Consider the following 113,223-nt stretch of genomic DNA (forward strand, 5'->3'; position numbering starts at 1 on the left):
GGTCGCGTCATTAGCAACTTTGAGAACGATGGTATTGGTTTTTTCCATCGCGCTAGATGCTTTTTCAGATACGTGCGGCGCGCGCAGTACTTTCAGCAGACGTTCTTCACGGATCATGCCAGCATCTCCTCAACTTGCTTAACTGCATCAGCAGTCATAACGACTTTGTCGAAGGCGATCAGGCTAACTGGATCGATACCGGATGCATCACGCACGTCAACCTTGTACAGGTTACGCGCAGCCAGGAACAGATTCTCATCCAGTTCACCGGTGATGATCAGCACGTCTTCCAGAGCCATGTCTTTCAGTTTCTGTACCAGCAGCTTGGTTTTCGGTGCTTCTACAGCAAATGATTCGACAACGATCAGACGATCTTGACGTACCAGTTCGGACAGGATGCTTTTCAGCGCGCCGCGGTACATCTTTTTGTTAACTTTTTGACTGTGGTCCTGCGGCTTCGCAGCAAAGGTCACGCCACCTGAACGCCAGATTGGGCTCTTTACAGAACCTGCACGCGCACGGCCGGTGCCTTTTTGACGCCATGGCTTTTTGCCTGAACCGGTTACTTCGGCGCGAGTTTTCTGCGCACGAGTACCCTGGCGGGCGCCAGATGCGTAAGCAACAACAACCTGGTGAACCAGCGCTTCGTTGAAATCACGACCGAAGGTAGTTTCGGAAACAGTCAGCGCGCTCTGCGCGTCTTTCAATACTAATTCCATTGCTATCCCCTTACGCCTTCACAGCTGGTTTAACGATCAGGTCGCTACCGGTAGCACCGGGAACTGCACCTTTAACCAGCAGCAGGTTGCGCTCAGCGTCAACACGTACTACGTCCAGACTCTGAACGGTTACGCGCTCATTACCCAGCTGACCTGCCATTTTCTTGCCTTTGAACACTTTGCCCGGAGTCTGGTTCTGACCGATAGAACCCGGAACGCGGTGAGACAAGGAGTTACCGTGAGTAGCGTCCTGGGTACGGAAGTTCCAGCGCTTAACGGTACCGGCGAAACCTTTACCTTTAGAGGTACCGGTTACGTCAACTTTCTTAACTTCAGCGAAAATCTCAACGCTGATGCTCTGACCTACAGAATACTCTTCACCTTCAGCGGTGCGGAATTCCCACAGGCCACGGCCAGCTTCAACGCCAGCTTTAGCAAAATGACCAGCTTCAGGTTTGGTCACACGGTTTGCTTTTTTAGCACCGGTGGTAACCTGAATTGCCTGGTAACCGTCGTTTTCCAGGCCTTTGACCTGAGTAACGCGGTTCGCTTCAACTTCGATTACGGTGACGGGGATAGAAACGCCATCTTCAGTGAAGATGCGGGTCATGCCCACTTTTTTACCGACTAAACCAATCATTGTTTCAACCTCTCAATCGCTCGATGACCTGATTAACCCAGGCTGATCTGCACGTCAACACCGGCAGCCAGATCCAGACGCATCAGAGCATCAACCGTTTTTTCAGTTGGCTCAACGATGTCTACCAGACGCTTGTGAGTGCGGATTTCGTACTGATCACGCGCATCTTTGTTAACGTGCGGAGAGATCAGAACAGTAAAACGCTCTTTGCGGGTTGGCAGCGGGATTGGACCACGAACCTGCGCACCAGTGCGCTTGGCGGTCTCAACGATTTCCGCGGTTGATTGATCGATCAGACGATGATCAAACGCTTTAAGACGGATACGGATTCTTTGGTTCTGCATGAGACCAGAGCTCCAAACTTTTTATAGACGAAAAAAATTACTACTCGAACCCATTACGATTGATGGGAGAGTGTAATCGTTCAGCATATAACTCCCCAATTGGGAGTATTGTCAGGCGGCCTATATTTCAGCCGTCTGCGATTCTGCTCGAATCGCGCCTGCAATATCTGCAGGCCCGCGCATTATACGTAAATCTGTTCAGGAAGCAACCCGTGTTGCGGTTTTCCCTGTTAAATAGTGGCCGGTTCTTGCGGCACGCGTCGCATCGCAGTGCTGCAGAGCGGTTAAGTCACAAATTTTTTTGTGAGCACTTTTCCGCCGTTATTTATCCATAGGTGACACAGAATGAGAAGCCGATGAAAGTGCTTTTAACTTCTCATCCGGAGCAACATCATGTCACTGATTACTCAATTCGTAGCACTTGCTGGCGGAGGCGCACTGGGAAGCTTTCTTTCGCTGGCCTGGGTACGCTTCTCACCCGCCCTCTCACCCGCTCAGTGGTTTATCGCACTCTGCTTTCCCGGTTCACGGTGTGATTGTTGTCAGCAACGCCTGCTATGGCGTGATGCGCTGCCACTGATTAGCTGGCCACGGTTAAGAGGTTGGTGCCGCTTCTGTCATCATCCGTTCGGTGCGGAAAGCTTTATCAGTGAATGGCTAGTTGCAATGCTTTGCCTGCTGGTACTGAATAGTTTTGACAGGGCTGCAGACGCTACTTTTGTTATCACTGCCTCCAGCCTGCTGCTACTGATAGCGGTTATTGACCGTCAGCACTTCTGTATACCTGACCCGCTCAGCTATCTGCTGCTCTGGCTGGGGTTACTACATGCAGCCATCTTTGGGACAGAGAGTGCGGCGATATGGGGTGCCTTGTCGGGCTACTGTACATTGTGGCTGCTCGCCTGGAGTTATCGGCAGGTTCGGGGGCATGAAGGATTAGGTTATGGTGATATGAAGCTTTTCGCGGCATTGGGCGCATGTTGTGGATGGCAGGCGCTACCCTGGATTGCACTGGGTGCCACTTTTCTGGCGCTGACGGCAATCGTGATGCTGAAACTACGCGGTTTAATTCAGGTGAACAGCCCGCTGCCGTTTGGCCCTTTCCTGGCCATTGCGGGCTGGGTAATGATCGTGTTGCAGACCCGATTCACTCTTCTTTGATTTGAGCCTGCAGATAGTTCTGGATACCCATCTTCTGGATTAGCTCAAGTTCCGTTTCAATCCAGTCGATGTGATGCTCTTCATCAGCCAGGATTTCAATCATCATGTCACGACTGACATAGTCATGTACCTTGTCAGCATAGGAAATGGCCTCACGCAGATCTTTAGCGCCTTCCAGCTCCAGATTCAGGTCTGAACTTAGCATCTCCTCAACGTCTTCGCCGATACGCAGACGTCCCAGATCCTGAAGATTTGGAATTCCCTCAAGAAAGAGAATGCGTTCAATGTACTTGTCCGCATGCTTCATCTCGTCGATCGATTCGTGGTACTCCACATCGTTGAGGCGCGTTAGCCCCCAGTTTTTAAACATGCGTGCATGCAGAAAATACTGATTGATGGCAACCAGTTCATTTCCCAGCAGTTTATTGAGATGACTGATAACTTTGATATCGCCCTTCATTGTTAACCCTCCGCGTCTGATTTATACAGCGTAGATGTGGTTAAAAAGAAGTCAAAAAAACGCGACAGATATTGTGGGTATTCACACATCCAGGGTCAGTCAGGCTATCTCTTTATAGAGCGGGGCATGCTGCATCTCTTCATCCATAATCTCGCGCGCAGCACGAACGCATTTGCCACACTGTTTGCCTACCGGTACAAACTGGCGCAGTTGCTGAATAGATTTGGGCTGATAGCGACGCACAACTTCACGAAGGGTTTTATCACTGATGGCATTACACAGGCAGACGTACATTGATTCATCACTCGGGTACATTTTCTGTACACAGTGTAAATGCGAATCGTTTTTATTTCAAACCCACGCTTTACAGGGTTATGTCGATTTCTGAGCAAAAAAAAGAGCACCGAAGTGCTCTTTTTACTGTGCTGCAGTGGCCGTTTGCACGACCACAGCAGATATCACAATTAAGCGATAACTTTAGCAACAACACCCGCGCCAACGGTACGGCCACCTTCGCGGATTGCGAAGCGCAGACCTTCGTCCATTGCGATTGGGTGGATCAGGGTAACAACCATTTTGATGTTGTCGCCTGGCATGACCATTTCAACGCCTTCTGGCAGCTCTACTGAGCCGGTTACGTCAGTTGTACGGAAGTAGAACTGTGGACGATAGCCTTTGAAGAACGGAGTATGGCGACCACCTTCGTCTTTAGACAGAACGTAAACTTCTGACTCGAACTGGGTGTGTGGCTTGATTGAGCCTGGCTTAGCCAGAACCTGACCACGCTGGATGTCTTCACGCTTGATACCGCGCAGCAGAACACCACAGTTTTCGCCTGCCTGACCCTGGTCCAGCAGCTTACGGAACATCTCAACACCGGTACAGGTTGATTTCGCAGTATCTTTGATACCTACGATTTCAACTTCGTCGCCGACTTTAACGATGCCGCGCTCAACACGACCGGTAACAACAGTACCACGGCCAGAGATTGAGAAGACGTCTTCGATTGGCAGCAGGAACGGCATGTCGATCGCACGCTGTGGTTCTGGGATGTAGTTGTCCAGATGCTCAGCCAGTTCGATGATTTTCGCTTCCCACTCAGCTTCGCCTTCCAGCGCTTTCAGCGCAGAACCACGAACGATTGGGGTGTCGTCGCCTGGGAAGTCATATGCTGACAGCAGGTCACGGACTTCCATCTCTACCAGTTCCAGCAGCTCTTCATCATCAACCATGTCACATTTGTTCAGGAACACGATGATGTAAGGAACGCCAACCTGACGACCCAGCAGGATGTGCTCACGGGTCTGTGGCATTGGGCCATCAGTCGCAGCAACAACCAGGATCGCGCCGTCCATCTGCGCAGCACCGGTGATCATGTTTTTCACATAGTCGGCGTGGCCTGGGCAGTCAACGTGTGCGTAGTGACGAGTCGGGGTTTCATACTCAACGTGTGAAGTGTTGATGGTGATACCACGAGCTTTCTCTTCTGGTGCGTTATCGATCTGATCGAATGCACGAGCCTGGCCGCCGTAAGTTTTAGACAGTACGGTGGTAATAGCTGCAGTCAGGGTGGTTTTACCGTGGTCGACGTGACCGATGGTGCCCACGTTTACGTGCAGTTTGTTACGCTGAAATTGCTCTTTCGCCATGGCGATAATTCCTTACGTTGTGCCTTCACCATCTGGGTGAAGGCATCAGTTCAAATTTAAACCGTAGCTTATTTGCTACGAGCTTCAATAACGGCCTGCGCTACGTTGTTCGGCGCATCGTCATACTTCAGGAACTCCATGGAGTAAGAAGCACGACCTTTGGTCAGAGAACGCAGCTGAGTTGCGTATCCGAACATCTCAGACAACGGAACTTCAGCGTGAATCTGAACGCCAGTAGCGTTAGATTCCTGCCCTTTGAGCATACCACGACGACGACTAAGGTCACCGATGACATCGCCCGTGTTCTCTTCTGGCGTTTCAACTTCAACCTTCATGATAGGCTCAAGCAGAACAGGTGTCGCTTGTTTAAAGCCTTGTTTGAAGGCAATAGACGCGGCCAGTTTAAACGCCAGCTCTGAGGAGTCGACATCATGGTAAGAACCGAAGTGCAGACGCACGCCCAGATCCACCACCGGATAACCCGCCAGAGGGCCTGATTTCAGCTGCTCCTGGATACCTTTGTCAACCGCAGGGATGTATTCACCAGGAATCACACCACCTTTGATGTCGTTGACAAATTCATAGCCTTTCGGATTCGAACCTGGCTCCAGTGGGTACATGTCGATAACAACATGACCGTACTGACCACGACCACCAGACTGCTTGGCGTGTTTACCTTCAACATCGGTAACTTTGTTACGAATCGCTTCACGGTAAGCAACCTGTGGTTTACCCACGTTTGCTTCAACGTTGAACTCACGCTTCATGCGGTCAACGATGATGTCGAGGTGCAATTCACCCATACCCGCGATGATGGTCTGGTTAGATTCTTCATCAGTCCATACGCGGAATGATGGGTCTTCTTTCGCCAGACGGCCCAGAGCCAGACCCATTTTTTCCTGGTCAGCTTTGGTTTTTGGTTCAACGGCGATAGAGATTACCGGCTCCGGGAATTCCATGCGCTCAAGGATGATGACGTTCTCTGGGTCACACAGGGTGTCACCAGTGGTCACATCTTTCAGGCCGATCGCAGCTGCGATATCACCCGCACGGACTTCTTTGATCTCTTCACGCTTGTTAGCGTGCATCTGAACGATACGGCCCAAACGCTCACGGTTTGACTTAACCGGGTTGAACACGGTGTCACCCGTATTAACAACACCAGAGTAAACGCGGAAGAAGGTCAGGTTACCTACAAACGGGTCAGTAGCGATTTTGAACGCCAGTGCAGCAAACGGCTCGTTGTCGTCTGAGTGACGAACAGCCGGCGTGTCTTTACCGTCGTCCAGCATACCGTTGATCGCGGTTACGTCAGTCGGTGCTGGCAGATATTCAACAACTGCATCCAGCATCGCCTGAACACCTTTGTTCTTAAATGCAGAACCACAGGTTACCAGGATGATTTCGTTGTTCAGAACACGCTTACGCAGAGAGGTTTTGATCTCTTCTTCAGTCAGTTCTTCACCACCGAAGAATTTCTCCATCAGCTCATCAGAGCCTTCAGCAGCGGCTTCAACCAGCTTTGCACGCCATTCTTCAGCCAGTTCCTGCATATCAGCTGGGATATCTTCGTAAACGAAGGTCACACCCTGATCTTCGTCGTTCCAGTTGATTGCTTTCATTTTCACCAGGTCAACAACACCGGTGAATTTCTCTTCTGCGCCAATAGCCAGCTGCAGAGGAACTGGAGTTGCGCCCAGACGAACTTCCATCTGGTTAACAACTTTCAGGAAGTTAGCACCCATGCGGTCCATTTTGTTAACGAACGCAATGCGTGGAACTTTATATTTGTTAGCCTGACGCCATACGGTCTCAGACTGTGGCTGAACGCCACCAACTGCACAGTAAACCATTACCGCGCCATCAAGCACACGCATAGAACGTTCAACTTCGATGGTGAAGTCAACGTGTCCTGGGGTGTCGATGATGTTGATGTGGTGTGGTTCAAACTGCTTGGCCATACCAGACCAGTAACAGGTGGTCGCAGCGGAAGTGATGGTAATACCACGTTCCTGTTCCTGCTCCATCCAGTCCATGGTTGCTGCGCCGTCATGTACTTCACCAATTTTGTGGTTTACACCGGTGTAGAACAGAACGCGTTCGGTAGTGGTAGTCTTACCGGCGTCGATGTGCGCACTGATACCGATGTTACGGTAGCGAGCAATGGGTGTTTTACGAGCCATTTGATTCCTCGGTTTTTCGGACGTTCAAAATTAGTCAACCCCAGCGGGTTGGCCCTCTGGGCGCCCGCTGGTTTAACAACTACGCGACTGTTACCAGCGGTAGTGTGCGAACGCCTTGTTGGCTTCAGCCATACGGTGAACGTCTTCACGTTTCTTAACTGCAGTACCTTTGTTCTCTGCAGCATCAGAAAGTTCGTTCGCCAGGCGAAGAGCCATTGATTTATCACCGCGTTTACGAGCAGCATCTACGATCCAGCGCATTGCCAGGGCATTACGACGAACCGGACGGACTTCAACTGGTACCTGATAAGTAGAACCACCAACGCGACGTGACTTAACTTCGACAGTCGGACGCACGTTTTCCAGCGCTACTTCAAAGGCTTCCAGGGAGTTTTTACCTGAACGCTGAGCCAGGGTCTCAAGCGCGGTATAAACGATTGATTCTGCAGTAGATTTTTTACCATCTACCATCAGGATATTTACAAATTTGGCCAGCAGCTCTGATCCGAACTTAGGATCTGGCAGAATTTTACGCTGACCAATGACGCGACGACGTGGCATGGAAATACTCCGTTGTTAATTCAGGATTGTCCAAAACTCTATGAGTTTATTATGACATTTAATTTAAAACGTTTGGCCTTACTTAACGGAGAACCATTAAGCCTTTGGCTTCTTCACGCCGTACTTGGAGCGAGCCTGCTTACGGTCTTTAACACCTGAGCAGTCCAGCGCGCCACGAACGGTGTGGTAACGCACACCTGGCAGGTCTTTTACACGACCGCCACGGATCAGGATCACGGAGTGTTCCTGCAGGTTATGACCTTCACCGCCGATGTAGGAGGTAACTTCAAAACCGTTGGTCAAACGCACACGGCAGACTTTACGCAGTGCGGAGTTTGGTTTCTTAGGAGTGGTGGTGTACACACGAGTACAAACGCCACGTTTTTGCGGGCAAGCTTCCAGCGCCGGCACGTTGCTCTTTGCAACTTTGCGGACGCGTGGTTTGCGAACCAGCTGGTTAACTGTTGCCATTAAATAGCTCCTGGATTTGCTTTTGCTTCGTAAACACGTAATAAATCGCCTCGTAGAATTACGAGGAGGCAGAATTTTAGGGCTGAGTCAAAGGGGTGTCAAGAAATAACCAGGTTTTAGCCGATTACCAGACCATTTGTTGCTGATGCCTGATCGTTAGCGTGACAAAGCCAGTATAGTCTATTGACTGCACACTGGTCGAAATTTGTCCAGCAAGACCGCGAGCCTGAACATCTTCATCCAGCACCCACAGCGTGGCTTCACATTCTGACAGCCGCATCAGTGCGCGACTGCCCGCTAAGGCAGCCAGCACGCCATCCTGCAGCAGCAGCAGGTCATCACCCTCACCCGCGATTAAAAGCAGGGTTTCGAGGTCACAGTATGCGGGTGAATGCATTAAGGTGTGCAGCATTAACGTCTCTTAAAAAGTCAGAATGCGATCGTAGCTGGCCAGCGTCTGCCGCAGCTCCGGCGCGTCCAGTAGCGTAACATCCAGCAACCGGTCAGCGTCAACCGCTAATCCACGCGCTATCAGCGATGCCCGGCAGAGATAGCACTGTTCAATGTCATACAGCGTCAGCACGCCAAAGGTCGCGGCATAGTGACGACTCTTAATCGCCTCAGGCTGCTGGTGCAGATTGAGCTGCAGCACGCCATCACCAATAAAAAACAGGCCGATATCTTCACTGAGTGCACCCGTAGCCAGCGCGGCATCCAGCCCTTCGCGCCCTGCACTGCTGCCATGCGGCGCCTGGGTAAAGACAAATGCGACACGATTCATCAGAACTGCACCACGCGTTCACAGCTTAGCGCCGCTTCCGCCAGCGCACCCAGGCCACTCAGCGTAAAGCCTGGCTGCAGGTTACTGCCCGCCAGCTGGAGTCGGGCCGCTTCCTGCTGATCGCTGACGCCACGCCGCAGCGCAGCCGCTACACAGATGTTCAGTGCCACACCCTGCTCCTGATGTAATGCCTGCCACGCGCGCACCAGATCAAACTCATCACTGGCCGGTGCGGTCAGCTGATTAGCGTTCAACACGCCTTCGCGATAAAAGAAAACGCTGTCAAGCTGATGACCTGCCGTCAGCAGTGCACGGGCAAACAGATATGCACTGGTCGCCTGTTGCGTACCGTAAGCCGGGCCGGTGACCAGCAGGGTATAGCGCATTACCGATCCTGTCCCTGAAAGTCGCCATTTTTAAACTGGCGGATGTAGAGATAAACGGTGTGCTTCGAAATGTTCAGCCGATCGGCCACCTGGTTGATGGCATCTTTGATATCGAAGATTCCCTTCTCATACAGGTTGAGCACAATCTGGCGATTCTTGGCATTGTTCGACACATTGCGATCAGCGCTGACTTCTTCAATGGTGAACTCCAGTGTCTGCATCACCAGATCATCGACCGAACTGGCAAAGTTGACGTTGGAGTCAACCTGCTGCATCTCGGGCGGCATAAAGGTCGACATGATCTGTGAGAACGGCACATCAAGATTCATGTTGATGCAAAGCAGGCCAATAACCCGTTGCTGACGGTTGCGAATCGCAATGGTGACTGACTTCATCAGCACGCCGCTTTTGGCACGCGTGAAATAGGCACGTGACACGTTGCTGTCCGCGCCATGCATATCATGCAGCATACGCAGGGCCAGGTCGGTAATCGGCGAACCGACTTTACGACCCGTGTGCTCACCATTGGCGATACGCACGGCCGAACACTTCAGATCTTCCAGCGAATGCAGGACGATTTCACAATGCGAGCCGATCAACATCGCCAGGCCATCCACGACAGCCTCGTACGATTTCAGAATATCGTAATCAGTTTCTTCGAACGGGCGCTGCTCCAGAAGATCGAAGTCGCTCAGTTCACCCGGATTGAATGGATTAGACATTGAAGAGTATCACCCTGAATGGCTGGAGCCTGTCACAGCGGCTTATGGGCAGACTCAATATTGGGATAATTAGGCAGGCATTAGTCTGGCAAATGTCGTCGGCTTATGCCAGAGGTTTGTCGTGAAGCTAAAATGAAACCGCCGCCCTGAGGCGGCGGTCAGCAGATTACTGCGCTTTTTCTGCAGCAGCAGGCGCAGGGGCCTGTGCTTTTTCATCTGCTTTAGGCGCGGGTTTGATATCAAGCAGTTCAACATCAAAGATCAGAGTGGAGTTAGCCGGAATGCCCGGAACGCCATTTTTGCCATAAGCCAGATTCGGTGGGATCACCAGCTTGATCTTGCCGCCTTTCTTCACGTGCTTCAGACCTTCAGTCCAGCCTGGGATAACACCGTCCAGACGGAACGAGAGTGGCTCGCCACGGGTATAAGAGTTGTCGAATTCATTACCGTCGATCAGCGTACCTTTGTAGTTCACCACGACAGTGTCGCTGTCTTTAGGTGCGTCGCCGGTACCCTCTTTCTCAACTTTATACAACAGGCCGCTTTCGGTTTTCTTCACGCCGCTCTCTTTAGCAAATTTGGTCGCGAAAGCGTCGCCCTTTTCGGCGTTCTCTTTCGCATCTTTTTCCATTTTCGCTGAGGCTGCGCCTTTCACGCGGCCTTCAAAGGATTGCAGCGTCTGCTCAATCTCTTCGTCAGACAGTTTGCTCTTGCCACCAAACGCATCCTGAACACCCGCAATAAGCTGCTGCTTATCCAGTTTGATGCCCAGTTTTTCCTGTTCCTTCAGGGAGTTGTCCATGTAGCGACCCAGTGAAGCACCCAGTGCGTAGGCAGACTGCTGGTCTTCATCTTTGAAAGCAGCATTCTTAGGTGCCTGAGGCGCGGACTGTGGCGCGGCAGCTGGTGCAGCCTGTGGCGCCGCAGCGGTGTCTGCTGCCATTGCCATTGATGCATTCAGCGCAACAGCCATGGTGGTAGCTAACAATGTGACTTTAAACAGTGATTTCATCCATTCTCCAAAACCGAAGCGTCTAACCTCGGGAAACATTGCGGACTTCAGGGCCCACACTATAACTTTACGTGGCAGTGTCGAACACTCCCACAATGTAATTACCCGGTCTACCTCCGACCTTTATAACATCGGGAAGTTTCATCAGAGATGATGCCGCGCTGGCTTTTTTCAAGCGCAACGCCTCCGGGCGTAAAAAAAACAGGTGATTCCTGGCCTTCAGGTCGTAGAATCACGCCCCGAGTCGCACCTTAACAGAGGAACAGGTCATGCAACAATCTGAGTGGGAACAGCGTCTGGAGACGTTAGAGAGCAAACTGGCCTTTCAGGAGATGACGATAGATCAGCTGAACAGCGCGGTGGTTCAGCATGAGCTGGAGATGAATAAGATGCGTGAGCAGATGCGCATCTTAACCGACAAGCTCAAAGCGAATGCGCCCTCGATCGTCGCCTCACAGTCTGAAGAGATCCCGCCCCCGCACTACTGATCGTGGGCTATCTGGCTCCGGTTAGCCGGTCAGAACCAGAGTGACAGCCAAAAGAAAGGCCACCCGGAGGTGGCCTTTAAAGCTCTGTTGAGAGTTAGTGGCTGCAGCCGCAACCGCCAGTACCACAACCGCCTTTACCGTGGTCGTGGTCGTGATCATGGCCGTGATCGTGGTCATGATGATGACCATCTGCACCGTGAACGTGGCCATGAGCCAGTTCTTCCGGTGTGGCTTCACGGATAGCGACCACTTCAACGTTGAAGTTCAGGTTCTGACCCGCCAGCATGTGGTTACCATCAACCACGACGTGATCGTCTTCCACTTCGGTGATTTCTACCGGTACCGGACCCTGATCGGTCTCTGCCAGGAAGCGCATGCCAACCTGAAGTTCATCAACGCCCATGAAGACGTCTTTAGGCACACGCTGCACCAGGTTGTCATCGTACTGACCGTAAGCATCGTTTGCCGGGATATGCACGTCAAACTTGTCGCCGGCAACGTGATCTTCCAGCGCATTTTCCAGACCAGAAATCAGGGAACCATGACCGTGCAGGTAGTCTAACGGTGCACTCACCGGTGACTCATCAACCAACACGCCGTCTTCTGTACGTACCTGATAGGCCAGGCTTACCACCAGGTCTTTTGCTACTTTCATGATATCTCCTAACCGTTGAGAGCTGAGATCCCGTCTCATTGGTCTATTTTTGCGTGCAATAACACCAACCAGAAAGGTTCGGGGTTGAGTGCAAGAGGGGTTTCGCTTTCTCTTGCGACTTCAGCCTTAATGGCGTCAATTGTAACGGAATTCAATCCCGCTGTAAGTTTAAGCGTAAAAAAAGCTGCCCGATTACGCTATTCAGGATGGAAAATGCCGATAACCTGCTCATTGGTCCGAACCTGCTCGCGCGCCTGCTTATCTGCCTCACGCATCTGGTGACCACACTTTACGCACTCCACCACATCGACATTGTTTTCACGCCACATCGCCAGCGTGTCCTTCTCCTGGCAGTGCGGGCATGTCGCACCAGCAATAAAACGTTTACGCATTAGGTTCTGCCTGTTTAAAAAAATTATTGATCATCGTCCCAGCCGTCGATCTGCCGCTTTTCGCGCTGCATTTCGCGCTGGAAGATATCTTCCAGTTCACGCCGCGCTTCACGGACGCGTGAGGCCTGCGCCGCGCTTTCAGAGAGCGTTGGCACCAGCTCGCGCAGCATCCGCATATCAAGTCGGCGAAAATGCTGCTGAGCACGGTGCGCCTGATGGGGATGCATCCCCAGCGACATCAATGTCTTACGGCCCAGCTCCAGCGCACTGGAGAAGGTCTCACGTGAGAACTGCGTGACGCCTGCCTGTAGCAGCTCATGCGCTTCCACACGGCCCCGGGCGCGCGCCTGAATCTGCAGGTGCGGAAAATGCTGCTGGCACAGATGCACGAGAGTCATCACATCTTCCGGCTCATTACAGGTGATTACAATCGACTGGGCGCTGGCTGCACCGGCGGCACGCAGTAACTCCAGCTCAGTGGCATCACCGTAATAGACCTTGTAGCCATATTTACGCATCAGACTCACCACACTGATATCGCGCTCCAGCACGGTAATGCGTGTGTTGTTCGCCATCAGCAGGCGGCCGATCACCTGACCGAAGCGACCAAAGCCCACCACAATCACCTGCGGCTGATCATCTTCGACAAAGTGTTTCTCTGCATTTTCGTCCGGCTCATTAAAGCGGCGTGCCAGCAGTCGGTCGATACCCTTCATCAGCAACGGCGTGGTCATCATCGACAGCGTCACCGTCACCAGCAGCATCGGCAGTTGATCGCCTGAGAAGAGCTTTGCCGACGAGGCCGCTGAAAAGAGGACAAAGGCAAACTCGCCGCCCTGACTCAGCACGCCCGCGAACTGCTGACGCTCGGAACTGCGCAGGCCATAAATGCGCGCCAGCAGATAGAGCACCAGCGTTTTCACTGCCACCAGCGTCACCACGCCCAGCAGGATGGTCACAATATGGGTATAGAGCACACCGAGGTTGAGCGCCATGCCCACCGAAATAAAGAACAGGCCCAGCAGCAGACCCTTAAACGGGTCGATAGCGACTTCCAGCTCATGCCGGTATTCACTTTCTGCCAGCAGGATCCCGGCAATAAAGGTGCCCAGCGCCATCGACAGCCCGAGCGCATCCATAAACAGCGCGGAACCCAGTACCAGCAGCAGCGACGCTGCGGTAAAGACTTCGCGCACGCCTGATGCCGCGATGTAACGGAAGATCGGCCGCAGCAGATAGCGTCCGCCCACCAGCATGCCGGCAAACGCCAGCACTTTCATGCCGACCTTCATCCAGTCTATGTGACCGCTGTCGGTGCCGGCCAGCAGCGGGATCAGCGCCAGCGCCGGGATGACCGCGATATCCTGAAACAGCAGCACCGAAAAGCCCAGTTGCCCCGCTTCGCTGCGGTTCATGCCCTTATCCATCATCAGCTGCAGCGCCATGGCGGTCGAAGACATCGCCAGACCAATCCCGCCGATGATTGCCGCCTGCCAGCTAAAGTTGGTCAGCCACAATAAGCCGCCCAGAATAGCCGCTGAGAAGATCACCTGCGCCGCGCCGACGCCAAAAATGGAGCGGCGCAGCGCCCACAGCTTTGCCGGGTTCAGCTCCAGCCCGATAATAAACATCAGGAAAACCACGCCGAGCTCAGAGAAGTGGAGAATCTCATCGACGTCGCTGATAAAGCCTAATCCCCACGGGCCGATGGCGATACCTGCCACCAGATAGCCCAGAACTGCACCAATACCGAGGCGAGCCGCCACCGGTACAATCAAGACCGCCGCGACCAGATAAATCACCCCGGCGGTCAGCAGCGTTTGCCCTTCCATCTATACCCCTCCATTCGGCAGCGGTGCTGCCAGCCAGTCGCCATAGGCGCGGGCATAATTTTTCATTAACTCCGGACTCTGCCGACGCGCCCAGTAGACGATCATCGGTGGCATCCAGTGCATACGGCACATCTGCGCGGTCAGCTCAAAAGGACGCATAATGTCATTGAGCGAATAGCGGTTCAGACCCTGCTGTTTAAAGGCACTTTCCGGTTCCCCGGTCGTCACCACGCTGCGCCAGTACTTGCCTTCCAGCGCATTGCCATCCACACCATTGGCGAAACCGCGTGACAGAACGCGATCCAGCCACTCTTTCAGCAGCGCCGGACAGCTATAGGTATAGAGCGGATGCTGGAAAATGATGACGTCGTGTTCGCGCAGCAGCTGTTGTTCATAGTGAATATCGATAAAAAAATCCGGATAGGTCGCGTACAGATCGTGCACGGTGACGTGTTCCAGTGCCTGAGCCGGCTGTAGCAGAATCCGATTTGCGATCGAATCCTGTGATTCCGGATGAGCATAAAGCAGCAAAACCCTGGGTGGCTGCGACATCCTTTCCCTCCAAAGCGTCGTCATTGGTGCGGTTTTCCGCTACCATGCACGACGCAGCAAAATCTCATTATGTTGCCAGTAAATTAACATATTCTGACGATACGGCGCTTACATGATTGTCTTCTCAGCCTTACAAATTCGCCGCGGCATCCGCGTCCTGCTCGACAATGCCACCGCCACCATTAATCCCGGCCAGAAGGTCGGACTGGTGGGTAAAAACGGCTGTGGGAAATCCACGCTGCTGTCGCTGTTAAAAGGTGAAATCACCAGCGATGCCGGTACCGTCACGTTCCCCACACACTGGGCGCTGGCCTGGGTGAATCAGGAAACCCCTGCGCTGGATAAAGCCGCGCTGGAGTATGTGATTGATGGCGATCGCCAGTATCGCCAGCTTGAAGCAGAACTGGCGGAAGCCAATCTGCGTGACGATGGCAATGCCATTGCGCTGTTGCACGGTCAGCTGGACGCGGTGCAGGCGTGGAGCATCCATGCACGCGCCTCAAGCCTGCTACACGGTCTGGGCTTCAGTCAGGAACAATTGCAGCGTCCGGTCAGCGATTTCTCCGGTGGCTGGCGTATGCGCCTTAACCTGGCACAGGCGCTGATTTGCCGTTCCGATCTGCTGCTGCTGGATGAACCGACCAACCACCTCGATCTCGATGCGGTCATCTGGCTGGAACGCTGGCTGAAGAGTTATGAAGGCACGCTGATCCTGATCTCGCACGATCGTGACTTCCTCGATCCGGTCATCGACAAAATTATCCATATCGAACAGGAGTCGATGTTCGAATACACCGGCAACTACAGCTCCTTCGAGCGGCAGCGTGTCGCCAAACTGGCTCAGCAGCAGGCGCTGTATGAGAGTCAGCAGGAGAAAGTAGCGCATTTACACAGTTACATTGATCGCTTCCGCGCCCAGGCCACCAAAGCCAGGCAGGCGCAGAGCCGCATCAAGATGCTGGAGCGCATGGAGATGATCGCGCCGGCCCATGTCGACAACCCGTTCAGCTTCACCTTCCGCAAGCCGGAGAACCTGCCTAATCCGCTGATGAAAATGGAGAAGGTCACTGCGGGCTATGGCGACCGTATCATTCTCGACGCCATCAAACTCAACCTGGTGCCGGGATCGCGCATCGGCCTGCTGGGACGTAACGGCGCCGGTAAATCGACCCTGATCAAGCTTCTGGCGGGTGAGCTGGAAGCGATGGACGGCAAGATGGGGCTGGCGAAAGGGATCAAGCTCGGTTACTTCGCCCAGCATCAGCTGGAGTACCTGCGGGCTGATGAGTCGCCGCTGCAGCATCTGTCGCGCATAGCACCTAAAGTGCTGGAACAGCAGCTGCGTGACTATCTGGGCGGCTTCGATTTCCGCGGCGATAAAGTCACTGAAAACACCGAACGCTTCTCCGGCGGTGAGAAAGCGCGACTGGTGCTGGCGCTGATTGTCTGGCAGCGCCCTAACCTGCTGCTGCTGGATGAACCGACCAACCACCTGGATCTCGATATGCGCCAGGCACTGACCGAAGCACTGATCGACTTCGAAGGTGCGCTGGTCGTGGTCTCGCACGACCGTCACCTGCTGCGCGCCACCACCGACGATCTCTATCTGGTTCATGATGGCAAAGTGGATGTGTTTGAGGGCGACCTTGATGATTATCAGCAGTGGCTGAGCGATCTGCAGAAACAGCAGGCGCAACAGGATGTCGCGCCGAAGCAGGATAACGGCAACAGCGCCCAGGCGCGTAAAGACCAGAAGCGCCGTGATGCCGAACTGCGGACCCAGACGCAGCCGTTACGCAAAGAGATAGAGAAGCTGGAAAAGCAGATGAGCAAATGGCAGAGCCAGCTGGCCGATGCTGAAGCGCAGCTCTCAGACAGTGCGATTTATGATCAGAGCCGTAAAGCGGACCTGACCGCCGCGCTGCAGCGTCAGGCGGAGAGTAAATCTGCGCTGGAAGAGGTTGAGATGGCGTGGCTGGAAGCCCAGGAACAGCTCGAACAGATGATGGCCTCATAAAAACAATCTCCCCGTTCGCGAGGAGATTGAGATTGTTGACAAAGTCTGCCCCGGCCAGCGGTGAGATCGAGCATGCGAAGGGAAAACGCGCCGTTCGGAAAGTCGCTTAAACCCTCCATGGCCGCTCGGCCCGCGCGATTACGCACCTCATCCCTGAGGTGCGCCCGTAGCCGGGCCAACGCGTTGCGTTGTTCAAAAACGCCTGGCGTTTTTGTCCCAGGCGCGGGACGCTTGCCTCCTCTGTCCGTTCTCCCTGCGCTTTTAGCTAATGCGTTACTGGCAGGGCAACCCTGACTGGGTTTGTCAGCAGTCTGAGATTCTTATTTAACGGGGTTTATCCCCCAGCACGGTTGCCCGCTGCATGATCCGCCGGGCAGGATAGTAGTCGGCATTGGCGTAATGCTGCGTGACCCGATTATCCCAGATTGCCAGATCGTCTGGCTGCCAGCGCCAGCGCACCTGGAACTCCGGTTTAGTCGCATGCGCAAACAGGAAGCCCAGCAGCGCATCACTCTCCTTCTCGCTTAACTCCACAATCCGCGTGGTAAAACCCTCATTCACAAACAGCGCTTTTTTGCCGCTGACCGGATGCGTACGGATCACCGGATGCTGCACCGGTGGATGCTTAGCCACCGCCTGCTGCCAGCGCTGATGCTCCTCTTCGGTTTTGCGGTACTTGTACTCCTGAAATGACTTTTTGAAATCATGCTCGGCGTTTAACCCGGCCAGCAGTTGCTTAAAAGGTTCCGAAAGCGCCTCGTAAGCCGCAATGCCACTGGTCCAGAGCGTGTCACCGCCCGCTTCCGGCAACACTTTTGAGGCCAGTAAAGCGATAGCCGGTGGCGTGTCGATAAAGGTGACATCGGTGTGCCAGTTGTCGTTATCTGGCGGATTATCCCGATGCGTATCCAGCACGATTATCTCCTCAACGCCTTCTGCGTGGGGATAGACCGGATGGATATGCAGGTCGCCAAAGCGAATCGCCAGTGCGCGGTGCTGTTCCGGCGTCATCTTCTGGTCACGCAGAAACAGCACCTGATGACGCAGCAGGCCATGGTAAAGCTGTTCAAACTGCGCATCACTTAATGGCCGGGAAACATCCAGGTTAGAGACCTGCGCGCCGATATAGGGGCCAAGCGGGGTAAAACTGAGACGTTCATTCATGACTGTTCTCCACTCCAGGGCGTCAGACGGCGCTGTAACGCGCGGAGCCCGAGTTCTAAGCTAAAAGCGATAAAGGCGATCACTGCGATACCCGCCAGTACCACATCGGTGGCGAGAAACTCTCCCGCTGACTGCACCATGAAACCGAGGCCGCGCGTGGCGGCAATCAGCTCCGCTGCCACCAGCGTTGACCAGCCCACTCCCAGCCCGATGCGCAGACCGGTCAGAATCTCTGGCAGCGCGCCCGGCAGGATCACCCAGCGCAGCAGCTGCCAGCGGTTAGCCCCCAGCGAGCGAGCGGCGCGAATCCGTACCTGCTGCGTGTTACGCACCCCGGCCAGGGTAGAGAGTGTTACGGGCGCGAAGATCGCCAGATAGATCAGCAGGATTTTCGACGTCTCACCAATGCCGAACCAGATCACCATCAGCGGCAGATAGGCGAGTGGCGGAATCGGGCGATAGAGCTCGATCAGCGGATCGAGCAGGCCGCGAGCGACCGGGCTGAGGCCCATCAGAATCCCCACCGGAATACCGATAGCGGCAGCAGCCGTCAGCGCAATCAGCATCCGCGTCAGGCTGGCAGCCAGATGCTGCCACAGCGTGGCATCCATAAAGCCCTGCGCGCTGGCAATCACCAGCAGCTTGCTGAACACCTGCTGCGGCGACGGCAGGAACAGCGGAGCAATCAGGCCCAGCGCGGTGACGCCCCACCAGAGCAGTAACAGCAGAGAGAGGCTCAGCACGCTCAGCGTAAAGGCGGTTGAAAATGGCCAGCGCAGCCTGCGGCGCATCGGCAGAGACTTATCGTGGATTAACGCGCTCATGCAAACGCCTCCCGCTGATCAAACACCCGGCTCAGCACATATTCGCGCTGAGCGATAAACTGCGGATCGGATTTGATGCTGCGGCACGACTCTCCGGCGGCAAAACGGCGGCCAAATTCGGGCCGCAGCCGCTCCACGATGCGGCCCGGTCCAGGCGACAGCAGAATCAGTTCGCTGGCGAGGAAAATCGCCTCTTCTATATCGTGTGTAATCAGCAGGATCTGTTTACCGCTGTCGCGCCACAGCGTCAGCAGCAGTGTCTGCATCTGCTCACGGGTAAAAGCATCCAGTGCGCCAAACGGCTCATCCAGCAACAGCAGTTGCGGATCGGTGGCCAGCGCGCGCGCAATACCTACCCGTTGACGCTGACCGCCGGACAACTGCCAGATGGCGCGCTTTTCCGCCCCTTCCAGCCCGACCTGCCTGATAAGTTTCCGCGCTATGACCTCACGTGCCTGGCGCGGCATCCCCGCCAGTTGCAGTCCAAAGGAAACGTTATCCAGTACGTTGCGCCACGGCAGTAACCCTTCATGCTGAAACACCACGCCGCGCTCCGCGCCTGGCCCGATCACCGGCTGGTTATCCAGCGTGATGCTGCCCGACTCCACCGGCAGGAATCCGGCCACCAGATTCAGCAGCGTGGTTTTGCCACAGCCGGAGGGGCCGAGCACGACCAGCAGTTCGTGGCTGTCCAGGTGCAGATTGATATCCTGCAACACCGGCTGTCCGGCATAACGGGCATTAAGGTGAGCGATACGCAGCATAGTGCCTCCTTATGGTTTAACTAATGGCGCGACGAAGCGGGAGGTTACATAACTGCTGTAGTCGTTATCTGCCTGCGGCACCCGGCCCTGCGCTTTCAGGAACTGCGCGGTATCGACGATCGCCTTATTGACCGGTTTACCCAGCTGCTCAACCTGCTGCTGCGCCGTCAGGTAGGTATTGCCCTTCACCAGACCGGGAACCTGCGCTTCCGGCACGCCACTGAGGCGTGAGAGTTTGCTGAGGTTATCGGGCTGCTTCAGCCAGCTGTCGGGACTGTTAAGATAGGCCTGCTGCGCATCGATCGCGCTGCGGGCAAAAGCGGTGACGATCTCGGGATGCTGTTCGGCAAAATCTTTGCGTACTACCCAGACGTCCAGCGTCGGCGAACCCCAGCTCCCCACTTCCGCAGAGTCGGTTAACACTTTGCCCTCTTTCTCCAGCTCATTGACTGCAGGGGCCCAGACATAGGCACCATCAATATCGCCACGCTGCCAGGCCGCGATAATCGCTGGCGGCTGCAGGTTTATCAGCTGCACCTGCGACGGCGTAATGCCCCAGTGTTTCAGTGCAGCCAGCAGGCTGTAGTGAGTAGTAGAGATGAACGGCACCGCAATGCGTTTGCCAATGAGATCTTTAGGAGAGGTAATGGTCTTTTTTACCACCAGCGCTTCAGAGTTGCCCAGCTGAGAGGCGAGTAAAAACGCTTCAATTGGCAGTTTCTGCGCTGCTGCGACCGCTAACGGGCTGGAACCGATGTTGCCAATCTGCACGTCGCCGGACGCCAGTGCGCGTAAGACGCCTGCACCGCTGTCAAACTTTCGCCAGTCAACGCTGGCCCCGCTCTCTTTCGCAAAACTGTTGTCAGCCTGCGCCACTTTCGCGGGTTCGGCTGAGGTCTGGTACGCCACGGTGACATTGACCGCATCAGCCTGAAACGCCAGCAGCGCCAGCGCTGCGGCTAAAAAAGTTAAACGTGTTGCTGCCATGATCATTACCCCGCCATTTTTATAGTGGAGGTAGTGTCTGCGGCCGCTATAGTTTCATAAAGGAATTAAAAATTATCCCTAATAGAAATAAGTTCTTAGATCACTATCTGCAAAACTAAGTCAAAAATCGCAAATGCTGAAAATAGCTAAAGTAAGCAAAAATGTCAGGCGCTCACATTGTCCCTGTGCTATTGATATGCGTTACCAATTTTTGCCTGTTAAGGTCTCTGTATCCGATGTCGATCGAGAAAGTCGCTCAGCTGGCTGGCGTCTCCAAAGCCACGGTATCGCGGGTTCTCAACGCGCATCCCGGCGTAAAGCCCGATACGCGTGAGAAAGTTCTGGCGGCAATCTCTGCCTGCGACTATCAGCCCAATCTGCTGGCGCGTCAGCTGCGTACGGCGCAAAGCAACATGCTGCTGGTGCTGATCTCGGATATCACTAACCCCTTCTGTTCACGCGTGGTTCAGGGCATTGAGGCCGAAGCGGAACTGCACGGCTATCATATCCTGCTCTGTAACTCCGCCTCGCAGCTTCAGCGCGAAGCCGCCTATCTGAGTTTGCTGACCGGCAAAGTGGTGGATGGTGTGATTACCATGGATGCGGCCTCCGGCTTACAGGATTTGCAGGCGCTGATCGCCGGAGCCCCCTGGGTGCAGTGCTGTGAATTTAATCCCGACATCCCCGCCTCCTCAGTCAGCATTGATCACCTTGAAGCGGCGCGTGACACCGTCCATTACCTCGCCGGTAAAGGGCGTAAACGCATCGGGCTGGTCAATGGCGACATGCGCTACCTCTACTCGCATCATCGTGAAAAAGGCTACCGGCAGGCGATTGAGGAGCTGGGGTATGCGTGGTCCGGCGTCTCTTATACCTGTGAGATCTCCCCTGAAGCAGGCAGTCAGGGGCTGCGGGAGTTGATGGCGCTGCCGGAACCGCCGGATGCGGTGTTTGCGGTATCAGATGTATTGGCGGTGGGCGTGGTACATGCGGCACTGGAAGCAGGTCTGCGCGTGCCGGAAGATCTGGCGGTCGTCGGGTTCGATGGCGTGCCGTTTACCCGCAGCCTGAATCCGCCGCTGACCACCATCGAGCAACCGATGAACCAGCTGGGCGCGCGCAGCGTGCAGCTGCTGCTGCAGAAGATCCGTAATCCGAATGCGCCGGTCATCCGTGAAGTGCTGCCCTGGACGCGCGTTGAACGCGCATCCAGCTGACTTAATGCCAGATTAACAGCACGCAGGCAGCAGTCAGTAGCCCCATAGCGAGGTTAAAGATTTTCCAGGCACGACGGCTGCGCAGAATGCGGCCGATCATCGCGCCAAATCCCATCCAAATCACGCCCGAGACGAGATTAACCAGAAACATACCGACGCTTATCGCCATCACCGAATGGCGATACGCATCACCGGCCAGACTGAAGCTGGCGACCGCGCCCAGTGCCATCAGCCAGGCCTTTGGATTGATCAGCTGCAGCAACCCACCCTGCCAGAACGGCATCGGCGCATCCGGCGCCTGGTCAGTTTCCAGCTTTTCATAACTGGCGGTAGCGATTTTCCATGCCAGCCAGAGCAGATAGAGGCTACCGGCGATTTTCAGCACCAGGTGCAACGAAGGATAAAGCAGGATCAGACCGCCTACGCCAAAGGCCACCATCAGCAGCATCACCTGCATACCAATCATGATGCCGATCATCAGCGGAATGGTGCGCATAAAGCCAAAATTAGCGCCTGAGGCGGTGAGTAACATATTATTAGGCCCGGGCGTAATCGCCGCGACCCAAAGAAAGCCCAACATTGATAAAAAAAGACTGAGTTCCATGGCAATCGGGTACTCCTTACCCCTGCAAGAAAAAACTTATCGAAGCTAACAGTGAGATATGGAACAGACAAGCTTTTACCACATGAAATTTACCGGACCGGAAAACGAGCAGTTCACGCCGCCTGACAGCCTGCGTAACGCCCACCTGCAGACAATGCTGCCGCGCCTGCTGCGTCGCCGTGTCACGTTCGCGCCTTACTGGCAGCGACTCGATCTGCCGGATGGCGATTTTGTCGATCTCGCCTGGAGCGAAGATCCCCAACAGGCGCAGAATAAGCCGCGTGTCGTGCTGTTTCATGGGCTGGAGGGCAGCTTTCACAGCCCCTATATTCATGGCCTGATGGCGATCTGCCGCGCGCGCGACTGGCTGGCGGTAGTGATGCATTTTCGCGGCTGCAGCGGCAAACCCAACCGGCTCAATCGCATCTATCATTCCGGCGAAACGGAAGATGCCCGCTTTTTTCTGCACTGGCTGCGTACCCGCTGGGGCCAGGTGCCGACCGTGGCCGTCGGTTTTTCGCTAGGCGGCAATATGCTGGGCTGCCTGCTGGGCCAGCAGGGCGCAGCTGCCGAAGTGGAGGCAGGCGTCATTGTCTCCGCCCCACTGCTGCTGGAGCCATGTAGCGTAAAACTGGAACATGGCTTTTCACGCTTCTATCAATACTATTTGCTGGCGCAGCTGAAGAAAAATGCCCGCCGCAAACTGCACGCCTGGCCGGATACGCTGCCGGTCAATCTGGCGCAGTTAAAAGCGCTGCGGCGACTGCGCGATTTTGATGATGCGATTACCGCCCGCGCCCACGGTTTTGTCGATGCGGCCGATTACTATCATCGGGCCAGCGCCATGCCCTGGCTCAAACGCGCAGAGAAACCGCTGCTAATCATCCACGCCAAAGACGATCCCTTTATGAGTGATGAGGTGATTCCGCACAGCAGCCAATTATCTGCCACTATTACTTATCAACTGACACCACACGGCGGCCACGTCGGTTTCGTCGGCGGGACGTTACGCCAGCCCGAAATGTGGCTGGAACAGCGCATCCCGCAGTGGATCGCCCCTTTTCTGGATACCTGATCTCGTGATTATTCCCTGGCAACAGGTCTCTCCTGAGACCCTTGAAAATCTGATTGAAACCTTTGTGCTGCGTGAAGGCACTGACTATGGCGAGCATGAACGTAGCCTGCTGGACAAGGTGGCTGATGTGCGACGCCAGCTGGAAACCGGTGAAGTGGTGCTGGTGTGGTCGGAACTGCATGAATCGGTCAATATCATGCCGCGTAAAGAATTTCGTGGCTGATGCACCCGGCACCCTTTCATGATAACAATGCTCATCGTCCGACCTCACAGGGAGCTTTTCTATGTCTGCACGTCATCCCATTATCGCGGTGACCGGTTCCAGCGGCGCAGGAACCACCACCACCAGCCTGGCGTTCCGCAAAATTTTTCAGCAGCTTGACCTGCATGCGGCGGAGCTGGAAGGTGACAGTTTTCACCGCTTTACCCGCCCTGAAATGGATATGGCGATTCGTAAGGCACGCGATCTGGGACGTCATGTCAGCTACTTCGGCCCGGAAGCCAATGACTTTGGCCTGCTGGAGCAGAGCTTTAAAGAGTATGGTCTCAGCGGGGAGGGGCAGTCGCGTAAATATCTGCACACTTACGATGAGGCGGTGCCGTGGAATCAGGTGCCCGGCACTTTTACACCCTGGCAGCCGCTACCGCAGAACACCGATATTCTTTTTTATGAAGGATTGCATGGCGGTGTGGTGACAGCGCAGCACAACGTGGCGGAACAGGTCGATCTGCTGGTGGGCGTGGTACCGATTGTTAACCTGGAGTGGATTCAGAAGCTGGTACGCGACACTGGCGAGCGCGGTCATTCACGTGAAGCCGTAATGGATTCCGTGGTGCGCTCAATGGAAGATTACATCAACTACATCACACCGCAGTTTTCACGCACCCATATCAACTTTCAGCGCGTTCCAACCATCGATACCTCCAACCCGTTCGCAGCCCGCGCCATTCCGTCACTGGATGAGAGTTTTGTGGTGATCCACTTTCAGGCGCTGGAAGATATCGACTTCCCCTACCTGCTGGCAATGCTGCAGGGCTCGTTTATCTCGCACATCAATACGCTGGTGGTGCCCGGCGGCAAAATGGGTCTGGCGATGGAGTTGATCATGGGTCCGCTGGTGAAGCGGCTGATGGAAGGTAAGCGGATAGAGTAAGAGGTCAAAAGGGCCTTTCCAGACTAATGCCAATGCAGGATCAATCTGACAGCAGCGAAAATGCTTAACACGCAGGGAACCGGGTCAGAAAAGGAAAGCGTCCCGCGCCAGGGACGGCGCGGGACGAGCGGCCAGGGATTGGCTGAAGCGACTTTCCGATCTGACCCGGTTCCCAGCGCAGGCACAGTTTCAACGCGGATTCCCTATGCAGGCACAATCTGACAGCGGACCGACACAAACCGCTCTGACCCTGTTCACAACGCAGGCACAATCTCAAAGCGGATTTCCGGACCAGGCACAGTCTTAAAGCAACCTGCATCAGATACTGGAAGTGAAGTTAGCAGGTCTGCAATAACCCCTGCGGCTACTAAAGTTCGATCACTTCATAGCTATGCGTAATGTTGACGCCTTTACCCAGCATGATGGCCACCGAGCAATATTTTTCAGCCGAAAGATCGACCGCGCGTGAGACCGCTTTATCCTGGAGCGCTTTGCCACTCACGATAAAATGCAGGTTGATGTGCGTAAAGATTCGCGGCGCCTCTTCACGACGTTCTGAGGTCAGTTTTACTTCACAATCAGCCACATCGTTGCGGCCTTTTTGCAGAATTGATACCACGTCAATCGCGCTGCATCCACCTGCCGCCATCAGCACCATTTCCATTGGGCTGGGCGCTTTATCACCTGAATTGCCATCCATCAGTATCTGATGGCCGGATGAGGATTCTCCAAGGAATGTCAGCCCTTCTACCCATTTCACTCTTGCCTGCATGATTTTTGCTCCGGAATACGCTGTTTTGTCGCCAGAGTACGCTTTCGCCTGGTAAACAGCAATCCAGAGAAATCCGCCTGTAGCTGAAGCGAGACAACAGAAGACAGTCGGCAAAAGCTGTGCTACAAACAGTGCTGAAAATATTTTTCGTCACCCGATGGCGAAGCCGGGAAGAATGATGCGCACTGCGCCTGATGCGGCCCGAATAATTTCCTGAAAAGGAAACGCTTGAAGCTTTCACCGCCTGACAGGGAAAACTGCCCCCTGTATTTTGGGCACGATTACAACAGAGGATAATAGCGAATGGTTCTCGGCAAACCGCAAACAGACCCTACACTCGAATGGTTCCTGTCCCATTGCCATATTCACAAGTATCCATCCAAAAGTACGCTGATTCACCAAGGTGAAAAAGCAGAAACGCTTTACTACATCGTGAAAGGTTCCGTCGCGGTTCTGATTAAAGATGAAGAAGGCAAAGAGATGATTCTTTCCTACCTGAATCAGGGCGATTTTATTGGTGAGCTTGGCCTGTTCGAAGAAGGTCAGGAACGCAGCGCCTGGGTACGTGCGAAAAGCGCGTGCGAAGTGGCGGAGATTTCTTACAAGAAATTCCGTCAGTTGATCCAGGTTAACCCCGATATCCTGATGCGACTCTCATCGCAGATGGCGCGTCGCCTGCAGGTGACGTCTGAAAAAGTGGGTAACCTCGCTTTCCTCGACGTTACCGGCCGCATTGCACAGACTCTGCTTAACCTGGCGAAGCAGCCAGATGCCATGACGCATCCCGACGGCATGCAAATTAAAATCACTCGTCAGGAAATTGGTCAGATTGTGGGTTGTTCACGTGAAACCGTGGGCCGTATTTTGAAGATGCTGGAAGATCAGAACCTGATCTCCGCACACGGCAAAACCATCGTCGTTTACGGCACCCGCTAATTCCTGTCATCCACGGCGTGATGGCAACATCACGCCGTTATTGTTTGTGTTGGGCCGATGTGGCGTCGAATCATTTACCATCCTGAAGTCAATTATGCCTTGCGGCAAACGCTGGTGCTCTGTCTGCCGGTGGCGCTGGGCTGGCTGGCTGGCGACCTGCAAAAAGGTCTGCTGTTCTCATTAGTGCCCGCCTGCTGCAATATCGCCGGTCTCGATACGCCGCATAAACGCTTTTTCAAACGTCTGATTGTGGGCGGTAGCCTGTTTGCCCTCGGCAGCTTTCTGATCCAGTGGCTCACCCTGCATGCGATTCCACTGCCGCTGATCCTCTTCGCTATGCCTTTGCTGCTCGGCGTCACGGGTGAGATCAGCCCGCTGCATGGCCGTCTGCTGCCCGGCACCCTGATTGCCGCCATCTTTACCCTGAGCCTGATTGGCCGCATGCCCATCTATGTCACCCCGCTGCTCTATATCGGCGGCACGCTGTGGTACGGGCTGTTTAACTGGTTCTGGTTCTGGCTGTGGAAAGAGCAGCCAATGCGCGAAAGCCTGAGCCTGATCTACCGCGAGCTGGCTAACTACTGCGACGCGAAATACACCCTGCTGACGCAGCTGACCGATCCGGAAAAGGCGCTGCCGCCACTGCTGGCCCGTCAGCAGAAAGTGGTCGATCTGATTAACACCTGTTATCAGCAGATGCATATGCTGTCGGCAAGCCGCGATCACAGCCATAAACGGCTGACGCGCGCTTTCCAGGTGGCCCTCGATCTGCAGGAGCATATCTCGGTCAGCCTGCATCGGCCGGAAGAAGTCCAGAAGCTGGTGGAGCAAAGCCATGCTGAAGCGGTGATCCGCTGGAATGCCAAAACCATCTCGGCCCGGCTGCGGGTGCTGGCAGATAACATTCTTTATCACCAGTTACCCGACCGCTTTGCGATGGATAAACAGCTCGGCGCACTGGAGAAAATTGCCCATCAGCATCCCGATAATCCGGTGGGTAACTTCTGCCTTTATCACTTCAACCGCATTGCGCGGGTGCTACGCACCCAGAAACCGCTTTACCAGCGCGATCTGATGGCAGACCGCCAGCGCCGCCTGCCGCTGTTACCGGCGCTGCGCAGTTATCTCTCGTTTCGCTCGTCGTCGCTGCGCACGGCGGGTCGCTTTGCGGTGATGCTGATGCTGGGCAGCGCGCTGGCGCTGTTCTTCAACATCCCTAAACCCTACTGGATCCTGATGACCATCATGTTCGTCAGCCAGAACGGCTACAGCGCTACCCGCGTCCGTATCCAGCACCGGGCGCTGGGCACCTTTGCCGGCCTGGTCATCGCGGCCGCTACGCTGCGGCTCGAGGTACCGGAGTCACTGGTGCTGCTGATCATGCTGGCGATAACCTTTATCAGCTATCGCTTTACCCGCCAGTTCTATGGCTGGTCGATGATTGGCTTTACGGTCACGGCAGTTTACTCGCTGCAACTGCTGTCACTGAATGGCGCGCAGTTTCTGCTGCCGCGATTGATGGATACGCTGATGGGCTGTCTGATCGCCTTTGGTGGGATGCTGTGGCTGTGGCCGCAGTGGCAGAGCGGCTTACTACGGCAGAACGCCCACGACGCGCTGGAAACCTATCAGGATGCGCTGCGGCTGTTACTGGGCGACGAACAGTCGCCAGAGAAACTGGCTTATCAGCGCGTGAAGGTTAATCAGGCGCACAATGCGCTGTTTAACTCACTGAATCAGGCAATGCAGGAACCCGCGTTCAACTCCCGTTACCTGAGTGATATGCGGCTCTGGGTCACCCACAGTCAGTTTATTGTCGAGCATATCAATGCGATAACGATTCTGGCGCGCGAGCACACTATGCTGACCGCCTCGCTGGCTCAACGCTATCTGCAATCCTGCGAAATTGCGCTGCAGCGGTGTCAGCAGCGGCTGGAATATGATGGTGAAAGCTCACATGTGAATCTGCTGGATGACCTGGAAAACATCAGTGAGGGACCGATTACTGTGGTGGAGCAGCATGTGCGGCGCATTCTCGATCATCTGAGCGTGATGTACACCATTTCATCGCTGGCGTGGAACCAGCGACCGCAACATGGCCGCTGGCTGATCAGACGCTTACGTAAAAACTAAGCTAGCCGTTAAGCACTTTGCCGACGGCGGTGGCAAAGCGGCTCATGCCCTCTTCAATGTCGGCCGGTTCGATGATCAGCGACGGGGCAAAACGCATCACATCGGTGCCAGCTACCAGCACCATCACACCTTCAGCGGCGGCGGCATTCAGAATGTCGCGCGACCTGCCGGCATGCTGAGGTTTCAGTGCCGCGCCAATCAGCAGACCTTTGCCGCGAATGTCACTGAACAGGTCATACTTCGCGTCAATAGCCTGCAGCGCCGTGACAAAGTGCTGGCGACGCATCTCTACGCCCGCCAGCACCTCCGGCGTGTTGATAATATCCAGCGCGGTTTCGGCAATGGCACAGGCGAGCGGGTTGCCGCCATAGGTGGTGCCATGCACGCCCGGTGCCATGGTTGAAGCAATCTCGTTGGTGGTCAGCATGGCGCTGACCGGGAAACCGCCGCCCAGCGCTTTGGCTGAAGTCAGGATATCGGGCTGGACGCCATAATGCTCATAGGCGAACAGCTTGCCGCTGCGTCCCATGCCGCTCTGCACTTCGTCCAGTACCAGCAGCGCCTGATGCTGATCGCAAAGCGCACGCAGTCCCTGCATAAATTCCTGCGTCGCAGGCATGACGCCGCCCTCACCCTGAATCGGTTCAACCACAATGGCGCAGGTGTGATCGTCAATGACCGCTTTTACAGCATCCAGGTCATTGAACGGCACGTGGACAATATCCGCCGGTTTCGGACCGAATCCGTCAGAATATTTTGGCTGGCCGCCGACCGTAACGGTAAACAGCGTCCGGCCATGAAAAGCATTATGAAACGCGATGATTTTACTTTTGAACGGACTGTGACGTTTGCAGGCATAGTAGCGCGCCAGCTTAAACGCAGCTTCATTGGCTTCGGCACCGGAGTTGGCGAAGAAGACGCGATCGGCAAAGGTCGCCTGAATGAGCTTACTGGCGAGACGCAGTGCCGGTTCGTTGGTAAAGACATTGCTGGTGTGCCACAGCGTCTCGCCCTGGCTTTTCAGTGTTTCCACCAGCGCAGGATGGCAGTGTCCAAGTGCGGTAACAGCAATACCACCCGAGAAGTCGATATACTCTTTGCCCTGCTGATCCCATACGCGACTGTCCTTGCCTTTTACCGGCACGAACTGCGCAGGTGCATAAACAGGCAAAATAACGTTATCGAACGTCTCCCGCGTGACCGCAATTTTTTCGGCTGCCATTAGTAACCCCATCTGAATGATTGTCGTACTGAATTGAAATAATAATCACAAAATATGCATAAAAAATCACTCAAAGGCAACTTATTGCGTAAGGAAATTGCGCAGCAGCTGATGTCCCTGCTCGCTGAGAATGCTTTCGGGATGGAACTGCACGCCTTCCAGCGCCAGGGTTTTATGGCGAAACCCCATAATTTCGTCAGGCTCGCCGTCACGTACCGTCCAGGCCGTTACCTCGAATGCGTCGGGCAGAGAGTCGCGCTGCACAATCAGCGAGTGATAACGGGTCACGGTAAGGGGATTATTGAGATTGCGGAACACGCCCTGGCCGGTGTGCTGAATCGCGGAGGTTTTGCCGTGCATCACCTGACGGGCTCGCACGACCTGCGCGCCATAGGCCTGCGCGATCGCCTGATGGCCCAGGCAGACACCCAGCACCGGCACGTTACCGGCGAAATGCCGAATCGCCGCCAGCGAGATGCCCGACTCTGACGGCGTGCAGGGGCCAGGAGAGATCACCAGATGGGTCAGCGGTAACGCTGCCATCTGCTCCAGGGTGATGGCATTATTGCGCACCACCTGAACCTGCGCGCCCAGCTCGCAGAAATATTGATAAAGATTCCAGGTAAAGGAGTCGTAATTGTCGATAAGCAGCAGCATGACGCGTCCAGAATGATAAACCGCGCCGCTATTCTACGCGGTTAAGCCGCCTCACTCACCACTTTCGCAAACACCTGCTCCAGCGGCGTCAGATCGCCGGCTACACCCGCCTGATTAGCAGCTTTCCAGCTCTCCGCGTCCGTCTCTTCCCACGACAGCAGATAACCGGCATGCAGCGCCAGCTGTTCAAAGAAAATCCGCTGTGCCCGGCCATTTCCATGACGGAAAGGATGCAGCATATTGATTTCGCAGTAGTAGTGGGCGATGCGCTGAATAAACGCGTCGCGCGGCAACTCAGCGAGTCCTTTTTCCTCTTCCAGCGCAGCCATCAGCGCGTTGCCTTCCTTTTCGATATATTCAAAATGGCAGAACGGCGTTTCATCTCGCCAGATATCGATGGTGCGCAGTTCGCCGGCCCAGCTGTAAACGTCCTGGAACAGCGTGCGATGGATCTGGCGCAGGTAAGGCAATCCGGCATTACGCGGTCCCAGTTCCAGGGTGGCGGCACGCGCTGCACTGAAGCTCAGCTCCGCCTTACGCAGTTGGGCGGCATCATGAATATCGGGCAGGTTTTTCAGCACGTTGTCGTGCTGCCACAGGTAGGGATCCTGGGTCACTGCGGTATTAGAGTCCATATTGCCTCCTCAGTGACGCCAGACGCGCGGCTGCATCATCGCTGTTTACGCTGGTTTCATTCGATGAGAAGCCTTCCAGCCGACAGCTGGCCTGATAGCTGGCGCTACGCCGCTGTTGCCACAGAGTGACCTTCTGTTTTTCGGTGAGTTTGTTCGCCATACCGCCTCCTGCTCAGGTTTTTGCCCTAAGTATAAGAGCAAATTCTGGCTTTGCCGGAAGCGGCAGGCGGTCGCCATCCGCAGATGGCGACAAAAAGCGTTAAGGCAGGACTTTGGCGGAGAGGATAACTACCGGTTTGGACGGCACATTCTGGTACGGACCCACATCTTTGGTCGGAACCTGAGAAATTTTTTCAACCACATCCTGACCTTTCACAATCTTACCAAATACGGCATAGCCAAAATCGCGCTGGCCGTGGTCGAGGAACGCATTATCCGCGACGTTGAGGAAGAACTGGCTGGTGGCACTGTCTTTATCGGCGGTACGCGCCATAGAGATGGTACCGCGCAGGTTACGCAGTCCATTGTCCGCTTCGTTTTTAATTGGCGCGTTGGTCTGCTTCTGCTGCATATCCGTGGTGAAACCACCACCCTGCACCATAAAGCCCGGGATCACGCGATGAAAAATAGTGTTGTTGTAAAAACCGTTGTTGACGTAATCAACGAAGTTTTTCACAGAAACCGGCGCTTTCTGGTTATTCAGTTCGAGTTCGATATTGCCGGCGGAGGTGGTGAGCAGAACGTGGGTGTCACCTTTTGCGGCCAGCGCCTGGGCGGAAACGGTAGAGAGCGCTAACAGGGTGATGGCCGCTGTTAAAGTACGTTTAAACATGAAAGATTCCTTACCTGGGAGAGCGGGCACAAAAACGTGATTGATTGTAAAGAGACTCTATTCCATGAGCCAGCGTTTTACTTATATTTACGCTGTTGCGGCAAATGCACTGAGCAAACGTTAAACAACCCTAATTGCGTGATTAAAATCACACAACACATGAAATCTAGATCTGTAGTTTCACTGCTTGTTTATTAAGATCACAGTTCCGTTTACACTTTCTGACACTTTTTGGCACCCGGTTCTCAACAGGTTCAGAACATGACAAACCGTAATCGTATTGGCCTTACCTGGATAAGCTTCTTCTCCTACGCGCTGACCGGCGCGCTGGTGATCGTTACCGGCATGGTAATGGGCGATATCGCAAAAGATTTCCAGATTCCCATCTCCAGCATGAGTAATACCTTCACCTTCCTCAACAGCGGCATCCTGGCGGCGGTTTTCCTGAACGCCTGGCTGATGGTGATTGTGCCACTGAAGCGCCAGCTGATTTTCGGCTTCGTCCTGATGGTGCTGGCGATAATCGGGCTGATGACCAGCCGCGATCTCACCATCTTCTCGCTCTGTATGTTTGTGCTGGGTGTGGTCAGCGGCATCACCATGTCGATCGGTACCTTCCTGATCACTCACCTGTATGAAGGCCGTCAGCGCGGTTCACGCCTGCTGTTTACCGACTCCTTCTTCAGCATGGCGGGCACGCTGTTTCCGGTGCTGGCAGGCATTCTGCTGGCGCGTCAGCTGCCGTGGTACTGGGTCTATGTCTGCATCGGCGTTATCTACGTCGCCATTTTCGTCATGACGCTGTTTGTGGAGTTCCCGGTACTGCGTAAGCCTGAAAACAGCCCGACGGTTGAGAAAGAGAAATGGGGTGTGGGCGTGCTGCTGCTGGCTGTCGCGGCACTCTGCTATATTCTGGGCCAGCTCGGCTTTATCTCCTGGGTGCCGGAATATGCCACCAAAGTCATGGGCATGAATATCAATGACGCCGGACAACTGGTGGGCAGCTTCTGGACGGCGTATATGGTGGGTATGTGGGCCTTCAGCTTCCTGCTGCGCTTCTTCGATCTGCAACGCATTCTGATGGTGCTGGCGGGTCTGGCGACCGTACTGATGTACTGGTTCGTCAGCAGCAACGATGCCAGCATGCTGAAATGGATCATCATGATTCTTGGCTTCAGCTCAAGTGCTATCTACACCACCATCATCACCCTGGGTTCATTGCAGACCAGAGTGGCGTCACCGAAGCTGGTGAACTTCATTCTGACCTGCGGCACCGTCGGCACCATGCTGACCTTTGTGGTCACGGCGCCTATCGTTGAGAAAAGTGGTGTGCATACCGCACTGGCGACGGCGAACGCGCTCTACGCCGTGGTATTTGTAATGTGTGCCCTGCTCGGCTTTGTCAGCCGTCATCGTACTCACGGTCACGTCACGCATTAATCCTTCAGGGCGGCGAGCGATCGCCGCCCTGCTCGTTAACGCCGGAAGTTTACGCGCTCCCGTTCCCGCCAGTAAATCTCGCTTTCTGCAGGCTTCGTCTCCGCCACGACCACACCGCGACGCAGTGAATAGCGCACCGGGACCTGCCTTCTTACCGCATCAAAACCGCTCTCTGCTGGCAGTATAATCAGACTGGCCTCGTTGCCGCTCTGAATGCCATAGCCTGCAAGCTGCATCGTCTTCGCACTGTTGTGCGTAATCAGATCCAGACCGGCATCAATCTGCTCATAGCCCATCAGCTGACAGACATGTAATCCCATATGCAGCACCTGCAGCATGTTGGCGGTCCCCAGCGGATACCAGGGATCAAACACATCGTCGTGGCCGAAGCAGACGTTAATCTCGGCCTCCAGCATCTCTTTTACCCGCGTAATGCCGCGCCGCCTGGGATAGGTATCGAAGCGGCCCTGCAGGTGAATATTGACCAGCGGATTGGCGACAAAGTTAATGCCCGACAGCTTCAGCAGCCGGAAAAGTCGTGAGGCGTACGCGCCATTGTAAGAGTGCATCGCGGTGGTATGACTGGCCGTCACGCGTGCGCCGTTGCCGTCGCGATGGGCCAGCGCCGCCACGGTTTCCACAAAGCGCGACTGTTCATCATCGATCTCATCGCAGTGAACATCGATCAGCCGGTCATAGCGGTCAGCCAGCGCAAAAGTTTTATGCAGCGACTCGACGCCATATTCGCGGGTGAATTCGTAGTGCGGTATGGCGCCGACGACATCCGCGCCCAGCCGCAAGGCTTCTTCCAGTAATGCTTCGCCGTTGGGATAGGAGAGAATGCCCTCCTGGGGAAACGCCACTATCTGAATCGTGATCCAGGGCGCCATCTCCGCTTTCAGCTCCAGCATCGCTTTCAGCGCCGTCAGTGAGGGGTCTGACACGTCAACATGAGTGCGCACAAACTGAATGCCGTTGGCGATCTGCCACTTCAGCGTCTGCAACGCCCGCTGTTTCACATCTTCGTGGCTGAGCAGCGCCTTGCGCTCAGCCCAGCGTTCAATCCCCTCAAACAGCGTGCCAGACTGATTCCATGCCGGTTCACCCGCCGTCTGGGTGGTATCCAGATGAATATGCGGCTCAATAAAGGGCGCGCAGGCTAAGCCGCCCTCGCCGTCCAGCGATTGTCCCACCGGAGAAGGCTGCTGCGGCTGGGCTGAGATGCGGGCAATTTTTCCGTCGGCGATTTCGATTTGCCACAACCCTTCCCGCCAGGGCAAACGCACATTATTGATCCACTTGGGTGACAGCATGGCTGATTCCTTATCCGATTAACCTGTATGGTTAAAACTAACACGATTCATACCCTCAGCAGCAATGCAGGATATTCAGCAGGTTAGCCGCATCCGATAAACCAAATTAAAATCAACTACATACCTCTTAATAGGTATATGGCGTTGTGGTTGATACATATCAATAAGCGTCAGAAAGGGCGCGCTATTGTAGCCGCAGATATCGCAAATTTGAGGCAAAAATGAGCAAGCACAATGTCGTCGTTATCGGTAACGGCATGGTCGGCCACCGCTTCATAGAAGAGTTACTTGAGAAAGCGGAACCCGACCAGTTTTCGCTGACCGTCTTTTGTGAAGAACCCCGCGTCGCCTACGACCGTGTCCATCTGTCCGCTTACTTCTCCCATCACACCGCCGAAGAGCTGTCGCTGGTTCGTGAAGGCTATTACGACAAACATCAGGTCAATCTGCTGCTGGGTGAGCGCGCTATCACCATTAACCGTGATGAAAAGCTCATCCACTCCAGCACCGGTCGCGCGGTTCACTACGACACGCTGATTTTTGCCACCGGCTCTTATCCATGGATCCCGCCGATTAACGGTGCCGAAGGCAGCGACTGCTTTGTCTACCGCACCATCGAAGATCTCAATGCCATTGAAGCCTGCTCACGCCGCAGCAAACGCGGTGCGGTGATTGGCGGCGGTCTGCTGGGACTGGAAGCGGCGGGCGCACTGAAAAATCTGGGTATTGAAACTCACGTTATTGAATTTGCGCCGGTGCTGATGGCAGAACAGCTCGATCAGCAAGGCGGGGAACAGTTGCGTCGTAAGATTGAGCAGATGGGCGTGCGGGTCCACACCGGCAAAAACACCCAACAGATTGTGCATCACGAGCACGGCGGCAAAACGCTGCAGTTTGCCGACGGCAGTGCGCTGGAGGTCGATTTCATTGTCTTCTCCACCGGCATTCGCCCGCAGGACAAACTGGCAAAACAGTGTGGATTAACCCTGGGTCCGCGTGGCGGCATCGCCATTGATGACCAGTGCCGCACCAGCGATCCCGCCATTTACGCCATCGGTGAGTGTGCCGCCTGGCAGAATCGCGTCTATGGCCTGGTGGCGCCGGGGTATAAAATGGCGCAGGTCGCCAGCGACCATCTGCTGGGCCGCGACAATGCGTTTACCGGTGCGGACATGAGCGCCAAACTCAAGCTGCTGGGTGTCGATGTCGGTGGGATTGGCGATGCGCGCGGTACCACGCCAGGTGCACGCAGTGTGGTCTGGCTGGATGAAAGCAAATCGGTCTACAAACGCCTGATTATCAGCGAAAATCAGAAAACTCTGCTGGGTGCGGTGCTGGTGGGCGACACCAGCGACTATGGCAACCTGCTGCAACTGGTGCTGAATGGTATTACGCTGCCGGATAACCCGGAAGCACTGATTCTGCCAGCGGGCAGCGGGGATAAACCGGCCATCGGTGTCGATTCCCTGCCTGACAACGCGCAAATCTGCTCCTGCTTCGACGTCAGCAAAGGCGACATCATCAAAGCGGTTCAGGATGGCTGTCACACCGTGGCCGCGCTGAAAAGCAGCACCCGAGCCGGTACGGGCTGCGGCGGCTGTATTCCCCTTATTACCCAGGTACTTAACAGCGAACTCAGCCGTCAGGGCATTGAGGTCAATAACCACCTTTGTGCCCACTTCGCCTGGTCACGCCAGGAGCTTTATCACCTGATTCAGGTGGAAGAGATCAAAACCTTTGATGAACTGCTGGTCCGCTATGGGCAGGGTTACGGCTGTGAAATATGCAAGCCTGCGGTGGGGTCTCTGCTCGCCTCCTGCTGGAACGAATACGTACTCAAGCCGCATCACGCGCCGTTGCAGGACAGCAACGACCTCTATCTGGGTAATATCCAGAAAGATGGCACCTATTCGGTGATCCCGCGCTCGCCCGGCGGTGAAATCACGCCGCACGGACTGAAGGTGATTGGCGAGATCGCCGAACGCTATCAGCTCTATACCAAAATCACCGGCTCGCAGCGCATCGGCTTGTTTGGCGCGCAGAAAGACGATCTGCCCGCTATCTGGTCACAGCTGATCGAGGCCGGATTTGAAACCGGTCAGGCCTACGCTAAAGCGCTGCGTATGGCGAAAACCTGCGTCGGCAGCGCCTGGTGCCGTTACGGCGTGGGCGACAGCCTCGGCTTCGGCGTAATGCTGGAGAACCGCTATAAAGGCATCCGCACACCGCACAAAATGAAGTTTGGTGTCTCCGGTTGCACCCGTGAATGCGCAGAAGCCCAGGGCAAAGATGTCGGCATTATCGCTACCGAAAAAGGCTGGAATCTCTACGTCTGCGGCAACGGCGGCATGAAACCGCGTCATGGCGATCTGCTGGCGGCCGATCTCGATCAGCAGACGCTGATCAGCTATCTCGACCGCTTCATGATGTTCTATATCCGCACCGCCGACCGTTTGCAGCGCACCTCGCTGTGGCTGGAGAGTCTGGAGGGTGGCATCGACTATCTGCGTAGCGTGATCGTGGATGACAAACTCGGCCTTAACAGCCAGATGGAACAGCAGCTCGCCGCGCTGCGCGCCAGCGTTTGCTGTGAATGGCAGGCGACGCTGGAAGATGAGAACCAGCTGACGCGCTTTGCCCACTTTATCAACTCGCCGCAGCGCGATCCCGCTGTACAACGGGTAGCAGAGCGCGACCAGCATCGCCCGGCTCGCCCCGAAGAACGCATTGCCGTGACACTGATTGAGGAGACCGAATCATGAGCCAGTGGAATCCGGTGTGCCCGCTGACGCAGATCCTGCCCGCCACGGGCGTCTGCGCGCTGGTCAAAGGTCAGCAGGTGGCTATCTTCCGTCCACGCGACGATGAGCAGCTTTATGCCATCAGCAATATCGATCCGTTTGCCGATGCCAGCGTGCTGTCACGCGGCATTATTGCCGAACATCAGGATGCGCTCTGGGTGGCCAGCCCGCTGAAGAAACAGCATTTCCGCCTCAGCGATGGCTACTGCATGGAGGACGAAACGCGCTCCGTGGCGGCATGGCCGGTGCGGGTCAATGCCGGACAGGTTGAAGTCTGCCTGTAACGCCCCTCAACAGCCCGCCTGCGCGGGCTTTTTTAAGGACCTCTGATGGACTACTTCCCCTTGTTCTGCCGCCTGCAGGGCCGTCGCTGCCTGCTGGTCGGCGCGGGTGACGTGGCTGAGCGGAAAGCGCGCCTGCTGCTGGAGGCCGGTGCCGAGCTGTGGGTCGGTGCCCGTGAGTTCTCCCCCACCTTCCAGGAATGGGCGCAGCAGAAAGCCATCACGCTGCTGCCAGGGCCTTTCGATCCCGGGTGGCTCACCGGCTGCTGGCTGGTGGTCGCCGCCACCAGTGATGACGCGGTCAATCAGCAGGTGGCAGAAGCGGCCGAAACACAGCAGATCTTCTGCAATCTGGTGGATGCGCCGCAGGAGGCCAGCGCGATTATGCCGTCGATTATCGACCGCTCCCCGCTGATGGTTGCCGTCTCTTCTGGCGGACGCGCGCCGGTGCTGGCGCGTCTGTTGCGGGAGAAGCTGGAGGCGATACTGCCGCAGCATCTCGGCCAGCTGGCGCAGCGGGCCGGCGGCCTGCGTGCACGGGTGAAAAAGCAATTCGGCTCCATCAATGCCCGCCGTCACTTCTGGGAGCGCTACTTTAACAGCGAACGGCTGGCCCAGACGCTGGCTAACGGCGACGGTGAACGCGCGGAACAGATTACCGACGCGCTTTTTAGCACAGACCTTTCGCAACAGGGTGACGTGGCGCTGGTGGGTGCCGGTCCGGGCGATGCCGGATTACTCACCCTCAAAGGTTTACAGCTGATCCAGCAGGCGGATGTCATCGTCTATGACCGGCTGGTTTCCGATGAGATCCTGAATCTGGTGCGCCGTGATGCCGAACGCATTTTTGTCGGGAAACGCGCCGGACATCACTGCGTACCGCAGGATGCGATCAATCAGCTGCTCTGCGAACAGGCGCTACGCGGAAAACGGGTGGTGCGGCTGAAAGGCGGCGATCCCTTTATCTTTGGTCGCGGCGGTGAAGAGCTGGAAGCGCTGGCACAGCTGAAGATTCCGTTCAGCGTGGTGCCGGGGATCACCGCGGCATCGGGTTGTGCGGCCTACAGCGGTATTCCGCTGACCCACCGCGATCATGCACAGAGCGTCAGACTGGTTACCGGGCATCTGCAGAAATCCGGCACGCTCGCCTGGCAGATGCTGGCGGCAGAGCAGCAGACGCTGGTCTTTTATATGGGGCTGGCCCAGGCCGGAGAAATTCAGCAGCAGCTGATAAAACATGGAATGCGCAGTGATATGCCGGTAGCACTGGTGGAAAACGGCACCAGCACGCGTCAGCGCGTGGTCACCGGGAGACTGGACGAACTGGAAGCGTTAGCCGCTCAGGTGATCAGTCCCAGCCTGATGATTATCGGTAGCGTAGTGAGTCTGCGCGATAGCCTGCGCTGGTTCTGAATCGGCAAATAAAAACGGCGGGCATAACGCCCGCCGTTCTATTTGTCCGCTCAGCCATTACGGCATCGCGACAAAGCCTACCGCTTCATAAACCTTCTTCAGCGTTTCCTGCGCCTGTGCGCGTGCTTTAGCCGCACCATCACGCATCACCTGCTCCAGCAGTGCTTCATCGTTGCGGAAGCTGTGATAACGCTCCTGCAGCTCAGAAAGCATGCCTGACACCGCATCGGCTACTGCGCCTTTCAGGTGGCCATACATCTTGCCTTCGAACTCCTGCTCCAGCTCGGCGATGGTTTTACCGGTCACGCCCGACAGAATATCCAGCAGGTTAGAGACGCCCGCTTTCTCTTTGATGTCGTAGCGCACCACTGGCGGCTCTTCAGAGTCAGTAACGGCGCGTTTGATCTTCTTCACGACCGCTTTTGGATCTTCCAGCAGGCCGATAACGTTGTTGCGGTTGTCGTCAGACTTGGACATTTTTTTGGTCGGCTCCAGCAGCGACATCACGCGCGCGCCAGACTTCGGAATGAACGGCTCTGGTACCCTGAAGATATCGCCATAGATCGCATTGAAGCGATGTGCGATATCGCGGCTCAGCTCCAGATGCTGCTTCTGATCTTCACCGACCGGCACCTGATTGGTCTGATAGAGCAGAATGTCAGCCGCCATCAGAACCGGGTAGTCGAACAGACCGGCGTTAATGTTCTCTTCGTAACGCGCTGATTTGTCCTTGAACTGCGTCATACGGCTCAGTTCGCCGAAATAGGCGTAGCAGTTCAGGATCCAGCTCAACTGCGTATGCTCTGGCACATGCGACTGAACAAAGATGGTGCTTTTTTGCGGGTCGATACCACAGGCCAGATAGAGCGCCAGCGTATCCAGCGTCGCTTTACGCAATGCAGCAGGATCCTGACGCACGGTGATCGCGTGCAGATCAACAATGCAGTAAATGCAGTGGAAATCATCCTGCATCTGCACCCACTGACGCAGCGCTCCCATATAGTTGCCAATGGTCAGTTCGCCGGACGGCTGTGCGCCGCTGAAAACGATGGGTTTCATACTTAAATCCTGATATTTACAGCCCCAGTGTGGGCAAAAGTTCGTCGAAAGAGTCGAGGGTTAAATCGGGCTGGCTGGTCGCAATCGGCTCGCCATAGTTATAGCCAAAGGTCATACCAACGTTGGGTACACCTGCCGCCTGCGCCGCCTGGATATCATTGCGTGAGTCGCCAACAAACAGCAACTCGTTCGGCAGGACGCCGAAGGTGCCCAGCACCATAAAGATCGCTGCAGGGTGCGGTTTTTTAACCGGTACATCGTCGCCACCGATAATCAGCGAAAACGCATCGGCAATACCAAGCGATTCAAGCAGCGGTGCCACAAACGGCGTCGGCTTGTTGGTCACAATCGCCATCGGCAGCCCGGAAGCCTTTAAGGCATCCAGCGTCTGCTTCACCTGTGGGAACAGCGTGCTGCCCGCATCCACAGTGTCGGCATAGTGGCGGTCAAACAGCGCGCGTGCATCGCGCTGCTCTTCCGGCTGCGGCTCACGGCCCAGCGCAAAGGTCAGCGCACGGGCCATCATGATATCGGCACCGTTGCCAATCCAGGTTGAGACGCGCTCAAGGCCCGCCTGCGGCAGGCGGAGATCGTTCAGCGTGCGGTCGATCGCATCGGCAAGGCCTGGCGCGCTATCCACCAGCGTGCCATCAAGATCAAACGCCAGCGCACGAATATCAGTGAAATGAGCCATTGGCTTTCTCCAGTTCATTGCGCATATCATCGATCACTTTTTTATAGTCAGGATGACCGAAGATGGCAGAACCCGCGACAAACATATCGGCACCGGCAGCCGCAATCTCGCGGATATTGTCGATCTTCACGCCGCCATCCACTTCAAGACGAATGTTGTAGCCGCTCTGATCGATACGTCGGCGTGCTTCCCGCAGTTTATCCAGGGTGCCGGGAATAAATGACTGCCCGCCAAAACCAGGGTTCACGGACATCAGCAGAATGATATCCAGCTTATCCATGACGTAATCGAGGTAGCTCAGCGGGGTCGCCGGATTAAAGACCATACCCGCTTTACAGCCATGCTCCTTGATCAGTTGCAGAGTACGGTCAACGTGTTCGCTGGCTTCGGGATGAAAGGTAATATAGGTGGCACCGGCTTTGGCAAACTCCGGGATCAGCGCATCCACTGGTTTCACCATCAGATGCACGTCGATAGGCGCAGTGATGCCATAGTCGCGCAGTGCTTTCAGCACCATCGGACCCATGGTCAGATTAGGGACGTAGTGGTTGTCCATTACGTCGAAGTGAACCACGTCACCTCCGGCCGCCAGCGCTTTGGCTGTGTCTTCGCCCAGGCGGGCAAAGTCCGCCGACAGGATTGAAGGGGCCAGCAAATATTGTTTCATCCGATTCTCCCACTGTTGTGCGCCAGCCCTGCGGCTGGCGTAATGCGTTGGTCGCGGACGAAACAGACTAGCGATAAAGTGCCAGCAGTTCGTCGACCTTGGTGCGACCGGCTATGCTCCGGCTGATAGAACGCCGGGCTTTGACCACATGTAACACTGCATCCTGATACCATAAACGTGTCAGCGCAGTGTCGTGGTTAGAAATCAGTACCGGAATCCGGTGCTCCGACGCAGCCAGCTGTGCCGCTAACGCCGCCAGATTCTCCTGCTCACGCAGGCTGAAGCTGTTGGTGTGATAAGCCGTAAAATTGGCCGTGGCCGACAGCGGTGCATAAGGCGGATCGCAATAGACCACCGAGCCTTTACCGGCACTGGTCAGGGTAACATCGTACGATTCACAGACAAACGTCGCTTTTTGCGCACGCTCGGCAAACCACAACAATTCGGCTTCAGGAAAGTAGGGTTTGCGATAGCGGCCAAACGGCACGTTGAACTCACCACGCAGGTTATAGCGGCAGAGGCCGTTGTAACAGTGACGGTTCAGATAGAGGAACAGCAGCGCGCGCTGGTAGGCGTCGGTGCTGCTATTAAATTCGGTGCGCCGCTGGTAATAACAGATTTCGTTGTTACCCTCCGGCGTAAACAGCAGCTGCGCGTCACGGATGAAATCCGCCGTGCGCGTTTTGACAATATTGTAGAGATTAATCAGGTCACTGTTGATATCAGCCAGATGGTAGCGATCAAACTCAGTGTTCAGAAACACCGAACCTGCGCCAACAAATGGCTCAACCAGACAGTCGCCTTGCGGCAGATGACGATGGATCTCTTCTACTAAGGGAAATTTTCCCCCTGCCCATTTCAGGAAAGCGCGATTTTTTTTCATGCTGTCGTGGTTATTACATCTTATTGTGAGGCTGTGGCTGGACCGACAGCAGATCTGCGCTTAAAACGGGGCCAGAGCCTGGCCCCACATCCGCTATTGGCTGGCTTCTTTCTTCACCTGGCTGACTGGTTTTACCCACGGGTTCTTCGCACGCACGTCTGCAGGCAGCGATGCTACAGCGCGTTTGGCATCGGCCGGTGTGGCATAGGAGCCACTCACCAGCACGTACCACGACTGACCGTTACGGGTGGTTTTGTAGACGTGATATCCACTCAGATTCTGTTGCTTAGCCCAGGCATTCAGGCTTTCCGGCTTTGATGCACCGCTCAGCTGCAGAGTATAACTGCCCCCTGGCAGTGATTTGCTGGCTGAATTGCTGCCCGCTGCCGTGGTAGCTGGCGCAGAACTCACTGGCGTACGCGCTGGCGTGGTATGCGTTTTGCTGTCACGGGTTACTGGCTTCGACGCTGTTTTATGCGATGAATCGTGCGCCGGACGAGCAGCCGTATTTGATTTGTTCGGTGTCTGACGGACTGAAGGTGCCGTGACAGGATTGGCAGCCGTTCCGGCATTGCCGCTGACCGTTGCTGGCGCCGTTGGCAGTGAACTGCCGTTCTGCGTGCCCATCGCGGCACTGTCAACCTGCTGCTGCTGATTAGTCAGCGCGCTGTTCAGATCGCCCGGCAGCGTGACACGCTGCTGATTTGCGGGTGCCTCAACCGGTGCGGCCTGCGTAGGCGTTGAAGCCACAGGCGGCATCGAGATGTCGCGCTGCGGATTAGAGGCAGCATCACCGCTGGTCGCCGCGTTATTTTCGCTGGTGGCGGGGGTAGTCTGGGCATCTGACGGAGGAGTCTGTCCACCGGACATGGAAGAGGAGCCGCCCAGGTCAATATTCTTTTCGCTGCCGGAACCGCCATTGGCGGCAGGGGTTGTGCCCGCCGTGGCCGGTTTTTTCTCATCCGGGCCATTCAGCGCCGAACCAATCCCCAGCACCAGTAACAGCAGAACCAGGATCCCGACACCCATCATGATACGCTGGCGCGAAACCGGTGTTTTGGCCGCAGTAGACGACTTACGAGGGCGCGAGGGACGGCGGTCGCTGGCGTCAGGTTTTAACTCGTCTTCCGGTTTAAACTCATCCATTTTGGCTCCTCCGTAAAGCGGCATTCCGCACTGCGCACCCTGCGCGCCGCGTCACCACTCAACTGCTTAATCTCAGGGTTGCTGACAATCGTTAATTGCAGCCAGCACCATATCATGTGCCACGCCACCACGCACTTCAGAGCGGCCAATCGACAGCGGGAGTATCAGCCGCAGTTCGCCCGCCAGAACTTTTTTATCGCGCATCATGTGTGGCAGATACATCTCTGCACTCATCGCCTGCGGCCCATGCACCGGCAAACCGGCACGCTGGAACAGGGCAATAATGCGGTCGGTCTCCTGCGGCTGGAACTGTCCCAGACGTTCAGCCGTACGTGCCGCCATCACCATGCCCGCCGCAATCGCTTCACCGTGCAGCCAGTTGCCGTAGCCCATGTGCGCTTCAATCGCATGACCAAAAGTATGGCCCAGATTAAGCAATGCCCGCTGACCGTTTTCACGCTCATCGGCCGCTACAACCTCTGCTTTCAGTTCACAGCAGCGACGAATGCAGTACGACAGCGCCTGTTCATCCAGTGCCAACAGCGCATCAAGATTCTGCTCCAGCCACTCGAAGAACGCACCGTCGAGGATGATGCCGTACTTTATGACTTCCGCCAGACCAGACGCCAGTTCGCGCGCGGGCAGCGTCTTCAGACAGGCCGTATCAATCACCACCGAGGCGGGTTGATAAAACGCGCCGATCATGTTTTTGCCCAGCGGATGGTTAACGGCCGTTTTGCCGCCAACCGAAGAATCAACCTGCGACAGTAAGGTGGTCGGTACCTGAATAAAGCGTACGCCACGCTGATAACTGGCCGCAGCAAAACCGGTAAGATCGCCAATGACGCCGCCGCCTAAGGCGACAAGCGTTGTATCACGACCGTGAGGCTTTTGCAGGAGCGCAGTAAAGACCTGATCCATCACGGTCAGCGTCTTATATTGCTCGCCATCGGGTAAGATCACCTGATCCACTTTTACACCTGCCGCCGTCAGCCGTGCTGTCAGCTGGTCAAGATAGAGCGGAGCCAGCGTCTGGTTTGTCACCACCATGGCGTTTTCGCCCGCGGTCAGCGGCCAAAAAGAAGCCGGATCGTTAAACAGTCCGGCGGCGATAGTGATGGGGTAACTGCGTTCCCCCAGTGAGACGGTGATCTTCTCCATGATGCCCGATACCTGTTAAAAAGCCTTCGAACGTTGGATCAACTTTTTTCCAACATGTGGATAATCTGATTCGCCACCACTTTCGCACTCTGATCATCTGTGCGAATGGTGACATCGGCGATCTCTTCGTAGAGCGGGTTGCGTTCGCCAGCCAGCGCTTCAAGCACTTCGCGCGGCGGTGAATCCACCTGCAGCAACGGACGTTTTTTGTCACGTTGGGTGCGCGCCAGTTGCTTCTCGATGGTGGTTTCAAGATAAACCACAACACCGCGGGCGGAGAGACGATTACGCGTTTCCCGGGATTTGACGGAACCACCGCCTGTCGCCAGGACGATGCCTTGCTTCTCGGTCAGTTCGTTAATGATTTTTTCTTCGCGATCGCGAAAGCCAGCTTCGCCTTCGACATCAAAAACCCAGCCCACATCCGCTCCGGTGCGTCGCTCAATTTCCTGATCGGAATCGAAGAACTCCATGTTGAGTTGCTGAGCCAACTGACGGCCAATAGTGCTTTTGCCGGCACCCATCGGCCCAACCAGAAAGATATTGCGTTTCTCTGCCATTTTGTCGGTATTACTAAGAATTCGTTAATGATACCCCGCGTTCAGCATTTGCTGGCGGGACAGGAACTGAGACCTCATGAGCGTTAGCAAGAGTCAGATGAAAAATTATCTCAACACTCAAGGCTGTTTGGCAACCGATTATATTGCCTTCAGCACATCCATTTCTGAATTGGCCTGTGTTCGCGAAACTGTAACGCGCCAGCGCTGCGTCTTTACAACGCTGCTTACAGAGGAGTTTTCTGATCTGTTTGCCGGGATTTACCCTGCATAGACGGTTACACCGTATTGAAAATCGCTAAACCTTGTAAGCTAATTCCTCTCCTGCGTCAACGCAGATGGCCTTAAGGGACGCATTTTCCGTTTTATCCAGCCGTAAGCGCTGCTTCCCTGACCAATCGCGGCGTTATGAAGATCACCAGCTCTCTTTTTTTGCGCTGCTCTGATTGCTGACGAAACAACCCGCCAATCAGCGGCACATTTCCCAGCAGCGGCACCTTATTCTCTCCGTGACTGCGCTGCTGCTGAAAGATACCCCCTAACGCCAGTGTTTGCCCGTCACTGACCGTGACCTGCGTCTCAATTTCCTGTTTATCAATGGATAATATGTCGCTGTCGCCGGTTCTGATGCTGCGACCCGGCATGTTCTGACTGATATGGATCTTCAGCTGGATGCGGCCATGCCCGGAAATCGTCGGTGTCACCTCCATGCCCAGCACCGCTTCTTTGAACTCAATACTGGTGGCTCCGCTGTTTCCCGCCGACACTTCATAAGGAATCTCAGTGCCCTGCTTAATCGACGCGGTCTGTTGATGTGAGGTAAAGAGGCGTGGACTGGCGATGATTTCAATCTGGTTCTCCTGCTCCAGCGCACTTAATTCCAGGTCCAGAAGCTGACCGCCGATGCGCGCCAGTGCCATACCCACGCTGACGCCGGGCGAACTGACCGCCAGCGGAATATCCAGCCGGGGATGATGCAGGATGTCAGTCACGGCGGCGTCACCCGCCTGCAATCCCCACTTCACACCCAGCTCCTGCAGATGCTCTTCGCTGATGGTGACGATATGCGCCGATAGCTCGATCTGCTCCAGTGGCAGGTCCAGCGCCCGTATCCAGCGCTCCGTCTCTTTCAACGCTGCCGCCGTATCGCGCAGTAACAGGGCGTTGGTGCGTTTGTCGACCGTTACGCTGCCGCGCTCACTCATCAGCGACTGCCGCTCACTCAGCAGACTGGCATGCACCTCGCTGGCGCTGGCGTAACGCAATATCACGGCGCGCTGCTGCAAAGGCTCCTGCAGCAATCGGGCCTGCTGCTCAGCCTGCCGTGTCTGCTGCTGTTCCTGTTGCCAGCTTTCCGGATAGACCAGCAGGACATTACCCTGTTCTATCAGCGTCAGCTTTGCCATGCGCGCCACCAGCTCCAGCGCCTGATGCCACGGCAGGTTATCGAGCCGCAGCGATAACGCCCCTTCAACTTCTGGCGCAATCATCAGGTTGATCTGCTGATAGTCAGCCAGCGCCTGCAAAATGCGCGCTACCGGCGCGTTATCAAACGTCAGGCTGAGAGGCTCCTCATCAGCGGCGTAAACCGGCAGCAGGCAGTTTATGAGCAGCAGCAGAGTGGCTATCCTTTTCATGCGAACGTCCTTTTAAATAAAACGAAGTCTGTTGAGCAGTGCAGCTATTCGATACCGTTAAGGAGATGCTGCGGCGGGTCATATCAGCGAGTTGCCAGGGCGGCAGGGGAAATGGCTTGCCTGTACGGACTGCGACGCTCTCTCCCTGCGGGTTCAGTAGCCAGGCATGAAAATGCGTCTTACGGCCAATGATCCCCTGCAGACGCCAGCCGGTAAGCGGCTCTGCAGGCGCCTCACAAACTGATCCGGCAACAGGACGGAACGGATCACGCGCCAGCACACCGCCACAGCACAGCAGTAAAATCAGCAGGTTATGGCGCATCGTCAGGCTCCAGCCAGAGTTGGGCCACCAGATGCTGCGGCTGCGCCAGCAGCTGGAAATGCACCGGAAACACCAGGGAAGTATCGGCAAGCTCAGCAAAAAGTGATTGAAACGCCGGCCACTGCAGATGCAGGGTCAGCGTGCGTGAAGGAGAATCCGGCTGCCACTCTTCGAGCTGATGACGTCGTGCCGCCAGGATCGCTTCCACTGCCCGGCCCGATGCGCCCGGTGCAGATCTCGTGAGCGGCATCGACTGCAGCTGCGCCTGCAACTGTGCATTATCGGGATTCTGATGCCACTGCTGCTGGCGTTGCTGAAGGGTACGGTTCAACTGCAACAGTGTCTGCTGTTCAGCGATCAGCGCCTGCTGCTGTGGCCGCAACCATAATACCCATGAGATCAGTAGCAGGCCGGATGAGAGGGCGGCGAGCATGCCGTAGCGTGGAAGTGCAGCCATCTGCCACCAGCGATCCCACCACTCATTCATCAGCCACCTCCTGCACCTCTGCCCGCAGTGAAAAGCGATAATGACTATCAGCCTGACGCTTAACGCTGCCCTGCCTCACCTGACCAAACAGAACGACGGTGGTTAACTGCTCACGGAACTGCCGAACCGCCGCCATATCCTGCGCCAGCCCCTCCAGCGTGAGACGATTGTCGCGCTTCTCCAGCCGGGTCAGCCAGGCGGTGTCGGGCAATAACGCGGGTAAATCGATCCAGAACTGATGCCATGCAGCAAGTTGTACAGCCTGCTGGCGCTGCTTCGCCTGCTGTTTTTGCACTACCGCGAGCTGCGCCAGTAACGTCTTCTGCTGCGCCAGCTGCACGTCCAGATTTTGCAGTGCCTGCTGCTGCATCCTGCTCGTCTGGGCCACCTGCTCACGCACCTGATAGATGCGCCAGCTTTGCTGGATGATTCCCACCAGAACAGCACTCAGCATCAGTGACAGCACGACAAGGCTCTGTCGCCGCTGCTGTTGCTGACGGCACTGCCGCCACGGCAGCAGATTCACGGCGACCATCATTTATCTCCGTCGCGCAGCGCCAGCCCGGTCGCCAGCGCAAAGGCACCCGGAATTTCCGGTAACGGCGGCTGTTTATAACGGAACAGATCAAAGGGGGAAAACGCGCGGGCGTCAGCGGGCAGCGCAGAATTATCGGCTGAGCACCAGGCGACAGAAGGGGCGTCGGGGAAGGCCTGTTGCTGCAGTGCCGCAAGCGAAGTGGCTTCGCCGTTCTCAGCCGCGGTATGCACATCGCTCCAGAGCCAGCGGTTATCCTGCTGCAGGACCAGCACCGCGCCATCCTGCAACGCAGCCTGGCGGGCTAACCGCCTGAGCGCTTCGGTAGTCAGTTCAAACACCTGCGGCTTTAATCCCGCCTGCAGCAGTGGCGCTGCCCACTGGTCTATAATCTCCAGCCGGGCCGCCGTGACGCAGAGCTGGCCGCTCTGTGCATCCATGCGGTAATCCAGCGCCAGCGCAGCAGGCTCCAGTGGAAAGAGACGGCGCGCAGCCGCCTGCACGTAGTGCCCCAGCGCAGGCTCATTGAGCGACTGAACAGGCAGCGGGAGCTGGCGCTGCAGGACCAGCCGGGTGGGCAGCGCGACCCGCAGCGAGTAACGACGCGGCAACCGCTGACGCCAGGCCGTTAAGGCTGCCAGTAATTCAGGCGAAGATTGCAGCACGCCGTTTCTTAACGTATCTTGCGGCAGCCGCTGCTGCCACCAGTGGCGTAGCTGCCAGCCATCACGATGAGGCTGGAGGGCCAGGGCACAAATCTGCCTATTCTGAATATCCAGCCCAATTTGCCAGGTATGAAAAGCCATGTGCGCGATCTCCTTATCGTCCGGGAAAGATGGACATATCAAAGCGTCTGGCTTGCCTTTATACTACCGCGCGGTTGTTTATAAACTGCTCAAACGACAAGAGATGGGAAATTCCAGGTGAAGTTCGTAAAGTATTTATTGATCCTTGCAGTGTGTTGCATCCTGTTGGGAGCTGGCTCGATTTATGGTTTATACAAATACATAGAGCCACAGCTGCCCGACGTAAACACGCTGAAAGATGTGCGTCTGCAAACCCCGATGCAGGTTTACAGCGCCGATGGCGATTTAATCGCCCAGTATGGCGAAATGCGCCGTATCCCTTTGACTCTGCAGCAAGTGCCACCTGTGATGGTGAAAGCGTTTATTGCGACCGAAGACAGCCGTTTCTATGAGCACCATGGTGTTGACCCGGTGGGTATTTTCCGTGCGGCCAGCATTGCGCTGGTTTCCGGTCACGCCTCACAAGGTGCCAGTACTATCACTCAGCAGCTGGCCCGTAACTTCTTCCTGAGCCCGGAACGCACCCTGATGCGTAAAATAAAGGAAGCGTTCCTGGCGATCCGCATTGAGCAACTGCTGAACAAAGATGAAATTCTTGAGCTTTACCTGAATAAGATCTACCTCGGCTACCGTGCTTATGGCGTCGGTGCCGCCGCACAGGTCTATTTTGGTAAGCCGGTTGACCAGTTGTCGCTGAGTGAGATGGCGATGATTGCCGGTCTGCCAAAAGCGCCATCCACCTTTAACCCGCTGTACTCGCCGAGCCGCGCCCTGTCGCGCCGTAACGTGGTACTGGCGCGTATGCTGGATCAGCATTACATCACGCAGCAGCAGTATGACGAGGCACGGAATACGCCGCTGGTGGCGAAGTATCACGGTCCGGAAATCGCCTTCTCTGCCCCCTATCTCAGCGAGATGGTGCGTCAGGAGATGGTGAAACGCTACGGCGACAATGCCTATACTGACGGTTACAAGGTTTACACCACTGTCACCCGCCGTCTGCAGGAAGCCGCTCAGACCTCGGTGCGCAATAACGTTATGGCTTACGATATGCGTCATGGCTATCGCGGCCCGACCAGCGTGCTGTGGAAAGTGGGTGAACCTGCCTGGGATCAGACAAAGATTGAGAAGGCGCTGAAGACGCTGCCGGTCTATGGACCGTTGCATCCGGCCGTGGTCACAGAAGCACGCAGCGATGAAGCGACCGTAATGCTGAAAGATGGCAGCAATGTGTCGCTGGCACTGGCTGGTGTGCGCTGGGCACGTCCTTATAAGTCTGACACCGTACAGGGCCCGACGCCGAAAAGCGTGACGCAGGTCCTGCAGGCTGGCCAGCAGATCTGGGTGCGAAAAGTGGGTGATGACTGGTGGCTGGGCCAGGTGCCGGATGTGAACTCGGCGCTGGTCTCGCTGGATCCAAATGATGGTGCGGTGCGCGCGCTGGTCGGCGGTTTCGCCTTTAACCAGAGCATGTTTAACCGTGCGACCCAGGCGCTGCGCCAGGTCGGTTCTAACATCAAGCCTTTCCTCTATACCGCCGCAATGGATCGCGGGCTGACGCTCGCCTCCATCCTTAACGATGTGCCGATTTCCCGCTGGGATGCGGGTGCCGGGGCTGACTGGCGTCCAAAGAACTCCCCGCCGACATATGATGGTCCGATTCGTCTGCGTCAGGGACTCGGTCAGTCGAAAAACGTCGTCATGGTACGTGCGATGCGTGCGATGGGTGTGGACTACGCCGCAGAGTATCTGCAGCGCTTTGGTTTCCCGGCTCAGAACATTGTGCACACCGAGTCGCTGGCATTAGGTGCGGCCTCATTCACACCGTTACAGGTGGTGCGCGGCTACTCCGTGATGGCGAATGGCGGCTTCCTGGTCGATCCTTACTTCATTACTAAAATTGAGAACGAACAGGGCGGCACCGTATTTGAAGAGAAACCGAAGATCGCCTGTCCACAGTGCAATCTGCCGGTCATCTACGGTGAGACCAAAAAAGCGCTGGCGTTAAATGAAGAGAGCGTCGAGAACGTTGCCGCCTCAAATAACAACCAGAATCAGGCCGTTCCTCAGCCTGAACTGGAGCAGGTTCCGGCGCAGGCACAGCAAGGTGAGCAGCAATATGCGCCGCACGTGATCAATACCCCACTCACCTTCCTGATTAAGAGCGCGCTGAACAGTAATATCTTTGGCGAACCGGGCTGGATGGGAACTGGCTGGCGTGCCGGGCGTGACCTCAAGCGTAATGATATCGGCGGTAAAACCGGTACCACCAACAGCTCGAAAGATGCCTGGTTCTCGGGTTACGGCCCTGGCGTGGTGACTTCAGTCTGGATTGGTTTTGATGATGCGCGCCGCAATCTGGGCCGCAGCACGCTCTCCGGTGCCATTCCCGATCAGATTTCGGGCTATGAAGGCGGCGCTAAGAGCGCACAACCGGCATGGGATGAGTACATGAAGAGTGCGCTGGATGGTATACCGGTACAGCCGTTAACGCCGCCGGATGGTGTGGTCACTGTGACGATCGATCGCAGCACCGGCAAGCTGGCCAATGGCGGTGGCAACACCCGTCAGGAGTACTTCATCAATGGCACCCAGCCAACCGAATATTCGGTGCATGATGTGGGGACTACCATTATGGATAACGGTGAGAGTCACGAGCTGTTCTGATGTGATATCTGCAATGTGAAATATCTGAGGCTGGTCACCTGACGTGATCAGCCTTTTTTATTGGCCCGCTTATCATGATGAAACACGCGATGCTTTTCGTGCCTGAGCGACTCAGTCAACTGGGATGGGAAAAAAAGAAAGGTAAAGCCGGAGAGAGATCATCATCTGTTGCTGAGGAAAATGCCGATCACCCTGAGCGATCGGCATTAAATCAGTCAGATAATATAAAGCAATGTGTATGAAGTGATTCAGAAAGTGAACCTAAAAAAGAATATCGTTATTATATCGCTATGATTAGCTTAGTCTTCCCTGGTGCCAGCAAATATAATTATTGGCATGTCCGCTGAACAACGATAACCAGCTTAATATTTATTGCGCCCAATAACAGGAGGGATATTAACTCTTGCGCATCGCTTACCATCATGATAAGAATGGAAAGTTCGAAAACCTCTATTTTGATTTAATCACCTATGGATACTTTTATATATGGAAATTAAAGTGGGCCATACGCAAGACCCCGAAACTGAAGAATATATTATTCAGCGACTCTGGCAGCATAATGGACGCTTTGCTGACATCAATATGAAAACGCTGAATGTTATCCTGTATGACGAACAGAAAAATATCCAGGGTGGCCTGTTAGCCCATACCTGGTGTGGCACGCTGGATATTCATTATTTATGGATAGAGGATGCCTGGCGCCTGCATGGCTCCGGACGTCAGCTGATGCAGGCCGCGGAAGAGGAAGCGCGCAATCGCGGCTGCCATATGGCCGTTGTTGACACGTTAAGTTTCCAGGCACGGGGTTTTTACGAAAAACTGGGCTATCGCGTCTATGGCGAACAGGATGGCTATGCGCAGCGCTATGCCCGTTATTATCTGGCAAAAAGATTATAATCTGAATGCTTTCAGCGAGGCGCTATGGACAGCCCATACCGTAGTATTGATGAATTCATTTCTGCATTCGCCACCACCATGGATTTATTACCGACACCCTGGGGGTTTAAGAATGCCGCATCGCAGCATCTTTATATGAATGAAGCTGCAAAAAAGTATACCGCTACGCCGAAAGGTTATTTATTTGAGGGAAAAAGAGACAGTGAGTTTCCCACCCCCTGGAGTGATTGCGCCGATGAATTCTGCGAGCACGATCAACAGGTAAAATTGAATAACAGTCGCGTGGCCGTGATTGAAACCCACTACTGGTATGGCAACAACTACCTCACCCCTTTTATCAGCGAAAAATACCCTGTTTTCGACGATCAAAATCAGTGGCTGGGCTGTATCTGGAATGCACGTCCGGTGGATAACCTTACGGCAATGAGCTTTATCGATCCCAGAAAATCCTCTGTACTGACGACGCGCCTGGAACACGCCCTGTTTACCCCCGCCGAGCTGGATGTCATTTTCCTGCTGCTACGACGCTTCAGCGCGAAAGAGATCGCCCGCATCTATAACCTCAGCGCAAAAACTATCGGTAACCGCATCACCATGCTTTATCAAAAAGCGGGTGTGCATTCGCTACAACAATTTGAGAACTACTGTCGTGCGGAGTCACTGGAGAATTATCTGCCAGAGCGGTTTCTCCGCACAGGCATTATTTATATATAAACCGGTAAGGAAACCCTGTTGTGAGTAAATTTGATGATTATCCTCTGAGCCCTGTTCCTGCAAATAAAAGGCTCTCACTGCTGAGCGTCGCTATTGTGCATATGGGCATGCTGACTGCGCTGGATCAGTTTATGCTTGGCGCGGTTCTGGGCAACAGTATGACGCCAGGCGAGGCGTTTACTGCCATCACGCTGGCCAGCCTGCTATTTGGCGTGCTGACCTTCGCGCTCGGCTATGCAGGAATGCGCGAAGGATTGCCGGGCAGCCTGCTGGCTCGCTGGTGTGGTTTTGGTCGCCACGGCTCAGTGTTCATTGGTCTGCTGGTCGCGGTCAGTCTGCTGGGCTGGTTCGGCATTCAGAATGCCGTTTTCGCCCGATCGCTGAGCTATGCCCTGAACGGCACACTCAGCTTCTCAGAGTCGGCAGCACTTTCAGGGGCCGTGTTGACGTTACTGGTTACCTTTGGCTTTAAGGCGCTGCGCTTTACCGCACGCATTGCGGTTCCACTCTTCATCGCACTGATCGGCTGGATTTTCTGGCACGCGTTCCACGGCCAGCCTGGCCAGCACACACCGCCGGTTATCGCCAGCCAGGCCATTACCGTGAGCGCCGCCATTACCATGGTAATTGGCGGTGCAATCCTGGCCAGTCTGATGACGCCCGACCTGACGCGTTTCTCACGTAACGGTAAAGATGTCTTCGCCATTACGCTGCTGACCATTCTGGCGGGAGAATATGGGATTAATGGGCTGGCCATTCTGATTGCCAGAGAACTGAAGACCTCAGACATCATCGCGATCATTACGCAAACTACCAGCTCACTGGGTTTGCTGGTTGTGGTCTTTTCTACCCTGCGCATTAACGACCTGAATCTCTATTCGTCAACGCTGGGCATCGCCAATGCGATTGAAGGCTTAACCGGCTATAAGCCGCGTTATCCTGTGATTACGCTGCTGCTCGGTATGCTCGGCACACTCTGTTCAATTCTTGGGATTCTTGATCGTTTTGTCGATTTTCTGGAACTTCTGGGGGTCATCTTCCCGCCGGTACTGGGCGTGATGATCATTGACTACTATGTGCTGAAAACTGACCGCCAGACGCTGGCGCTGAGCCGCAACAGCAATTCCTTACCGGCAACGTCTCAGCTTATCGGCTGGCCCGCGCTCATAGCCAGTGCAGCGGGCGGAGCCACCGGACTGTTGGTTGAGCGCGGCGTACCGGTACTTAATTCGATTCTCGTGGCATGCGTGGTTTATCTGTTAACCGCCCCCCTGTTGAAGCCTGCATCAGCCATACAGGAAAATGCAAGAGCAGAATAAAATCGAAACGCGCCTGCTGACAGGCGCGTTTCCTTACTTATGCGCTCGCTCAGTAACTCAGCCGCCCCTGCTTCACCAGCCATTCGCGCGCCATAAACAGCGCACTGACATTACGTGCCTCGCGGAAATCGGGTTCATCCAGCAGCGACATCATATCGCTCAGCGGCCAGCGGTGGACAATCAGCGGCTCCGGCTCATCGCCTTCCAGCTTTTCAGCGTAGAGACCTTCCGCTATCACAATATTCATCTTACTGGAAAAATAGGAGGGGGCCATCGTGAGCTTGCCCAGCGTGGTCAGCTGTTCGGCACCAAAACCCACCTCTTCTTTGAGTTCACGCACCGCCGCTTCATTCACGGTTTCACCTGCATCGATCAGCCCTTTCGGAAAACCCAGCTCATAGGTTTCCAGTCCGACGGCATACTCCTGAATCAGGATCAGATGGTCATCAATAATCGGCACAATCATCACCGCTTCACGCTCTGAGGGCTTCATCCGCTCATAAACGCGATGCGCTCCATTGCTGAAAGTCAGATCGACCGATTCAATGGTGAATAACCGTGAACGCGCCACGGCGGTGATATTGAGGATGTCAGGTTTTTTTGGAATTTTCATATCAGCCTCAAATTATTCTGCGCCGGCTATCTGGAGCGAATTAGCATACCTAACCACAGGCAATTGTGCGACAGTCAGACAGTGTCGTTATCGTTGCATAGATTACAGCGATTGAATAACAGCCTTTGGTTATCAGTTAAGACTAAATTTGCATTAGTCAATATGCTGCGATAAGTTTCAGATAATACCGATATTTAATCCAGTCTGTGCCAGTTACCATTCGGACAAGGCAGGGTTTAAAAAATGCCAGTCAGATATACGCTGGCACTATTTCATCGGGTGCCTGACTCCTCAGGGTTATATAATCTTCCGGAATGCCTCTTTTATAGTGAGCATAACCGGAGGCGAAAGTTTAAAGTGAAGGCAGCATTTTGGCTGAATTGAGCAGAGCATGAGCACAATCTTTATGATCCTGGCCATAGTGCTGACCTGTTCAATCCTGGCAGGTATTGGGTTCTGGTACGCTATGCGGCATCGCCCGCCGTTGGCGAAACCGCTGCCATTCATCAGTCCGCCCTGCCGTAAACTTTCTGCCCAGGAGCGTGAGGCGGTCGATAAATATGTCGCCGCGCTGGAAAAGCAGCCCCGTACCACACTGACTACGGATAAGCGCAGCGCGTCTGAACGTCTGACACTGACGGCGCAGAGCAACAATGTCTATCCGGTTACCCGCGCCATTACACGCTATGGCCTCTCTACTGACGATCCCCATAAATGGCGCTACTACCTGGATGAAGTTGAAGTTCATCTGCCGCCGCTGTGGGAACAGTACATCACTGACGAAAACTACGTTGAGTTAATCCGCACCCAGTCCATTCCGCTGGTGATCTCACTGAATGGCCACTCGCTGGTGGATTACGCCGTCGACCAGCAATCGCTGCCGACACTGATGCGCCCTGTGTCGACTAACGCCTCTATCCGCAAAGCAGAAACGGAAAACGTCGAACTGCTGCAGGTGCGTAAAGAGACAGCGGAAGAATATCGCCTCTCGCGGCCAGACGGCACGCGTGAAGCGGTGATGATCTCCCTTGCCTTCTTACTCTTCTTCTTCAGCCTGTTAGTGCCCACCACACTGATGATCTGGCTGGTCCTGACCGGCGCAGTCACGATCGCGGCTAGTCTGTGGCTGCTCTATCGCATTCCGGGTGAGCGCGGACTGCGTGATATCCACTGCCTGCGCGGCGCGCCAAAGCGCTGGGGCCTGTTCAGTGAGTCGAACCAGGAGCAGAGCAACATCACACTGGGGATTATTGACCTCGCCTATCCTCCGCACTGGCAGCCTTATGTGGCACACGATCTCGGTCAGGTGACCGATGTGGAAATCTACCTCAATCGTCAGGTCGTGCGTCAGGGACGTTTCCTGTCGCTGCAGGATGAAGTCAAAAATTTCCCTATCCAGCGCTGGCGAAAAAACGTGGTGCTGGCCTGTGGTTCGCTGATGGTGCTGACCATGCTGGTCACCTGGATCCCGCTTGGTATGCCGATTAAGCTCAGTCTGGCCTGGGCCAGAGGCACCGACAGTCTGGAGGTCAGCAGCGTCGATAAACTCAGCAGCGTGCCGCTGAATATTGGCGACAACCTCAAAGTGAGTGGCACCGGCATGTGTTCCGTGCCAGACAACTACCAGAGCAACCGCAGTTACGCCTATATGCCGTTTGACTGCTCGGCGGTCTACTGGAATAACGCCACGCCATTGCCGCAGCCACAATCGGACATCATCGACAAAGCCGCGGCGCTGCTGGATACCACCACAAAGCAGCTTCATCCGGAAACCAATACCGATCCCAAACTCAATCCACAACTGGCCTCCGCGATTCAGAAGTCAGGCATGATCCTGCTGGATGATTTTTCCGATCTGGTGATGAAAACGCAGGATCTCTGCAATCAGCCGCAGGACTGTATGCGCCTGAAAAATGCGCTGGTGAACCTGGGCAATGCCAAAGACTGGGAAGCGCTGATGCGCCGGGCAGATTCCGGCCAGCTAAACGGCATGAATGTCCTGCTGCGGCCGGTCAGTGCGGAAGCCCTGGAAAATCTGGTCAATACCGCTACCTCGACCTTCTTTTTCCGCGAAACACGCCGGGCGGCAGAAAACCTTAATAGCCCGCCACCTGGGGGATTCCTGATCGTCAGCGACGAGGGTCGCCAGTTGGTCAATCAGCCGCAGCCTTCCGTATCGCTGTTTGATCTCGATCCCCCCTCCCAGTGGCGCGAGCTGCAACGTATTTCCGCCATGCTGCTGCACACGCCGTTCAGCGCCAGCGGCATCATTACTGGCATTTCGACCGATGCCAACGGCACACGTCACATCATGCTGCACAATGAACCGGATGCTATGGCGCAGTGGCGCTATCTCGGCACCGTGTTGCTGCTGCTGGTGCTGCTGGCCTGCGGCGTAATCAACGGACTGCTGGCGCTGCGCCGCATGCACCGTAATCGCCAGCGCATGATCGATATCCAGCAATACTACGACAAGTGTTTCAACCATAACCTCGGCACTTTGCAGAGCGTGCGCTCGATATTCTGAGCCCTGCCCTTCTGTGCTACCCTGTCGCCCGGTTTTTTACAGGGTCTGACACGACGATGCTCAACTGGTCTGAGATTGATACCGTGCTGCTCGACATGGATGGCACGCTGCTGGATCTGGCATTCGATCGCTATTTCTGGCTGGAGCATGTCCCTGAACAGCTCAGCCAGCAACGCGACATCAGCCGGGCAGAAGCCGACGCGATCATCACGGAAAAGTATCAGGCCGCTGCCCATACGCTAAACTGGTATTGTCTGGATTACTGGGCAGAGGCGCTGTCGCTGGACATCCGTGCCATGACCTGGGCGATGCGCAGCCGGATCGCACTGCGTGACGATACGCTGCCTTTTTTGCAGGCCCTGCGTCGCGCCGGAAAGTCCACGATTCTGCTGACCAATGCGCATCCTTACAATCTGGACGTCAAACTGGCGCAGACAGGTTTAGCGCCGCACCTTGATTTATTACTTTCCACCCATACCTTTGGGTATCCGAAAGAAGACCCGCGTTTATGGCACGCGGTACAACAGCACACCGGCTTTTCTGCGCCGCGCACGCTGTTTATCGACGATAGCGAAGTGATTCTGGATGCTGCGAAGCTATGGGGCATCGGTGAGTGCTTAGGCGTGAAGAACCCCGATTCGGGTCGTCCTGAGCAAATCTTTCAGCGTCACCGCGCCACGGACGATTACCGGACGCTGATCTGAGTCAGGAGCAGCAATGAAAGAGAAAAGCAGCGAAGAGGTCCGCCTCGACAAGTGGCTGTGGGCCGCGCGCTTCTACAAAACCCGGGCAATGGCGCGGGAAATGATTGAAGGCGGCAAGGTGCATTACAACGGCCAGCGTAGCAAACCCGGCAAAGTGGTAGAGCTGAATGCGGAACTGACACTGCGTCAGGGCAATGATGAACGCACCGTAGTAGTGGCTGGCATCACCGCGCAGCGCCGTCCCGCCAGCGAGGCCCAGCAGCTCTATCGCGAAACCGATGCCAGCATTGAAAAACGCGAAAAGATGGCGCAGGCGCGCAAGATGAATGCGCTGACTATGCCGCATCCCGATCGGCGACCAGACAAAAAAGAGCGTCGCGATTTGATGAAGTTTAAATTATCGGGCGATGAATAACGCCGTCTTCGCTGACGCACTATCGCCCCGTCCCAGTGAGAGAAAAAATATGTCAGTCCAGGATCAACTGCACCGTTATCTGTTTGAAAATGCCGCCGTGCGCGGCGAGCTGGTGAACGTCTCTGACACCTGGCGTGAAACCGTGAAGAACCACGACTATCCGGCACCGGTTAAAACGCTGCTGGGTGAGATGCTGGTCGCCACCAGCCTGCTGACCGCCACGCTGAAGTTCGATGGCGAAATCACCGTGCAGTTGCAGGGTGACGGTCCGCTGTCGCTGGCAGTGATCAACGGTAACAATAATCAGGAGCTGCGCGGCGTTGCACGTATCAAAGGCGACATCCCGGATGACAGCACCCTGAAAAGCATGGTCGGCAATGGTTATCTGGTGATCACCATCTCCCCTGAAAAGGGTGAACGTTATCAGGGCGTGGTCGGGCTGGAAGGTGACACTCTGGCGGCGTGCCTGGAAGATTACTTTATGCGCTCCGAGCAGTTGCCCACGCGCCTGTTTATCCGCACCAGCGACGAAGGCGCTGCCGGTATTCTGTTGCAGGTACTGCCAGCGCAGGATACAGAGAAAGAGGTCTTCGAACACCTGGCGACACTGACCGAAACCATCAAAACGGAAGAGCTGATCGATCTGCCTGCTAATGAAGCGCTGTGGCGTCTCTACCATCAGGAAGAGGTTACCCTCTACGATCCGCAGCCGGTGATCTACAAGTGCACCTGCTCGCGTGAACGCTGTGGCGAAGTGCTGACCACGCTGCCGCAGGAAGAAGTGGATGAGATCATCGCGGAAGATGGCAAAATCGACATGCACTGCGACTATTGCGGCTCAAACTACGTGTTTGACGCCGTAGACATTGCCGGCATCCGTAGCCACTCCCATGAGAATAACGACCGACTGCACTGATTAATCGGGCGGCGTCTGCCGCCCCTTCTCTTTTCCCCCGCTCTATCCCCATAATTTTTCTGACAAATTATCTTTTTTTACTTTCATAACATCTTTTAAACGTTCGAAACATAGCCTTAACGCGCCCTGAGTCGCATTTTTAGATCACTGCCCTTTTTCCCTCTTCGCAGAAGAGTAAACTGCGCGCGATCGTGCAAACGCCCGGACGCCTGGGGCAGATGCCCTGAATAGCCCGGTTAGCTTTGCAGGCTGTCGTAACGACGCGCAGTAAACCGTCAGTGATTCACCGCACCCGATACCACAGCCGGTGGCACGATCCCAACCTATCTCTGCTTTGCAGAACAGACACCGATTTAAGGAGCAGTAAAATGCGCGTTAACGGCCTGACCTCGCAAGACCTTGCCGCTTTGGGCATCGTGGATACCACGGAAGTGGTTTACAACCCTGATTACGACACGCTATTTCAGGAAGAGACGCGCCCGGACCTCGAAGGTTTTGCTCGTGGCACCCTGACGCAGAGCGGCGCGATTGCAGTAGACACCGGGATTTTCACCGGGCGATCGCCAAAGGATAAGTACATTGTGCGTGACGACACCACGCGCGATACCCTGTGGTGGAACGACCAGGGCACCGGCAAAAACGACAATCAGCCTCTGTCACAGGAGACCTGGAACGCACTGAAAAGCTGTGTTACCCGCCAGCTTTCCGGCAAGCGTCTGTTTGTAGTGGATGCGTTCTGTGGTGCCAATGCCGATTCACGTCTGAGCGTACGTTTCGTCACTGAAGTTGCCTGGCAGGCTCACTTCGTGAAAAACATGTTCATCCAGCCTACAGACGCTGAGCTGGCCGACTTCACGCCTGACTTTGTGGTGATGAACGGAGCGAAATGCACCAATCCTGACTGGCAGGCGCAGGGTCTGCACTCGGAGAACTTTGTTGCCTTCAATCTGACGGAACGCATGCAGCTGATTGGCGGCACCTGGTACGGTGGCGAGATGAAGAAAGGTCTGTTCGCCATCATGAACTACCTGCTGCCGCTGAAAGGCATTGCTTCAATGCACTGTTCAGCTAACGTCGGTAAAGCAGGTGATGTGGCGGTCTTCTTTGGTCTCTCCGGCACCGGCAAAACCACACTCTCCACCGATCCTGACCGCCAGTTGATCGGCGATGATGAGCACGGCTGGGACGATGATGGCGTGTTTAACTTCGAGGGCGGTTGCTACGCCAAAACCATCAACCTTTCTGAGCAGGCTGAGCCGGAGATCTACCGCGCCATTCGCCGCAATGCATTGCTGGAAAACGTGGTAGTGCGCGAAGATGGCAGCGTTGATTACGCCGACGGCAGCAAAACAGAGAACACCCGCGTCTCCTATCCGATTAATCACATCGACAATATCGTGCAGCCGGTCTCAAAAGCGGGCCACGCGAAGAAGGTGATTTTCCTGACCGCCGATGCGTTTGGCGTGCTGCCACCGGTTTCACGTCTGACGCCGGAGCAGACGCAGTATCATTTCCTGTCAGGCTTCACCGCCAAACTGGCGGGTACCGAGCGTGGCGTGACGGCGCCGACCCCAACCTTTTCCGCCTGTTTCGGCGCGGCATTCCTGACGCTGCATCCGACGCAGTACGCTGAAGTGCTGGTGAAGCGGATGGAGGCGTCCGGTGCGCAGGCTTATCTGGTCAATACCGGCTGGAACGGCAGTGGCAAACGCATCTCACTGAAGACTACCCGCGCCATTATCAATGCGATCCTGGCGGGTGAGCTGGATGATGCACCGACAGAAACGCTGCCAATCTTTAATCTGCAGATGCCGGTTGCGCTGGGCGAGCTGGACAGTGACACGCTCGATCCGCGTCGTAGCTGGGAGAGCGAAGAGAAGTGGACCGCTGCCGCCGAAGGTCTGGCACAGCGCTTTATTGATAACTTCGACAAGTACACGGATAACGCCGCAGGTGCTGCGCTGGTGAAAGCTGGCCCGCAACGCTAAAAGAACCGGCGCGGCAATGAAACTGCCGCGCCGTTTTTATCATCCCGACACGCTGTTGCTGCCGTTGTTGTGGCTCAGCGCCATGCTTTCCACTAACGGCAACCAGGCACGAATGCGTAAACCGCCGCGTTCACTCTCACCAATCTCCAGCGAGCCCTGATGGGCATCAATAATACGCTGCACGATCGCCAGGCCCAGACCAGTCCCGCTGGTGCTGCGGGCGCTGTCACCGCGCACAAACGGCTGGAACAGATGCGCCAGCTGATCCGGCTTGATGCCAGGTCCGTCATCTTCCACCTGAAACCATGCCCGATGCAGTTCCCGTCCGCTACTGACCTTGATCCAGCCATTGCCGTAGCGTGCGGCGTTGACGACCAGGTTAGCCAGTGCGCGTTTAATCGACAGCGGGTTAATATCCAGCATTAACTCTTCCGGCATCACCGCATTTTCGATTTCACGCTCATAGCCGCTTTCAGCCGCCACGACCTCGCCCAGCACGCTGTTCAGGTCGGCACGCTCGGTCTGCATCTCCTGACCAGTGCGCAGGTAGTCAATGAACTGTTCAATGATGGCGTTGCACTCTTCGATATCTTTATTAATCGATTCGGCCAGATAGCCATCCTGCTCGCTCATCATCTCGGTGGCGAGACGAATGCGGGTCAGCGGCGTACGTAGATCGTGGCTGACACCCGCCATTAGCAGCGTGCGGTCATCCGCCAGCTGCTTCACGCCAGCCGCCATCTGATTAAAGGCGCGCGTTACCGATCGCACTTCTGATGCACCGTATTCGCGCAGCGGCGGCGGAATAATCCCGCGTCCGACCTGTAGCGCGGCGTGCTCCAGATCCACCAGGGGTCGGTTCTGAATACGGATAAACAGCCAGGCACCGCCTATCGCCAGCAGCATGATCGCCAGGGTGTAGCGGAACAGCGGTGAGAAGTCGCCCTGATGAATCTCCGTCAGCGGCACCCGCACCCAGATATCGGGCGACAGCCAGGTTTTCAGCCAGACCACCGGCGAGTTTTTGTTCACCTCCACCCGGACATCGGTGGGACCGCCAAGCTGCTGGCCCATCTGCTCGCTCAGGAATTCATAGTGCTGCGCCCAACGCAATCCGCTCTCCTCTGCTGCTGCATTGGTGTAGAGCGAGATCCCCAGCTCGCGGTAGATTTCCCGGCGAAACGCCGGGGGCACTTCCAGCTGCGTGCCATCTTCCAGCTGCAACCGGTCGGTCATCAGCATACGAACTTCGTAAGCGAGCACCTTATTGAACTGTTGCAGGCTGGGAAGAATAGCGAAGTTCAGCACCACCAGATAGGTCGTTACCAGGCTGACGAACAGCAGGGTAACGATCAGCAGCAGGGTGCGGGCAAACGAACTACGTGGCGAGAAGCGCAGTCGCTTCATGCTTTACTGCCGTCCGGCACAAAGACGTAGCCCAGACCCCAGACGGTCTGGATATAGCGCGGATGCGCAGGATCCTCTTCCACCATGCGACGCAGGCGGGAGATCTGGACGTCGATCGAACGCTCCATGGCGCTGTATTCACGGCCACGCGCCAGGTTCATCAGCTTGTCACGGGACAGCGGCTCACGCGGGTGGCTTACCAGCGCTTTCAGCACCGCAAACTCACCGCTGGTCAGCGGCATCGGCTCATCTTCACGGAACATCTCGCGGGTGCCGAGGTTAAGTTTGAATTTACCGAAGGCAATAATCGCCTCTTCCTGCGACGGTGCGCCTGGCAGTTCATTAGCCTGACGGCGCAACACCGCGCGGATACGCGCCAGCAGCTCACGCGGGTTGAAAGGCTTGGGAATGTAGTCGTCAGCGCCGATCTCCAGCCCCACGATACGGTCCACCTCTTCGCCCTTGGCAGTCACCATAATAATCGGCATCGGGTTGCTCTGACTGCGCAGACGACGGCAGATAGAGAGGCCATCTTCGCCCGGCAACATCAGGTCCAGCACCATCAGATGAAAGGATTCACGGGTTAACAGACGATCCATCTGCTCGGCATTAGCGACACTGCGCACCTGAAAGCCCTGCTCGGTGAGATAGCGTTCAAGCAGTGCACGCAGACGCATATCATCATCGACGACCAGAATTTTGTAGTTCTCTTGCATTTTCAACTCCCAAAGGCGCTATTGCCTGAGCCAACATTGTTAAAAAAAGATGCCTTATAGTGACAGTCATTATTGGTTTATATTCTAGCCAAAATTGTTACAAAGCATATTAAACAGGAGCTTATATTTGAATTAAGGCGATTGTGGGGTCGTTTCAACCCGTTTACCCCTGCCTGGCTTCTGATACGGCAAATCTGAAAAAATGGCCCTGTTTCTCTGTATCGCTGGCGTCAGAAGCGAGCCAGTTTTTAATCGATGAATCAATTCAGTGAGTTAGCAGATAATTTGACTTAATGATCAGCCATCATTGTAGATAAGCTCCAGATAATCTACCTCAACAGCGTTGCGGCAGCATAATATTCCAGTAAATCTGCCTGACACCTCATGCTCCTCTCGGATTAGTTTCAGCAGCACGTTCAGCAAGGCCAGTTTAAATTAAAGCTCTTTAAATCAATCAGTAAAGCCAACTTTTCGCCCCTCTCGTTTTGAACCAGACTGCTCTGGCAACATTCGATGTCTCAACGGGGAATACACAATGAAAAAAACAATTTTACTGCTGAGCGCGCTGGCATTAAGCAGCGTCAGCCCAGGTTATGCTGCCACAGCCACCGGTGAAGCCGCCGGCGCAGCAGCGACAACCACTGCAAAAGGTAACTCTGACGCCATCGGCGTGGGTGCAGTCGCAGCCCTGCTGGGCGTTGCGCTGGCCACTATGGGCGGCGGCGGCGGTGACGGTCACAGCACCGGCACCTCGACCACTACGGCGACTCACGCCGGAAAATAAGTTTAAGCACCCTGCTGGCTTCAGATTACTGGTTTCATTTTGCATCACAGCATCAACCCTTTCGCCGCCGGGGAAATTAACGTGGGTTTTTAGCCTTTAAAAACCCTTTCCCCGACTCTTTTTTGCCGTGCCCTCTTTGCCTTACACTGTCGCTCCTGAGATTTCTGTGGCCGGTATAGCATGAAAACCCGACTTATTACCCGTGAAGGCTTCGATAAGCTGAAAGCGGAACTCGACTATTTATGGCGTGAAGAGCGACCGGAAGTGACGAAAAAAGTCACCTGGGCTGCCAGCCTTGGCGATCGCAGTGAAAATGCCGATTATCAGTACAACAAAAAACGGCTGCGTGAAATTGACCGCCGCGTTCGCTATCTGACCAAAAGTCTTGAACAGCTGCGTATCGTTGACTACTCACCCCAGCAGGATGGCAAAGTCTTCTTTGGTGCCTGGGTAGAAATTGAAAACGATGAGGGCGACCTCAAACGCTTCCGCATTGTGGGCTACGATGAGATTTTTGGCCGTAAAGATTACATCTCTATCGACTCACCCATGGCGCGGGCGCTGCTGAAAAAAGAGGTCGGCGATGCCGCCACCGTTGAGACGCCAGTGGGTCCGGCACTGTGGTATGTCAACGCGATTGACTACCCGCAATAACGATTCAGATTATCGCTGAAAGCCGCCCGCGTCTCTGGCAATTTTGATTATCAATCCGTATAACTGTCGGCTATTTCTCAACCCGGAAAGCAAGACAGTCCTGATGATGAAAGTTCTGAGCCAGATAATTGCCAGTGAGCTACAGGCGCGACCAGAGCAGGTTGACGCCGCCGTTCGCCTGTTAGATGAAGGGAATACCGTGCCGTTTATCGCACGCTATCGTAAAGAGGTCACCGGCGGTCTGGATGATACCCAACTCCGCCAGCTGGAAACCCGCCTCAGCTATCTGCGTGAACTTGAAGAGCGACGCCAGTCAATTCTGAAGTCGATTGACGATCAGGGAAAACTGACTGACGACCTCGCCCGCGCCATCAATACCACCCTCAGCAAAACCGAGCTTGAAGACCTCTACCTGCCCTACAAGCAGAAACGCCGTACGCGTGGACAGATCGCGATTGAAGCGGGTCTGGAACCGCTGGCGGACACGCTCTGGCAGGATCCGTCGCACACCCCTGAGCAGCTGGCTGAGCAGTATGTCGATGCTGATAAAGGCGTTGCCGACGTCCGTGCCGCGCTGGATGGTGCCCGCTACATTCTGATGGAGCGTTTCGCCGAGGATGCCGCGCTGCTTGCCAAAGTGCGTAACTACCTGTGGAAAAATGCCCACCTGGTCTCTCGTGTAGTGGAAGGCAAAGAGGAAGCGGGCGCGAAGTTCCGTGACTACTTTGATCATCACGAAGCGCTGAGCACCGTGCCGTCGCATCGTGCGCTGGCGATGCTGCGTGGCCGCAACGAAGGTGTGCTGCAACTCTCGCTGAATGCCGATCCGCAGTTTGATGAAGCACCGCGTGAAAGCCACGGCGAAACCCTGATTGCTGAACACCTGAATCTGCGCCTGAATAACGCCCCTGCCGACAGCTGGCGTAAAGCCGTCGTGAGCTGGACGTGGCGCATCAAGGTGATGCTGCATCTGGAAACCGAACTGATGGGTACGGTGCGTGAACGCGCAGAAGATGAAGCGATCAACGTCTTTGCCCGCAACCTGCACGATCTGCTGATGGCCGCCCCGGCTGGGATGCGTGCCACCATGGGACTGGATCCCGGCCTGCGTACCGGCGTTAAAGTCGCTGTGGTCGATGCCACCGGTAAAGTCGTGGCGACCGATACCGTTTATCCACACACCGGTCAGACCGCCAAAGCGGCTGCCGCGGTTGCCGCGCTCTGCATTAAGCACCAGGTCGAGCTGGTGGCGATTGGCAACGGCACCGCGTCCCGTGAAACCGAGCGCTTCTTCCTGGATCTGCAGCAGCAATTCCCACAGGTCACGGCACAGAAAGTGATTGTCAGTGAAGCTGGCGCATCGGTCTACTCTGCCTCTGAACTGGCGGCGCTGGAATTTCCGGATCTTGATGTTTCGCTGCGCGGCGCGGTGTCGATTGCCCGCCGTCTGCAGGATCCACTGGCTGAGCTGGTGAAAATAGACCCGAAATCGATCGGGGTCGGTCAGTATCAGCATGACGTCAGTCAGAGCCAGCTGGCGAAGAAACTCGACGCCGTAGTAGAGGATTGCGTAAATGCCGTCGGCGTTGACCTTAACACCGCCTCGGTGCCGCTGCTGACCCGCGTCGCGGGCCTGACGCGCATGATGGCGCAGAACATTGTCGGCTGGCGTGATGAGAACGGCCGCTTCCAGAATCGCCAGCAGCTGCTGAAAGTGAGCCGTCTTGGGCCAAAAGCCTTTGAGCAGTGTGCGGGCTTCCTGCGCATCAACCACGGCGATAACCCGCTGGATGCCTCGACCGTCCACCCGGAAGCCTACCCGGTCGTGGAGCGTATTCTGACCGCCACCGAGCAGGCGCTGAGCGATCTGATGGGCAACGCGGGCAGCCTGCGTAACCTCAGCGCCCACGATTTCATTGATGAACGTTTTGGTCTGCCGACCGTTACCGACATCATGAAAGAGCTGGAGAAGCCGGGCCGCGATCCGCGTCCCGAGTTTAAAACTGCGCAGTTTGCAGAAGGTGTGGAAACACTGAACGATCTGTTGCCGGGCATGATCCTCGAAGGCGCCGTCACCAACGTCACCAACTTCGGTGCGTTTGTGGATATTGGCGTGCATCAGGATGGCCTGGTCCATATCTCGTCGCTTTCAGACCGCTTTGTGGAAGACCCCCATCAGGTGGTGAAAGCGGGCGATATCGTCAAAGTAAAAGTGATGGAAGTCGATCTCCAGCGCAAACGTATTGCCCTGACCATGCGTCTTGATGAGCAGCCGGGCGAAGGCAATGCACGTGGCGGCGCGAGAAACGCTGCCCCGCGCGAAGAGAAACGTCCGGCCGCCGGTAAAGGCCGTCCACGTCCGGTCAGTTCCTCTGCGGGTAATAGCGCGATGGGTGATGCGCTGGCCGCGGCATTCGGTAAAAAACGCTAAGCTTTTCAGGGGGCCACATCTGGCCCCCTCTTCTCGTCCTCTCCCCCGGTTGAAAATCCCCATCATCGCGCTACGCTAAAAAGACGCCTGTCATAAAAACAACACCTGCTGTGGCACCCAATTCACGATGGATACGATCACCGATCTGATTGAGAAGATTTATGCTGGCACATTCCCGGAGGCGACCTTTGCGCGCCTGCAGGCTGACATCGCTACCGCCCGCGAGGCGATTAAGCTGCCGCGCAAGGCACACTGGGATGAACAGGATGTGGTACTGATTACCTACGCCGATCAGTTTCGGGAAGCCGGTAAACCCACGCTCAGCACCTTTTCCCGGTTCTATCAGCAGCACCTGCAATCCACGTTTCCGCTGGTTCACCTGCTGCCCTTTTTCCCCTGGTCGTCCGATGACGGCTTTTCGGTGATTGATTACCATCAGGTCGATCCGCAGTGCGGCGACTGGCAGGATATTGCGCGCCTGCATCAGGAAACCCGGCTGATGTTTGACTTCGTCTGCAACCACATGTCGTCGCAGAGCGCCTGGTTCAGCCACTTTCTGGCGCAGGATCCCGGCTGGGATGATTTCTTTATCAGCATGCCGCCCGCCACCGATCTCAGCGCCGTCACGCGACCGCGCACCTCGCCGCTGCTGACGCCGTTTAAGATGGCCGATGGCGACACCCGTTTTATCTGGACCACCTTCAGCGCCGACCAGATCGACCTTAACTTTGCCAATCCTGAGGTGTTGCTGCGCATGGTCAACGTACTGCTCGACTATCTGATTCGTGGCGCTGACTATGTACGTCTCGATGCGGTCGGCTATATGTGGAAAACGCCCGGCACGCGCTGTATTCATCTGGAAAAAACCCATCAGCTGGTGAAGCTGTTCCGCGCCATTGCCGACCATGTCGCGCCTGGCACGGTGATTATCACCGAGACCAACGTGCCGCATCAGGACAACATCAGTTATCTGGGCAACGGGCACGATGAGGCGCAGATGGTCTATCAGTTTTCACTGCCGCCGCTGGTCCTGCATGCCATTCATACCGGATCGGCGCGCGCACTGCGGCAGTGGGCCAGTTCGCTGGATCTCAGCAGCAACGACACCACCTTCTTCAACTTTCTGGCGTCACACGATGGCATCGGGCTGAATCCGGCGCGCGGCATTTTGTCTGAAGTGGAGATTGTGGCGCTGGTGCGCGATCTGGCACTGGAAGGCGCGCTCGTCTCCTATAAAAATAACCCCGACGGCACCACCAGTCCCTATGAAATCAACGTCACCTATCTGGATGCGTTAAATAGCGAGGCTGACGATGACGCCACGCGACTGAAACGCTTTTTGCTGGCCCATGCGATTCTGCTGGTCTTTCCTGGCGTGCCTGCCATCTATATCCAGAGCATTCTGGGCGGTCGTAACCATTATGATGGCGTGCGGGCCGCCGGACACAACCGGGCGATTAACCGTCAGAAGTATGATTTGCAGCAGATTGAAGCGGCGCTGTCGGGCGGTGACTGGCTGCGGCAGCAGATTTATACCCGGCTCGGCCAGTTGATACAGCTGCGTCGTCGCCAGCCTGCGTTTCACCCGGATAATCCGATGACGCTGTATGACAGCGAAAATGCCGTGCTGGTGCTCAGCCGTCATCAGGCGGAAAGCGGCGACGGACTGCTTTGCGTATTTAATCTCAGTGGACGAACAGTGGAGACGCGGCTGCCAATGGCGCATACGTTGCAGGATGTGGTGAGCGGAGAGAAAATTGATGGCACCCAGCCGGTTAAGCTGGATGCCTGGCAGTTCATGTGGCTACGTTAATTATTTGTAGACTTCAGCGGTGGCGCTGAATTTACCGTGTTCGCGGCCTGCGATCACGCGGTAGTATTTACCGCCCTTTTCGTCAGCGAGCTTCGACAACACTTTCTTAGCATCCATTGGCGAGGTAGTTTCCGCCGTGGTGTTAACGTTGCCGATCTTTTGCAGGTTCATTGTTTTAACTTCTTCCTGGGTGACTTCTTTCGCTGCCATCGCAGAAAATGAAATCGCGCCCATCATCATTGAAGCCACAACCCATTTAAAAACCTTCATTATGTTTACCCTCATTCATGATCCATTGTGAGATGTAAGCAGCCGCTAAACGCGTAAGGCAGTATGGAACGGCATAGTCATTTCCGTGACTAATCACATAAAATGCAGCGGCCTTGCTCACAGAGAGAAGTATTGCTGCTGTCTGCGATTTTGCCAGTTCAAAGCGTCATTATCACGGCAGATTACTGATAAAATTAACAATATGCTGGCAAAAGCGCTCAGGATGGGAAATAAAAGGCGCATGTGCGGCTTTTTCGATAACCACTGAAGGCGATGCTGGCAACATTTCATCTATCTCAGCGGCTATCCGGCGCGGCACCAGTCCATCCAGCGCCCCGTAGAGTCGCAGGAACGGCAGCGTAATCTGCGGTAACGCGTCGCGCAGATCGACCTGGCGCAAAATCTCCAGCCCGCCATCCAGCACCGCCACCTCCGGCATCGGCTGCGACAGCACCACCTCTTTCAACTGCCGCGCATCGGCGCGAGCCGTTTCGGTACCCAGCGTCTGCAGCGCCAGAAAGCGCTCCACCGTGCGCTGGAAATCATTGCTGAGCATCTGCTGAAAGTTCTGCAGCGTCTCCGGTTTAATGCCGGGCCAGCTCTCTGTGGCGGTGAAACAGGGCGACGAGGCAACGGTGATCAGTGCAGCCAGTTTTTCTGGCGCGCTCAGCGCAAGCTGCGTCGCCACCAGTCCGCCCAGCGACCAGCCCACCACAATCGCCTGCGGTGGCAGCAAAGGCAGTAACTCTTCTGCCATCTGCGCCAGCGTCAGCGCACCGAAATGCTGGCTGCGGCCATAACCCGGCAGATCGACCAGATGCAGGCGATAGTGCGGGCTGAGTCGCGGAATAATGCTTTGCCAGACTTCGGCGTTCAGTCCCCATCCGTGCAGCAGCACAAGATCGCGTTTTCCTTCCCCGCAGGTGTGCCAGTAGAGCGACATCATCAGTTACTATCCCGAAATTGATAAGGAGGTCGCTATGCTAGCAATGCCCGCCCTGTGTTGGCTATGCCGGATGCCGTTACGGATAGCCCGGCACGGCATCTGCAGTTTATGCCTGCGCGGATTACCGCCGTTGCCATTGCTCTGTCCGCGCTGCGGATTGCCGGCTGGCTCAGCAAAGGTCGCCTGTGGCCGTTGCCAGCTTAAACCGCCCGCCTGGCAGGCGCTGGTCTGCGTCAATGACTACTGTCCGCCGTTCAGCCAGTGGGTTAACCAGCTTAAATTTTCTCACATAACCGCACTCAGGGTGATGCTGGCGCGGCTGCTTTTGCTAAGCTGGCTGAATGTTTACCGGCGTGGCACGGTGCCGCGTCCCGATCTGCTGCTGCCGGTTCCGCTGCACCGGCGACGACGCTGGCAGCGCGGCTTCAATCAGACGGTACTGCTGGCCGCTCCGCTGGCGCACTGGCTGGGATGTGAATGGCGTGAAGGTGTTTCCCGCAGGCGAAGGGGCGCCCTACAGCATCAGCTCAGCGCCCGGCAGCGACGCACCAACTTACGCGGTGCCTTTCGCCTTGAAATGGCGGTGCAGGGACGCCATATCGCGCTGCTTGATGACGTCATTACGACCGGCAGTACCGTAGATGAAATCAGTCGTCTGTTACTGGCACAGGGTGCGGCCAGCGTGCAGGTCTGGTGCCTGTGCCGTACCTTGTAGAGCGTCTTTGATGGGCGTATTATAACCAACTAAATTAGTCAACTATTGAGCAATCGACATGATCCGAATTACTGACTCTGCCCAGGAACATTTTTCTAAACTGCTATCCAAACAAGAAGATGGCACCCAGATTCGCGTATTCGTGATTAACCCGGGTACGCCAACAGCAGAATGCGGCGTCTCTTACTGTCCGCCCGATGCGGTTGAAGCCACCGACACCGAACTGAAGTTCGAAAAGCTCTCAGCGTATATTGATGAGCTGAGCAAGCCGTATCTGGAAGATGCAGAAATCGATTTCGTTACCGACAATCTGGGTTCCCAGCTGACGCTGAAAGCACCGAATGCCAAGATGCGCAAAGTCTCTGATGATGCGCCAATGGTTGAGCGCGTTGAGTATCTGCTTCAGGCGCAGATCAACCCACAGCTGGCTGGCCACGGCGGTCGCGTGTCGCTGATGGAGATTACCGATGAGGGTTACGCCATTCTGCAGTTTGGCGGCGGCTGTAACGGCTGTTCGATGATCGACGTGACTCTGAAAGACGGTATTGAGAAAGAGCTGCTGGCCGCCTTCCCGGAACTGAAAGGCGTGCGCGATATTACCGAGCATCAGCGCGGCGAACACTCGTTCTACTGATGATAAAGCGCGGCAGCCCGGCTGCCGCGCCCTTCTTACTTCTCTTTCTTTCCTGACTGACGCTGCTGACTCACTACCTTCAGTAACGCATTCACTTCCTTGTCCGCAAAGATCGCCTCCAGCGTTTTGCTCAGCTTGCGTCGCCAGTTCGGATACTGATCCACGGTGCCCGGCACGTTGACCGGCGTGGTCATCCCAAGCCAGTCCTCAGGCTGCAGGCCCAGCAGCGCACTGTCGGTATCTGCCAGGAAACGATGGATCGCCCGGTTCAGCGCAGGCGTCATAGCCAGCTTCTCCGCCTTCTTCTGGCTGCGAGCCGGTAAGGCACCCGCCTGATGCAGCGCATCCAGCAGCGCCTGCTTCTGTGCGGCACGCTGCTCATGTAACGCTTTTACCGCATCGCCCGGATAAAGACCCAGCTTCTCGCCCAGTTCCAGATCGCCCTGCTCCCAGAAGCCGGTCAGTGTCGGCAGATCATGGGTACTGGCGCTGGCAATAGACTGACGTGGATAGTCTTCAGGGGCGCGATAGCGTTCATCTTTCTCCTGCTCAAACCAGAGCACCTTCCATGAAAAGACGCCGCTTTTGCGCAGCAGGCTGACGATCTCCTGAGGCACGGTGCCAAGGTCTTCACCAATCACCATACAGCGCAGCCGGTGGCTCTCCAGCGCCAGGATAGCCAGCAGATCGTTGACCGGATAGGCCACATAAGCACCTTTATCCGCCGTCTCTCCGGCTGGCACCCACCACAGACGCAGCAGCGACATCACATGGTCGATACGCAGCGCGCCACAGTCACGCATATTGGCGCGCAGCATGTCGATAAACGGCTGGTAGGCGCGCGCCTGCATCACATGCGGATCCATCGGCGGTAAGCCCCAGTTTTGTCCCAGCGGTCCCAGACGGTCAGGCGGTGCGCCCACCGAGGCCTTGAGGCGATAAAGCTCCGGGTCGTGCCAGGTCTCCGCACTGCCTTCCGCCACGCCCACCGCCAGGTCACGGTAGAGACCGACGCTCATGCCCAGCGCCTGACTGTGCGCCCAGCAGCCTGAGAACTGCTGCTGCGCCAGCCATTGCAGCCACTGCCAGAAGGCGATCTCCTCTTCATGCTGTTCACACCACTGCTGCACTTCCGGCGACTGACTGTTGCGCCACGCCTCTGGCCAGGCAGGCCAGCCGCCCTGCTGTGACTTGTCTGCCTGCCGCTCCAGCTGTATGCCATCGTAGGCAGCCTGATAACGCAGGCTGTCACCGCCTTCACGCACAAAGGCTGCAAAGGAGAGAGGCTCTTCGCTCTGACTGTCACGCGCCTGAAAGTGTGTCCAGGCATGGCGCAGCGCCGCCAGCTTCAGCGCCATCACGGCGTCGTAGTCGACCTGCTCCGCCTCACGCGCTTTGGTCAGCGCCTTTTGGGTTTTCGCGCTTTTCCACCATTTCTGCGCCGCCGTGCTTTGCTGAAAATCGGCCACCTGACTGACGTCGATATAGATTACGTTCAGCCAGCGGCGCGATGACGGACTGTAGGGACTGGCGAAACCGGCGCTGGCAGGATAGAGCGCATGCAGCGGATTCAGCCCGACGAAATCGCCGCCGCGCCTGGCCAGCTGCACCAGCAGCTGGTCGAGATCGCCGAAGTCGCCGATGCCCCAGTTCTGTTCAGAGCGCACGGTATAAAGCTGCACCAGTGCACCCCAGCGTTTTTCTCCGGCTTCCAGCGCCGGAGGCAGATAGCAGCGGCGCGGCGCGACAATAATCTGCGTCTGCCAGCTTTTCTTTCCTTTAGCGAGCGTCAGCTGGTGATAACCCTGGGTCAGCGGTCCCGGCAGCGTAAAAGGCTCACCGGCGGTTAACTCGCCGCTGTGCTGTTTGCCCTTTTCGGTCTGCAACTGCCAGCGGTAAGTGCCACTGCCCTGAGGCGTCAGCTGTCGCTTGCTGCTGCCGCTGAAGACCGCGACCGGCGGCAGCGGGGATTTACTGGCCTTCTGCGGTTCTGCCATCACCGCCAGCAGTGCACGTTTGGTCTCATCGCTGACGGCCTCTTTCCTGCCGTTAACGTCGATGTAATCCAGTGATATGCCTGCGGCACGGGCGGCCTGATCGAGTGAATTTTGCTGCATTGCTGCTCCTTAGCGCGGTGCCTGCCAGATACGTTGCTGATAGTCACGAATGGAACGGTCCGAACTGAACATGCCGGTTCGGGCCGTATTGAGGATGGCGGCGCGGGTCCAGCCTTCGGGGTCACGCCATAGCGCTTCCACCCGTTGCTGCGCCTCGATATAGGCCTGGAAATCGGCCAGCACCAGCCAGGGATCGCCGTGTTTCGTCAGGCTCGCCAGCATCAGGTCAAAGGCGTGCTTATCCCCGTCACTGAATTTGCCCTTCTCCAGCGATTTCAGTAAATCGTCCAGCGGCTTGTTCTGCTTACGCACCTTTTTCGGGTTATAGCCTTTCGCCTTGAGCGCCTTCACCTCATCCACGGTGTGACCGAAGATAAAGATGTTCTCCTCGCCCACCTGTTCGGCAATTTCGACGTTGGCACCGTCGAGCGTGCCAATCGTCAGCGCACCGTTCAGCGCCAGCTTCATGTTGCCGGTGCCGGAGGCTTCATAACCGGCGGTGGAGATCTGCTCAGAGAGATCGGCCGCCGGGATCATCTGCTCGGCCACGGTGATACGGTAGTCAGGGATAAACACCACTTTGAGTCTGTCGCCAACACGTGGATCGTTGTTCACCACCTCCGCCACTTTGTTAATGGCGTAGATGATGTTTTTGGCGAGGTAATAGCCCGGCGCGGCCTTGGCCCCGAACAGGAATACCCGTGGCGTAAAGGTGATATCTTCCGGGTTATGACAGAGCGTCTGATAGCAGTAGAGGATATGCAGCAGACTGAGATGCTGCCGCTTGTACTCATGCAGTCGCTTGATCTGCACATCGAACAGCGCAGCCGGATTCACGATGATGCCGGTATGCCGCGCGATATACTCTGTAAGCTGCGCTTTGTTCTGCTGTTTGATGCTGCGATAGCGCTGACGAAACGCCTGATCGTCGGCATAAGCCTCCAGACCGATCAATGCATCAAGGTTATTGGCCCACTCGGTTTTCAGCGTCTCATCAATCAGCCCGGCCAGCGCCGGGTTACACTGCTTCAGCCAGCGGCGCGGCGTAATGCCGTTGGTGACGTTATGGAATTTTTGCGGCCAGAGCTGGTGATACTCCGGAAAGAGATCGCTGACCACCAGACGGGAGTGCAGCGCTGCCACGCCGTTGACCGCAAAGCCGCTGACGACGCAGAGATTGGCCATTCGCACCTGACCGTCAGCCACCACCGCCAGCTTGTGCCACATCGCTTTGTCATCCGGCCAGCGCTGCTTCACCTGCTTTTTCAGTCGCTGATTAATCTCTTTGATAATCAGCATGTGGCGCGGCAGCAGACTGCGCATCAGCTTCTCATCCCAGCGCTCCAGCGCCTCTGGCATCAGCGTGTGGTTGGTGTAGGCAAACAACCGGCTGGTGATCTGCCATGCTTCATCCCAGCTCAGCTGATGCTCATCCAGCAGCACGCGCAGCATCTCCGGTATAGCGATGGTCGGATGGGTATCGTTGAGCTGGATCACTTCGAAGTCTGGCAGGCTGTGAATGCTGCGCCCCGCCAGATGGTGACGCCGCAGGATATCCGCCACCGCACAGGCGCACTGGAAATATTGCTGCATCAGGCGCAGCCGCTTGCCAGCCTGATGGTTGTCATTGGGATAAAGAACCTTGGTGAGCTTTGCCGCTTCGATGCCGGGCTGCTCTGCCTGCAGGAAGTGGCCGTCGTTAAAGGCGCTGAGATCAAACGGATGCGCGCTTACGGCCTGCCACAGGCGCAGCGGCAGCGTCACGCCGTTGCGATAGCCGGTAACCGGCAAATCCCAGGCCTCGCCGCGCAGCGTAAAATCGGGATGCCAGCGTACACCACCGTTTTCCAGCTTTTCAACCCGGCCGCCCATCGCGACATCAACATCCAGCGCCGCGTTGTGACGGAACCACGGATAGCGCTCGCGCTGCCAGTCATCGGGCGTTTCAATCTGCTTACCCTCGTCAAAAGACTGGCGGAACAGGCCGTACTGGTAATTAAGCCCGTGACCGGTGGCAGACTGCCCTACCGTTGCCATTGAATCCATGTAGCAGGCGGCCAGTCGTCCCAGCCCGCCGTTACCGAGCGCCGGATCGACCTCCTGCTCCAGCAGTTCGGTTAAATCGAGCTGCTGCTCAGCCAGCGCCGCCTTAACCTCGTCATACCAGCCGAGATTCAGCAGATTGTTGCCGGTCAGACGACCAATCAGAAACTCCATCGACAGATAATTAACATGGCGCTGCTGCACCGCCGGACGCGGTGCCGGTTGCGCGGCCAGCAGTTCTGCCAGCACCGCACTCACTGCCTGCCACGCCTGATGCGGGGTCATCTGTTGTGCGGAGAGGAGACTTAACTGCTGCCACTGGCGGGTCAATGCGGCGTTAAAACGGGCTTTATTAAATTTCTGCTGCGGCATAGCACTCCCTTCTGTTACGCAATGAGGTGAAGCAAAAATAGAAAGCGCACGGGCTGGCAACCGGGTACCAGCAATCGTTAAGTAAAGACGGGAGTGAGGAAAAAAGCGACAGCAATCAAAGAAAAACGCCAGCCGGGCGGCTGGCGTGACAGGAATCAGCAGAGTTCGAGGTGAACCTCATGCTGCTCAATCACTTTCATGACGCTGGCGGGCGGCATTTTGTCGGTGTAGAGATAGTCCAGCAGACTCATGTTGCCAAGGTTAACCATGGCGTTACGGCCAAACTTCGAGTGATCCACCACCAGCATCACACAGCGTGAATTTTCAATGATGGCGCGCTTGGTGCGGACTTCGTGATAGTCGAACTCCAGCAGCGATCCATCCATATCGATGCCGCTGATCCCCAGGATGCCGTAATCGAGCCGGAACTGGGAAATGAAGTCGAGCGTCGCTTCCCCCATCACCGCGCCATCGCGGGTCCGTACTTCACCGCCTGCGATAATTACCCGGAAATCGGGCTTGCCCATCAACAGCATCGCGACGTTGAGGTTGTTGGTCACCACGCGTAAGTCGCTATGGTTGAGCAGTGCATGCGCCACCGCTTCCGGCGTGGTGCCGATGTCGATAAACAGCGTGGCCCCATCCGGGATCTGACTGGCAACACGCTGCGCAATCCGCGCTTTCTCCGCTGACCACATCATTTTACGATCGTGCCAGGCGGTATTCTCAGAGCTGGAAGGAAGCGCCGCGCCGCCGTGGTGACGCTGAATTTTATTCTGATCGGCCAGATCGTTGAGATCGCGACGAATGGTTTGCGGGCTGACCTCAAAGTGATCCACCAGCTCCTCAGTACTGACATATCCCTGACGACGGACTAAATCGATAATCGCATCATGACGTTGCGTCTGCTTCACGTTCCTCTCCTGTTAACCCGCTTATATCCTGTCTAACGACGCGTGACGTTACGCGTATCCACCAGCGCCATTGCCAGCCCGACGACCAGACCGGCGACGTGCGCCGCGTTAGCAATCGCCAGACCAAAGACGCCGAACCAGCCAATCACCAGCCAGACCAGCGCAAAACCGATCAATCCCCTTTCAAGATAGACGCCGCTGTCTGGATCGCGCTCGCCGCGCAGCCAGCAGTAACCCATCAGCGCATACACCACGCCCGACAGGCCGCCAAACCAGATGCCACTGAACTTCGCCTGCAGCCAGCCGCTGAGCAGCGCCGAAATCAGCATAATCACGAACAGTTTGCCGCTGCCAAGACGCTTTTCGACCGCGCCGCCGAGATACCACCACCACATCAGATTAAACAGGATGTGCAGCAGTGAAAAGTGCAGCAGCGCATGGCTGAACCAGCGCCAGACCTGCAGATGCTGGTCGGCATCCGGCCAGGAGAGCCACGCCATTACGGCCTGATCGCCCATCACCTGCATCAGAATAAACACGGCGATACAGAGCACCATCAGGGACAGGGTCAGCGGACCGGCCCGCTCGCGGATGTTCGCCCAGATGTTGCTGCGCTCATAGCGCAGACCGCTGTCGGTCTTGCCGCTATGCCAGCTGGCGGCCTGATAGCGCGGATGGTTAGGATCGTGCAAAAACTGCTGAAGCTCGTTTTCGACCACTGAGATCTTGCTCTCGTCATCCAGCATGATGACGTAGTGATTTTCATGCTCGATGCGCAGCGTGATGCCCTGCGTCGCCATGTAGTCCACAAACGCCTGCGCCATGCGCGGCTGATTAAACTGGGTAATGCGCATCAGTAACTCTCCATGTGACGGGCAGCAACTTATTCGCTGCCGGGGGCAACCTGCTGAGGGAAGGCGGCACGCCAGGCATCAAAGCCGCCATCAATGCTGTAGGCCGCGCTGAAACCCTGTCCCAGCAGATATTGCGCCGCGCTTTTGCTGCTGTTGCCGTGATAGCACATCACCAGCACCGGCAGGCTGTGGTCTGCGCCACTGACAAAGGCGCTGAGGTTGGTGTTGGTCAGATGCAGCGCGCCTGTCGCATGACCCAGGGCATAACTTTGCGGATCGCGGATATCCACCAGCAGTGCACCCTCAGCCAGATGCGCCTGCGCCTGCTTCACGTCAATACATTCGAACATTTCCATGGGATCTCTCATAACAGCGTCGTAATGGTGCGTAGTGTAACCCGAGAATCCACGCCGATAACCTGACAATCGTTACGGCTATCTGTTTTTTTGGTGGGCAGAATGTTAGCTATATCACGCAAAAATGTTTTTACCCGGTTAAAAGCTGGCGTCAATGTTGGTTTGCGATTATGATTATGCTCGAAAACGAACATTAATGAACTATTCCGAACATCGGAGGAGATGACGTGGAAACCAAAGACCTGATCGTGATCGGCGGCGGCATCAACGGTGCCGGCATTGCAGCAGACGCTGCAGGACGCGGACTGTCGGTGTTAATGCTGGAGGCGCGGGATCTGGCTTGCGCGACCTCCTCTGCCAGTTCAAAACTGATTCACGGCGGCTTGCGCTACCTTGAACATTACGAATTCCGTCTGGTCAGTGAAGCACTGGCCGAGCGTGAAGTCCTGCTGAAAATGGCGCCGCATCTGGCGTTCCCGATGCGCTTCCGTCTGCCGCACCGTCCGCACCTGCGCCCGGCGTGGATGATCCGCACCGGTCTGTTCATGTATGACCATCTCGGTAAGCGTACGAGTCTGCCAGGCAGTAAAAGTCTGCGGTTTGGCGCGGATTCGGCCCTGAAGCCGGAAATTACGCGCGGATTCGAATATTCTGACTGCTGGGTCGATGATGCCCGCATGGTGGTACTGAACGCGCAGGAAGTGGTGAAGCGTGGTGGTGAAGTCCGTACCCGCACCCGCGTGACCCGAGCCTGGCGCGAAGGCGGCCTGTGGAAAGTTGAAGCGGAAGATGTCGACAGCGGCAAAACCTTCACCTGGCAGGCGAAAGGCCTGGTCAACGCCGCTGGCCCATGGGTTAAGCAGCTGTTTGATGACAGCCTGAAGCTGAAATCGCCTTACGGTATTCGCCTGATCAAAGGCAGCCACATTGTGGTGCCGCGCGTTCATACCGAGAAGCAGGCTTATATTCTGCAGAACGAAGATAACCGTATTGTGTTTGTCATCCCGTGGATGGATGAGTTCTCAATCATCGGTACCACCGATGTGGAGTACAAAGGCGATCCGAAAAACGTCAATATCGACGACAACGAGACAGCCTATCTGCTGAAAGTGTTCAACGGACACTTTAAAAAGCAGCTGACCGCTGACGATATCGTCTGGTCCTATTCCGGTGTCCGTCCGTTGTGTGATGATGAATCCGATTCACCGCAGGCGATCACCCGTGATTACACGCTGGACGTGCGCGACGATAATGGTCAGGCACCACTGCTTTCCGTATTTGGCGGCAAGCTGACCACCTATCGTAAGCTGGCGGAACATGCGCTGGAAAAACTGGTGAAGTACTACCCGAACGCGGGTCCGGCCTGGACAAAAAACTGCGTATTGCCGGGTGGCAATATCTCCGGCACCCGTGAAGATTATGCAGCCAGTCTGCGTCGTCGTTATCCATTCATCAGCGAAAATATGGCGCGCCACTTCTCGCGCACTTACGGCAGCAGCACGGAAACCCTGCTTGCTGGCGCGAAAAGTCTGGATGACCTGGGTGAGAACTTCGGACACGAATTCTACGAAGCGGAACTGCGTTACCTGGTACAGCATGAGTGGGTGCGTGAACTGGATGATGCTATCTGGCGTCGTACCAAACAGGGTATGTGGCTGACCAAAGAGCAGCAGGCTCGCGTTGCCGAGTGGCTGGCAGCGAAAGCGAAACCCGTCCTGTCACTGGCCTCCTGAGCAGAGAGTTAAAATACAGAAAGCAGGCTTCGGCCTGCTTTTTTTATGGCGGTTCATCGGACAACTATTCGGATCTATTTCAATACTCACGTCCAGAGTAAACGCTAGATGAAAATTAACTCTGGATCACACTTTTTTTGATAATCAGTTACGACCAGCAATATTCACTGCTGTAACTTTTACTTCATGTATCGCAGCCTAAACTCATCCCTTCGCTTATCTCTTACTCCCTTTCTCTATCGTTACCTTAAATCTAACGTTCAGCTTTTTTGCTTAATTGAACGATGCATTAAGAAAGCTCAGACTTTCTTCAGCATAAACGAAGCAACAGCGATTCTAATCAGGAGGTTGAAATGAACACAGGCCAAACGCCTGCCCGGGAGTGGAACACACGCCGCAGTGAAAAAGCGCGTCGTATGGCTTCCTTTCCCCTTGATGGCAAAGTCATTCCTTCAGAAAGAGCTACAGAAGCCCTGGAAACACTCATTGCACCAGGCGACCGCGTGGTGCTTGAAGGGAATAACCAGAAACAGGCTGACTTCTTATCCCGCACGCTGGCAGCGGTGAATCCGGCAAAGATTCACGACCTGCATATGATTATGCCGAGCGTCGGCCGCAGTGAGCATCTCGATATTTTTGAAAAAGGCATAGCCCGCAAACTCGACTTCTCTTTTTCCGGTCCGCAAAGTCTGCGCATGTCTCAGCTGTTACAGGATGGCCAGTTGGAAATCGGCGCTATCCATACCTATATCGAACTCTATTCCCGCCTCTATGTTGATCTTAGCCCAAATGTGGCGTTGATTGCCGGATACAAAGCCGACCGCAAAGGCAACCTCTATACCGGCCCGAGCACCGAAGATACCCCGGCACTGGTGGAAGCCGCCGCGTTTCGTGACGGTATCGTGATAGCCCAGGTCAATGAGCTGGTCGATGACGAAACCGACCTGCCTCGCGTCGATATCCCCGGCTCCTGGATTGACTACGTCGTCGTCGCAGACAAACCGTTCTTTATCGAGCCGCTGTTTACCCGCGATCCACGCCTGATTAAACAGGAACATATCCTGATGGCGATGATGGCGATTAAAGGCATCTACGCCGAACACCAGGTGCAGTCGCTGAACCACGGTATCGGTTTTAATACCGCCGCGATTGAACTGCTGCTGCCAACCTACGGCGAGCAGCTCGGCCTGAAAGGTAAAATCTGTAAACACTGGACGCTGAACCCGCATCCAACGCTGATCCCGGCGATTGAGAGCGGCTGGGTCGAGAGTGTGCACTGCTTCGGCGGTGAGCTGGGAATGGAAGAGTATATCCGCGCCCGTCCTGACATCTTCTTTACCGGCAGCGACGGCTCAATGCGCTCTAACCGCGCTTTCTGTCAGCTGGCCGGCCAGTACGCGGTCGATATGTTTATCGGTGCCACCCTGCAGGTTGATGGGCTGGCAAACTCCTCTACCGTGACGCGTGGTCGTCTTTCCGGCTTCGGCGGTGCACCGAACATGGGCCACGATCCCCATGGCCGTCGTCACGCCACGCCCGCCTGGCTGAACATGATCACTGAGCCAGACCCGATGCAGCGCGGTAAAAAACTGGTGGTGCAGATGGTCGAGACCTTCCAGGCAGGCGCGAAACCGACCTTCGTTGAAACCCTTGATGCGGTTGAGGTCGCCAAAACCTCCGGCATGCCGCTGGCACCGGTCATGATTTACGGCGATGACGTGACCCATGTGCTGACCGAGGAAGGTATCGCCTATCTCTATCGCGCAGAAAGTCTTGAAGAGCGTCGCGCTATGGTTGCTGCTGTTGCGGGCATTACCGACATCGGTCTGGGTGTGGATGCGGCACGCGTCGCAGCCCTGCGTAAAAGCGGCAAAGTGGTCTACCCGGAAGATATGGGTATCCGCCGCTCTGACGCCACGCGTTCACTGCTGGCAGCGGGCAGCGTCGCTGACCTGGTTGAATGGTCAGATGGCCTGTACAACCCACCTGCTAAATTCCGGAGCTGGTAAATGAAACTCCTGTCACAGACTCAAGCCGAGGCGCAGTCCAGCCAGCTGGCAACGATGGCGCGCGATTGTCTGATCGATGAAGCACGTCTGAGCCCTAAGCCGGGTCTGGTCGACAGTCGGGGAAACGGCGCGCATCAGGATCTGACGCTGGCGCTGATGGAGCGTTCCGCTCACAGCCTGATGCCAGCCTTTCTGGCGCTGGCCCGTCACAGCTGGCTGCGTCCTGCTGATATCGCCCTGCGCGAAACGGTAGGCCGCCTGGGCCGTGACGGTGAGCAGCAGATGATGGCGGCAACCGGCGGCGTTAACACCCATCGTGGCGCAATCTGGGCGCTGGGATTGCTGGTGAGTGCCGCGGCCATGCACGGCGGCGCTGCCAGTGCCGACCAGCTGACCCGCACCGCCGCTGCACTGGCCAGCCTGCCCGACCGGGCAGCACCAAAGCTGTTCAGCAAAGGTTTGAAAGCGACGCACCGCTATCAGGTGCCCGGCGCACGCGAAGAGGCGCAACAGGCGTTTCCTCATGTGATGAAGCTGGCGCTGCCGCAGCTGCTGTCCAGCCGGGCGGTGGGTGCCAGTGAGAGCGAAGCCCGCCTGGATGCGCTGATGGCGATCATGACCTCGCTCAGCGATACCTGCGTGCTGTCTCGTGCGGGTATGACCGGACTGAACGCCATGCAGCAGGGCGCACGCGCCGTACTGCTGGCGGGAGGCTGCCGCACAGCCGCAGGTCAGGTGGCGCTGTCGCAGCTCGACCAGCGCATGCTGGCGCTCAATGCTTCGCCTGGCGGGGCCGCCGATTTGCTGGCCACGACGCTGTTTATTGATCGGGTCTGCTCGCCTGAACATTCTTATTTTTAGAGGCCATTATGGAACACATCACATTATCTTTACCTGCTAACCGCCTGCTCAATGGCAGAGCGCTGGCCGGGGTCGTTGGTTCCGGTGATATGGAAGTGCTGTACACCGCAACTGAAGGCCAGACACTGAATATCGATATCACCACCTCACTGGATAACAGCGACGCGCGCTGGAAGGCGCTGTTTGATCGCCTGAACTTAATAAACGGCCTGCCCGCCGGAGAGCTGATTATTCACGATTTCGGCGCGACACCCGGCGTAGCGCGTATCCGTATTGAACAGGTTTTTGAAGAGGTGAGCCATGCGTAACGATGCCAGTTTTATTGAATTACGGGCTCGTGAACGCGCCCATGCGCTGCTGGATGCAGGCAGCTATCGCGAACTGCTTGATCCGTTTGAAGGCATTATGTCGCCATGGCTGGCCCCGCAGGGCGTGGTGCCTCAGTCAGATGACGGCATGGTAGTGGCGCGCGGTACCCTGAATGGTCAGCCTGCAGTGGTTGTCGCCATTGAAGGCACCTTCCAGGGCGGCAGCATGGGCGAAGTTTCCGGGGCGAAAATGGCGGCAGCGCTGGAGCTGGCGGCAGAAGACAACCGCAACGGCATTCCGACTCAGGCGGTGCTCTGCCTGGAAACCGGTGGCGTGCGTTTACAGGAAGCAAATCTTGGCCTGGCGGCGATTGCGGATATTCACGCAGCGATTGTCGATCTGCGTCGCTACACCCCGGTTATCGGCATCGTCAGCGGCACCGTTGGCTGCTTCGGCGGGATGTCTATTGCTGCCGCGCTGTGCAGCTACCTGATTGTCACGCGTGAAGCCCGTCTGGGGCTGAACGGTCCGCAGGTGATTGAGCAGGAAGCAGGCATTGAAGAGTATGACTCACGCGATCGCCCGTTTATCTGGAGCATGACCGGCGGCGAAATCCGCTACGCCAGCGGCCTGGTCGATGCGCTGGTGAGTGACGGCATCAACGCGGTGAAAACCGCCATGAATGACTTTATTGCCAAAGGCGTTCCGGCCCAGAACCGCAGTGATAACTATGCCGATTTCCTGTCACGTCTGTCGCAGTTTGATACCCGCCAGCAGGCGGACACCGCGCAGATTAAACAGCTTTTCGCCCGGGAGGAGAAATAATGACTCAGACAAGCAGCCGCGGTGCAACCTGGCTGGAAAAACTCGCACCCAATGCACAGCGTCTTAGCGGCCTGTGTGCCTCTGTTCAGGTGGCTGACGGCCAGCTCAATGGCGAAAACGTACGCTTTATTGCCGTTGTGCCCGATCCCCAAAACCACTATCCGCGCGCCGCGCAGGGTGAAGTCGGTCTGCTGGAGGGCTGGACGCTGGCGAAAGTGGTGAATGAAACGCGCGAAGCAGACAAAAACAGTGCCGTGAAACGCCCGATTGTGGCGGTGATTGATGTGCCGAGTCAGGCCTATGGCCGCCGCGAAGAGGCATTTGGTATTCATCAGGCGCTGGCCGGTGCGGCGGGGGCTTATGCCAACGCACGCCTTGACGGTCATCCGGTGATTGGCCTGATTGTTGGCAAAGCGATGTCCGGTGCGTTCCTGGCACACGGCTATCAGGCTAACCGACTGATTGCGCTTAACGATCAGGGTGTGCTGGTGCATGCCATGGGCAAAGCATCGGCGGCGCGTATTACGCTGCGCTCCGTGGAAGCGCTGGAAAAACTGGCTGCGACCATTCCACCGATGGCTTACGACGTGAATAACTTCGCCACGCTGGGCCTGCTCTCCGATCTGCTGAACGTGGGCAATCCTGATGCGCCGTCTGACGCTGATGTGGCGATGGTCGAGATTGCGCTGCACAAGGCGATTAGCGACGCTCGTCAGGATCCGAGCCTGAAAAGCCGCCTGGGTGCATCCAATCGTCACAGCTCCTCCCTGGTTCGCGAACGGATGCGCGCGACCTGGTAATCATAAAAAAAATAAACCTGCCGAAACCGGTCTGACGGGGCGCATCGCTAACTGCGCCCCGGAGCAGTGGCCGTGTTCAGAATTATAAACATCGCTGTTTTTTAAAGAATTCTTCTTAATTACAGGTGATTTATGATTTATATAATTGTTCATGCCCTTGCTCCGATCTTTGTCATTATACTGCTGGGTTTCTGGGCCGGTAAGGCCGGAATGGTCAACAACAAAGACGTCTCTCTGCTGAATATTTTCGTCATGGATTTTGCACTGCCCGCCGCGCTGTTCAGCGCAACGGTACAAACGCCCTGGCCGGGCATCGTGGCGCAATGGCCGCTGATTGTGGTTATTACCGGCGCAATGTGGATTACTTATGGAGCTGTCTATTTCGCGGCTACAAAAGTTTTCAAAAAGTCACCGCAGGATGCGGCTGTGTTAACACTGACGGTGGCGCTGCCAAATTACGCCGCGCTGGGCCTGCCCATTCTGGCCAGCGTGCTGGGTGAAAATGGTGCCACTTCGCTCTCGGTAGCGGTCTCCATCGCCTGTGGTTCAGTGCTGCTTACACCGCTTTGCCTGCTGATTCTGGAACGTGAAAAAGCGTTTGCCGACGGCACCGAACACGGTTCAACCCTGACCATGCTGCCGATTCTGATGTGGCGTTCAGTGAAAAAACCGATCGTACTGGGACCGTTGATTGGCGTGGTGTTATCAGCGCTGGGCGTTAAAATGCCTGATCTGGTGCTGGCCGCCATCAAACCGCTGGGTCTTGCTGCCACCGCCGCTGCACTCTTCCTGACCGGTGTCATCCTGTCGGCACGCAAACTGAAACTTAACGCGGTGGTGGGCGTCGGCACGGTGACTAAACTGCTGATTCAGCCCTTTATCGCCTGGGGTCTGGTACTGGCGCTGGGGCTTAACGGTTCAGTGGCCATTACCGCTATCCTGATGATTGCGCTGTCAGCCGGTTTCTTCGGCGTGGTATTCGGCAACCGCTTTGGCGTGCAGTCGCCCGATGCTGAAGCCGTGCTACTGTTGAGCTCGATTCTGTGTATTTTATCGTTACCGCTGTTCATCACGCTGACATCAGGAATGTAATATGAGTGCGCCGCGCCCCCACGATCTGCTCTGGCTGCGTCACAGCGACGCGTTAGCTGCGATTAAAGAGAACTGGGTCAGCACATTCTGGCATCCCGATCTGCCGGTGGTGGTACGGCGCGATCACCGTGAATCCGGTCTGATTCCGGTGGGTGTGCGCGGTGAGCGACGTGAGCAGCGCGCCGCCGGCTGGATTAATCCAGCCGATATTGTCCGGACGGTGACGCCAGAGAGAGTGGCAGAACGGGCATGGCTGCTGGATTCACCCTTTACCGCTTATGCGCCGGTTCGCGCGGCGATTACGCTCAGCGAGTCTCTCTGGCCCTGGCATTGGGGCATAACCGGCAGCACCGGTTATGCGCTGGCGACGCAACGGCCCACGCTGCATGCTGCCAGCGATCTTGATTTAGTGATCCGCGCCCCGCAGCCGCTGCCGCGCGATGCGCTGCAACAGTGGCAGACGCTGACCGACTCGCTGGACTGCCGGGTGGATACCCAGGTGGAAACGCCGTCTGGCGCGTTTGCGCTGAACGAGTGGCTGCGTGAGGGTCGCGTGCTGTTAAAAACCGATACCGGACCGATACTGACCGCTTCACCCTGGAGCAGGGAGAATTCATGAAAATACTCTTTACCTTTCCCGGCCAGGGCACCCAACGAGCCGGGATGCTGCAGCATCTGCCCGACGGCGACGCGGTATTAAACAGCGTGCGCGCGGTACTGGGCGACGAGACCGACCGGCTCGACAGCACTGATGCGCTGCGCCACACCCGCGCCGTGCAGCTCTGTCTGCTGATTGCCGGAGTCGCCTGGGCGCGCGAGCTGATCCGCCGTGGAGTGAAACCGGACATCGTCAGTGGTCTGTCGATTGGTGCATTTCCCGCTGCGGTGATCGCCGGTGCGCTCGATTTCAGCGACGCCCTGCGGCTGGTTGCACTGCGCGGCGATCTGATGGAGCAGGCTTACCCGCACGGATATGGCCTGACCGCCATCACCGGTTTAACGCTGAATCGTCTGGAGAAGCTGCTGGCTGGCAGCAATACCTACATCGCCAACCTGAATGCGGAAACGCAGATTGTGATTGCCGGTCGTGATGAGGATATGGCTGTCGTGGCGCAGAAAGCGCTGGATGCCGGTGCCAGCAAAGCGATCAGACTCGCGGTGAGCGTGCCGTCGCACTGCGCGCTGCTGGACAAGCCCGCCGCCGAACTGGCGCGCGCGTTTGCATCCGTCACCCTCTCCCGGCCCGATTGCGCTTATCTCAGCGGCTCAACCGGACGGGTGATTTGGGAACCGGAGAAGATTGCTGACGATCTCGCCTTTAATATGGCGCGCACGGTGCAGTGGAATGATGCGATGGTTGCCGCTAATCAGCGCGATGCCCGACTGGCGATCGAGATGCCGCCGGGCAATGTGCTGACGGGCCTGACACTGCAGGCGGGCTGGCAGGGCGAAGCGATCTGCATGGAGCGCAACAGCGTCGGGGTGGCGCTGCATCTGGCTAAACGGCTCAGTCAGTAAGGCTGCGGGCGTACATCCGCCCTTCTGCCGCCAGGGCCAGCAGGTCATTATCGCGTTCGCGACGATGTGAGTAGACAATCGAGATCTGCTGACGCATCTGACAAGGCTCAGCGAGCGGCAGCAACTGAATGTTGTTTTCATACACCTTCTTCATTCGTCCCGGAATCAGCGCCAGGCCAATGCCCGCCTGCACCAGGCTTATCATTGAGAAGATGTCATTTACCTGGGTGACTATGCGCGGTTCAAATCCGGCTATCTGAAACGCCTCCTGCGAACCGGTATAGGTGGCAAATCCCTCAGCCAGTGAAACAAAATCCCGGTCGGCAAAATCACGCAGATCCACCGGGCCGGTTTCCTCCCGCGTCTCCCCGGCTGGCGCAGCCAGAAAAATACTGTCTTCAAACAGCGGAATCACATCAAAATGCGCATCGCTGAGTTCGCCCTCATCGGTGGCGATCAGAATCGCATCCAGCACGTCATCTTCCAGCATATTCATGAGCATCTGATTGGAGCCCATGGTCAGATCAAGCTCGAGCGTGGGCCGACGCAGTTTCATGCCCATGATCAGCCGGGGAATGGTTTCAAGCGTTAGCGAGTAGAGTGTGCCAAGCCGCAGACGACCCACGCCGATACCCGCCACCTTGCGCGCCTCTTCAATACCTTTACCCATCAGGGTAGTCACGTCGCGACAGTAGTCCAGCAGCGTCCAGGCGGCAGGCAGCGGCACCAGATTACGGCCTTTGTGAATAAACAGCGGACAGTCAATGCCCTCTTCCAGCGTGTGCAGCGCGCGATGCACGCTGACACTGCTCAGCGCCAGCGCTTCCGCTGTGCGGGCGATATTCCCTTTGCTCATAAACATCATAAAAACGCTGAGCTTGCGGAAGGTAATTTCCTGATTGATGTTGTCACTCATGGGCTGCGGTTGCCTGTCGGATCGTTTTGCTTTTCCGCATAGTAGCGATTCTCAGCCGGAGTGTAATGATCTGGTTCGCTCTGTGGGCAGATACAGGCACCGAGGTCATAAGATGCTGAACCTTCTGAAAAAGCGACGGGGTGGCGGGAATGCCATGAGAAAAGATGACAATGCGGCCGGTTACCCGGCCGCAAAGAACGTCAGAAAGGCATACTGCCCGACCCTACAGCCTTATTGGTGTAATGTTCCAGATCTCATCGGCGTACTCCTGGATGGTACGGTCCGACGAGAAGTAGCCCATGCCCGCGATATTTTTCGCCGCGCGGCGCTGCCACTCATCCGGTTTACGGTAGAGCGCATCCACCTTATCCTGGGTATCCACATAGCTGCGATAATCCGCCAGTAACTGGTAGTGATCGCCAAAGTTAACCAGAGAGTCGAACAGATTGCGGTAACGGCCCGGATCCTGCGGACTAAACACGCCAGAGGCAATCTGAGTCAGCACCTGGTGCAGCTCTTCATCCCCTTCGTAATAGTCACGCGGGTTATAGCCGCCCTTACGCAGCGCTTCGACCTGCGGCGTGGTATTACCAAAGATAAAGATGTTCTCTTCCCCGACGTGATCCAGCATCTCAACATTGGCCCCATCCAGCGTACCGATTGTCAGCGCGCCGTTCAGCGCAAACTTCATGTTACTGGTGCCGGACGCTTCCGTCCCTGCGGTCGAGATCTGCTCAGAGAGATCGGCCGCCGGGATAATGATCTGCGCCAGACTCACGCTGTAGTTCGGGATGAAGACCACCTTCAGTTTGTTCTTCACCTGTGGATCATTGTTGATCACATTCGCGACATCGTTAATCAGATGAATAATATGCTTGGCGACGTAATAGGCCGACGCTGCTTTACCGGCAAAGATATTCACGCGCGGCACCCAATCCGCCTGCGGATCGGCCTTGATGCGGTTGTAACGGGTGATCACATGCAGCACGTTGAGCAACTGACGTTTGTACTCGTGAATACGCTTGATCTGGACATCAAACAGCGCGTTCGGGTCGAGCACCACATCCAGATTCTTCGCCACCCAGTCTGCCAGCCGACGCTTGTTCTGATGCTTGGCAACCGCGACTTTTTCAATAAACGCCGGATAGTCGATCTGTGCTTTCAGCTCATCCAGCTGGCTGAGATCGGTACGCCAGTTGCGACCAATCTCCTCATCCAGTACCTCTGATAGCGCCGGGTTCGCCAGCGCCAGCCAGCGACGAGGGGTGACGCCGTTGGTTTTATTGCAGAAGCGGCCCGGGAACAGACGGGAGAAGTCGGCAAACAGCGACTGGACCATCAGGTTAGAGTGCAGCTCTGACACGCCATTCACTTTATGACTGACGACGACGGCCAGCCAGCCCATGCGTACCCGGCGTCCATCGTTCTCGTCGATGATCGAAATGCGCGACAGCAGATCCAGGTCATCAGGATAGTGATCCTGAATCGTCTTAAGGAAGAAGTCGTTAATCTCGAAAATGATACTGAGGTGGCGCGGCAGGATCTTACCGATCATATCGACCGGCCAGGTCTCGAGCGCTTCAGTCATCAGCGTATGGTTGGTATACGAGAAGACCTGACAGCAGACGTCAAAAGCGCTGTCCCAGCTGAATTTATGTTCGTCGATCAGCAGGCGCATCAGTTCGGGAATCGCCAGCACCGGATGGGTATCATTCAGGTGAATGGCGATTTTATCCGCCAGGTTGTCCCAGGTCTGATGCATCCGCCAGTGACGGTTCAGAATGTCCTGCACCGTCGCGGAGACAAGGAAATACTCCTGACGCAGACGCAGCTCACGGCCTGAGTAGGTCGAATCATCCGGATAAAGCACGCGCGACACGTTCTCTGAGTGGTTTTTATCTTCCACTGCCGCGAAGTAGTCGCCCTGGTTGAACTTACCGAGGTTGATCTCGTTGCTGGCCTGCGCGCCCCATAGCCGCAGGGTGTTTGTGGCATCAGTGTCGAAGCCGGGAATGATCTGGTCATAGGCCATCGCCAGAATCTCTTCAGTCTCCAGCCAGCGCACTTTGGTGCCTTCGTGCTGAACACGACCGCCAAATCGTACTTTGTAACGGGTATTGAAACGCTGGAATTCCCATGGATTACCATACTCAAGCCAGTAATCCGGCGACTCTTTCTGCTCACCTTCCACAATGTTCTGTTTGAACATGCCGTAATCATAGCGGATGCCATAACCGCGGCCCGGCATGCCCAGCGTCGCCAGTGAATCGAGGAAACAGGCCGCCAGGCGACCCAGACCACCGTTGCCCAGCCCCGGATCGTTCTCCTCTTCCATCAGCTCGGCCAGATCCAGACCCATCTCATCCAGCGCCTGGTTGAGATCGTCATAGATCCCCATCGCCAGCAGGGCATTCCCTAAGGTGCGACCCATCAGGAACTCCATCGACAGGTAATAGACCTGGCGGACATCCTGAGAGAGCTGGGCACGGCTGGAACGCAGCCAGCGCTCCACCATCCGGTCGCGCACCGCCAGCAACGAGGCATTGAGCCACTCGTGCTTGTTGGCGATCGAGGGATCTTTGCCGATGGTAAACATCAGTTTGTAGGCAATCGAATGCTTTAAGGCATCAACCGTCAACGTTGGTGAGGCGTAAGTGAAAGGTGCATTCATATCCAGTTTTCCCAATCCGTTACATCAAACGTTGGTAGAGATCACGGTAGGCTTGTGCGGCCACCTGCCAGCTAAAGTCCATCGCCATCGCCTGGCGCTGAACGTAACGCCACAGTGAAGGACGGGACCACAACACAAACGCGCGCCGGATGGCCCGTAACAGCGACCAGGCATTGGCATCTTCAAAGCTGAAGCCACTGGCAATACCGTCGGCCAGGTTCTCCAGAGAGCTGTCATTGACGGTATCCGCCAGCCCGCCGGTGCGGCGCACTAACGGCAACGTACCATACTTCAGGCCATAAAGTTGTGTCAGGCCGCAGGGCTCAAAGCGACTCGGCACCACGATCACATCCGCGCCACCGACAATACGGTGGGAGAACGCTTCGTGATAGCCAATCTGTACGCCGACACTGCCCGGATGCTCCGCCGCCGCCGCCAGGAATCCCTGTTGCAGTTCGGCATCACCCTGTCCCAGCAGCACCAGCTGTCCGCCCTGCGCCAGCAGGCCAGGCAGCGCTTCCAGCACCAGGTCCAGCCCTTTCTGTTTGGTCAGACGGCTGATCACGCAGAATACCGGCGCTTTATCATCCACCTTCAGCCCCATCGCCACCTGCAGCTGCCGTTTGTTTTCCGCTTTCGCTTCCAGCGTGTCGCGGTTATAGCGCGCGCTCAACAGCAGATCGTGCGCCGGGTCCCAGATAGAGGGATCGACGCCATTAAGGATCCCGCTAAGACGGCCTTCCAGCATCCGCTGTGCCAGCAGGCTTTCCATGCCATAAGCATATTCGGCAGAGGTAATTTCATGAGCGTAAGTCGGGCTTACCGCCGTGATATGGTCAGCGTAAAAGAGTCCCGCTTTCAGGAAGGAGATCTGTCCGAAGAACTCCAGCCCATGCATGTTAAAGAACGACCACGGCAGGCCAATCTCATCCATGTGATGCGCCATGAATAGCCCCTGGTACGCCAGGTTGTGCACGGTAAAGACTGATTTAGCCGGACGACCGCGCGCTTCCAGATAGGCACAGGTCAGGCCAGCATGCCAGTCATGCGCATGCACGATCTCGGGACGCCACATAGCGTCCATGCCGCACGCCAGTTCACAGCCGACCCAACCCAGCAGCGCAAAGCGCAGATAGTTGTCGACATACGCAAACTGCGACTCGTCATGGTAAGGACTGCCGGGGCGATCGTAGAGGCCAGGCGCATCAATTAAGTAGATGCCCACACCATTAAATTCACCAAATAACAGACGTATATGACCGGCAAATGTCTCTCGCTCTGTCACGACCTGGAGATCAGGTATGCCTTTGCGCAATGCGGGAAAAGCGGGCAACAGTACCCGTGTATCCGTGCCGCCCGCAATCTGCGCCTGAGGTAATGCCCCAACTACATCAGCCAGTCCGCCCGTTTTCAGCAGCGGGAAAAGTTCTGAACAGACATGTAAAACCTGCATCCTCGACCTCATTAAGTTATCCGGCACGCTCCGCGTGCCGATTGCGTAAGTTCCGCTTATCGCTTACAGCCCCGCTTTGGCCAGCCTGGCCAGCATGGCGCGGGTGACCAGTACGATCCCTTCATCCGAACGGTGAAAACGGCGACTGTCTTCATCGGGGTTTTCGCCAATAACCATGCCTTCCGGCAGTTCGCAGGCACGATCAATCACGCAGCGACGCAGGCGACACGATCGGCCCACTACCACATCGGGCAGCAGTACAGTTGAATCAATATTGCAAAACGAGTTAACGCGAACGCGTGGGAACAGCACTGAATTGACCACCACCGAACCGGAGATGATGCAACCGCCCGATACCAGCGAGTTCATAGTCATTCCGTGACTGCCGGAACGGTCCTGAACAAATTTCGCCGGCGGCAGCGGCTCCATGTGAGTACGAATCGGCCAGGTAACGTCATACATATCAAGCTCAGGCATCACCGATGCCAGGTCGAGATTGGCGCGCCAGTAGGCTTCCAGCGTGCCGACGTCGCGCCAGTAAGGCGGCGCATTGTCATCGTTCTGGACGCAGGAGAGCGCAAAGGAGTGCGCATAGCCTTCGCCGCTTGCCACGATTTTCGGCAGGATATCTTTGCCGAAATCATGATTAGAGCCAGGCGTCTGCAGATCCTCTTCCAACAGCGCATAGAGATAATCCGCGTTAAACACGTAGATCCCCATACTGGCGAGCGACTGCGTGTCATCACCCGGCATGGTGGGCGGTTTCGCGGGTTTCTCTACGAAGTCGATCACCATGTTATCTTCGTTCACCGCCATCACGCCAAAGGCCGTGGCCTCATGCACCGGCACGGGTAAACAGGCGATGGTACATTTCGCCTCGTTCACCACGTGATCCAGCAGCATGCGTGAATAATCCATCTTATAAATGTGGTCCCCGGCAAGGATCACAATGTACTGCGCCTGATAGCGGCGAATCACATCAAGGTTTTGCGTCACGGCATCGGCCGTTCCGCGATACCACTGTTCGGTCGAAAAGCGCTGCTGCGCTGGCAGCAAATCGACAAACTCATTCATCTCTTCATTGAAGATCGACCAGCCACGCTGGATATGCTGAGTCAGGGTATGGGACTGATACTGGGTAATTACGCCAATCCGTCGGATACCGGAGTTGACGCAGTTGGAGAGGGCAAAGTCGATAATGCGGAACTTGCCGCCGAAATGCACCGCCGGTTTAGCACGTTTGGCCGTTAAATCGACCAGGCGCGTGCCGCGTCCGCCGGCAAGGATCAGAGCAACCGTCTGTGTAGGGAGCTGGCGGGCCAGCATCAGGTGATCTGTTCTATCTAACTTAACCATGTCTGACTCCTTATGATTGCTTTTGGAACACGCACACACCGTGTGCGGGACCATGCCAGACAGTTAGCAGGATGGGGTTGTCGTCCCCGGCGAAAGGAGGAAGGGCACGCCATTCTCCGTCTGGTAACACGATGTCATTCACCGTATCCGTGGCGTTTATTGTTATTAACCAGCGGCCGGACAGCAGGATCTGCAATCTGTGCATCCCCTGTGCCCATTCATCGTGTTGCAGTGGCTGGCCACCGGCATTGAGCCACTGCACATTGCCGTCACCGTCCTGCCACCAGCGATCTGCGGTCAGCGCCGGAATGCGCTGGCGCAGAGCAATCAGTGCTGCGGTGAATCCGACTAATCCCTTCTCATCCGCCTGCCAGTCAAGCCAGCTCAGAGCGTTATCCTGACAGTAGGCGTTGTTGTTGCCGTGCTGGGTGTGGCCGCGCTCATCGCCGGCCAGCAGCATCGGCGTGCCCTGTGACAGCAGCAACGTCGTCAGCAATGCCCGTACGCTGCGACGGCGGCGTTCGATCACGTCAAAGCTGACGTTCAGCCCCTCTTTGCCGTGATTGTGGCTGTAGTTATCACCGTGGCCATCACGGTTATCTTCCCCGTTCGCTTCGTTGTGTTTACGTTCGAAGCTCACCACATCCCACAGCGTAAAACCGTCATGGGCGGTAATCAGGTTAACCGTGGCGTGTGGCAGCCGGTCATCATGCTGGTAGAGATCGCTGGAGGCGGCAAAGCGGCGAACAAAGTCGCCGTTGCTTACGTCGCCGTGCAGCCAGTAACGACGTGCGGTGTCGCGAAACTTATCGTTCCACTCGGCAAACGGCGGCGGAAAACGGCCAACCTGATAGCCGTCAGGGCCGATATCCCAGGGTTCCGCAATCAGCTTGACCTGGGAGAGCAGCGGACAGGCGCGTATCGCCTCGAAAAAGGGCGCATCACGCTGGTAATCGGGTGTACGACCCAGTACTGGTGCGAGGTCAAAGCGGAAGCCGTCGACGTGGCAGACCCGCACCCAGTAGCGCAGCGCCTCCAGGGCCCACGCCATCACCTGCGGATGGTGGATATTCAGCGTGTTGCCGCAGCCGGTCCAGTTCTGATAATCGCCCTGCTCATCCAGCCAGTAGTAGCTGGCGTTATCAATGCCACGCATGGATATCGTCGGGCCAATCTCATCCAGTTCGGCGGTATGGTTGAACACCACATCCAGCACCACTTCGATACCCGCAGCGTGCAGGCTTTTGACCGCCTGCTGAAACTCCTGCAACGGCGTCACGCCCGGCTGACCGGAGGCGTAACGAGGGTCTACCGCCCAGAGCGCAAAGGGGTTGTAGCCCCAGTAGTTGCTGAGGCCGAGCTGCAACAGTCGCGGTTCGCTGGCGAAATGGGCCACGGGCAGCAGTTCAAGGGTGGTGATCCCCAGCTTGCGCAGGTAATCCACCATAACAGGATGACCCAGCGCCGCGTAAGTCCCGCGCAGCGTTTCCGGAATTTCCGGATGCTGCTGCGTCAGGCCGCGCACGTGGGCTTCATAAATTACCGTGTTGCCCCACGGCACGCGCGGTGCGACATCGTCCTGCCAGTCGAAATCCTCTGCGACCACCCGCGACCTGGGCGCAATCGCCGCGTTGTCATGCGGATCGGGTTGCGCCTCGCCGCCATGAAATAGCGGGTCATCCGGAACATCGCCTTCCACCGCGCGAGCGCAGGGATCGACCAGTAACTTCGCCGGGTTAAAGCGATGTCCCTGCTGCGGCGCCCAGGGCCCATGCACCCGGTAGCCGTAGCGCTGTCCCGGTTTTAACGCCGGAACATAACCGTGCCAGATATCCCCACTGCGGCCAGGCAGCTCAAGACGCTGTTCTGCGCCCTCTTCATCAAACAGGCAGAGCTCTACGCGCTCCGCATGCTGTGAGAACAGAGTGAAGTTAACGCCTTTGCCATCATAACTGGCACCCAGCGGTTCGGGATCTCCGGCAGTAATGGTCATTCAGCCTCCCGCACCAGCCAGACTGTTGCCAGCGGTGGCAGATCAAGACTCAGCGACTGCGGTCGTCCGTGGCTCTCCTGCTCATCGGTATGCACCCGATGAATGCGCACGTCACTACCGTGATACTCATGCTGATCGGTGTTCAGTACTTCTCGCCAGTAGCCAGGCTGATTAACGCCAAAGCGATAGCCCGGACGCGGCACCGGGGTGAAGTTACTGATGACGATTACTTCGTTACCTTCACGGTCGCGGCGGACGAAAGCGAAGACGGAGTGTTCCGCATCGTTCACCACCAGCCACTCAAACCCTGCCGGATCAAAGTCGAGCTGATGCAGCGGCGTGTAGTGCTGATAGGTGTGGTTGAGATCGCGCACCAGACGCTGAACGCCGTTGTGCCAGTTGTCATCCCCTTCCAGCAGATGCCAGTCCAGGCTGACGTCGTGGTTCCACTCGCGGCCCTGAGCAAATTCGTTGCCCATAAACAGCAGTTTCTTGCCCGGGAAGCCCCACATCCAGCCGTAGTAGGCACGCAGGTTGGCAAACTTCTGCCAGGCGTCGCCCGGCATACGATCGAGAATTGAGCGCTTACCGTGCACCACTTCGTCATGCGACAACGGCAGCACAAAGTTTTCGGTGTAGTTGTACATCATGCCGAAGCTCATCAGGTTGTGATGGTGCTTGCGGTAGATGGGATCGACCTGCATGTAGTCGAGCGTGTCGTGCATCCAGCCCAGGTTCCATTTGAACCAGAAGCCCAGCCCGCCGCCTTCGGTCGGACGCGTCACGCCAGGATAGTCGGTTGACTCTTCAGCCATGGTTACCGACCCGGATGCCACAGTGCCGAGCGTGCGGTTGGTGTAACGCAGGAATTCGATCGCTTCGAGGTTCTCGCGGCCACCGAACTGATTCGGCACCCACTCTCCTGCGTTGCGGCTGTAATCGCGGTAGATCATCGACGCGACCGCATCCACACGCAGGCCATCGATGCCAAAGCGTTCGGTCCAGTAGAGCGCATTGCCCGACAGGTAGTTGCTCACTTCCCGGCGACCAAAGTTGTAGATCAGGGTGTTCCAGTCCTGGTGGAAGCCTTCACGCGGGTCGCTGTGCTCATAGAGCTGCGTTCCGTCGAAGCGCGCCAGACCGAAATCATCGCTGGGGAAATGACCCGGCACCCAGTCGAGCAGCACGTTGAGGCCCGCGTCATGGGCGGCGTCAATGAAGGCGCGGAACTCGTCACGGGTACCAAAACGTCGGGTCGGCGCATACATGCCCAGCGGCTGATAGCCCCAGCTGCCATCAAACGGATGTTCGTTGATCGGCAGCAGTTCGATATGGGTAAAGCCCATCTCTTTGACGTAGGGCACCAGCTGTTCAGCCAGCTCTTTGTAGCTCAGCCAGAAGTTGTTGTCGGTGTGACGACGCCAGGAGCCCAGATGCACTTCATAGATGGAGATCGGCGCGTCGAAGGCGTTGGCCGCCTTGCGCTCCGCTTTCATCTCAACCGGCTCTGGCAGACCACAGATCATCGACGCAGTCTGCGGACGCATCTGCGCCTCAAACGCGTACGGGTCCGCTTTGATGCGCAGTTCGCCATTGGCGTCGATGATTTCATACTTGTAGAGCTGGCCATTGACCGCGCCCGGTACAAAAAGCTCCCAGATGCCCAGCTCCTGACGCAGACGCATCGGATGACGGCGGCCATCCCAGAAGTTGAAATCGCCAACCACTGACACGCGACGGGCGTTGGGTGCCCAGACGCAGAAGCGGGTGCCGAAGACGCCATCAATGACGTCGCCGTGCGCGCCCAGCGTCTCATAAGGGCGCAGGTGTGTCCCTTCCGCCAGCAGCCACAGATCCATCTCCTGCAGCAGCGGACCAAAGCGATAGGCATCGTCTACCAGGTTTTGCTGGCCGTGCCAGTTCACCGCCAGCTGATAGCGGAACGGGTTTTTGCGGCGTGGAATGACGCCACTGAAGAAGCCGCGTGCATCTTCACACACCAGCTGAGCCAGTTTGCGCCCGGTGGAGGTTTCAATGACCCACACTTCAAGCGCTTCGGGAAGCAATGCCCTGACTTCAAGGCCTTGCTGAGTTCGGTGCATCCCTAGTAACGAAAAAGGGTCGGCATAATTACCCGCAAACAGGGCATTGATCGCATCGCGATCGGGAAGCTCTGACATGACTTTCTTCCTGTGATAATTGGCAGCCGAAATGAACGCGACACAGCCTGTCGCGGTTCATCTGCGCTGCTCTTCATTGAGCCATACGTACAACGACAAAGAAGTCAGGCCATTCCGTGGGAAAAGTGTTTTTGCCGTGTACCACAACCATTTAATCCGGAAAGCACAAGAGTGACCTGTGGCACATCATGGTTAAATCATAGCTTGGTCACGGGAGTTGCCATGGACTTAAGCAAAATATTCTTTAGCGATCGGCAAAAAAGGGAAGCAGATCACTGAGTAAGCGAAACGGTAGATTGTTTCGTGTACGACAGTGATGAAAATGCCAAGTAAATGGATGATTATTTTCATTTAAGCTGCCCGAAATGCCCCAACTGATGAAGCAACATTTTTTACTGGATCGAAACGATAGCTCTGCCGCCGACCCTGGTCAGCCTCCGGAAGCGTGGAGTGCAGACAACGATCAAGAAAAGCTACCTGATAACGTGTTGTAAAGCGATGGTTAACGGCATGTTTCTGGGATTGGCAGGATTTGGGACACCAACAGGGCTGGAAGTGAATCGGCTTCACAAGCTTAATTTTTTACAGAAATAGCCATTCGTCTGTTTTTTTCTTTGTATTAGCATGCAAATAAAAATAACAGAGGCAAAGGAATGGCTATGACTTTATACGGAAAGTTTGTAATCAATAACGCTGATTATTCACCACTGAGTTTTCCGGGAGTAGGAACGTTTTAAGCGTTTTCTGGTAATGGCATCTATCGTAACAAGGGTGGTTGCGGGATGATAATTAATAAGGGACCATTACCTGCCGGACGTTACTACATTGTTGACCGCCCTTCTGGTAGTTGGATCAACAGCGTCAGAGCATGGGCAATTGACGAAATAAAATCTGCGTTTAAGTATCATGTTGATCATTCAGAATGGTTTGCCCTTTTTCGTGCAGATAACATGATCGACGATAGCACATTCTTTCGGGGCGTAGCCCGGGGCGGTTTCAGGCTTCATCCTGGTCATGTCTCAGAGGGTTGCATTACTCTTGCCTGGCAATCCGATTTCGACATGCTGAGAAATGCTCTGCTAAGAACGTCCAGAACCCCGATTCCGGGCAGCGACTTAAAAGCCTATGGCACCATTGAGGTAATCACTTATGGCGATACTTGCCCGTAAATCAGGGAAGGTAGCCTTTTTCCTTCTGATTTTACTTTGTGTGGGGCGGACTATGGGTGAACCGTATAACTGGATTAGCTATGATTTCGTTTTGAAGATAGGAAACCTGCTTTATGGCCCTGGTGAAATTGGCGCAGAGGCAATAGATGATACGTTTTTCTATATTAGTTTCCTCGCTAATATAGTTATTACTGTGGTGGTTTTTTTCCTGACAATGAAGTTAATCACAAAAATAAGGAGATATTAACATGTCAATTCCTGCTTATATGTGGCTCAAAGATGATGGCGGCGCTCATATTAAAGGCTCCGTTGATGTCCAGGATCGTGATGGCAGCATTGAGATTGTGGGTTTCAGTCATGGGCTGAATATTCCTGTAGACAGCGCCAACGGCAAGATTACCGGCAAGCGTTCACACTCACCGATGATGATTGAAAAGGAGTTTGATAGCTCCAGTCCTTATCTGTACAAGGCGGTGGCGACGGGTCAGACGCTGCAAAGTGCGGAAATCCGCTGGTACAGAATCAACCATGCCGGTCAGGAAGAGTGTTACTTTGTTATGACTATCGAGGGGGTAAAGATTACCGGTGTGAATCCCGGCATGCCAAATGCTAAAATGTCAGGTAATGCGAAAATTAATCATATGGAATCGATATCCATGATGTATGACAAAATTACATGGCGTTATGTTGATGGAAATGTGCAGTATACGGATGACTGGAATGTACGGGCATAGCGCATCGGAAAGAAAAGCATGGCTGAAAAGGATTAATTAAAAAAAAGGATTAGCTGAAAATGGCCGTGAATTTTACCCACTGGTGCAGTCGTAAAGTGGTACGCCAGTATCAGTGGGTAGCCGTTATAATAAAAAATAATCCAGAAACTTCATTAATTAAAAAAACAATCAAGCCAGTAACAGCGCAAACTTTCTTTAACTTTATTCACCCTGTAAAAACACAGCGCTAACATAATAAAAATTAGCAAGTCATTCTTTTTTGAACATCATCACACTTTAGATATTAAGCGATTAAGCAATCCTGATTGGAAATGAAAAAATAAACAATCATATTAAAAGTGGTTGGAAAATAACTTTCAAGAAGCGAGGTTTATTTTATGTCTAACGTTTATGTAGAACCACAGCCTACCGGACGCCCGGAAGGATCAGCGATCACACATTATACCGTCGAATATGCTGGAGGTCAGAGTATTGATGGATTGAATCATTCAACTCAAGACAGCGCAATTCAGGCAGCCAAAAAGGCAGGCCATAATCCGCTAGTCGCCCGAGTAAGAAATACCAGCAAAGGCAATCCTGATCACTGGCGCTCTGCCTGATAATGGCAATAGAGACATAAAAAAGCCCCTTGAGGCTTTTTTAAGTTATACCCGCTCATAACATTGCATTTAATTTTAACTAAACAAAAAGCCCGCAACCATCAGTAATGATTACGGGCTTTCACATAGCGACCAGGCGGTTAGCCGATCCATTGTTTCATCTGATCGGCATTGATTATCAATCCGCCCTGTGGCGATGTTTGCTGTTTAGCTGGTTAACAACCGCAGCATGCGACGCAGCGGTTCGGCTGCGCCCCATAACAGCTGATCGCCCACCGTGAAGGCGGAGAGATATTCCGGCCCCATATTCAGTTTACGCAAGCGGCCAACCGGTGTGGTCAGCGTGCCGGTAACAGCGGCTGGCGTCAGTTCACGCATCGTCAGCTCACGATCATTCGGCACCACTTTGACCCACTCATTGTGAGAGGCCAGCAGCTGCTCAATTTCAGCCAGCGGCAGGTCGCGTTTCAGCTTCAGCGTAAAGGCCTGGCTGTGGCAGCGCAGCGCCCCGACGCGCACGCACAAGCCATCAACCGGAATGACTTTAGAGGTGGCGAGGATCTTGTTGGTCTCCGCCTGGCCTTTCCACTCTTCGCGGCTCTGGCCGTTATCCAGCTGCTTATCAATCCATGGAATCAGGCTGCCTGCCAGCGGTACGCCGAAGTTGTCGGTTGGTAAAGTGCCGGAACGGGTAAAGTCGGTCACGCTACGCTCAATGTCGAGAATGGCCGAAGCCGGGTTCTGCAACGCAGGCGCAACGTGATCGTGCAGCATGCCCATCTGGGTCAGCAGTTCGCGCATGTGGCGCGCGCCGCCGCCAGAGGCTGCCTGATAGGTGGCAACCGAGGCCCACTCCACCAGATCCTGCGCAAACAGGCCGCCCAGCGACATCAGCATGAGGCTGACAGTACAGTTACCACCCACAAAGGTTTTGATGCCACGGTCGATGCCCTGGCGAATCACCGCATGGTTGACCGGATCGAGGATGATGATGGCATCATCTTTCATGCGCAGCGTAGAGGCCGCATCAATCCAGTATCCCTGCCAGCCGCTGGCGCGCAGCTTTGGATAGACGTCACTGGTGTAGTCGCCGCCCTGGCAGGTGATAATGATATCCAGCGCGCGTAGCGCTTCAATATCAAACGCATCCTGCAGGGTGCCCTGCTGTTTGCCCGCAAACGCGGGTGCCGCCTGACCATGCTGCGACGTCGAGAAGAAGACCGGATTGATTGCATCAAAATCACGCTCTTCACTCATGCGGGACATCAGCACTGAGCCGACCATGCCGCGCCAACCAACAAAACCTACATTCTTCATGTCGTGTCCGTCTAAGGCAGTTACACCTGCTTTTCATTTCAGAGGAGAGAGCGGCGTGCTATTTTCACGCCGCTCTGCGTAATAATAGGATTTACCTGTGTCCTCTCACTCTACAAAATGCAGGCCGGGTAGCAAGTGAATTAATTCGATTACGCTAACTTTTTCAGCAGCGTAACTAATAACTCCGCTTTTTCGCGAACAACATGGCGCAAAACCGATGACTGAAATGATTTCGGCAACAATATTATTGTTGTTAATTATGGATCCGCTGGGCAATCTGCCGATTTTTATGTCGGTTTTGAAGCATCTGGAGCCGAAACGGCGGCGGGTGGTGCTAATCCGCGAAATGCTGATTGCCCTGATCATCATGCTGCTGTTCCTGTTTACCGGCGAACGCATCCTGGCGTTCTTAAATCTGCGCACCGAAACAGTGTCGATTTCCGGCGGGATCATCCTGTTTCTGATCGCCATCAAGATGATTTTCCCGTCGGCTGAAAGCAGCAGTTCTGGCTTACCGGCGGGTGAAGAGCCGTTCCTGGTGCCGCTGGCGATTCCACTGGTGGCCGGGCCATCGCTGCTGGCCACATTGATGCTGCTGTCGCATCAGTATCCGCATCAGATGTCGCATCTGGTAGGCGCGCTGCTGATCGCCTGGGGCGTAACGGTCGCTATTCTGCTGATGTCAGGTCTGTTCCTGCGTCTGCTGGGCGATAAGGGTGTGAATGCGCTGGAACGTCTGATGGGATTAATACTGATTATGCTGGCCACCCAGATGTTCCTGGATGGCATTCGGGCTTATCTGAAGTTATAAGCGCGCCTTTGTCCTTTTACACTGACAGGCAGGCAGCCGCCTCAGTTCAGCCTGTTTATCACATAGTTACGGCATTGAAATGAACAATAATATTAATATAATGTTGTAAATAAAGGAGATTTCTATGGCGGGCAGTATCGAAAATTATGCCGGGACAGGCGTCTTTATTATCGTTGAGCGGCTTTACAGCAGGGATGCACCGAACTGGCACGGCGTTGGCGCCTCCATGATGCAGATTCACAAAATGGTTTACCAACTTTATCATAAGCAAGATGTTTATCTGGAAGGCAAGAAGATCGAACCCGACAGCGCGACGGTCTGGCAGCGTTTAAAAATCCTGTTTGGCGCGGATTTGGTGCAGAAAAATGCTGCCGATAACAGTACCTGCTTTTCTCTCGACTATGCAGGTTCCAGCTTTGTCACTACGCCTTTCTCAGGCGTCGACTCAAAAAAAATCCCGGATTTTTTGACCAGAGAATATACCCTGCCTGGCCGAAACGTGCTGGCCTTTGGCAGCGATCCCTTTCCGCATGTCGGCCTTTATGGCCGTTCAGATGCACGTTTTGTGATGGCGGAGGGTGGTAAAGGTGACCCGACCGCCGCCGCGAAATACGATGCAAAAAGTAAACAGTTGGTGATGGTGGACCCCGGAAAAGAGCTGCCGCAGTTGATGCAGCGTCTGAAAACCCGGAGGGAAATGCAATGAGGTTGTTATTACCCTTTTTCTTCGGCGCGCTCTATCTGATAACAGGTTACGTCTCCCTTCAGGAAGTCCTGGAGTATGCCAGCAGCGGCCATTCAGGGGTGATCACAGATATGCGCAGTTATCTGGTTGCCCCACTACTCTGCGCGTTGCTCTGGCTACTGGTTTATCTGGTAGCCTGGTGGGGTTTCAGAAAAATTGCCGCCCTGTCCGTGGCTAAAGAAACAGTTTTTCAGGCGCTATTCTTTCTGGCAAATATACTCTGTTTAGCTGGCCTGACCGTATTATCCGTCCCGAGCCAGAAAGCGGCGCTGAATGACGTGCAACTGATGCAAGTTGACGTCACTGATTTGGCCTGGGTTTACTTGCTTGCCGCCGCTATCACGCTGGTTGTTTTTGCTCTGATAAGAAGAAAATGGGCATGAACAGGCTGCTGCAAATTATCAAAAGCTGTCTGCTGCGCACGTTTAACTATGAAGGGCGTGAAGGAAGGACGAGCTATTTTATTTTCCTGCTGTTTCAGCTGGTCTGGTTCTGCTGTTATCTGCAATGGTTTACCGGGCCAGAGCATGAAATAAGCTTAATCGCGCTGCTGCTGTTTGTTTTGCCTCTATTTTCCTGCGGGGTGAGAAGAATAAATGACGCCGGCTATTCACGCGGCGTCATTGCCCTTTTGGTAGTGGCGCCTTATCTGCTGTTCCCTTTTTTACTCTTCCCCGGCTCGCGGGAAAAAAACTGACGGGCAGATAGCCCGTCGGGTTGGTCAGGAAAGCAGTTCGAAAGCAATCATTCCAACAACTGCACCCACGGTGCCGAGAATGGTCTCCATCAGCGTCCAGGTCTTCAGCGTTTCCGCTTCGCTGGCTCCGGTGAAGCGGCCAAACAGCCAGAACCCGGCATCGTTCACATGGCTGATAATAATCGAGCCACCGCCGATGCAGATCGACAGCGCCGCCAGCTGAGCACCGCTGTAATGCAGCGGTTCAATCACCGGCATGATTAAGCCGACCGTGGTCAGACAGGCGACCGTCGCCGACCCCTGAATCACCCTCACCGCGCCCGACAGGATAAAGCAGGCCAGCGCAATCGGCAGGCCCGCGCCGGTCAGCGCATTGCCCAGCACCGGGCCGACGCCGGAATCCACCAGCACCTGCTTGAACACGCCGCCTGCGCCAATCACCAGCAGGATAATCCCGGCCGGTTGCAGCGCGCTGCCGCACACCTGCATCACCCGCTCTTTATCCATACCCTGACGGTAAGCCAGACCATAAATCGCGACCAGCAGCGCCAGCAGGATGGCGGTGAAAGGATGGCCGATAAATTCCAGCCACTCATACAGCGTGGTGCCTTCGGTTGTGAAGCGTGCGCCGATGGTTTTCAGGCCGACCAGCACCAGCGGGAACAGAATCAGTGAGAGGCTGAAGCCAAACGACGGCAGTTTACTCTCATCAACATCCGGCTGATGATCTTCCGGTGGCGCACTGAACGTCACGTGATTGCCGATGAAGTTGCCAAACAGCGGCCCGGCAATCAGCATACCCGGGATCGCCGCACAAAGACCCAGCAAAATCATCCAGCCAAAGTCCGCGTGCATCTGTGAAGCCAGCAGCATCGGAGCCGGTCCGGGCAGCAGGAACGCCGCCGACGCGGCCACACCGGCAAACAGCGGAATGACCAGCTTCACCAGATTGCCACCAGTTCGCCGCGCCACCGCAAACGCGATGCTGATCAACAGCACCACCGCCACCTCAAAGAAAAGCGGCAGCGCGCAGATCAGACCGGCAATGCCCATCGCATAATGGGCGCGGCTCTGACCAAAGGTTTTCAGCATCCGGATCGCGATTTGATCCACGGCGCCGGTTTCATGCAGGATTTTGCCGAACATTGCGCCCAGTGCAACCACAATGGCGAGGAAGCCGAGCGTGCCGCCCATCCCCTTCTGCATGGTTTCCGCGATTTTGTTCAGTGGCATGCCGGAGAACAACCCGGCACCGATGGAGACTAACATCAGCGCGACAAAGGCGTGCATCCGTGCCTTCATCACCAGAAAAAGCAGCAGCAGGACGGAGCCTGCTGCGGTCAAAACGAGTGTTGCGGTATTCATCTCTAACCCTGGCTGATAGCGTCCTGAATAGTTGCAACCGTAGCCGCTACCACCTCGTCCAGTGAATGCGCGATATCCACGACCAAAACATCCGGCTCGTCCCGCCCTGGCTCTTCCAGCGTGGCAAACTGGGTTACCAGCATCTGCGGCTTGAAGAAGTGGCCCTTACGCGCCTTCAGGCGGGCTTCGATGGTGTCAAAATCGCCTTTCAGGTAGACAAAACGCAGGTTGTCATTGCCCTGACGCAGAATGTCGCGATAACTTTTTTTCAGGGCTGAGCAGACAATGATGGAGATCGCCTGGGTCCGCTGCATGGCAAATGCGGCATCATTCAGCGCCTGTAACCACGGCTGGCGATCGCTGTCATCCAGCGGATGACCATCGGCCATCTTCAGGATATTGGCGCGCGGGTGGAGAAAATCACCGTCAAGAAAGGCTGTATTCAGCTGGTGAGAGACCTGGTTGGCGACAGCAGACTTTCCGCTGCCTGAAACGCCCATCAGGATAAAAACGTGATGCGACGGGGATTGCGTTGTCATTTTTCTGCTCCGGCAGGTGAGAATTTGCCAATGTTACCGATAACAATGTCGTTTCTCATTCTCCTGGCCGGTTAACAGCCTGGCAACCTTTTTACCAGGAAAAGCATAAAAGTGTGAGCTGACTCATAAAAACATCACAATCAGATGCTGCCACCTTCACTGATCTCAAAACCGATATCCCGAAGCGGATTATCACTGTTCTCACCGGCAATACGCGCCAGCAACATCGCCGCCGCTTCACGCCCCATGCGGTCGCGTGGCGTCAGCACGGTCGCCAGCTGTGGTGTGACGACCTGACTGATATCATGGCCGTGAAAACCCGCAATCGCCATCTGAATGGGTACCTGCAATCCCTGGCGCTGACACTCAAACATCGCGCCGACCGCCAGGTCATCATTGGTACAGAACAGGCTATCCGTTTCAGGATAGAGACGTTGCGCCTCACGCAGCAAATCGCCACCGGCGCTGAATGATGAGGCATCTTCCATCATCACGCTGTGCGGCGTCAGACCCGCTTCGTGCATGGCGATTTCATAACCGCGCTGCTTTTGCAGCGTACGTTCATCAAGGCGTGCGCCAAGATAGACGGTGTGACGATGGCCTTTACTGAGGATCGCCTGCGTCATCTGCCGGGCCGCTTCGACGTTATCAAAGCCGACCGCCATATCCAGGCAGGGCGTAACGCTGTCCATCACCTCAATCACCGGAATACCGGCCACTTCCAGCATACGCAGCGTGCCTGGCGTATGAGTGCGTTCGGTGAGGATAACGCCATCAATGTTCCAGCCCAGCAGCGAGCGCAGTTGCAGCTCCTCTTTTTGCGGGTTGTAACCAAAGTGGGCGACCAGCGTCTGATAGTTGGCTTCGTCAGTGACGGCTTCAATGCCGCGCAATACGTCAGCAAAAACCTGGTTAGTGAGTGATGGCAGCAGTACGCCGATGGCACGGCTGGTAGCGTTAGAAAGCATATCGGGGGCGCGATTGGGGATATAACCCAGCTCATCCAGTGCCACTGCAATCTTGTCCCGCAGGGCAACAGAGACCTGCTCAGGATTACGCAGGTAACGGCTGACGGTCATTTTTGTAATGCCGACGCGATCGGCAACATCCTGTAATACCGGTCTTTTCTTCTTCATCGTAGCGCCTGGGATCGCCCTGAAAGCTAAAGTACGATGAGTCTATCACTTTTCTGTCACAAAATTCCTAACCGGGCGCGACGAGTCGCGCCCGTTATCTGCTTAGACGGGTGGCAGATCAAATAGCAGAACTTCGGCAGCCGAGCTGGCTTCAATCGTCAGCGCGCTTTCGTCCCAGATCGCCAGGGCGTCGCTGGTGGTAACTGCGTTGCCGTTAACGGTAACATCACCTTTCACGACCTGAATCCAGATACGGCGTCCCGCATCAATCGCGACGTTATCCTGCTCACCGGCAGCCAGTACCCAGCGCGATAAGGTCATGTCCTGATAAACTTTCAGCGATCCTTCACGGGCATCGGGGCTTAACACCAGCTGACGCCCTTTAACATCCGGGAAGCGGCGCTGATCGTAGCGTGGTTCAATGCCGGTGCGCTCAGGAATGATCCAGATCTGATAGAGGTGCAACGGCTCGCTTTCGCTGGCGTTGTATTCCGAGTGACGCACGCCAGTACCGGCGCTCATGATCTGGAACTCCCCTGCCGGGATCTGCTCTTTGTTGCCCATGCTGTCCTGATGCTCAACCGTACCGGAGAGCACGTAGGTCAGAATTTCCATATCTTTATGCGGATGGGTGCCAAATCCCTGACCGCCATCGATCACATCTTCATTGATGACCCGCAGCGCGGAGAACCCCATGAAGTTCGCATCGTGATAGCTGGCGAAAGAGAAGGTATGCCAGCTATCCAGCCAGCCATGGTTTGCGTGACCGCGTTCTTCAGCTTTGCGTACATAGATCATGTTCAAATCTCCTCAATGTTTTTTATAGTGTGTCCCTGAGGCGGTTTGATTGATAGCTGAAAAACTTCACGCCTCTTTTCAAATTCATTGAATGAGTGCGACGCAGTGGCTGAAAAGGATTGAAGGAGTGCAGGCAAAAAAAAGCCAGCATCTAAGCTGGCGAAATAATACTGGAAGCAATGTGAGCAATGTCGTGCTTTTCCAGGCTGTCGGGCGACCTCCCGGAAACGCATAGCAATAATAATCATTATCATTCGCGTCTGTAAAGTTCTTTTCACATTTTTTACCCTGATTAACGCGGTGAATACCTTGATGTTTAAAAGGTTTTTATGGACTAAAGGAGAGACCATGAGTGAAATAGTTGTCCGCCACGTCATGCCAGAAGATGCTGCTGCGCTGCACAGGATTTACAGTCAGCCAGATACCCAGGCCAGCACGCTGCATCTGCCTCACTCATCGCTACAGATGTGGCAGACCCGCCTCGCTACACCACCGCCCCATTCGCATCTGCTGGTGGCCTGTATCGACGAAGAGGTTGTAGGCCAGTGTGCGCTGGACGCAGTAGCACGTCCCAGACGCCGTCACGTCGCCTCGCTGGGGATGGGCGTGGATGAACGCTACCGGCAGCGAGGCGTCGGTACTGCACTCATGCGTGAAATGGTCTCGTTATGTGACAACTGGCTACAGGTGAGCCGAATGGAGCTGACGGTGTTCGTGGATAATGGCCCGGCTATCGCCCTGTATCAGCGTTTCGGGTTTGAGATTGAGGGAACGGCAAAAGGCTTCGCAATGCGACACGGTGAACTGATTGACGCGCATTATATGGCGCGGGTTAAAGCCTGACGTGTGGAAGCAGAAAGAGCACCGAAGGCGCCCTTTCTGCTGATAAACCCTGACAAGGTTCGCTGTCAGTTAGCGGCTGCGCAGGAAACAGGGTCAGATCGGAAAGACGCAAAAGCCGTCATCCATGACATGCTCGGCCCGCGCGATTACGCACCTCATCCATGAGGTGCGCCCGTATCCGGGCCAACGCGTTGCGTTGTTCAAAAACGCTCCCGGCGTTTTTGTCCCAGTCGCGGGACGCTTTCCTCTTCTGACCCAGTTCCCTGCGCGTTAAGCTTATTTATTGCTGTCAGATTCACCCGGGTTTGAGTTTGTCAGCAGTCTCAAATCTCAATAACCCGCACTCAAATCATCGATGCTGCGCGGATCGGAAGCGCCGTAGAGCATGCCATCCGGCCCGATCATGATGCTCTGCGTACTGCCCATCGACGGAAGTACCTTCACATGCTGACCTTTGGTTTCCAGCAGACGCAGCGTATCGGGACTGAAGCCCTTCTCCACCCGCAGCTGATCCGGCAGCCACTGATGATGGAAGCGCGGCGCATTGGTGGCTTCCGCCACATTCATCCCGAAATCGATGCTGTTAACCACCATCTGCAATACCGTGGTGATAATGCGGCTGCCGCCAGGACTGCCGGTCACCAGCCAGGTTTTGCCCCCTTTGGCGACGATAGTCGGCGACATCGATGACAACGGACGTTTCGCCGGTTGCACCGCATTCGCTTCCCCGCCGACCAGCCCGTAGACATTTGGCGTGCCTGGCTTGGCAGAGAAGTCATCCATCTCATTATTCATCAGGATGCCACTCTTGCCCGCCACAATTCCGCTGCCGAAATAGGTGTTAAGGGTATAGGTTACCGCAACGGCATTGCCCTGCTTATCCACCACCGAGAAATGGGTGGTCTGATTACTTTCGTAAGGTTCGAGCTTACCGGGCTTGATCTCGCTGGAAGGGCGCGCCTTTGCTACATCGATCTGCTGCGCCAGCGTTTTGGCATAGGCTTTACTGGTCAGCGCCTGCCACGGTACCTTCACGAAATCGGGATCGCCAAGATATTCCGAGCGGTCCGCGTAGGCATATTTCTCCGCTTCTGCCATCACCTGCATGGCGTCAGCACTGCCAAAGCCCATCTTCGCCAGATCGAAGTTCTCCAGGATATTGAGGATCTGCACGATGTGGATACCACCGGATGACGGCGGCGGCATAGAGAAGACTTCATAGCCACGGTATGTTCCGCTGACAGGCGTTCGCTCGACCGCACGATAGGCCGCCAGATCAGCTTTGTTGATCAGGCCGCCATGCTGCGCCATCTCGCCGGCGATCTCATCCGCGATTTCACCTTTGTAAAACGCATCCGGTCCCTGACGGGCAATCAGTTGCAGGCTGTGGGCCAGGTTTTTCTGCACCAGCCGATCGCCCTTCTGCCACGGCGTGCCGTCCGGTTTATAGAAAATCGCTTTACTGTTCGGATGGGTGATCAACACTTCTTTGCCGTAGGTCTTCAGGTCATCCGCCAGCGCATCGTTGACCGGAATACCGTCACGCGCCAGTTTGATCGCTGGTGCCAGCAGCGTGCTCAGCGGCAGGGTGCCATATTTCTGCGCAGCCAGCGCCAGTCCGGCAACGGTGCCCGGCGTGCCGGAAGCAAGGTGTGACGTCAGCGACAGCTTACTGTCGGCGTTGCCCTGCTTATCCAGAAACATATCGCGCGACGCATGGCCCGGTGCCATTTCACGGAAATCGATAGCGGTCGCGCGGCCAGAGGCAGTGCGCAGCAGCATAAAGCCGCCGCCGCCCAGGTTGCCCGCCTGCGGATGGGTCACAGCCAGCGCAAAGCCCACGGCGACCGCGGCATCTACCGCATTACCGCCCTGACGCAGAATTTCCACGCCCACCTGGGTTGCAAGCGCATCCACCGACGCTACCATGCCGTGCTGCGCTTTTACCGGGTGAAAGGTATCACTGTCCACGCCGTAGGAGACCGGTGGTGCCTGAGTGGGCGCGGCATAAGTGCCTGCCACCATGGTAAAGCTCATCACCAGCGACCAGCTAAGCTGACGCACTGTCTGCTGCATTTTCATCCTGCCACCATCCCATGTTGTTATTTACATTTTTTTATCATTTCTGCAAGTGCCTACAAATACAGCAAAATAACCGGGGTTAAGTCAAATCAGGAATAGATCGGAAAGTCAGGTCTGTGATATCGCGTAAACTTATGGGTGCGACCCTGATATCGGTGTGCGCCGTTGTGCACCCAAAAAACCTGTCGCGATAAAGGAAGGAGCAAAGATGAAAAAGTGGATGATTGTTTTAGCCGCCCTGCTGCCTTTCGCCAGTCAGGCGAACACGCTGAACAGCACCAACGATCCAAATAAACCGGGCTATAACCCGAGCCAGCAGCGGATGCAGTCGCAGATGCAGAGCCAGCAACAGCAGCAACAGCTGAAGCTGCGCCAGGATCAGCAGCGTCAGACGCAGGACATGCAGCGTAAAATGCAGGAGCAGCGCAACAGCGCCCAACAGCGGGTGATAACCACACAGCCGGGCCAGCAGAACCAGAGTCCGAATCAGAACTAATGAAAATCGGGGCCAATGATGTCGATGCTGTCGGTACAGATGGCATCGACGCCCCACGTCAGCAATTCCCGCGCCCGGTCCGGGCTGTTCACGGTATAGACCAGAATCTTCAGGCCCGCACTTTTCAGCTCTGCAACCCGCTCCGCAGTCAGCACTTTATGGTTGAGGTGGATGGATACGCACGCCAGCGCCGTGGTTTTTTCCTGCCACTGTGGATCCCAGCTGTGCGACAGCAGGCCACGCGGCAGCCCTGGCTCGACCTGCATCGCCGCTTCCAGTGCTTCAAAAGAGAACGAAGAGAGCAACGGTGCGGTCTGACCCTGCCACAGGATCGCGGCAGCCTGCGCCACGGCGCGTCCGGTTTCGGCGTCACTGCCGGTGGTCGGTTTGATTTCGATGTTCACCATCATCTGATGCTGACGACAGCGGGCCGCGACTTCATCCAGCCGCGCCAGCTTCTCGCCGGTAAACGCGTTGCCAAACCAGCTGCCCGCGTCGAGCTGCGACAGCTTCTCCCACGGCAGCTGACCCGCGACGCCCCAGCCGTTACTGGTGCGATCCAGCGTGTCGTCATGCAGCAGGAAGATCTGCGCATCCGCCGATAATTTGGCATCAAATTCAATCATCTGATGACCATACTTCGCGCCAGTGTCGATCGCGGCCAGCGTGTTTTCTGGTGCCAGTTTACCGCCGCCACGATGGGCGACGATGCGGGGATAAGGCCAGTGTTGTGTGCTCATTCCAGACGCTTTCCATGAGTTGAATCGAAGAAGTGTAACGCATCTGACGGCAGATGCAGCCACAGCGTACTGCCTGGCTGCGGCCGTTCGCTGTGGGCTAAGCGTACCACCAGTGGCGTGTCACCGATGCGACCATGGGCCAGATTATCGGCACCCAGCATCTCCAGCGTATCGACCCGCAGCGGCACGCCGCCCTGCTCGCGGCTACTGAGCCGGATGTGCTCTGGCCGGATGCCCAGCACCACCGGCCGGTTGGCCCATTTCGCTTTTGTGTCGCTGAGCGGCAGGGCATGCGAGGCGTCGAGGTCAAAGCGCGATCCGTCGCTGCTGAACTGTCCTTTCAGCAGGTTCATGGCAGGCGCGCCGATAAACGAGGCAACAAACTGGCTGGCGGGACGTTCATACACCTCAACCGGCGTGCCAAGCTGCTCGACCACCCCTTTGTTC

The 113,223-nt window shown here is 55.8% G+C and carries 114 protein-coding genes and 1 pseudogene (2 of these 115 only partly in view); 48 read left to right on the forward strand and 67 right to left on the reverse strand.

The window, feature by feature from the left end:
• The 4 genes in view from rplW to rpsJ are tightly spaced (at most 32 nt apart) and all read right to left on the reverse strand, a layout consistent with a single transcriptional unit that may run on beyond the window.
• A protein-coding gene (gene rplW, locus NIM72_RS10320; protein WP_003850708.1) for a 50S ribosomal protein L23 crosses the window boundary here: on the reverse strand, positions 1-117 show its start. The gene continues 186 nt to the left of window position 1, outside the view; only the first 117 of its 303 coding nucleotides appear in the window; it begins with the start codon at positions 115-117; the stop codon falls past the left edge of the window.
• Positions 114-719, reverse strand: coding sequence for a 50S ribosomal protein L4 (gene rplD / locus NIM72_RS10325; RefSeq protein WP_003850711.1), 606 nt, complete (start codon positions 717-719; stop codon positions 114-116). The genes rplW and rplD overlap by 4 nt, the downstream gene beginning before the upstream one ends.
• A 10-nt stretch (positions 720-729) precedes the next feature.
• Positions 730-1,359, reverse strand: a complete 630-nt coding sequence (gene rplC, locus NIM72_RS10330) for a 50S ribosomal protein L3 (protein ID WP_003850712.1) — start codon at positions 1,357-1,359, stop codon at positions 730-732.
• 32 nt (positions 1,360-1,391) lie between these two features.
• Positions 1,392-1,703, reverse strand: a complete 312-nt coding sequence (gene rpsJ / locus NIM72_RS10335; RefSeq protein ID WP_001181005.1) for a 30S ribosomal protein S10 — start codon at positions 1,701-1,703, stop codon at positions 1,392-1,394.
• 393 nt (positions 1,704-2,096) lie between these two features.
• Between rpsJ and NIM72_RS10340 the strand changes: the two genes are divergently transcribed.
• Positions 2,097-2,864, forward strand: a complete 768-nt coding sequence (locus NIM72_RS10340) for an A24 family peptidase (RefSeq protein ID WP_222924924.1) — start codon at positions 2,097-2,099, stop codon at positions 2,862-2,864.
• Here NIM72_RS10340 and bfr read toward each other — a convergent pair.
• From bfr to fkpA, 11 genes are all read right to left on the reverse strand, one after another.
• A complete protein-coding gene (bfr, locus tag NIM72_RS10345) occupies positions 2,851-3,324 on the reverse strand; it encodes a bacterioferritin (protein WP_013359241.1) in 474 nt (157 codons plus the stop codon). The genes NIM72_RS10340 and bfr overlap by 14 nt on opposite strands.
• Before the next feature lie 99 nt (positions 3,325-3,423).
• The gene (gene bfd, locus NIM72_RS10350) at positions 3,424-3,618 is read right to left on the reverse strand and encodes a bacterioferritin-associated ferredoxin (RefSeq protein ID WP_033784140.1); all 195 of its coding nucleotides are present in this window, start codon (positions 3,616-3,618) and stop codon (positions 3,424-3,426) included.
• 170 nt (positions 3,619-3,788) lie between these two features.
• On the reverse strand, positions 3,789-4,973 hold the full coding sequence (gene tuf / locus NIM72_RS10355; protein ID WP_105099977.1) for an elongation factor Tu: 1,185 nt from the start codon (positions 4,971-4,973) through the stop codon (positions 3,789-3,791).
• Positions 4,974-5,041: 68 nt separating this feature from the next.
• Positions 5,042-7,156 carry an elongation factor G gene (fusA, locus tag NIM72_RS10360; protein ID WP_033734130.1) on the reverse strand — a complete coding sequence of 705 codons (2,115 nt, stop codon included), beginning with the start codon at positions 7,154-7,156 and terminating at the stop codon, positions 5,042-5,044.
• Positions 7,157-7,246: 90 nt separating this feature from the next.
• Entirely contained in the window at positions 7,247-7,717 is a 471-nt protein-coding gene (gene rpsG, locus NIM72_RS10365; RefSeq protein ID WP_009087603.1) for a 30S ribosomal protein S7, read from the reverse strand.
• Between the two features lie 96 nt (positions 7,718-7,813).
• The gene (rpsL, locus tag NIM72_RS10370) at positions 7,814-8,188 is read right to left on the reverse strand and encodes a 30S ribosomal protein S12 (protein WP_003852912.1); all 375 of its coding nucleotides are present in this window, start codon (positions 8,186-8,188) and stop codon (positions 7,814-7,816) included.
• 124 nt (positions 8,189-8,312) lie between these two features.
• Positions 8,313-8,600, reverse strand: coding sequence for a sulfurtransferase complex subunit TusB (gene tusB / locus NIM72_RS10375; protein ID WP_161733620.1), 288 nt, complete (start codon positions 8,598-8,600; stop codon positions 8,313-8,315).
• A 9-nt stretch (positions 8,601-8,609) separates the two neighbouring features.
• A complete protein-coding gene (tusC, locus tag NIM72_RS10380) occupies positions 8,610-8,969 on the reverse strand; it encodes a sulfurtransferase complex subunit TusC (RefSeq protein ID WP_161733622.1) in 360 nt (119 codons plus the stop codon).
• On the reverse strand, positions 8,969-9,355 hold the full coding sequence (gene tusD, locus NIM72_RS10385) for a sulfurtransferase complex subunit TusD (RefSeq protein ID WP_161733624.1): 387 nt from the start codon (positions 9,353-9,355) through the stop codon (positions 8,969-8,971). The genes tusC and tusD overlap by 1 nt, the downstream gene beginning before the upstream one ends.
• Positions 9,355-10,077, reverse strand: a complete 723-nt coding sequence (locus tag NIM72_RS10390; RefSeq protein ID WP_013359249.1) for a transcriptional regulator — start codon at positions 10,075-10,077, stop codon at positions 9,355-9,357. Before NIM72_RS10390 ends, tusD begins: the two co-directional genes overlap by 1 nt.
• A 166-nt stretch (positions 10,078-10,243) precedes the next feature.
• Positions 10,244-11,089, reverse strand: coding sequence for an FKBP-type peptidyl-prolyl cis-trans isomerase (gene fkpA / locus NIM72_RS10395; RefSeq protein WP_253420218.1), 846 nt, complete (start codon positions 11,087-11,089; stop codon positions 10,244-10,246).
• Positions 11,090-11,358: 269 nt separating this feature from the next.
• On the opposite strand from fkpA, the gene NIM72_RS10400 reads away from it, so the two are divergent.
• The gene (locus NIM72_RS10400) at positions 11,359-11,577 is read left to right on the forward strand and encodes a SlyX family protein (protein ID WP_161733626.1); all 219 of its coding nucleotides are present in this window, start codon (positions 11,359-11,361) and stop codon (positions 11,575-11,577) included.
• A gap of 94 nt (positions 11,578-11,671) precedes the next feature.
• On the opposite strand, the gene slyD is transcribed toward NIM72_RS10400, so the two are convergent.
• From slyD to kefG, 4 genes are all read right to left on the reverse strand, one after another.
• The gene (gene slyD / locus NIM72_RS10405; protein WP_161733628.1) at positions 11,672-12,232 is read right to left on the reverse strand and encodes a peptidylprolyl isomerase; all 561 of its coding nucleotides are present in this window, start codon (positions 12,230-12,232) and stop codon (positions 11,672-11,674) included.
• Between the two features lie 197 nt (positions 12,233-12,429).
• Positions 12,430-12,624 carry a YheV family putative zinc ribbon protein gene (locus NIM72_RS10410; protein WP_161733630.1) on the reverse strand — a complete coding sequence of 65 codons (195 nt, stop codon included), beginning with the start codon at positions 12,622-12,624 and terminating at the stop codon, positions 12,430-12,432.
• Positions 12,625-12,647: 23 nt separating this feature from the next.
• On the reverse strand, positions 12,648-14,456 hold the full coding sequence (gene kefB / locus NIM72_RS10415) for a glutathione-regulated potassium-efflux system protein KefB (protein ID WP_161733632.1): 1,809 nt from the start codon (positions 14,454-14,456) through the stop codon (positions 12,648-12,650).
• Positions 14,457-15,008, reverse strand: a complete 552-nt coding sequence (gene kefG / locus NIM72_RS10420; RefSeq protein WP_033784144.1) for a glutathione-regulated potassium-efflux system ancillary protein KefG — start codon at positions 15,006-15,008, stop codon at positions 14,457-14,459.
• Positions 15,009-15,120: 112 nt separating this feature from the next.
• On the opposite strand from kefG, the gene NIM72_RS10425 reads away from it, so the two are divergent.
• A complete protein-coding gene (locus NIM72_RS10425) occupies positions 15,121-17,025 on the forward strand; it encodes an ABC transporter ATP-binding protein (RefSeq protein ID WP_253420220.1) in 1,905 nt (634 codons plus the stop codon).
• Between the two features lie 324 nt (positions 17,026-17,349).
• Here the strand turns inward: NIM72_RS10425 and tauD are convergent, their stop codons facing one another.
• From tauD to tauA, 4 genes are read right to left on the reverse strand one after another with little or no spacing between them, the layout of a single operon-like run.
• Entirely contained in the window at positions 17,350-18,189 is an 840-nt protein-coding gene (gene tauD, locus NIM72_RS10430) for a taurine dioxygenase (RefSeq protein WP_161733636.1), read from the reverse strand.
• A complete protein-coding gene (tauC, locus tag NIM72_RS10435) occupies positions 18,186-19,013 on the reverse strand; it encodes a taurine ABC transporter permease TauC (RefSeq protein ID WP_161733638.1) in 828 nt (275 codons plus the stop codon). The genes tauD and tauC overlap by 4 nt, the downstream gene beginning before the upstream one ends.
• Positions 19,010-19,777, reverse strand: coding sequence for a taurine ABC transporter ATP-binding subunit (tauB, locus tag NIM72_RS10440; RefSeq protein WP_222924921.1), 768 nt, complete (start codon positions 19,775-19,777; stop codon positions 19,010-19,012). The genes tauC and tauB overlap by 4 nt, the downstream gene beginning before the upstream one ends.
• A gap of 9 nt (positions 19,778-19,786) precedes the next feature.
• Positions 19,787-20,764: a taurine ABC transporter substrate-binding protein gene (gene tauA, locus NIM72_RS10445; protein WP_253420222.1), complete on the reverse strand. Its 978-nt coding sequence runs from the start codon at positions 20,762-20,764 to the stop codon at positions 19,787-19,789.
• A 236-nt stretch (positions 20,765-21,000) separates the two neighbouring features.
• Between tauA and NIM72_RS10450 the strand changes: the two genes are divergently transcribed.
• Complete coding sequence (locus NIM72_RS10450) at positions 21,001-21,981, forward strand: LacI family DNA-binding transcriptional regulator (RefSeq protein ID WP_161733644.1); 981 nt, start codon at positions 21,001-21,003, stop codon at positions 21,979-21,981.
• 1 nt (position 21,982) lies between these two features.
• Here NIM72_RS10450 and NIM72_RS10455 read toward each other — a convergent pair whose 3' ends face one another.
• Positions 21,983-22,585 carry a LysE family translocator gene (locus tag NIM72_RS10455; protein WP_161733646.1) on the reverse strand — a complete coding sequence of 201 codons (603 nt, stop codon included), beginning with the start codon at positions 22,583-22,585 and terminating at the stop codon, positions 21,983-21,985.
• Positions 22,586-22,643: 58 nt separating this feature from the next.
• Here NIM72_RS10455 and NIM72_RS10460 point away from each other — a divergent pair, with 58 nt between their 5' ends.
• The 3 genes from NIM72_RS10460 to NIM72_RS10470 all read left to right on the forward strand — a co-directional run bounded on the left by NIM72_RS10460 (position 22,644) and on the right by NIM72_RS10470 (position 24,814).
• Positions 22,644-23,660, forward strand: coding sequence for a hydrolase (locus tag NIM72_RS10460; RefSeq protein WP_253420224.1), 1,017 nt, complete (start codon positions 22,644-22,646; stop codon positions 23,658-23,660).
• Positions 23,661-23,664: 4 nt separating this feature from the next.
• Positions 23,665-23,883, forward strand: a complete 219-nt coding sequence (locus NIM72_RS10465) for a YheU family protein (protein WP_013359263.1) — start codon at positions 23,665-23,667, stop codon at positions 23,881-23,883.
• Positions 23,884-23,944: 61 nt separating this feature from the next.
• Positions 23,945-24,814, forward strand: coding sequence for a phosphoribulokinase (locus tag NIM72_RS10470; RefSeq protein ID WP_222924918.1), 870 nt, complete (start codon positions 23,945-23,947; stop codon positions 24,812-24,814).
• Between the two features lie 367 nt (positions 24,815-25,181).
• Here NIM72_RS10470 and NIM72_RS10475 read toward each other — a convergent pair whose 3' ends face one another.
• Positions 25,182-25,586, reverse strand: coding sequence for an OsmC family protein (locus NIM72_RS10475; RefSeq protein WP_010253071.1), 405 nt, complete (start codon positions 25,584-25,586; stop codon positions 25,182-25,184).
• A gap of 303 nt (positions 25,587-25,889) precedes the next feature.
• Here NIM72_RS10475 and crp point away from each other — a divergent pair, with 303 nt between their 5' ends.
• Together crp and NIM72_RS10485 are read left to right on the forward strand one after the other, a co-directional pair.
• Positions 25,890-26,522: a cAMP-activated global transcriptional regulator CRP gene (crp, locus tag NIM72_RS10480; RefSeq protein WP_003852956.1), complete on the forward strand. Its 633-nt coding sequence runs from the start codon at positions 25,890-25,892 to the stop codon at positions 26,520-26,522.
• 57 nt (positions 26,523-26,579) lie between these two features.
• Positions 26,580-28,655 carry a YccS/YhfK family putative transporter gene (locus NIM72_RS10485; protein WP_253420226.1) on the forward strand — a complete coding sequence of 692 codons (2,076 nt, stop codon included), beginning with the start codon at positions 26,580-26,582 and terminating at the stop codon, positions 28,653-28,655.
• A 1-nt stretch (position 28,656) separates the two neighbouring features.
• Here NIM72_RS10485 and NIM72_RS10490 read toward each other — a convergent pair whose 3' ends face one another.
• From NIM72_RS10490 to ppiA, 5 genes are all read right to left on the reverse strand, one after another.
• Positions 28,657-29,877, reverse strand: a complete 1,221-nt coding sequence (locus tag NIM72_RS10490) for an aspartate aminotransferase family protein (protein ID WP_253420229.1) — start codon at positions 29,875-29,877, stop codon at positions 28,657-28,659.
• An 81-nt stretch (positions 29,878-29,958) separates the two neighbouring features.
• Positions 29,959-30,534 carry an aminodeoxychorismate/anthranilate synthase component II gene (locus NIM72_RS10495; RefSeq protein WP_253420232.1) on the reverse strand — a complete coding sequence of 192 codons (576 nt, stop codon included), beginning with the start codon at positions 30,532-30,534 and terminating at the stop codon, positions 29,959-29,961.
• Positions 30,535-30,575: 41 nt separating this feature from the next.
• Entirely contained in the window at positions 30,576-31,169 is a 594-nt protein-coding gene (locus NIM72_RS10500) for a putative adenosine monophosphate-protein transferase Fic (RefSeq protein WP_253420234.1), read from the reverse strand.
• Positions 31,159-31,329: a YhfG family protein gene (locus tag NIM72_RS10505; RefSeq protein ID WP_090966735.1), complete on the reverse strand. Its 171-nt coding sequence runs from the start codon at positions 31,327-31,329 to the stop codon at positions 31,159-31,161. Before NIM72_RS10505 ends, NIM72_RS10500 begins: the two co-directional genes overlap by 11 nt.
• Positions 31,330-31,428: 99 nt before the next feature.
• On the reverse strand, positions 31,429-32,001 hold the full coding sequence (gene ppiA / locus NIM72_RS10510; RefSeq protein WP_150011056.1) for a peptidylprolyl isomerase A: 573 nt from the start codon (positions 31,999-32,001) through the stop codon (positions 31,429-31,431).
• Positions 32,002-32,262: 261 nt separating this feature from the next.
• On the opposite strand from ppiA, the gene tsgA reads away from it, so the two are divergent.
• A complete protein-coding gene (gene tsgA, locus NIM72_RS10515; RefSeq protein ID WP_222924913.1) occupies positions 32,263-33,441 on the forward strand; it encodes an MFS transporter TsgA in 1,179 nt (392 codons plus the stop codon).
• 35 nt (positions 33,442-33,476) lie between these two features.
• Here tsgA and NIM72_RS10520 read toward each other — a convergent pair whose 3' ends face one another.
• A complete protein-coding gene (locus tag NIM72_RS10520) occupies positions 33,477-34,754 on the reverse strand; it encodes a cytosine deaminase (protein WP_161733661.1) in 1,278 nt (425 codons plus the stop codon).
• Positions 34,755-34,975: 221 nt separating this feature from the next.
• On the opposite strand from NIM72_RS10520, the gene nirB reads away from it, so the two are divergent.
• From nirB to cysG, 3 genes are read left to right on the forward strand one after another with little or no spacing between them, the layout of a single operon-like run.
• Positions 34,976-37,516, forward strand: coding sequence for a nitrite reductase large subunit NirB (gene nirB / locus NIM72_RS10525; RefSeq protein WP_253420237.1), 2,541 nt, complete (start codon positions 34,976-34,978; stop codon positions 37,514-37,516).
• The gene (gene nirD, locus NIM72_RS10530; protein WP_013359274.1) at positions 37,513-37,839 is read left to right on the forward strand and encodes a nitrite reductase small subunit NirD; all 327 of its coding nucleotides are present in this window, start codon (positions 37,513-37,515) and stop codon (positions 37,837-37,839) included. The genes nirB and nirD overlap by 4 nt, the downstream gene beginning before the upstream one ends.
• A 45-nt stretch (positions 37,840-37,884) precedes the next feature.
• Positions 37,885-39,249 carry a siroheme synthase CysG gene (gene cysG / locus NIM72_RS10535; RefSeq protein WP_253420240.1) on the forward strand — a complete coding sequence of 455 codons (1,365 nt, stop codon included), beginning with the start codon at positions 37,885-37,887 and terminating at the stop codon, positions 39,247-39,249.
• 57 nt (positions 39,250-39,306) lie between these two features.
• Here the strand turns inward: cysG and trpS are convergent, their stop codons facing one another.
• The 7 genes from trpS to aroK form a co-directional block, all read right to left on the reverse strand.
• Positions 39,307-40,308, reverse strand: coding sequence for a tryptophan--tRNA ligase (gene trpS, locus NIM72_RS10540; RefSeq protein ID WP_013359276.1), 1,002 nt, complete (start codon positions 40,306-40,308; stop codon positions 39,307-39,309).
• 16 nt (positions 40,309-40,324) lie between these two features.
• Positions 40,325-41,002, reverse strand: a complete 678-nt coding sequence (locus NIM72_RS10545; RefSeq protein ID WP_061063545.1) for a phosphoglycolate phosphatase — start codon at positions 41,000-41,002, stop codon at positions 40,325-40,327.
• Positions 40,986-41,669, reverse strand: a complete 684-nt coding sequence (rpe, locus tag NIM72_RS10550) for a ribulose-phosphate 3-epimerase (RefSeq protein ID WP_013359278.1) — start codon at positions 41,667-41,669, stop codon at positions 40,986-40,988. Before rpe ends, NIM72_RS10545 begins: the two co-directional genes overlap by 17 nt.
• A gap of 67 nt (positions 41,670-41,736) precedes the next feature.
• On the reverse strand, positions 41,737-42,552 hold the full coding sequence (dam, locus tag NIM72_RS10555) for an adenine-specific DNA-methyltransferase (RefSeq protein ID WP_161733667.1): 816 nt from the start codon (positions 42,550-42,552) through the stop codon (positions 41,737-41,739).
• 93 nt (positions 42,553-42,645) lie between these two features.
• Complete coding sequence (locus tag NIM72_RS10560) at positions 42,646-43,698, reverse strand: SPOR domain-containing protein (RefSeq protein ID WP_161733669.1); 1,053 nt, start codon at positions 43,696-43,698, stop codon at positions 42,646-42,648.
• 72 nt (positions 43,699-43,770) lie between these two features.
• Positions 43,771-44,859 (reverse strand): 3-dehydroquinate synthase, encoded by a 1,089-nt coding sequence (gene aroB / locus NIM72_RS10565; RefSeq protein WP_253420243.1) that lies wholly within the window; start codon positions 44,857-44,859, stop codon positions 43,771-43,773.
• A gap of 38 nt (positions 44,860-44,897) precedes the next feature.
• Positions 44,898-45,419 carry a shikimate kinase AroK gene (gene aroK, locus NIM72_RS10570; protein WP_003852989.1) on the reverse strand — a complete coding sequence of 174 codons (522 nt, stop codon included), beginning with the start codon at positions 45,417-45,419 and terminating at the stop codon, positions 44,898-44,900.
• A gap of 97 nt (positions 45,420-45,516) precedes the next feature.
• Between aroK and NIM72_RS10575 the strand changes: the two genes are divergently transcribed.
• Positions 45,517-45,690, forward strand: a complete 174-nt coding sequence (locus NIM72_RS10575; RefSeq protein ID WP_223811662.1) for a hypothetical protein — start codon at positions 45,517-45,519, stop codon at positions 45,688-45,690.
• A 91-nt stretch (positions 45,691-45,781) separates the two neighbouring features.
• Here NIM72_RS10575 and hofQ read toward each other — a convergent pair whose 3' ends face one another.
• Genes hofQ through pilM form a run of 5 tightly spaced genes read right to left on the reverse strand, consistent with a single transcriptional unit; the run spans position 45,782 to position 49,203 of the window.
• Positions 45,782-47,053 (reverse strand): DNA uptake porin HofQ, encoded by a 1,272-nt coding sequence (gene hofQ / locus NIM72_RS10580; RefSeq protein ID WP_253420245.1) that lies wholly within the window; start codon positions 47,051-47,053, stop codon positions 45,782-45,784.
• On the reverse strand, positions 46,992-47,375 hold the full coding sequence (locus NIM72_RS10585; protein WP_161733675.1) for a HofP DNA utilization family protein: 384 nt from the start codon (positions 47,373-47,375) through the stop codon (positions 46,992-46,994). Before NIM72_RS10585 ends, hofQ begins: the two co-directional genes overlap by 62 nt.
• On the reverse strand, positions 47,365-47,862 hold the full coding sequence (locus NIM72_RS10590; protein ID WP_253420248.1) for a hypothetical protein: 498 nt from the start codon (positions 47,860-47,862) through the stop codon (positions 47,365-47,367). Before NIM72_RS10590 ends, NIM72_RS10585 begins: the two co-directional genes overlap by 11 nt.
• Positions 47,855-48,400 carry a PilN domain-containing protein gene (locus tag NIM72_RS10595; RefSeq protein ID WP_253420251.1) on the reverse strand — a complete coding sequence of 182 codons (546 nt, stop codon included), beginning with the start codon at positions 48,398-48,400 and terminating at the stop codon, positions 47,855-47,857. The genes NIM72_RS10590 and NIM72_RS10595 overlap by 8 nt, the downstream gene beginning before the upstream one ends.
• A complete protein-coding gene (pilM, locus tag NIM72_RS10600) occupies positions 48,397-49,203 on the reverse strand; it encodes a type IV pilus biogenesis protein PilM (RefSeq protein WP_222924906.1) in 807 nt (268 codons plus the stop codon). The genes NIM72_RS10595 and pilM overlap by 4 nt, the downstream gene beginning before the upstream one ends.
• A 117-nt stretch (positions 49,204-49,320) precedes the next feature.
• Between pilM and mrcA the strand changes: the two genes are divergently transcribed.
• From mrcA to NIM72_RS10620, 4 genes are all read left to right on the forward strand, one after another.
• Positions 49,321-51,870, forward strand: a complete 2,550-nt coding sequence (gene mrcA, locus NIM72_RS10605) for a peptidoglycan glycosyltransferase/peptidoglycan DD-transpeptidase MrcA (RefSeq protein WP_253420254.1) — start codon at positions 49,321-49,323, stop codon at positions 51,868-51,870.
• Between the two features lie 486 nt (positions 51,871-52,356).
• A complete protein-coding gene (locus NIM72_RS10610) occupies positions 52,357-52,767 on the forward strand; it encodes an N-acetyltransferase (RefSeq protein WP_161733683.1) in 411 nt (136 codons plus the stop codon).
• Positions 52,768-53,034: 267 nt separating this feature from the next.
• Positions 53,035-53,481: a helix-turn-helix transcriptional regulator gene (locus NIM72_RS10615; RefSeq protein ID WP_237566700.1), complete on the forward strand. Its 447-nt coding sequence runs from the start codon at positions 53,035-53,037 to the stop codon at positions 53,479-53,481.
• A gap of 20 nt (positions 53,482-53,501) precedes the next feature.
• On the forward strand, positions 53,502-54,800 hold the full coding sequence (locus NIM72_RS10620) for a cytosine permease (protein ID WP_161733687.1): 1,299 nt from the start codon (positions 53,502-53,504) through the stop codon (positions 54,798-54,800).
• Between the two features lie 49 nt (positions 54,801-54,849).
• Here the strand turns inward: NIM72_RS10620 and nudE are convergent, their stop codons facing one another.
• A complete protein-coding gene (gene nudE / locus NIM72_RS10625; RefSeq protein ID WP_253420257.1) occupies positions 54,850-55,413 on the reverse strand; it encodes an ADP compounds hydrolase NudE in 564 nt (187 codons plus the stop codon).
• A gap of 391 nt (positions 55,414-55,804) precedes the next feature.
• Here nudE and NIM72_RS10630 point away from each other — a divergent pair, with 391 nt between their 5' ends.
• The 5 genes from NIM72_RS10630 (at position 55,805) to pckA (ending at position 61,963) form a co-directional block, all read left to right on the forward strand.
• Entirely contained in the window at positions 55,805-57,940 is a 2,136-nt protein-coding gene (locus tag NIM72_RS10630) for an intracellular growth attenuator family protein (RefSeq protein ID WP_161733690.1), read from the forward strand.
• A gap of 56 nt (positions 57,941-57,996) precedes the next feature.
• Positions 57,997-58,644 carry a GMP/IMP nucleotidase gene (gene yrfG / locus NIM72_RS10635; protein ID WP_253420260.1) on the forward strand — a complete coding sequence of 216 codons (648 nt, stop codon included), beginning with the start codon at positions 57,997-57,999 and terminating at the stop codon, positions 58,642-58,644.
• A 13-nt stretch (positions 58,645-58,657) separates the two neighbouring features.
• On the forward strand, positions 58,658-59,059 hold the full coding sequence (gene hslR / locus NIM72_RS10640) for a ribosome-associated heat shock protein Hsp15 (RefSeq protein WP_033734209.1): 402 nt from the start codon (positions 58,658-58,660) through the stop codon (positions 59,057-59,059).
• 49 nt (positions 59,060-59,108) lie between these two features.
• The gene (hslO, locus tag NIM72_RS10645) at positions 59,109-59,975 is read left to right on the forward strand and encodes an Hsp33 family molecular chaperone HslO (protein ID WP_253420263.1); all 867 of its coding nucleotides are present in this window, start codon (positions 59,109-59,111) and stop codon (positions 59,973-59,975) included.
• Positions 59,976-60,343: 368 nt separating this feature from the next.
• Entirely contained in the window at positions 60,344-61,963 is a 1,620-nt protein-coding gene (gene pckA / locus NIM72_RS10650) for a phosphoenolpyruvate carboxykinase (ATP) (RefSeq protein WP_253420265.1), read from the forward strand.
• Positions 61,964-62,002: 39 nt separating this feature from the next.
• Here the strand turns inward: pckA and envZ are convergent, their stop codons facing one another.
• Together envZ and ompR are read right to left on the reverse strand one after the other, a co-directional pair.
• Entirely contained in the window at positions 62,003-63,370 is a 1,368-nt protein-coding gene (envZ, locus tag NIM72_RS10655; RefSeq protein ID WP_003853013.1) for a two-component system sensor histidine kinase EnvZ, read from the reverse strand.
• Positions 63,367-64,086 carry a two-component system response regulator OmpR gene (gene ompR, locus NIM72_RS10660; protein ID WP_003853014.1) on the reverse strand — a complete coding sequence of 240 codons (720 nt, stop codon included), beginning with the start codon at positions 64,084-64,086 and terminating at the stop codon, positions 63,367-63,369. The genes envZ and ompR overlap by 4 nt, the downstream gene beginning before the upstream one ends.
• A 535-nt stretch (positions 64,087-64,621) precedes the next feature.
• On the opposite strand from ompR, the gene yjbE reads away from it, so the two are divergent.
• From yjbE to NIM72_RS10680, 4 genes are all read left to right on the forward strand, one after another.
• Positions 64,622-64,870: an exopolysaccharide production protein YjbE gene (gene yjbE, locus NIM72_RS10665; RefSeq protein WP_150011104.1), complete on the forward strand. Its 249-nt coding sequence runs from the start codon at positions 64,622-64,624 to the stop codon at positions 64,868-64,870.
• 180 nt (positions 64,871-65,050) lie between these two features.
• Complete coding sequence (greB, locus tag NIM72_RS10670) at positions 65,051-65,524, forward strand: transcription elongation factor GreB (RefSeq protein ID WP_003853016.1); 474 nt, start codon at positions 65,051-65,053, stop codon at positions 65,522-65,524.
• A gap of 103 nt (positions 65,525-65,627) precedes the next feature.
• Positions 65,628-67,955, forward strand: a complete 2,328-nt coding sequence (locus tag NIM72_RS10675) for a Tex family protein (protein ID WP_222924903.1) — start codon at positions 65,628-65,630, stop codon at positions 67,953-67,955.
• Between the two features lie 127 nt (positions 67,956-68,082).
• Complete coding sequence (locus NIM72_RS10680; RefSeq protein ID WP_161733694.1) at positions 68,083-69,768, forward strand: alpha-amylase family glycosyl hydrolase; 1,686 nt, start codon at positions 68,083-68,085, stop codon at positions 69,766-69,768.
• Here the strand turns inward: NIM72_RS10680 and NIM72_RS10685 are convergent, their stop codons facing one another.
• A complete protein-coding gene (locus NIM72_RS10685; protein WP_010671554.1) occupies positions 69,769-70,038 on the reverse strand; it encodes a YdgH/BhsA/McbA-like domain containing protein in 270 nt (89 codons plus the stop codon).
• Between the two features lie 172 nt (positions 70,039-70,210).
• A complete protein-coding gene (gene bioH / locus NIM72_RS10690) occupies positions 70,211-70,984 on the reverse strand; it encodes a pimeloyl-ACP methyl ester esterase BioH (protein WP_161733696.1) in 774 nt (257 codons plus the stop codon).
• 34 nt (positions 70,985-71,018) lie between these two features.
• Here bioH and gntX point away from each other — a divergent pair, with 34 nt between their 5' ends.
• Both gntX and nfuA read left to right on the forward strand, forming a co-directional pair.
• On the forward strand, positions 71,019-71,699 hold the full coding sequence (gene gntX, locus NIM72_RS10695; RefSeq protein WP_033784173.1) for a DNA utilization protein GntX: 681 nt from the start codon (positions 71,019-71,021) through the stop codon (positions 71,697-71,699).
• A gap of 58 nt (positions 71,700-71,757) precedes the next feature.
• Positions 71,758-72,333 (forward strand): Fe-S biogenesis protein NfuA, encoded by a 576-nt coding sequence (gene nfuA, locus NIM72_RS10700; protein ID WP_161733698.1) that lies wholly within the window; start codon positions 71,758-71,760, stop codon positions 72,331-72,333.
• Positions 72,334-72,368: 35 nt separating this feature from the next.
• Here the strand turns inward: nfuA and malQ are convergent, their stop codons facing one another.
• The 5 genes from malQ to glpE form a co-directional block, all read right to left on the reverse strand.
• Positions 72,369-74,450, reverse strand: a complete 2,082-nt coding sequence (gene malQ / locus NIM72_RS10705; protein WP_253420268.1) for a 4-alpha-glucanotransferase — start codon at positions 74,448-74,450, stop codon at positions 72,369-72,371.
• A gap of 9 nt (positions 74,451-74,459) precedes the next feature.
• The gene (gene malP / locus NIM72_RS10710) at positions 74,460-76,865 is read right to left on the reverse strand and encodes a maltodextrin phosphorylase (RefSeq protein WP_253420282.1); all 2,406 of its coding nucleotides are present in this window, start codon (positions 76,863-76,865) and stop codon (positions 74,460-74,462) included.
• Between the two features lie 155 nt (positions 76,866-77,020).
• Positions 77,021-77,779 carry a DeoR/GlpR family transcriptional regulator gene (locus NIM72_RS10715; protein ID WP_013359303.1) on the reverse strand — a complete coding sequence of 253 codons (759 nt, stop codon included), beginning with the start codon at positions 77,777-77,779 and terminating at the stop codon, positions 77,021-77,023.
• Between the two features lie 32 nt (positions 77,780-77,811).
• On the reverse strand, positions 77,812-78,633 hold the full coding sequence (gene glpG / locus NIM72_RS10720; RefSeq protein ID WP_161733705.1) for a rhomboid family intramembrane serine protease GlpG: 822 nt from the start codon (positions 78,631-78,633) through the stop codon (positions 77,812-77,814).
• A 29-nt stretch (positions 78,634-78,662) separates the two neighbouring features.
• Complete coding sequence (gene glpE, locus NIM72_RS10725) at positions 78,663-78,989, reverse strand: thiosulfate sulfurtransferase GlpE (RefSeq protein ID WP_161733707.1); 327 nt, start codon at positions 78,987-78,989, stop codon at positions 78,663-78,665.
• Positions 78,990-79,216: 227 nt separating this feature from the next.
• Here glpE and glpD point away from each other — a divergent pair, with 227 nt between their 5' ends.
• The 9 genes from glpD to mdcH all read left to right on the forward strand — a co-directional run bounded on the left by glpD (position 79,217) and on the right by mdcH (position 88,136).
• Positions 79,217-80,722: a glycerol-3-phosphate dehydrogenase gene (glpD, locus tag NIM72_RS10730; RefSeq protein ID WP_161733709.1), complete on the forward strand. Its 1,506-nt coding sequence runs from the start codon at positions 79,217-79,219 to the stop codon at positions 80,720-80,722.
• Between the two features lie 353 nt (positions 80,723-81,075).
• Positions 81,076-82,731 (forward strand): malonate decarboxylase subunit alpha, encoded by a 1,656-nt coding sequence (gene mdcA / locus NIM72_RS10735; RefSeq protein ID WP_161733711.1) that lies wholly within the window; start codon positions 81,076-81,078, stop codon positions 82,729-82,731.
• Positions 82,732-83,592 carry a triphosphoribosyl-dephospho-CoA synthase gene (locus tag NIM72_RS10740; protein WP_253420284.1) on the forward strand — a complete coding sequence of 287 codons (861 nt, stop codon included), beginning with the start codon at positions 82,732-82,734 and terminating at the stop codon, positions 83,590-83,592. It begins immediately after the preceding gene.
• Positions 83,593-83,600: 8 nt separating this feature from the next.
• Entirely contained in the window at positions 83,601-83,900 is a 300-nt protein-coding gene (mdcC, locus tag NIM72_RS10745) for a malonate decarboxylase acyl carrier protein (protein ID WP_033734248.1), read from the forward strand.
• On the forward strand, positions 83,893-84,726 hold the full coding sequence (locus tag NIM72_RS10750) for a biotin-independent malonate decarboxylase subunit beta (protein WP_135907562.1): 834 nt from the start codon (positions 83,893-83,895) through the stop codon (positions 84,724-84,726). Before mdcC ends, NIM72_RS10750 begins: the two co-directional genes overlap by 8 nt.
• The gene (mdcE, locus tag NIM72_RS10755) at positions 84,726-85,526 is read left to right on the forward strand and encodes a biotin-independent malonate decarboxylase subunit gamma (RefSeq protein WP_150011130.1); all 801 of its coding nucleotides are present in this window, start codon (positions 84,726-84,728) and stop codon (positions 85,524-85,526) included. The genes NIM72_RS10750 and mdcE overlap by 1 nt, the downstream gene beginning before the upstream one ends.
• Before the next feature lie 132 nt (positions 85,527-85,658).
• Positions 85,659-86,618 carry an AEC family transporter gene (locus NIM72_RS10760; RefSeq protein WP_253420287.1) on the forward strand — a complete coding sequence of 320 codons (960 nt, stop codon included), beginning with the start codon at positions 85,659-85,661 and terminating at the stop codon, positions 86,616-86,618.
• 1 nt (position 86,619) lies between these two features.
• The gene (locus NIM72_RS10765) at positions 86,620-87,237 is read left to right on the forward strand and encodes a malonate decarboxylase holo-ACP synthase (protein WP_253420290.1); all 618 of its coding nucleotides are present in this window, start codon (positions 86,620-86,622) and stop codon (positions 87,235-87,237) included.
• Positions 87,234-88,136 carry a malonate decarboxylase subunit epsilon gene (gene mdcH / locus NIM72_RS10770; protein ID WP_161733719.1) on the forward strand — a complete coding sequence of 301 codons (903 nt, stop codon included), beginning with the start codon at positions 87,234-87,236 and terminating at the stop codon, positions 88,134-88,136. The genes NIM72_RS10765 and mdcH overlap by 4 nt, the downstream gene beginning before the upstream one ends.
• On the opposite strand, the gene NIM72_RS10775 is transcribed toward mdcH, so the two are convergent.
• The 6 genes from NIM72_RS10775 to glgB all read right to left on the reverse strand — a co-directional run bounded on the left by NIM72_RS10775 (position 88,126) and on the right by glgB (position 98,705).
• The gene (locus tag NIM72_RS10775; protein WP_253420292.1) at positions 88,126-89,052 is read right to left on the reverse strand and encodes a LysR family transcriptional regulator; all 927 of its coding nucleotides are present in this window, start codon (positions 89,050-89,052) and stop codon (positions 88,126-88,128) included. The two genes, mdcH and NIM72_RS10775, sit on opposite strands and share 11 nt — an antisense overlap.
• Positions 89,053-89,275: 223 nt before the next feature.
• On the reverse strand, positions 89,276-91,723 hold the full coding sequence (gene glgP, locus NIM72_RS10780; RefSeq protein WP_135907558.1) for a glycogen phosphorylase: 2,448 nt from the start codon (positions 91,721-91,723) through the stop codon (positions 89,276-89,278).
• Positions 91,724-91,742: 19 nt separating this feature from the next.
• Positions 91,743-93,176, reverse strand: coding sequence for a glycogen synthase GlgA (gene glgA, locus NIM72_RS10785; RefSeq protein ID WP_161733723.1), 1,434 nt, complete (start codon positions 93,174-93,176; stop codon positions 91,743-91,745).
• A 63-nt stretch (positions 93,177-93,239) separates the two neighbouring features.
• Entirely contained in the window at positions 93,240-94,532 is a 1,293-nt protein-coding gene (gene glgC / locus NIM72_RS10790) for a glucose-1-phosphate adenylyltransferase (protein WP_161733725.1), read from the reverse strand.
• A gap of 10 nt (positions 94,533-94,542) precedes the next feature.
• On the reverse strand, positions 94,543-96,525 hold the full coding sequence (glgX, locus tag NIM72_RS10795; RefSeq protein ID WP_161733727.1) for a glycogen debranching protein GlgX: 1,983 nt from the start codon (positions 96,523-96,525) through the stop codon (positions 94,543-94,545).
• Positions 96,522-98,705, reverse strand: coding sequence for a 1,4-alpha-glucan branching enzyme (glgB, locus tag NIM72_RS10800; protein ID WP_253420295.1), 2,184 nt, complete (start codon positions 98,703-98,705; stop codon positions 96,522-96,524). The genes glgX and glgB overlap by 4 nt, the downstream gene beginning before the upstream one ends.
• Positions 98,706-99,364: 659 nt before the next feature.
• Here glgB and NIM72_RS10805 point away from each other — a divergent pair.
• From NIM72_RS10805 to NIM72_RS10820, 4 genes and pseudogenes are all read left to right on the forward strand, one after another.
• A pseudogene (locus NIM72_RS10805) lies at positions 99,365-99,874 on the forward strand (DUF2778 domain-containing protein).
• Positions 99,855-100,121, forward strand: coding sequence for a hypothetical protein (locus NIM72_RS10810; protein WP_222924895.1), 267 nt, complete (start codon positions 99,855-99,857; stop codon positions 100,119-100,121). Before NIM72_RS10805 ends, NIM72_RS10810 begins: the two are co-directional and overlap by 20 nt.
• A gap of 1 nt (position 100,122) precedes the next feature.
• Positions 100,123-100,608: an Hcp family type VI secretion system effector gene (locus tag NIM72_RS10815; RefSeq protein WP_222924894.1), complete on the forward strand. Its 486-nt coding sequence runs from the start codon at positions 100,123-100,125 to the stop codon at positions 100,606-100,608.
• A 59-nt stretch (positions 100,609-100,667) separates the two neighbouring features.
• Positions 100,668-100,838, forward strand: coding sequence for a hypothetical protein (locus NIM72_RS10820; RefSeq protein ID WP_253420299.1), 171 nt, complete (start codon positions 100,668-100,670; stop codon positions 100,836-100,838).
• A gap of 576 nt (positions 100,839-101,414) precedes the next feature.
• On the opposite strand, the gene asd is transcribed toward NIM72_RS10820, so the two are convergent.
• On the reverse strand, positions 101,415-102,524 hold the full coding sequence (gene asd, locus NIM72_RS10825; protein WP_253420302.1) for an aspartate-semialdehyde dehydrogenase: 1,110 nt from the start codon (positions 102,522-102,524) through the stop codon (positions 101,415-101,417).
• Between the two features lie 217 nt (positions 102,525-102,741).
• Between asd and NIM72_RS10830 the strand changes: the two genes are divergently transcribed.
• From NIM72_RS10830 to NIM72_RS10845, 4 genes are all read left to right on the forward strand, one after another.
• On the forward strand, positions 102,742-103,335 hold the full coding sequence (locus tag NIM72_RS10830; RefSeq protein WP_013359324.1) for a YhgN family NAAT transporter: 594 nt from the start codon (positions 102,742-102,744) through the stop codon (positions 103,333-103,335).
• A 124-nt stretch (positions 103,336-103,459) separates the two neighbouring features.
• Positions 103,460-104,041, forward strand: a complete 582-nt coding sequence (locus NIM72_RS10835) for a hypothetical protein (RefSeq protein WP_253420304.1) — start codon at positions 103,460-103,462, stop codon at positions 104,039-104,041.
• Positions 104,038-104,463: a hypothetical protein gene (locus NIM72_RS10840; protein WP_161735518.1), complete on the forward strand. Its 426-nt coding sequence runs from the start codon at positions 104,038-104,040 to the stop codon at positions 104,461-104,463. Before NIM72_RS10835 ends, NIM72_RS10840 begins: the two co-directional genes overlap by 4 nt.
• Positions 104,460-104,777 carry a DUF805 domain-containing protein gene (locus tag NIM72_RS10845; protein ID WP_161735520.1) on the forward strand — a complete coding sequence of 106 codons (318 nt, stop codon included), beginning with the start codon at positions 104,460-104,462 and terminating at the stop codon, positions 104,775-104,777. Before NIM72_RS10840 ends, NIM72_RS10845 begins: the two co-directional genes overlap by 4 nt.
• Positions 104,778-104,801: 24 nt before the next feature.
• Here NIM72_RS10845 and gntU read toward each other — a convergent pair whose 3' ends face one another.
• From gntU to NIM72_RS10865, 4 genes are all read right to left on the reverse strand, one after another.
• Positions 104,802-106,142, reverse strand: a complete 1,341-nt coding sequence (gntU, locus tag NIM72_RS10850) for a gluconate transporter (protein ID WP_008926287.1) — start codon at positions 106,140-106,142, stop codon at positions 104,802-104,804.
• 2 nt (positions 106,143-106,144) lie between these two features.
• Positions 106,145-106,681, reverse strand: a complete 537-nt coding sequence (gntK, locus tag NIM72_RS10855; protein WP_161735522.1) for a gluconokinase — start codon at positions 106,679-106,681, stop codon at positions 106,145-106,147.
• A 140-nt stretch (positions 106,682-106,821) separates the two neighbouring features.
• Positions 106,822-107,817: a gluconate operon transcriptional repressor GntR gene (gene gntR / locus NIM72_RS10860; protein WP_161735524.1), complete on the reverse strand. Its 996-nt coding sequence runs from the start codon at positions 107,815-107,817 to the stop codon at positions 106,822-106,824.
• Between the two features lie 102 nt (positions 107,818-107,919).
• Positions 107,920-108,615 carry a pirin family protein gene (locus NIM72_RS10865; RefSeq protein ID WP_161735526.1) on the reverse strand — a complete coding sequence of 232 codons (696 nt, stop codon included), beginning with the start codon at positions 108,613-108,615 and terminating at the stop codon, positions 107,920-107,922.
• 348 nt (positions 108,616-108,963) lie between these two features.
• Between NIM72_RS10865 and NIM72_RS10870 the strand changes: the two genes are divergently transcribed.
• Positions 108,964-109,458: a GNAT family N-acetyltransferase gene (locus NIM72_RS10870; protein WP_161735528.1), complete on the forward strand. Its 495-nt coding sequence runs from the start codon at positions 108,964-108,966 to the stop codon at positions 109,456-109,458.
• Positions 109,459-109,788: 330 nt separating this feature from the next.
• Here NIM72_RS10870 and ggt read toward each other — a convergent pair whose 3' ends face one another.
• On the reverse strand, positions 109,789-111,540 hold the full coding sequence (ggt, locus tag NIM72_RS10875; RefSeq protein ID WP_161735530.1) for a gamma-glutamyltransferase: 1,752 nt from the start codon (positions 111,538-111,540) through the stop codon (positions 109,789-109,791).
• 208 nt (positions 111,541-111,748) lie between these two features.
• Here ggt and NIM72_RS10880 point away from each other — a divergent pair, with 208 nt between their 5' ends.
• Positions 111,749-112,036 carry a DUF2756 domain-containing protein gene (locus NIM72_RS10880; protein WP_161735532.1) on the forward strand — a complete coding sequence of 96 codons (288 nt, stop codon included), beginning with the start codon at positions 111,749-111,751 and terminating at the stop codon, positions 112,034-112,036.
• On the opposite strand, the gene ugpQ is transcribed toward NIM72_RS10880, so the two are convergent.
• Together ugpQ and NIM72_RS10890 are read right to left on the reverse strand one after the other, a co-directional pair.
• The gene (ugpQ, locus tag NIM72_RS10885) at positions 112,033-112,776 is read right to left on the reverse strand and encodes a glycerophosphodiester phosphodiesterase (RefSeq protein WP_161735534.1); all 744 of its coding nucleotides are present in this window, start codon (positions 112,774-112,776) and stop codon (positions 112,033-112,035) included. The genes NIM72_RS10880 and ugpQ overlap by 4 nt on opposite strands.
• Positions 112,773-113,223, reverse strand: partial view of a sn-glycerol-3-phosphate import ATP-binding protein UgpC gene (locus NIM72_RS10890; protein ID WP_253420307.1) — the 3' portion only. Its footprint extends 623 nt past the window's final position; the window shows 451 of its 1,074 coding nt (coding positions 624-1,074); the start codon falls outside the window, past its right edge; its stop codon occupies positions 112,773-112,775. Before NIM72_RS10890 ends, ugpQ begins: the two co-directional genes overlap by 4 nt.

The organism is Pantoea sp. B550 (assembly GCF_024158165.1).
Lineage (GTDB): Bacteria > Pseudomonadota > Gammaproteobacteria > Enterobacterales > Enterobacteriaceae > Pantoea > Pantoea alfalfae.

Coding starts and splice junctions, on each gene's coding strand:
- rplD (WP_003850711.1), bottom strand. CDS start 719: ATGGAATTAGTATTGAAAGACGCGCAGAGCGCGCTGACTGTTTCCGAA.
- rplC (WP_003850712.1), bottom strand. CDS start 1,359: ATGATTGGTTTAGTCGGTAAAAAAGTGGGCATGACCCGCATCTTCACT.
- rpsJ (WP_001181005.1), bottom strand. CDS start 1,703: ATGCAGAACCAAAGAATCCGTATCCGTCTTAAAGCGTTTGATCATCGT.
- NIM72_RS10340 (WP_222924924.1), top strand. CDS start 2,097: ATGTCACTGATTACTCAATTCGTAGCACTTGCTGGCGGAGGCGCACTG.
- bfr (WP_013359241.1), bottom strand. CDS start 3,324: ATGAAGGGCGATATCAAAGTTATCAGTCATCTCAATAAACTGCTGGGA.
- bfd (WP_033784140.1), bottom strand. CDS start 3,618: ATGTACGTCTGCCTGTGTAATGCCATCAGTGATAAAACCCTTCGTGAA.
- tuf (WP_105099977.1), bottom strand. CDS start 4,973: ATGGCGAAAGAGCAATTTCAGCGTAACAAACTGCACGTAAACGTGGGC.
- fusA (WP_033734130.1), bottom strand. CDS start 7,156: ATGGCTCGTAAAACACCCATTGCTCGCTACCGTAACATCGGTATCAGT.
- rpsG (WP_009087603.1), bottom strand. CDS start 7,717: ATGCCACGTCGTCGCGTCATTGGTCAGCGTAAAATTCTGCCAGATCCT.
- rpsL (WP_003852912.1), bottom strand. CDS start 8,188: ATGGCAACAGTTAACCAGCTGGTTCGCAAACCACGCGTCCGCAAAGTT.
- tusB (WP_161733620.1), bottom strand. CDS start 8,600: ATGCTGCACACCTTAATGCATTCACCCGCATACTGTGACCTCGAAACC.
- tusC (WP_161733622.1), bottom strand. CDS start 8,969: ATGAATCGTGTCGCATTTGTCTTTACCCAGGCGCCGCATGGCAGCAGT.
- tusD (WP_161733624.1), bottom strand. CDS start 9,355: ATGCGCTATACCCTGCTGGTCACCGGCCCGGCTTACGGTACGCAACAG.
- NIM72_RS10390 (WP_013359249.1), bottom strand. CDS start 10,077: ATGTCTAATCCATTCAATCCGGGTGAACTGAGCGACTTCGATCTTCTG.
- fkpA (WP_253420218.1), bottom strand. CDS start 11,089: ATGAAATCACTGTTTAAAGTCACATTGTTAGCTACCACCATGGCTGTT.
- NIM72_RS10400 (WP_161733626.1), top strand. CDS start 11,359: ATGCAACAATCTGAGTGGGAACAGCGTCTGGAGACGTTAGAGAGCAAA.
- slyD (WP_161733628.1), bottom strand. CDS start 12,232: ATGAAAGTAGCAAAAGACCTGGTGGTAAGCCTGGCCTATCAGGTACGT.
- NIM72_RS10410 (WP_161733630.1), bottom strand. CDS start 12,624: ATGCGTAAACGTTTTATTGCTGGTGCGACATGCCCGCACTGCCAGGAG.
- kefB (WP_161733632.1), bottom strand. CDS start 14,456: ATGGAAGGGCAAACGCTGCTGACCGCCGGGGTGATTTATCTGGTCGCG.
- kefG (WP_033784144.1), bottom strand. CDS start 15,008: ATGTCGCAGCCACCCAGGGTTTTGCTGCTTTATGCTCATCCGGAATCA.
- NIM72_RS10425 (WP_253420220.1), top strand. CDS start 15,121: ATGATTGTCTTCTCAGCCTTACAAATTCGCCGCGGCATCCGCGTCCTG.
- tauD (WP_161733636.1), bottom strand. CDS start 18,189: ATGAATGAACGTCTCAGTTTTACCCCGCTTGGCCCCTATATCGGCGCG.
- tauC (WP_161733638.1), bottom strand. CDS start 19,013: ATGAGCGCGTTAATCCACGATAAGTCTCTGCCGATGCGCCGCAGGCTG.
- tauB (WP_222924921.1), bottom strand. CDS start 19,777: ATGCTGCGTATCGCTCACCTTAATGCCCGTTATGCCGGACAGCCGGTG.
- tauA (WP_253420222.1), bottom strand. CDS start 20,764: ATGGCAGCAACACGTTTAACTTTTTTAGCCGCAGCGCTGGCGCTGCTG.
- NIM72_RS10450 (WP_161733644.1), top strand. CDS start 21,001: ATGTCGATCGAGAAAGTCGCTCAGCTGGCTGGCGTCTCCAAAGCCACG.
- NIM72_RS10455 (WP_161733646.1), bottom strand. CDS start 22,585: ATGGAACTCAGTCTTTTTTTATCAATGTTGGGCTTTCTTTGGGTCGCG.
- NIM72_RS10460 (WP_253420224.1), top strand. CDS start 22,644: ATGGAACAGACAAGCTTTTACCACATGAAATTTACCGGACCGGAAAAC.
- NIM72_RS10470 (WP_222924918.1), top strand. CDS start 23,945: ATGTCTGCACGTCATCCCATTATCGCGGTGACCGGTTCCAGCGGCGCA.
- NIM72_RS10475 (WP_010253071.1), bottom strand. CDS start 25,586: ATGCAGGCAAGAGTGAAATGGGTAGAAGGGCTGACATTCCTTGGAGAA.
- crp (WP_003852956.1), top strand. CDS start 25,890: ATGGTTCTCGGCAAACCGCAAACAGACCCTACACTCGAATGGTTCCTG.
- NIM72_RS10485 (WP_253420226.1), top strand. CDS start 26,580: ATGTGGCGTCGAATCATTTACCATCCTGAAGTCAATTATGCCTTGCGG.
- NIM72_RS10490 (WP_253420229.1), bottom strand. CDS start 29,877: ATGGCAGCCGAAAAAATTGCGGTCACGCGGGAGACGTTCGATAACGTT.
- NIM72_RS10495 (WP_253420232.1), bottom strand. CDS start 30,534: ATGCTGCTGCTTATCGACAATTACGACTCCTTTACCTGGAATCTTTAT.
- NIM72_RS10500 (WP_253420234.1), bottom strand. CDS start 31,169: ATGGACTCTAATACCGCAGTGACCCAGGATCCCTACCTGTGGCAGCAC.
- NIM72_RS10505 (WP_090966735.1), bottom strand. CDS start 31,329: ATGGCGAACAAACTCACCGAAAAACAGAAGGTCACTCTGTGGCAACAG.
- ppiA (WP_150011056.1), bottom strand. CDS start 32,001: ATGTTTAAACGTACTTTAACAGCGGCCATCACCCTGTTAGCGCTCTCT.
- tsgA (WP_222924913.1), top strand. CDS start 32,263: ATGACAAACCGTAATCGTATTGGCCTTACCTGGATAAGCTTCTTCTCC.
- NIM72_RS10520 (WP_161733661.1), bottom strand. CDS start 34,754: ATGCTGTCACCCAAGTGGATCAATAATGTGCGTTTGCCCTGGCGGGAA.
- nirB (WP_253420237.1), top strand. CDS start 34,976: ATGAGCAAGCACAATGTCGTCGTTATCGGTAACGGCATGGTCGGCCAC.
- nirD (WP_013359274.1), top strand. CDS start 37,513: ATGAGCCAGTGGAATCCGGTGTGCCCGCTGACGCAGATCCTGCCCGCC.
- cysG (WP_253420240.1), top strand. CDS start 37,885: ATGGACTACTTCCCCTTGTTCTGCCGCCTGCAGGGCCGTCGCTGCCTG.
- trpS (WP_013359276.1), bottom strand. CDS start 40,308: ATGAAACCCATCGTTTTCAGCGGCGCACAGCCGTCCGGCGAACTGACC.
- NIM72_RS10545 (WP_061063545.1), bottom strand. CDS start 41,002: ATGGCTCATTTCACTGATATTCGTGCGCTGGCGTTTGATCTTGATGGC.
- rpe (WP_013359278.1), bottom strand. CDS start 41,669: ATGAAACAATATTTGCTGGCCCCTTCAATCCTGTCGGCGGACTTTGCC.
- dam (WP_161733667.1), bottom strand. CDS start 42,552: ATGAAAAAAAATCGCGCTTTCCTGAAATGGGCAGGGGGAAAATTTCCC.
- NIM72_RS10560 (WP_161733669.1), bottom strand. CDS start 43,698: ATGGATGAGTTTAAACCGGAAGACGAGTTAAAACCTGACGCCAGCGAC.
- aroB (WP_253420243.1), bottom strand. CDS start 44,859: ATGGAGAAGATCACCGTCTCACTGGGGGAACGCAGTTACCCCATCACT.
- aroK (WP_003852989.1), bottom strand. CDS start 45,419: ATGGCAGAGAAACGCAATATCTTTCTGGTTGGGCCGATGGGTGCCGGC.
- NIM72_RS10575 (WP_223811662.1), top strand. CDS start 45,517: ATGAAAAATTATCTCAACACTCAAGGCTGTTTGGCAACCGATTATATT.
- hofQ (WP_253420245.1), bottom strand. CDS start 47,053: ATGAAAAGGATAGCCACTCTGCTGCTGCTCATAAACTGCCTGCTGCCG.
- NIM72_RS10585 (WP_161733675.1), bottom strand. CDS start 47,375: ATGCGCCATAACCTGCTGATTTTACTGCTGTGCTGTGGCGGTGTGCTG.
- NIM72_RS10590 (WP_253420248.1), bottom strand. CDS start 47,862: ATGAATGAGTGGTGGGATCGCTGGTGGCAGATGGCTGCACTTCCACGC.
- NIM72_RS10595 (WP_253420251.1), bottom strand. CDS start 48,400: ATGATGGTCGCCGTGAATCTGCTGCCGTGGCGGCAGTGCCGTCAGCAA.
- pilM (WP_222924906.1), bottom strand. CDS start 49,203: ATGGCTTTTCATACCTGGCAAATTGGGCTGGATATTCAGAATAGGCAG.
- NIM72_RS10610 (WP_161733683.1), top strand. CDS start 52,357: ATGGAAATTAAAGTGGGCCATACGCAAGACCCCGAAACTGAAGAATAT.
- nudE (WP_253420257.1), bottom strand. CDS start 55,413: ATGAAAATTCCAAAAAAACCTGACATCCTCAATATCACCGCCGTGGCG.
- NIM72_RS10630 (WP_161733690.1), top strand. CDS start 55,805: ATGAGCACAATCTTTATGATCCTGGCCATAGTGCTGACCTGTTCAATC.
- yrfG (WP_253420260.1), top strand. CDS start 57,997: ATGCTCAACTGGTCTGAGATTGATACCGTGCTGCTCGACATGGATGGC.
- hslR (WP_033734209.1), top strand. CDS start 58,658: ATGAAAGAGAAAAGCAGCGAAGAGGTCCGCCTCGACAAGTGGCTGTGG.
- hslO (WP_253420263.1), top strand. CDS start 59,109: ATGTCAGTCCAGGATCAACTGCACCGTTATCTGTTTGAAAATGCCGCC.
- pckA (WP_253420265.1), top strand. CDS start 60,344: ATGCGCGTTAACGGCCTGACCTCGCAAGACCTTGCCGCTTTGGGCATC.
- envZ (WP_003853013.1), bottom strand. CDS start 63,370: ATGAAGCGACTGCGCTTCTCGCCACGTAGTTCGTTTGCCCGCACCCTG.
- ompR (WP_003853014.1), bottom strand. CDS start 64,086: ATGCAAGAGAACTACAAAATTCTGGTCGTCGATGATGATATGCGTCTG.
- yjbE (WP_150011104.1), top strand. CDS start 64,622: ATGAAAAAAACAATTTTACTGCTGAGCGCGCTGGCATTAAGCAGCGTC.
- greB (WP_003853016.1), top strand. CDS start 65,051: ATGAAAACCCGACTTATTACCCGTGAAGGCTTCGATAAGCTGAAAGCG.
- NIM72_RS10675 (WP_222924903.1), top strand. CDS start 65,628: ATGATGAAAGTTCTGAGCCAGATAATTGCCAGTGAGCTACAGGCGCGA.
- NIM72_RS10680 (WP_161733694.1), top strand. CDS start 68,083: ATGGATACGATCACCGATCTGATTGAGAAGATTTATGCTGGCACATTC.
- NIM72_RS10685 (WP_010671554.1), bottom strand. CDS start 70,038: ATGAAGGTTTTTAAATGGGTTGTGGCTTCAATGATGATGGGCGCGATT.
- bioH (WP_161733696.1), bottom strand. CDS start 70,984: ATGATGTCGCTCTACTGGCACACCTGCGGGGAAGGAAAACGCGATCTT.
- gntX (WP_033784173.1), top strand. CDS start 71,019: ATGCTAGCAATGCCCGCCCTGTGTTGGCTATGCCGGATGCCGTTACGG.
- nfuA (WP_161733698.1), top strand. CDS start 71,758: ATGATCCGAATTACTGACTCTGCCCAGGAACATTTTTCTAAACTGCTA.
- malQ (WP_253420268.1), bottom strand. CDS start 74,450: ATGCAGCAAAATTCACTCGATCAGGCCGCCCGTGCCGCAGGCATATCA.
- malP (WP_253420282.1), bottom strand. CDS start 76,865: ATGCCGCAGCAGAAATTTAATAAAGCCCGTTTTAACGCCGCATTGACC.
- glpG (WP_161733705.1), bottom strand. CDS start 78,633: ATGCGCATTACCCAGTTTAATCAGCCGCGCATGGCGCAGGCGTTTGTG.
- glpE (WP_161733707.1), bottom strand. CDS start 78,989: ATGGAAATGTTCGAATGTATTGACGTGAAGCAGGCGCAGGCGCATCTG.
- mdcA (WP_161733711.1), top strand. CDS start 81,076: ATGAACACAGGCCAAACGCCTGCCCGGGAGTGGAACACACGCCGCAGT.
- NIM72_RS10740 (WP_253420284.1), top strand. CDS start 82,732: ATGAAACTCCTGTCACAGACTCAAGCCGAGGCGCAGTCCAGCCAGCTG.
- mdcC (WP_033734248.1), top strand. CDS start 83,601: ATGGAACACATCACATTATCTTTACCTGCTAACCGCCTGCTCAATGGC.
- NIM72_RS10750 (WP_135907562.1), top strand. CDS start 83,893: ATGCGTAACGATGCCAGTTTTATTGAATTACGGGCTCGTGAACGCGCC.
- mdcE (WP_150011130.1), top strand. CDS start 84,726: ATGACTCAGACAAGCAGCCGCGGTGCAACCTGGCTGGAAAAACTCGCA.
- NIM72_RS10760 (WP_253420287.1), top strand. CDS start 85,659: ATGATTTATATAATTGTTCATGCCCTTGCTCCGATCTTTGTCATTATA.
- NIM72_RS10765 (WP_253420290.1), top strand. CDS start 86,620: ATGAGTGCGCCGCGCCCCCACGATCTGCTCTGGCTGCGTCACAGCGAC.
- mdcH (WP_161733719.1), top strand. CDS start 87,234: ATGAAAATACTCTTTACCTTTCCCGGCCAGGGCACCCAACGAGCCGGG.
- NIM72_RS10775 (WP_253420292.1), bottom strand. CDS start 89,052: ATGAGTGACAACATCAATCAGGAAATTACCTTCCGCAAGCTCAGCGTT.
- glgP (WP_135907558.1), bottom strand. CDS start 91,723: ATGAATGCACCTTTCACTTACGCCTCACCAACGTTGACGGTTGATGCC.
- glgA (WP_161733723.1), bottom strand. CDS start 93,176: ATGCAGGTTTTACATGTCTGTTCAGAACTTTTCCCGCTGCTGAAAACG.
- glgC (WP_161733725.1), bottom strand. CDS start 94,532: ATGGTTAAGTTAGATAGAACAGATCACCTGATGCTGGCCCGCCAGCTC.
- glgX (WP_161733727.1), bottom strand. CDS start 96,525: ATGACCATTACTGCCGGAGATCCCGAACCGCTGGGTGCCAGTTATGAT.
- glgB (WP_253420295.1), bottom strand. CDS start 98,705: ATGTCAGAGCTTCCCGATCGCGATGCGATCAATGCCCTGTTTGCGGGT.
- NIM72_RS10810 (WP_222924895.1), top strand. CDS start 99,855: ATGGCGATACTTGCCCGTAAATCAGGGAAGGTAGCCTTTTTCCTTCTG.
- NIM72_RS10815 (WP_222924894.1), top strand. CDS start 100,123: ATGTCAATTCCTGCTTATATGTGGCTCAAAGATGATGGCGGCGCTCAT.
- NIM72_RS10820 (WP_253420299.1), top strand. CDS start 100,668: ATGGCCGTGAATTTTACCCACTGGTGCAGTCGTAAAGTGGTACGCCAG.
- asd (WP_253420302.1), bottom strand. CDS start 102,524: ATGAAGAATGTAGGTTTTGTTGGTTGGCGCGGCATGGTCGGCTCAGTG.
- NIM72_RS10830 (WP_013359324.1), top strand. CDS start 102,742: ATGACTGAAATGATTTCGGCAACAATATTATTGTTGTTAATTATGGAT.
- NIM72_RS10835 (WP_253420304.1), top strand. CDS start 103,460: ATGGCGGGCAGTATCGAAAATTATGCCGGGACAGGCGTCTTTATTATC.
- NIM72_RS10840 (WP_161735518.1), top strand. CDS start 104,038: ATGAGGTTGTTATTACCCTTTTTCTTCGGCGCGCTCTATCTGATAACA.
- NIM72_RS10845 (WP_161735520.1), top strand. CDS start 104,460: ATGAACAGGCTGCTGCAAATTATCAAAAGCTGTCTGCTGCGCACGTTT.
- gntU (WP_008926287.1), bottom strand. CDS start 106,142: ATGAATACCGCAACACTCGTTTTGACCGCAGCAGGCTCCGTCCTGCTG.
- gntK (WP_161735522.1), bottom strand. CDS start 106,681: ATGACAACGCAATCCCCGTCGCATCACGTTTTTATCCTGATGGGCGTT.
- gntR (WP_161735524.1), bottom strand. CDS start 107,817: ATGAAGAAGAAAAGACCGGTATTACAGGATGTTGCCGATCGCGTCGGC.
- NIM72_RS10865 (WP_161735526.1), bottom strand. CDS start 108,615: ATGATCTATGTACGCAAAGCTGAAGAACGCGGTCACGCAAACCATGGC.
- NIM72_RS10870 (WP_161735528.1), top strand. CDS start 108,964: ATGAGTGAAATAGTTGTCCGCCACGTCATGCCAGAAGATGCTGCTGCG.
- ggt (WP_161735530.1), bottom strand. CDS start 111,540: ATGAAAATGCAGCAGACAGTGCGTCAGCTTAGCTGGTCGCTGGTGATG.
- NIM72_RS10880 (WP_161735532.1), top strand. CDS start 111,749: ATGAAAAAGTGGATGATTGTTTTAGCCGCCCTGCTGCCTTTCGCCAGT.
- ugpQ (WP_161735534.1), bottom strand. CDS start 112,776: ATGAGCACACAACACTGGCCTTATCCCCGCATCGTCGCCCATCGTGGC.